108 protein-coding genes, 1 tRNA gene and 1 pseudogene (2 of these 110 running past the window's edge) are annotated in these 115,343 nt (G+C 47.9%); 47 read left to right on the plus strand and 63 right to left on the minus strand.

Annotation, left to right across the window (positions count from 1 at the left end):
* The 3 genes in view from DQW12_RS00785 to bioD are tightly spaced (at most 12 nt apart) and all read left to right on the plus strand, a layout consistent with a single transcriptional unit that may run on beyond the window.
* Window positions 1–229, plus strand: partial view of an aminotransferase class I/II-fold pyridoxal phosphate-dependent enzyme gene (locus DQW12_RS00785; protein WP_113905814.1) — the end only. Its footprint begins 929 nt before the window's first position; only the last 229 of its 1,158 coding nucleotides appear in the window; its start codon lies off the left edge, out of view; its stop codon occupies window positions 227–229.
* Window positions 219–1,031 (plus strand): methyltransferase domain-containing protein, encoded by an 813-nt coding sequence (locus DQW12_RS00790; RefSeq protein ID WP_157957805.1) that lies wholly within the window; start codon window positions 219–221, stop codon window positions 1,029–1,031. Before DQW12_RS00785 ends, DQW12_RS00790 begins: the two co-directional genes overlap by 11 nt.
* Window positions 1,032–1,043: 12 nt before the next feature.
* Window positions 1,044–1,766, plus strand: a complete 723-nt coding sequence (gene bioD, locus DQW12_RS00795; protein WP_113905816.1) for a dethiobiotin synthase — start codon at window positions 1,044–1,046, stop codon at window positions 1,764–1,766.
* A 32-nt stretch (window positions 1,767–1,798) separates the two neighbouring features.
* Here the strand turns inward: bioD and pepE are convergent, their stop codons facing one another.
* Complete coding sequence (gene pepE, locus DQW12_RS00800; RefSeq protein ID WP_113905817.1) at window positions 1,799–2,497, minus strand: dipeptidase PepE; 699 nt, start codon at window positions 2,495–2,497, stop codon at window positions 1,799–1,801.
* Between the two features lie 168 nt (window positions 2,498–2,665).
* Between pepE and htpX the strand changes: the two genes are divergently transcribed.
* From htpX to DQW12_RS00820, 4 genes are all read left to right on the plus strand, one after another.
* Window positions 2,666–3,547: a protease HtpX gene (gene htpX / locus DQW12_RS00805; RefSeq protein ID WP_113905818.1), complete on the plus strand. Its 882-nt coding sequence runs from the start codon at window positions 2,666–2,668 to the stop codon at window positions 3,545–3,547.
* A complete protein-coding gene (locus DQW12_RS00810) occupies window positions 3,547–4,185 on the plus strand; it encodes a flavin reductase family protein (RefSeq protein ID WP_113905819.1) in 639 nt (212 codons plus the stop codon). The genes htpX and DQW12_RS00810 overlap by 1 nt, the downstream gene beginning before the upstream one ends.
* Window positions 4,186–4,261: 76 nt before the next feature.
* Window positions 4,262–5,614, plus strand: coding sequence for a class II 3-deoxy-7-phosphoheptulonate synthase (locus DQW12_RS00815; RefSeq protein ID WP_113905820.1), 1,353 nt, complete (start codon window positions 4,262–4,264; stop codon window positions 5,612–5,614).
* 27 nt (window positions 5,615–5,641) lie between these two features.
* Entirely contained in the window at window positions 5,642–6,442 is an 801-nt protein-coding gene (locus DQW12_RS00820) for a DUF1338 domain-containing protein (RefSeq protein WP_113905821.1), read from the plus strand.
* A 52-nt stretch (window positions 6,443–6,494) separates the two neighbouring features.
* On the opposite strand, the gene ppsR is transcribed toward DQW12_RS00820, so the two are convergent.
* The gene (gene ppsR / locus DQW12_RS00825) at window positions 6,495–7,301 is read right to left on the minus strand and encodes a posphoenolpyruvate synthetase regulatory kinase/phosphorylase PpsR (protein WP_113905822.1); all 807 of its coding nucleotides are present in this window, start codon (window positions 7,299–7,301) and stop codon (window positions 6,495–6,497) included.
* A 149-nt stretch (window positions 7,302–7,450) separates the two neighbouring features.
* Here ppsR and ppsA point away from each other — a divergent pair, with 149 nt between their 5' ends.
* The 4 genes from ppsA (at window position 7,451) to DQW12_RS00845 (ending at window position 13,864) form a co-directional block, all read left to right on the plus strand.
* Window positions 7,451–9,826, plus strand: coding sequence for a phosphoenolpyruvate synthase (gene ppsA / locus DQW12_RS00830; RefSeq protein WP_113905823.1), 2,376 nt, complete (start codon window positions 7,451–7,453; stop codon window positions 9,824–9,826).
* Between the two features lie 8 nt (window positions 9,827–9,834).
* Entirely contained in the window at window positions 9,835–12,924 is a 3,090-nt protein-coding gene (gene ydiJ, locus DQW12_RS00835; RefSeq protein WP_113905824.1) for a D-2-hydroxyglutarate dehydrogenase YdiJ, read from the plus strand.
* A gap of 62 nt (window positions 12,925–12,986) precedes the next feature.
* Window positions 12,987–13,340, plus strand: coding sequence for a VOC family protein (locus DQW12_RS00840; protein WP_113905825.1), 354 nt, complete (start codon window positions 12,987–12,989; stop codon window positions 13,338–13,340).
* Between the two features lie 23 nt (window positions 13,341–13,363).
* The gene (locus DQW12_RS00845) at window positions 13,364–13,864 is read left to right on the plus strand and encodes a GNAT family N-acetyltransferase (protein ID WP_113906579.1); all 501 of its coding nucleotides are present in this window, start codon (window positions 13,364–13,366) and stop codon (window positions 13,862–13,864) included.
* 86 nt (window positions 13,865–13,950) lie between these two features.
* Here the strand turns inward: DQW12_RS00845 and DQW12_RS00850 are convergent, their stop codons facing one another.
* The 10 genes from DQW12_RS00850 to DQW12_RS13745 form a co-directional block, all read right to left on the minus strand.
* On the minus strand, window positions 13,951–14,352 hold the full coding sequence (locus DQW12_RS00850; RefSeq protein ID WP_113905826.1) for a GFA family protein: 402 nt from the start codon (window positions 14,350–14,352) through the stop codon (window positions 13,951–13,953).
* 63 nt (window positions 14,353–14,415) lie between these two features.
* Window positions 14,416–14,862 (minus strand): hypothetical protein, encoded by a 447-nt coding sequence (locus DQW12_RS00855; RefSeq protein WP_113905827.1) that lies wholly within the window; start codon window positions 14,860–14,862, stop codon window positions 14,416–14,418.
* A 95-nt stretch (window positions 14,863–14,957) separates the two neighbouring features.
* Window positions 14,958–15,239, minus strand: coding sequence for a type II toxin-antitoxin system RelE/ParE family toxin (locus DQW12_RS00860; RefSeq protein ID WP_113905828.1), 282 nt, complete (start codon window positions 15,237–15,239; stop codon window positions 14,958–14,960).
* The gene (locus tag DQW12_RS00865; protein ID WP_113905829.1) at window positions 15,236–15,508 is read right to left on the minus strand and encodes a CopG family ribbon-helix-helix protein; all 273 of its coding nucleotides are present in this window, start codon (window positions 15,506–15,508) and stop codon (window positions 15,236–15,238) included. Before DQW12_RS00865 ends, DQW12_RS00860 begins: the two co-directional genes overlap by 4 nt.
* Before the next feature lie 79 nt (window positions 15,509–15,587).
* The gene (locus tag DQW12_RS13655; protein WP_269800907.1) at window positions 15,588–15,713 is read right to left on the minus strand and encodes a hypothetical protein; all 126 of its coding nucleotides are present in this window, start codon (window positions 15,711–15,713) and stop codon (window positions 15,588–15,590) included.
* 123 nt (window positions 15,714–15,836) lie between these two features.
* Window positions 15,837–16,424, minus strand: a complete 588-nt coding sequence (locus DQW12_RS13660) for a type ISP restriction/modification enzyme (protein WP_198683870.1) — start codon at window positions 16,422–16,424, stop codon at window positions 15,837–15,839.
* Window positions 16,388–18,988 carry a type ISP restriction/modification enzyme gene (locus DQW12_RS13665; protein WP_198683871.1) on the minus strand — a complete coding sequence of 867 codons (2,601 nt, stop codon included), beginning with the start codon at window positions 18,986–18,988 and terminating at the stop codon, window positions 16,388–16,390. Before DQW12_RS13665 ends, DQW12_RS13660 begins: the two co-directional genes overlap by 37 nt.
* Before the next feature lie 255 nt (window positions 18,989–19,243).
* Window positions 19,244–19,360 carry a hypothetical protein gene (locus DQW12_RS13735; RefSeq protein WP_368732014.1) on the minus strand — a complete coding sequence of 39 codons (117 nt, stop codon included), beginning with the start codon at window positions 19,358–19,360 and terminating at the stop codon, window positions 19,244–19,246.
* 64 nt (window positions 19,361–19,424) lie between these two features.
* Entirely contained in the window at window positions 19,425–19,784 is a 360-nt protein-coding gene (locus tag DQW12_RS13740; protein WP_368732015.1) for a site-specific integrase, read from the minus strand.
* 16 nt (window positions 19,785–19,800) lie between these two features.
* On the minus strand, window positions 19,801–20,037 hold the full coding sequence (locus DQW12_RS13745) for a site-specific integrase (RefSeq protein WP_157957807.1): 237 nt from the start codon (window positions 20,035–20,037) through the stop codon (window positions 19,801–19,803).
* 924 nt (window positions 20,038–20,961) lie between these two features.
* On the opposite strand from DQW12_RS13745, the gene DQW12_RS00895 reads away from it, so the two are divergent.
* The 4 genes from DQW12_RS00895 (at window position 20,962) to DQW12_RS00910 (ending at window position 24,416) form a co-directional block, all read left to right on the plus strand.
* Window positions 20,962–22,650 carry a serine hydrolase domain-containing protein gene (locus DQW12_RS00895; protein ID WP_157957808.1) on the plus strand — a complete coding sequence of 563 codons (1,689 nt, stop codon included), beginning with the start codon at window positions 20,962–20,964 and terminating at the stop codon, window positions 22,648–22,650.
* A gap of 174 nt (window positions 22,651–22,824) precedes the next feature.
* The gene (locus DQW12_RS00900; RefSeq protein ID WP_113905834.1) at window positions 22,825–23,061 is read left to right on the plus strand and encodes a DUF4160 domain-containing protein; all 237 of its coding nucleotides are present in this window, start codon (window positions 22,825–22,827) and stop codon (window positions 23,059–23,061) included.
* Window positions 23,042–23,296 carry a DUF2442 domain-containing protein gene (locus DQW12_RS00905; RefSeq protein WP_113905835.1) on the plus strand — a complete coding sequence of 85 codons (255 nt, stop codon included), beginning with the start codon at window positions 23,042–23,044 and terminating at the stop codon, window positions 23,294–23,296. The genes DQW12_RS00900 and DQW12_RS00905 overlap by 20 nt, the downstream gene beginning before the upstream one ends.
* A gap of 91 nt (window positions 23,297–23,387) precedes the next feature.
* A complete protein-coding gene (locus DQW12_RS00910) occupies window positions 23,388–24,416 on the plus strand; it encodes a DUF2157 domain-containing protein (protein ID WP_113905836.1) in 1,029 nt (342 codons plus the stop codon).
* A 419-nt stretch (window positions 24,417–24,835) separates the two neighbouring features.
* Here DQW12_RS00910 and DQW12_RS00915 read toward each other — a convergent pair.
* The 3 genes and pseudogenes from DQW12_RS00915 to DQW12_RS00925 form a co-directional block, all read right to left on the minus strand.
* Window positions 24,836–24,967 (minus strand): annotated as a pseudogene (locus tag DQW12_RS00915) (IS110 family transposase); the annotation flags it as partial.
* Window positions 24,943–25,260: a type II toxin-antitoxin system RelE/ParE family toxin gene (locus DQW12_RS00920; RefSeq protein ID WP_113905837.1), complete on the minus strand. Its 318-nt coding sequence runs from the start codon at window positions 25,258–25,260 to the stop codon at window positions 24,943–24,945. The gene DQW12_RS00920 and the pseudogene DQW12_RS00915, both read right to left, overlap by 25 nt.
* On the minus strand, window positions 25,257–25,538 hold the full coding sequence (locus tag DQW12_RS00925; protein ID WP_113905838.1) for a type II toxin-antitoxin system Phd/YefM family antitoxin: 282 nt from the start codon (window positions 25,536–25,538) through the stop codon (window positions 25,257–25,259). The genes DQW12_RS00920 and DQW12_RS00925 overlap by 4 nt, the downstream gene beginning before the upstream one ends.
* A 718-nt stretch (window positions 25,539–26,256) precedes the next feature.
* Between DQW12_RS00925 and DQW12_RS00930 the strand changes: the two genes are divergently transcribed.
* From DQW12_RS00930 to DQW12_RS00940, 3 genes are all read left to right on the plus strand, one after another.
* Window positions 26,257–26,697, plus strand: coding sequence for a YqaA family protein (locus DQW12_RS00930; RefSeq protein WP_113905839.1), 441 nt, complete (start codon window positions 26,257–26,259; stop codon window positions 26,695–26,697).
* A 75-nt stretch (window positions 26,698–26,772) separates the two neighbouring features.
* On the plus strand, window positions 26,773–27,444 hold the full coding sequence (locus DQW12_RS00935; protein ID WP_113905840.1) for a type 1 glutamine amidotransferase domain-containing protein: 672 nt from the start codon (window positions 26,773–26,775) through the stop codon (window positions 27,442–27,444).
* A gap of 81 nt (window positions 27,445–27,525) precedes the next feature.
* The gene (locus tag DQW12_RS00940; RefSeq protein ID WP_232819853.1) at window positions 27,526–28,179 is read left to right on the plus strand and encodes a GNAT family N-acetyltransferase; all 654 of its coding nucleotides are present in this window, start codon (window positions 27,526–27,528) and stop codon (window positions 28,177–28,179) included.
* A gap of 140 nt (window positions 28,180–28,319) precedes the next feature.
* On the opposite strand, the gene DQW12_RS00945 is transcribed toward DQW12_RS00940, so the two are convergent.
* Window positions 28,320–29,369 (minus strand): Leu/Phe/Val dehydrogenase, encoded by a 1,050-nt coding sequence (locus DQW12_RS00945; RefSeq protein ID WP_113905842.1) that lies wholly within the window; start codon window positions 29,367–29,369, stop codon window positions 28,320–28,322.
* Between the two features lie 223 nt (window positions 29,370–29,592).
* Here DQW12_RS00945 and DQW12_RS00950 point away from each other — a divergent pair, with 223 nt between their 5' ends.
* Complete coding sequence (locus DQW12_RS00950) at window positions 29,593–30,018, plus strand: DUF4826 family protein (protein WP_157957809.1); 426 nt, start codon at window positions 29,593–29,595, stop codon at window positions 30,016–30,018.
* Here DQW12_RS00950 and DQW12_RS00955 read toward each other — a convergent pair.
* From DQW12_RS00955 to DQW12_RS00975, 5 genes are read right to left on the minus strand one after another with little or no spacing between them, the layout of a single operon-like run.
* Window positions 30,015–31,193 carry a cupin domain-containing protein gene (locus DQW12_RS00955; protein WP_113905844.1) on the minus strand — a complete coding sequence of 393 codons (1,179 nt, stop codon included), beginning with the start codon at window positions 31,191–31,193 and terminating at the stop codon, window positions 30,015–30,017. The two genes, DQW12_RS00950 and DQW12_RS00955, sit on opposite strands and share 4 nt — an antisense overlap.
* Window positions 31,193–32,581: an adenylosuccinate lyase gene (gene purB / locus DQW12_RS00960; RefSeq protein WP_113905845.1), complete on the minus strand. Its 1,389-nt coding sequence runs from the start codon at window positions 32,579–32,581 to the stop codon at window positions 31,193–31,195. The genes DQW12_RS00955 and purB overlap by 1 nt, the downstream gene beginning before the upstream one ends.
* A gap of 36 nt (window positions 32,582–32,617) precedes the next feature.
* Complete coding sequence (gene hflD, locus DQW12_RS00965; protein ID WP_113905846.1) at window positions 32,618–33,244, minus strand: high frequency lysogenization protein HflD; 627 nt, start codon at window positions 33,242–33,244, stop codon at window positions 32,618–32,620.
* Entirely contained in the window at window positions 33,241–34,359 is a 1,119-nt protein-coding gene (gene mnmA, locus DQW12_RS00970; protein WP_113905847.1) for a tRNA 2-thiouridine(34) synthase MnmA, read from the minus strand. Before mnmA ends, hflD begins: the two co-directional genes overlap by 4 nt.
* Window positions 34,360–34,405: 46 nt before the next feature.
* Window positions 34,406–35,080 carry a pseudouridine synthase gene (locus DQW12_RS00975; RefSeq protein WP_113905848.1) on the minus strand — a complete coding sequence of 225 codons (675 nt, stop codon included), beginning with the start codon at window positions 35,078–35,080 and terminating at the stop codon, window positions 34,406–34,408.
* 91 nt (window positions 35,081–35,171) lie between these two features.
* Here DQW12_RS00975 and DQW12_RS00980 point away from each other — a divergent pair, with 91 nt between their 5' ends.
* Both DQW12_RS00980 and DQW12_RS00985 read left to right on the plus strand, forming a co-directional pair.
* On the plus strand, window positions 35,172–35,975 hold the full coding sequence (locus tag DQW12_RS00980; RefSeq protein WP_113905849.1) for a hypothetical protein: 804 nt from the start codon (window positions 35,172–35,174) through the stop codon (window positions 35,973–35,975).
* 21 nt (window positions 35,976–35,996) lie between these two features.
* Entirely contained in the window at window positions 35,997–36,890 is an 894-nt protein-coding gene (locus DQW12_RS00985) for a glucosaminidase domain-containing protein (protein ID WP_232819854.1), read from the plus strand.
* On the opposite strand, the gene ttcA is transcribed toward DQW12_RS00985, so the two are convergent.
* The 11 genes from ttcA to ccoN form a co-directional block, all read right to left on the minus strand.
* Window positions 36,887–37,816, minus strand: a complete 930-nt coding sequence (ttcA, locus tag DQW12_RS00990; RefSeq protein ID WP_113906580.1) for a tRNA 2-thiocytidine(32) synthetase TtcA — start codon at window positions 37,814–37,816, stop codon at window positions 36,887–36,889. The two genes, DQW12_RS00985 and ttcA, sit on opposite strands and share 4 nt — an antisense overlap.
* An 87-nt stretch (window positions 37,817–37,903) precedes the next feature.
* Window positions 37,904–38,827: a universal stress protein UspE gene (gene uspE / locus DQW12_RS00995; protein WP_113905851.1), complete on the minus strand. Its 924-nt coding sequence runs from the start codon at window positions 38,825–38,827 to the stop codon at window positions 37,904–37,906.
* 65 nt (window positions 38,828–38,892) lie between these two features.
* A complete protein-coding gene (gene fnr, locus DQW12_RS01000) occupies window positions 38,893–39,636 on the minus strand; it encodes a fumarate/nitrate reduction transcriptional regulator Fnr (protein ID WP_113905852.1) in 744 nt (247 codons plus the stop codon).
* Window positions 39,637–39,650: 14 nt separating this feature from the next.
* On the minus strand, window positions 39,651–40,301 hold the full coding sequence (locus tag DQW12_RS01005; protein WP_113905853.1) for a sulfite exporter TauE/SafE family protein: 651 nt from the start codon (window positions 40,299–40,301) through the stop codon (window positions 39,651–39,653).
* A 2-nt stretch (window positions 40,302–40,303) separates the two neighbouring features.
* Window positions 40,304–40,498, minus strand: a complete 195-nt coding sequence (gene ccoS / locus DQW12_RS01010; RefSeq protein WP_113905854.1) for a cbb3-type cytochrome oxidase assembly protein CcoS — start codon at window positions 40,496–40,498, stop codon at window positions 40,304–40,306.
* A gap of 2 nt (window positions 40,499–40,500) precedes the next feature.
* On the minus strand, window positions 40,501–42,930 hold the full coding sequence (locus DQW12_RS01015) for a heavy metal translocating P-type ATPase (protein WP_232819855.1): 2,430 nt from the start codon (window positions 42,928–42,930) through the stop codon (window positions 40,501–40,503).
* A gap of 2 nt (window positions 42,931–42,932) precedes the next feature.
* Window positions 42,933–43,454, minus strand: coding sequence for a FixH family protein (locus DQW12_RS01020; protein WP_113905855.1), 522 nt, complete (start codon window positions 43,452–43,454; stop codon window positions 42,933–42,935).
* An 80-nt stretch (window positions 43,455–43,534) separates the two neighbouring features.
* Window positions 43,535–44,488 (minus strand): cytochrome-c oxidase, cbb3-type subunit III, encoded by a 954-nt coding sequence (ccoP, locus tag DQW12_RS01025; RefSeq protein WP_113905856.1) that lies wholly within the window; start codon window positions 44,486–44,488, stop codon window positions 43,535–43,537.
* Complete coding sequence (locus DQW12_RS13750; RefSeq protein ID WP_113905857.1) at window positions 44,481–44,678, minus strand: cbb3-type cytochrome oxidase subunit 3; 198 nt, start codon at window positions 44,676–44,678, stop codon at window positions 44,481–44,483. Before DQW12_RS13750 ends, ccoP begins: the two co-directional genes overlap by 8 nt.
* 9 nt (window positions 44,679–44,687) lie before the next feature.
* Window positions 44,688–45,296, minus strand: a complete 609-nt coding sequence (ccoO, locus tag DQW12_RS01035; protein ID WP_113905858.1) for a cytochrome-c oxidase, cbb3-type subunit II — start codon at window positions 45,294–45,296, stop codon at window positions 44,688–44,690.
* Between the two features lie 14 nt (window positions 45,297–45,310).
* Window positions 45,311–46,747: a cytochrome-c oxidase, cbb3-type subunit I gene (gene ccoN / locus DQW12_RS01040; protein WP_113905859.1), complete on the minus strand. Its 1,437-nt coding sequence runs from the start codon at window positions 46,745–46,747 to the stop codon at window positions 45,311–45,313.
* A gap of 193 nt (window positions 46,748–46,940) precedes the next feature.
* Here ccoN and DQW12_RS01045 point away from each other — a divergent pair, with 193 nt between their 5' ends.
* The 13 genes from DQW12_RS01045 to DQW12_RS01105 all read left to right on the plus strand — a co-directional run bounded on the left by DQW12_RS01045 (window position 46,941) and on the right by DQW12_RS01105 (window position 64,270).
* Window positions 46,941–47,456 (plus strand): hypothetical protein, encoded by a 516-nt coding sequence (locus tag DQW12_RS01045; protein WP_157957810.1) that lies wholly within the window; start codon window positions 46,941–46,943, stop codon window positions 47,454–47,456.
* Window positions 47,457–47,650: 194 nt separating this feature from the next.
* Window positions 47,651–48,562: a MaoC/PaaZ C-terminal domain-containing protein gene (locus DQW12_RS01050; protein WP_113905861.1), complete on the plus strand. Its 912-nt coding sequence runs from the start codon at window positions 47,651–47,653 to the stop codon at window positions 48,560–48,562.
* A gap of 45 nt (window positions 48,563–48,607) precedes the next feature.
* Window positions 48,608–49,066: an NfeD family protein gene (locus tag DQW12_RS01055; protein WP_113905862.1), complete on the plus strand. Its 459-nt coding sequence runs from the start codon at window positions 48,608–48,610 to the stop codon at window positions 49,064–49,066.
* A gap of 40 nt (window positions 49,067–49,106) precedes the next feature.
* Window positions 49,107–50,048, plus strand: coding sequence for an SPFH domain-containing protein (locus DQW12_RS01060; protein WP_113905863.1), 942 nt, complete (start codon window positions 49,107–49,109; stop codon window positions 50,046–50,048).
* Window positions 50,049–50,147: 99 nt separating this feature from the next.
* Entirely contained in the window at window positions 50,148–53,558 is a 3,411-nt protein-coding gene (locus DQW12_RS13430) for a right-handed parallel beta-helix repeat-containing protein (RefSeq protein ID WP_157957811.1), read from the plus strand.
* A 20-nt stretch (window positions 53,559–53,578) separates the two neighbouring features.
* A complete protein-coding gene (locus DQW12_RS01070) occupies window positions 53,579–54,538 on the plus strand; it encodes a PP2C family protein-serine/threonine phosphatase (RefSeq protein WP_113905864.1) in 960 nt (319 codons plus the stop codon).
* On the plus strand, window positions 54,535–55,404 hold the full coding sequence (locus DQW12_RS01075) for a PP2C family protein-serine/threonine phosphatase (RefSeq protein WP_113905865.1): 870 nt from the start codon (window positions 54,535–54,537) through the stop codon (window positions 55,402–55,404). The genes DQW12_RS01070 and DQW12_RS01075 overlap by 4 nt, the downstream gene beginning before the upstream one ends.
* 39 nt (window positions 55,405–55,443) lie before the next feature.
* Window positions 55,444–56,175 carry an FHA domain-containing protein gene (locus DQW12_RS01080; protein ID WP_113905866.1) on the plus strand — a complete coding sequence of 244 codons (732 nt, stop codon included), beginning with the start codon at window positions 55,444–55,446 and terminating at the stop codon, window positions 56,173–56,175.
* A 35-nt stretch (window positions 56,176–56,210) separates the two neighbouring features.
* A complete protein-coding gene (locus DQW12_RS01085) occupies window positions 56,211–59,414 on the plus strand; it encodes a right-handed parallel beta-helix repeat-containing protein (protein WP_113905867.1) in 3,204 nt (1,067 codons plus the stop codon).
* A gap of 65 nt (window positions 59,415–59,479) precedes the next feature.
* On the plus strand, window positions 59,480–62,260 hold the full coding sequence (locus DQW12_RS01090) for an FHA domain-containing protein (RefSeq protein ID WP_113905868.1): 2,781 nt from the start codon (window positions 59,480–59,482) through the stop codon (window positions 62,258–62,260).
* An 83-nt stretch (window positions 62,261–62,343) separates the two neighbouring features.
* Entirely contained in the window at window positions 62,344–62,841 is a 498-nt protein-coding gene (locus DQW12_RS01095; protein WP_157957812.1) for an LEA/WHy family protein, read from the plus strand.
* A gap of 176 nt (window positions 62,842–63,017) precedes the next feature.
* Window positions 63,018–63,695 carry a CatA-like O-acetyltransferase gene (locus tag DQW12_RS01100; protein ID WP_157957813.1) on the plus strand — a complete coding sequence of 226 codons (678 nt, stop codon included), beginning with the start codon at window positions 63,018–63,020 and terminating at the stop codon, window positions 63,693–63,695.
* A gap of 74 nt (window positions 63,696–63,769) precedes the next feature.
* Window positions 63,770–64,270: a hypothetical protein gene (locus DQW12_RS01105; protein ID WP_113905871.1), complete on the plus strand. Its 501-nt coding sequence runs from the start codon at window positions 63,770–63,772 to the stop codon at window positions 64,268–64,270.
* A gap of 74 nt (window positions 64,271–64,344) precedes the next feature.
* Here DQW12_RS01105 and DQW12_RS01110 read toward each other — a convergent pair whose 3' ends face one another.
* Window positions 64,345–65,163, minus strand: a complete 819-nt coding sequence (locus DQW12_RS01110) for a MipA/OmpV family protein (RefSeq protein WP_157957814.1) — start codon at window positions 65,161–65,163, stop codon at window positions 64,345–64,347.
* A gap of 229 nt (window positions 65,164–65,392) precedes the next feature.
* Here DQW12_RS01110 and DQW12_RS01115 point away from each other — a divergent pair, with 229 nt between their 5' ends.
* Entirely contained in the window at window positions 65,393–67,390 is a 1,998-nt protein-coding gene (locus DQW12_RS01115) for a Lon protease family protein (protein ID WP_113905873.1), read from the plus strand.
* A gap of 120 nt (window positions 67,391–67,510) precedes the next feature.
* Here the strand turns inward: DQW12_RS01115 and DQW12_RS01120 are convergent, their stop codons facing one another.
* Genes DQW12_RS01120 through cadR form a run of 3 tightly spaced genes read right to left on the minus strand, consistent with a single transcriptional unit; the run spans window position 67,511 to window position 69,189 of the window.
* Window positions 67,511–67,864, minus strand: coding sequence for a YnfA family protein (locus DQW12_RS01120; RefSeq protein ID WP_440582353.1), 354 nt, complete (start codon window positions 67,862–67,864; stop codon window positions 67,511–67,513).
* Window positions 67,839–68,747, minus strand: a complete 909-nt coding sequence (locus DQW12_RS01125) for a cation diffusion facilitator family transporter (protein WP_113905875.1) — start codon at window positions 68,745–68,747, stop codon at window positions 67,839–67,841. Before DQW12_RS01125 ends, DQW12_RS01120 begins: the two co-directional genes overlap by 26 nt.
* Window positions 68,748–68,778: 31 nt before the next feature.
* Window positions 68,779–69,189: a Cd(II)/Pb(II)-responsive transcriptional regulator gene (cadR, locus tag DQW12_RS01130; RefSeq protein WP_440582354.1), complete on the minus strand. Its 411-nt coding sequence runs from the start codon at window positions 69,187–69,189 to the stop codon at window positions 68,779–68,781.
* A 76-nt stretch (window positions 69,190–69,265) separates the two neighbouring features.
* On the opposite strand from cadR, the gene DQW12_RS01135 reads away from it, so the two are divergent.
* The 5 genes from DQW12_RS01135 (at window position 69,266) to DQW12_RS01155 (ending at window position 76,118) form a co-directional block, all read left to right on the plus strand.
* Window positions 69,266–70,171, plus strand: coding sequence for a cation efflux transmembrane domain-containing protein (locus tag DQW12_RS01135; protein ID WP_113905876.1), 906 nt, complete (start codon window positions 69,266–69,268; stop codon window positions 70,169–70,171).
* A 55-nt stretch (window positions 70,172–70,226) separates the two neighbouring features.
* Window positions 70,227–70,592, plus strand: coding sequence for a cobalt transporter (locus tag DQW12_RS01140; RefSeq protein WP_113905877.1), 366 nt, complete (start codon window positions 70,227–70,229; stop codon window positions 70,590–70,592).
* Window positions 70,593–70,643: 51 nt separating this feature from the next.
* Window positions 70,644–71,888: a TolC family protein gene (locus DQW12_RS01145; protein WP_113905878.1), complete on the plus strand. Its 1,245-nt coding sequence runs from the start codon at window positions 70,644–70,646 to the stop codon at window positions 71,886–71,888.
* Between the two features lie 78 nt (window positions 71,889–71,966).
* Window positions 71,967–72,986 (plus strand): efflux RND transporter periplasmic adaptor subunit, encoded by a 1,020-nt coding sequence (locus tag DQW12_RS01150; protein WP_113905879.1) that lies wholly within the window; start codon window positions 71,967–71,969, stop codon window positions 72,984–72,986.
* Between the two features lie 9 nt (window positions 72,987–72,995).
* Complete coding sequence (locus tag DQW12_RS01155) at window positions 72,996–76,118, plus strand: efflux RND transporter permease subunit (protein ID WP_113905880.1); 3,123 nt, start codon at window positions 72,996–72,998, stop codon at window positions 76,116–76,118.
* Window positions 76,119–76,183: 65 nt separating this feature from the next.
* On the opposite strand, the gene DQW12_RS01160 is transcribed toward DQW12_RS01155, so the two are convergent.
* Window positions 76,184–76,594, minus strand: coding sequence for a DUF3703 domain-containing protein (locus tag DQW12_RS01160; protein ID WP_008985542.1), 411 nt, complete (start codon window positions 76,592–76,594; stop codon window positions 76,184–76,186).
* A gap of 299 nt (window positions 76,595–76,893) precedes the next feature.
* Between DQW12_RS01160 and fabA the strand changes: the two genes are divergently transcribed.
* Window positions 76,894–77,403: a 3-hydroxyacyl-[acyl-carrier-protein] dehydratase FabA gene (gene fabA / locus DQW12_RS01165; RefSeq protein ID WP_113905881.1), complete on the plus strand. Its 510-nt coding sequence runs from the start codon at window positions 76,894–76,896 to the stop codon at window positions 77,401–77,403.
* A gap of 99 nt (window positions 77,404–77,502) precedes the next feature.
* On the opposite strand, the gene rmf is transcribed toward fabA, so the two are convergent.
* The 5 genes from rmf to rlmKL all read right to left on the minus strand — a co-directional run bounded on the left by rmf (window position 77,503) and on the right by rlmKL (window position 83,876).
* Window positions 77,503–77,682: a ribosome modulation factor gene (rmf, locus tag DQW12_RS01170; protein WP_113905882.1), complete on the minus strand. Its 180-nt coding sequence runs from the start codon at window positions 77,680–77,682 to the stop codon at window positions 77,503–77,505.
* A gap of 162 nt (window positions 77,683–77,844) precedes the next feature.
* Window positions 77,845–79,575 (minus strand): DUF3466 family protein, encoded by a 1,731-nt coding sequence (locus DQW12_RS01175; protein WP_113905883.1) that lies wholly within the window; start codon window positions 79,573–79,575, stop codon window positions 77,845–77,847.
* Window positions 79,575–81,494 carry an ATP-binding cassette ATPase Uup gene (gene uup / locus DQW12_RS01180; protein ID WP_113905884.1) on the minus strand — a complete coding sequence of 640 codons (1,920 nt, stop codon included), beginning with the start codon at window positions 81,492–81,494 and terminating at the stop codon, window positions 79,575–79,577. Before uup ends, DQW12_RS01175 begins: the two co-directional genes overlap by 1 nt.
* On the minus strand, window positions 81,491–81,730 hold the full coding sequence (locus DQW12_RS01185) for a glutaredoxin family protein (protein ID WP_113905885.1): 240 nt from the start codon (window positions 81,728–81,730) through the stop codon (window positions 81,491–81,493). The genes uup and DQW12_RS01185 overlap by 4 nt, the downstream gene beginning before the upstream one ends.
* Window positions 81,723–83,876: a bifunctional 23S rRNA (guanine(2069)-N(7))-methyltransferase RlmK/23S rRNA (guanine(2445)-N(2))-methyltransferase RlmL gene (gene rlmKL, locus DQW12_RS01190; RefSeq protein WP_113905886.1), complete on the minus strand. Its 2,154-nt coding sequence runs from the start codon at window positions 83,874–83,876 to the stop codon at window positions 81,723–81,725. Before rlmKL ends, DQW12_RS01185 begins: the two co-directional genes overlap by 8 nt.
* Window positions 83,877–84,028: 152 nt before the next feature.
* On the opposite strand from rlmKL, the gene DQW12_RS01195 reads away from it, so the two are divergent.
* A tRNA-Met gene (locus DQW12_RS01195) sits at window positions 84,029–84,105 on the plus strand.
* 64 nt (window positions 84,106–84,169) lie between these two features.
* On the plus strand, window positions 84,170–85,600 hold the full coding sequence (gene cls / locus DQW12_RS01200) for a cardiolipin synthase (RefSeq protein ID WP_157957815.1): 1,431 nt from the start codon (window positions 84,170–84,172) through the stop codon (window positions 85,598–85,600).
* Window positions 85,601–85,637: 37 nt separating this feature from the next.
* Here cls and DQW12_RS01205 read toward each other — a convergent pair whose 3' ends face one another.
* The 12 genes from DQW12_RS01205 to DQW12_RS01260 all read right to left on the minus strand — a co-directional run bounded on the left by DQW12_RS01205 (window position 85,638) and on the right by DQW12_RS01260 (window position 100,874).
* Window positions 85,638–86,192, minus strand: coding sequence for a cell division protein ZapC domain-containing protein (locus tag DQW12_RS01205; protein WP_113905888.1), 555 nt, complete (start codon window positions 86,190–86,192; stop codon window positions 85,638–85,640).
* 86 nt (window positions 86,193–86,278) lie between these two features.
* Window positions 86,279–87,295, minus strand: coding sequence for a quinone-dependent dihydroorotate dehydrogenase (locus DQW12_RS01210; RefSeq protein ID WP_113905889.1), 1,017 nt, complete (start codon window positions 87,293–87,295; stop codon window positions 86,279–86,281).
* Entirely contained in the window at window positions 87,295–92,139 is a 4,845-nt protein-coding gene (locus DQW12_RS01215) for an NAD-glutamate dehydrogenase (RefSeq protein WP_113905890.1), read from the minus strand. The genes DQW12_RS01210 and DQW12_RS01215 overlap by 1 nt, the downstream gene beginning before the upstream one ends.
* Before the next feature lie 117 nt (window positions 92,140–92,256).
* Entirely contained in the window at window positions 92,257–92,481 is a 225-nt protein-coding gene (locus DQW12_RS01220; protein WP_113905891.1) for a DUF2835 family protein, read from the minus strand.
* Window positions 92,482–92,512: 31 nt separating this feature from the next.
* Window positions 92,513–95,167 (minus strand): aminopeptidase N, encoded by a 2,655-nt coding sequence (gene pepN / locus DQW12_RS01225; RefSeq protein ID WP_113906581.1) that lies wholly within the window; start codon window positions 95,165–95,167, stop codon window positions 92,513–92,515.
* A 4-nt stretch (window positions 95,168–95,171) separates the two neighbouring features.
* On the minus strand, window positions 95,172–96,626 hold the full coding sequence (gene nhaC, locus DQW12_RS01230) for a Na+/H+ antiporter NhaC (protein WP_113905892.1): 1,455 nt from the start codon (window positions 96,624–96,626) through the stop codon (window positions 95,172–95,174).
* 111 nt (window positions 96,627–96,737) lie between these two features.
* On the minus strand, window positions 96,738–98,762 hold the full coding sequence (prc, locus tag DQW12_RS01235) for a carboxy terminal-processing peptidase (RefSeq protein WP_113905893.1): 2,025 nt from the start codon (window positions 98,760–98,762) through the stop codon (window positions 96,738–96,740).
* An 11-nt stretch (window positions 98,763–98,773) separates the two neighbouring features.
* A complete protein-coding gene (gene proQ / locus DQW12_RS01240; RefSeq protein WP_113905894.1) occupies window positions 98,774–99,436 on the minus strand; it encodes an RNA chaperone ProQ in 663 nt (220 codons plus the stop codon).
* Window positions 99,426–99,716 carry a hypothetical protein gene (locus tag DQW12_RS01245; protein WP_157957816.1) on the minus strand — a complete coding sequence of 97 codons (291 nt, stop codon included), beginning with the start codon at window positions 99,714–99,716 and terminating at the stop codon, window positions 99,426–99,428. The genes proQ and DQW12_RS01245 overlap by 11 nt, the downstream gene beginning before the upstream one ends.
* Window positions 99,709–100,209: a free L-methionine (R)-S-oxide reductase MsrC gene (gene msrC / locus DQW12_RS01250; RefSeq protein WP_113905896.1), complete on the minus strand. Its 501-nt coding sequence runs from the start codon at window positions 100,207–100,209 to the stop codon at window positions 99,709–99,711. Before msrC ends, DQW12_RS01245 begins: the two co-directional genes overlap by 8 nt.
* A 5-nt stretch (window positions 100,210–100,214) precedes the next feature.
* Window positions 100,215–100,508, minus strand: coding sequence for a YeaC family protein (locus tag DQW12_RS01255; protein WP_232819856.1), 294 nt, complete (start codon window positions 100,506–100,508; stop codon window positions 100,215–100,217).
* A gap of 30 nt (window positions 100,509–100,538) precedes the next feature.
* Window positions 100,539–100,874 carry a zinc-ribbon domain-containing protein gene (locus tag DQW12_RS01260; protein ID WP_157957817.1) on the minus strand — a complete coding sequence of 112 codons (336 nt, stop codon included), beginning with the start codon at window positions 100,872–100,874 and terminating at the stop codon, window positions 100,539–100,541.
* 301 nt (window positions 100,875–101,175) lie between these two features.
* Here DQW12_RS01260 and DQW12_RS01265 point away from each other — a divergent pair, with 301 nt between their 5' ends.
* Window positions 101,176–102,696 carry an alanine/glycine:cation symporter family protein gene (locus tag DQW12_RS01265; RefSeq protein WP_113905899.1) on the plus strand — a complete coding sequence of 507 codons (1,521 nt, stop codon included), beginning with the start codon at window positions 101,176–101,178 and terminating at the stop codon, window positions 102,694–102,696.
* 87 nt (window positions 102,697–102,783) lie between these two features.
* Here the strand turns inward: DQW12_RS01265 and DQW12_RS01270 are convergent, their stop codons facing one another.
* From DQW12_RS01270 to msrB, 3 genes are all read right to left on the minus strand, one after another.
* Complete coding sequence (locus DQW12_RS01270; protein ID WP_113905900.1) at window positions 102,784–103,911, minus strand: M14 family metallopeptidase; 1,128 nt, start codon at window positions 103,909–103,911, stop codon at window positions 102,784–102,786.
* 50 nt (window positions 103,912–103,961) lie between these two features.
* Entirely contained in the window at window positions 103,962–105,407 is a 1,446-nt protein-coding gene (locus DQW12_RS01275; RefSeq protein WP_113905901.1) for a glyceraldehyde-3-phosphate dehydrogenase, read from the minus strand.
* A 169-nt stretch (window positions 105,408–105,576) separates the two neighbouring features.
* Window positions 105,577–105,963, minus strand: a complete 387-nt coding sequence (gene msrB / locus DQW12_RS01280) for a peptide-methionine (R)-S-oxide reductase MsrB (RefSeq protein WP_113905902.1) — start codon at window positions 105,961–105,963, stop codon at window positions 105,577–105,579.
* A gap of 106 nt (window positions 105,964–106,069) precedes the next feature.
* Between msrB and pyk the strand changes: the two genes are divergently transcribed.
* Window positions 106,070–107,506, plus strand: a complete 1,437-nt coding sequence (gene pyk / locus DQW12_RS01285) for a pyruvate kinase (protein ID WP_113905903.1) — start codon at window positions 106,070–106,072, stop codon at window positions 107,504–107,506.
* Here the strand turns inward: pyk and DQW12_RS01290 are convergent.
* The 3 genes from DQW12_RS01290 to DQW12_RS01300 form a co-directional block, all read right to left on the minus strand.
* Window positions 107,493–108,374: a DUF6279 family lipoprotein gene (locus DQW12_RS01290; RefSeq protein ID WP_113905904.1), complete on the minus strand. Its 882-nt coding sequence runs from the start codon at window positions 108,372–108,374 to the stop codon at window positions 107,493–107,495. The two genes, pyk and DQW12_RS01290, sit on opposite strands and share 14 nt — an antisense overlap.
* Before the next feature lie 66 nt (window positions 108,375–108,440).
* A complete protein-coding gene (locus tag DQW12_RS01295; RefSeq protein ID WP_113905905.1) occupies window positions 108,441–109,280 on the minus strand; it encodes a LytR/AlgR family response regulator transcription factor in 840 nt (279 codons plus the stop codon).
* The gene (locus DQW12_RS01300; RefSeq protein ID WP_113905906.1) at window positions 109,277–110,347 is read right to left on the minus strand and encodes a sensor histidine kinase; all 1,071 of its coding nucleotides are present in this window, start codon (window positions 110,345–110,347) and stop codon (window positions 109,277–109,279) included. The genes DQW12_RS01295 and DQW12_RS01300 overlap by 4 nt, the downstream gene beginning before the upstream one ends.
* 141 nt (window positions 110,348–110,488) lie before the next feature.
* Between DQW12_RS01300 and DQW12_RS01305 the strand changes: the two genes are divergently transcribed.
* Window positions 110,489–112,261, plus strand: a complete 1,773-nt coding sequence (locus DQW12_RS01305) for a M61 family metallopeptidase (RefSeq protein WP_113905907.1) — start codon at window positions 110,489–110,491, stop codon at window positions 112,259–112,261.
* Here DQW12_RS01305 and DQW12_RS01310 read toward each other — a convergent pair.
* From DQW12_RS01310 to DQW12_RS01320, 3 genes are all read right to left on the minus strand, one after another.
* Window positions 112,258–113,127, minus strand: a complete 870-nt coding sequence (locus DQW12_RS01310) for a M23 family metallopeptidase (protein ID WP_113905908.1) — start codon at window positions 113,125–113,127, stop codon at window positions 112,258–112,260. The genes DQW12_RS01305 and DQW12_RS01310 overlap by 4 nt on opposite strands.
* The gene (locus DQW12_RS01315; protein WP_113905909.1) at window positions 113,120–113,998 is read right to left on the minus strand and encodes a 6-carboxytetrahydropterin synthase; all 879 of its coding nucleotides are present in this window, start codon (window positions 113,996–113,998) and stop codon (window positions 113,120–113,122) included. The genes DQW12_RS01310 and DQW12_RS01315 overlap by 8 nt, the downstream gene beginning before the upstream one ends.
* A 79-nt stretch (window positions 113,999–114,077) precedes the next feature.
* Complete coding sequence (locus DQW12_RS01320) at window positions 114,078–114,776, minus strand: LysE family translocator (protein WP_113905910.1); 699 nt, start codon at window positions 114,774–114,776, stop codon at window positions 114,078–114,080.
* Between the two features lie 89 nt (window positions 114,777–114,865).
* On the opposite strand from DQW12_RS01320, the gene DQW12_RS01325 reads away from it, so the two are divergent.
* On the plus strand, window positions 114,866–115,343 hold the 5' portion of the coding sequence (locus tag DQW12_RS01325; protein ID WP_113905911.1) for a LysR family transcriptional regulator. 446 nt of this gene lie beyond the right edge of the window; the window shows 478 of its 924 coding nt (coding positions 1–478); the start codon lies at window positions 114,866–114,868; the stop codon falls past the right edge of the window.

Below are 115,343 nucleotides of genomic sequence, written 5' to 3' on the forward strand. Positions count from 1 at the left end.
GCTGTGGGTGGGCAGTAACGCCCATGCCATAACGTTAAGCCAATTATTGCAAGCCCAGGGGATATTCTGTACCGCCATTCGGCCACCTACAGTACCGCCGAATGAAGCGCGATTACGTTTTACCCTCACAAATCATCAGCGTGACGAGAGTTATCAACGGCTCTTTTCGAGCCTCAAGAACATTTTTGATCGTTATCCTGAATTACAGGAGGCGTGTTGTGGAGTTTAAACAGGCGGTTTCCTGCGCCTTTGGTCGCCAAGCGGTGAATTACACCAATTATTGCTACCGCGAGCTTGGCAGTAGTAGTTTGCAGGCGCAAGCCGCTGCTCTAATTCAACCTTTTCTACGGCCCTGTAACGTATTACTCGATCTTGGTTGTGGCCCTGCGGTGCATACAACCATGTTGCGCCACTACTGCGACGTTTATTGGGGGGTAGATATTTCCGCCGAAATGTTGAAGATAGCCAAGCAAACGACCACTGACGGTGCTGTGTATTGGCTTCAAGGCGACGCCGAAGCGCTGTGCTTTGCCGACCATACGGTGGATTTCATTTACTCTAATATGGCGGTGCAGTGGTGTGAGTCGCCGAAGCAGGTTTTGACAGAAGCAATGCGGGTTTTGCAACCAGGTGGCCGTTTGCTCTTTACAACCCTCGTCAAAGGCAGCACTGGCTTATTAACGGCGTTGCATCAACAGGGGTTACTCAATCATAGCAATCAATACCCGGAACTCTCGGTGTGGTCGCATCATGCAGCAGCCCTCGGATTTTCTGTTGTGAACGCGGAAATCCATTCGCTGGTTACTGAGCATGAGAGCCCGAGAGCGTTATTGGAAAGCCTTAAACAGATTGGTGCCAATGCGCGTATGCAAGAAAGTAATGCGGAACAAAGCAGTTCTCGTAGCGGCCATGGTTTGAAAACGAAAAACTGGCTTTTTCAGCTTTATCGCGAAATTGAAAAATACCGAGAACATGGTGCAATCCCTCTGAATTATGAGGTTGCGCGCTTGGTTTTTGAGAAAAGGTGTTGATAAAAAGTAATCATGAAATTCGCATTTGTAACAGGTACAGACACCGAGATAGGGAAAACAAAAGCCCTTACACTGATGTTAAAAGACTTTTCAACGCGGCAAAAAACTGCGGCTTGGAAACCTATCGCCGCTGGTTGTGAACGCGTTTCGGATGAGCTGGCGAATACGCGCCCGACCTTAAAGAATGAAGACGCCTTAGCGTTGCAAGCGGCGATGTCGATTGATTTACCCTACGAGCAGGTAAATCCCTTTGCGTTAGAAGCCGCCATTGCACCTCATATCGCTGCTGCTTATGAGAATTGTGTATTGAATAGTGGCGCTTTAAACAGGGCGTTTGCGACATGGCAGAGTGCATGTAAACAGGCCGGCGCTGCGATGGGTTTAATAGAAGGCGCGGGTGGCTGGCTATTACCTCTCAATGCACAGGAAACCATGGCAGACTGGGTAGAAGCTCAGCAGTTCCCTGTGATCCTAGTTGTGGGCATGCGGTTAGGCTGTTTAAACCACGCTATGTTGAGCTACCACAACATTAGAGAGCGTGGATTAACTTGTGTCGGTTGGATTGCCAACCAATGTCAGTCCACACCGATGGCGGAAGCAGAGGCCAATGTTCAGTACTTGCAACAAGCCATCAATGCACCATGTGTGGCACAGATTCCTTACTTTTTATCAAACGAAGCAGAGCAGGCTTGGCTGGCAGCGAATCTCGGCTTTACTGAACGCTTAGGCTGGTAGGCGCGCGGCTGTGCCGCACGCACGTTGAGCGCTCAGAGCCACTGAGAACAAGATTCGCCGGCCTTGAGTGTTTGGCGCTGATGGTTAGAAAATACCACACCGTCGCAATCGCCAAGTAGGCTCATGTGCTTGCCCGTTATTTTTAACGCTGTGCCTTCGGCAATGCCAATTACGGGCGTATGGTTGTCTACGTGCATAAATTCGGCAATACGCTCACTCCGGGTTTCACCGTGGTGACCTGCTGGCATTGCGTCGGTAAAGTGAGGGTTTAGCTGAAAAGGTACAAAGCCTAGGGCAGTGAAGGAACGCGGTTGAATAATTGGCATGTCGTTAGTTGTGCGAATACTGGGGCCGGCGATATTTGAACCTGCACTCCAGCCAGCATAGGGCATACCGCCTTGTACACGCCGCTTCAGCGCGTCGAAACAGCCTGTTTCATAGAGTTTGTGCAGCAACATAAAGGTATTTCCGCCACCCACAGCAACAGCGTCTGCATTTTCAATTGCCTTTACGGGGTTACGAAAAGCTTCAATGCCTTGTACCGAAATTCCTGCACTAGCCAACGCATTGGCTACTTTCTGGCTATAGTCATGGGCTTGAATGGAAACGCCAGCGTACGGAATGAAAAGCACGTTACACCCAGAAAAGTGTTGCTTTAACCAATGCTGGCCATGCGCGAGGTAGTTGGGGTTTGCGGCTTTCGAACTGCTCATTAATAAAAGGTTTAGCATGGGAATCCTTGTTGTTTTTCGGGGTCTATGCCATTGAGGTGGCGCTTAGCTTAATGGTTGATGTGCGGAAGATCAAAAATCTTCGCTTTTACGTTTAATCAGTTGAAAGGCTGCATGTTCGGTCCCATATAGGGCTTAGTTTAAGTCATGGTTTGAGAAGAGGTTTCCATGAAGCGTATTGCATTGTTTTTAGGTACGAACCTTGCCATTTTGGTGGTGTTCAGTGTTGTTATTAATATAGTCATGGCCGCGTTTGGCGTGGAGTACGGCAGTATTCAGGGCTTATTAATCTTTGCGGCTCTGTTTGGTTTTGGTGGCGCGTTTGTCTCTTTGGCTATTTCAAAGTGGATGGCAAAGCGCTCTACCGGAGCACAAGTGATAACGCAACCGCGCAACGATACCGAACGTTGGTTGATGAATACCGTGGCTCGCCAAGCGCAGCAAGCGGGTATTAAAATGCCGGAAGTTGCTATTTACAACTCGCCCGAACCCAATGCATTTGCAACCGGGCCAAGTCGAAACAACTCCTTAGTGGCCGTGTCGTCTGGGCTGTTGCAGTCGATGACAAAAGACGAAGTAGAAGCTGTGCTCGCCCATGAAGTAAGCCATGTGGCGAATGGTGACATGGTAACGCTCACCCTTATTCAGGGCGTGGTAAATACCTTTGTAATTTTCCTTGCGCGCCTATTAGCGGGTGTGGTGAACAATGCCTTGCGGGGCAACCAGCAAGGGGGAAGCGGCCGCCAAGGCTTTGCGTATTTTGGTTTAGTGATTGTATTTGAGATTTTGTTTGGTTTCCTTGCCAGTATTATTGTGATGTATTTTTCGCGCCAAAGGGAATACCGAGCAGATGCTGGCGCGGCCAAGCTTGTGGGCCCGCAAAAAATGATTGCAGCGTTGAATCGGTTACGCTCTGGGCGCGAATCACAGCTTGACGGTACCCTTGCTGCTTTTGGTATTAAAGGGGGTAAAAAGCCGGCAAGTGAACTGTTGTTGAGTCACCCACCGCTTGAGAAACGTATTCAAGCCCTACAACAAGGTCGGTTTTGATGATTATCGATTTTAGCCAGTTGTCGGCAAACGAGCGTTACCACACGGTAACCCAAACCTTAGTACCCAGGCCAATAGCGTGGGTACTCAGCCAGCATGAAAACGGACATTACAATGTTGCGCCATTTTCCTACTTTACAGCGATATCGAGCGATCCTGCCTTGCTCATGTTTTCTGTGGGCGACAAAGACAACGGCGTGGGGAAAGACACCAAGGTAAACATTGCTGAACATCCCTATTTTGTGGTGCATATTGCCTCCTCTAAGCATGCCGAAGCGGTGACGGCTAGCGCAAAAACTTTACCCGCGGAAGCCTCGGAATTGGAGTTGTTTGCCCATGAACTGGAGGAATTTGAAGGCTTTTCTCTACCCAAGTTAAAAGGCGTTGCGGTGGCCTACGGCTGCAAACTTCATAGTTTGCAGCAGGTAGAAGGTGCTCCACAAACCTTAGTATTTGGAGAAATTGAGCGCGTGTATATTAGCGACCACTGCGCAGTACGAACGCCAGTAGAAGGTGCAAATGGTGAGCAAAAGCAGCGTTTAAATGTTGATTCGAAACAGTTGGATCCGCTCGCTCGGCTTGGTGGTGCAAATTATGCCACTTTAGGGTCGGTAATTAACGTGAAACGCCCAAAATAAGCGGTATTGCGTTGCTTTTTTAACCACGAGTCCTTAGAATTAACCGTTCAAAAAAATAGTAGTAGAAAGGTGTTAAATGACAGCGTGGAGCCCAACCAGTTGGCGTGATTTTCCCGTTCAGCAGCAACCGCAGTATCCAAATTCTGAAAGCCTGAAAACTGTAGAAGCACAACTGAAAACCTACCCACCTTTGGTATTTGCCGAAGAAATTCGTCGGCTCGAAAAACACCTTGGCGACGTTTGTTTAGGTAAAGGGTTTTTACTACAAGGCGGCGACTGCGCTGAGTCGTTCCAAGACTTTAACGCACCCAAAATTCGCGACACCTTTAAAGTAATACTGCAAATGGCGATTGTGTTGACCTTTGCAGGTTCAGTGCCAGTAACCAAAGTTGCGCGTATGGCTGGGCAATTCGCTAAACCGCGGTCAGCCGATCTTGAAACAATAGATGGTGTGAGCTTACCGAGTTACCGGGGCGACATTATTAACGGGGCAGGGTTTGAGGCATCACAGCGCGAGCCAGATCCACAGCGCATGATCAACGCCTATCACCATTCGGCTTCTACTTTGAACTTGCTGCGTGCTTTTGCGCGTGGTGGATACGCCGACTTACACAAAGTGCATAAGTGGAACATGAGTTTTGTGCAGGCCAATCCGTTAAAGAACAAGTACCAACAACTGGCGGAAAAAATTGAGGAAGCACTGCACTTTATGGAAGTGTTGGGTATTACCGCCGACACCCACCCAACCATTCACGAAACCGAGCTGTTCACCTCGCATGAAGCATTGTTGTTGCCTTACGAAGAGGCACTTACACGTACAGATAGCCTGACCGGCTTGCCGTACAACTGCTCTGCGCACATGGTGTGGATGGGTGAGCGCACGCGTCAGCTTGACCACGCTCACGTTGAATTTTTCCGCGGCATTCACAACCCCATTGGTGTAAAGCTAGGGCCAAGTACCAAGCCAGACGACGTTATTCAATTACTCGACAAGCTTAACCCAACCAATAAGGCAGGGCGCATTACCTTTATTACCCGGATGGGAGCCGACCATTTAGCGGAGCGTATGCCGGCCTTAATTCGCCGTGTGCAAGCCGAAGGGCGGCATGTAGTGTGGTCGAGTGACCCCATGCATGGCAACACAGTTAAAACAGACAACGGCTTTAAGACCCGTAACTTCGCCGCCATTGTGCGTGAATTAGAACAGTTCTTTGCGGTACATCAAGCCGAAGGCTCGCATGCGGGCGGTATTCACCTCGAAATGACAGGTGAAGACGTGACAGAATGCACCGGTGGCGCTTACCAAATTTCAGAGAACGATTTGGCCCAACGGTACAAAACCCAATGCGATCCACGTTTAAACGCGGATCAAGTTCTCGAACTGGCCTTTTTAGTGTCAGAGTCGCTAGCAAAAGCACGTAACAGTTAATTTTATGGAGTGTAGAGGAGTCGCCCCATGTCGATGACAGCAGAACAGTTTTTTGAAGCCTTATGGCAGGATTATATTTCGCGGACCCCATCGGCGGCGAAAGTACACCAAGTGTTAGGGAAGGGCGCGGCAATTATTAACGACCACGTTGCGTTCCGTACCTTTAACTTAGCCCCCGTGCAGCTCGAAACGCTGGCGAAGCATTTTGAAGCCATGGGTTATTTTGCCAACGGCGATTACCACTTTGAGCAGAAGAAACTGCGTGCCAAACATTTCGAACACAGCAATCCAGAACTGCCGAAAATTTTTATCAGTGAGCTGTTAGTAGAAGAGTTTTCGCCCGAGTTGCAAAGCTTTGTGAAAAATATTGTGGCGCAGATTCCTGTTGATGCGGTGAATAGCCCTGAGTTTCTATTTTCTGGAACTCACTGGAATTTAGACTACAGCCGCTACGAGCAATTGCTAAGTGAAAGTGAATATGCCGCGTGGTTAAGTGCTTTCGGTTTCTGTGCAAACCATTTCACCGTGAGCGTGAATCAGCTGCACGACTTCGACACACTTGAGCATGTAAATGAGCAATTGAAAGACGCCGGCTTTACCTTAAACACCTCGGGCGGTGAAATTAAAGGTTCGCCAGACGTATTTTTGGAGCAAAGCTCAACCATGGCCGATGAAATTGAAGTGCGCTTCAGTGATCGTGTGGAGAAAATTCCGAGCTGTTTTTACGAATTTGCCCGCCGTTATGAATTACCCAATGGCGGCATGTACACCGGCTTTGTGGCTGCGTCTGCCGACAAAATATTTGAAAGCACCAATAAACAAAAATAAAAAAGGGGCCTTGTGCCCCTTTTTTGTTGCTCGGTGTTTAATTTACGGCTCGTTAATAGCGGTGGCGTTTAAGTTTGGCAATGGTCATAATTTTTGCCGCTATTTCTTCCACCGACGCATGGGTTGAATTTAAGTACGGAATGGCTTCGCGCCGGTATAAGCTCTCAATATGTTCGATTTCGAGTACACACTGTTCCATAGACGCGTAACGACTGTTGGCACGGCGATTATCGCGAATTTGCTGTAAGCGTTCTGGATCTATGGTTAAACCAAAGAGCTTGTGGCGGTGCATTTTCAGGTCGTAAGGCAGCTGCAAATCGGCCATATCTTCTTCGGTGAGCGGATAGTTAGCGGCTTTAATACCATATTGCAAAGCAAGATATAAACAGGTTGGGGTTTTCCCCGTGCGAGAGGCGCCAATTAGGATAATATCGGCCTCGTGGTAGTTACGCGTGGTTACACCGTCGTCGTTTGCTAGCGTGTAATTTACGGCGTCGATGCGGAAAATATAGTCTTGGTGAATACCATGAGTGCGGTTTGTTCTTGGTTGCGGCGAAAGCCCTAATTCTTGTTGCACAGGCTCAACATAGTGGTCGAGAAAGTCGTAAGACACGCCGTCGCTTGCCACAATAATTTGTTTTATTTTAGTGTCGATGAAAGTATGAAAAATGAGCGGTTTTTCACCCGTGTCGGCAAACGCCGTATTAATTTCCTCAACGGCTTGCTGTGCCTTTGCTTCGTCGTCTATGAAGGGCAAAGTAACATGGCGAACGGTTACGGGAAATAACGAGAGAATAGCGTGTCCAAAGGTTTCAGAGGTTAATGCAGTTCCGTCTGAAATGTAAAATGCTGTTCGCATAGGGGCGCCTTTTGTTTCATGCGGGTGGTTAACCAAGTGAGCGAAAGAAGATATTAACCTTTATGGCTTGAATGTGTAAAATGCTGAGCACCATTTAGGTTTTCATTCATTTATGATGTGAACTACACAACAAAACAAGGAAAACTAACGTGCAAGAGTTTGTTCTTTGGTATAGAGATTTAGGAATGGGCGACGTAAACCGCGTAGGCGGAAAAAATGCGTCACTCGGAGAAATGATCAGTAATCTCGCCGGCGCTGGCGTTACTGTTCCAAACGGATTTGCCACCACTGCCGAAGCGTTCAACAGCTTTCTCGAGCAAAGCGGTGTAAACGACAAAATTTATGCACTACTCGACAAGCTCGACGTAGACGACGTAAAAGCTCTTGCCGTTGCCGGCCAACAAATCCGCCAATGGGTAATTGAAACGCCGTTTCAACCCGAATTAGAACACGCTATTCGCGAAGCGTATGACACGCTGAGTGAAGGCCGCGACGACGCCAGTTTTGCCGTGCGTAGTTCAGCAACTGCTGAAGATATGCCTGATGCGTCGTTTGCGGGCCAACAAGAAACTTTTCTGAATGTAAAAGGCATCGACAACGTGATGGAAGCGATTAAGCACGTATTCGCTTCGTTGTTTAATGATCGCGCTATTTCCTATCGTGTGCATCAAGGTTACGACCACCGTGGTGTCGCATTAAGTGCTGGTGTTCAACGCATGGTGCGCAGTGACAAGGCAGCATCGGGTGTAATGTTCTCCATCGACACTGAATCAGGCTTCGACCAAGTGGTGTTTATTACCTCGTCTTGGGGCCTCGGAGAAATGGTTGTACAAGGCGCCGTGAACCCAGACGAATTTTTCGTTCACAAACCTACGCTTGCCGCTAACCGTCCCGCTATTATTCGCCGCAATATGGGCAGTAAGAAAATTGAAATGGTGTATTCCGGTAGCACCGAGCATGGGAAACAAGTGCAAGTGCAAGACGTTGACCTTGGCCGCCAAAAGCGCTTCTCCCTTACCGACGACGAACTCCATGAGTTAGCTCGCCAAGCGGTAACCATTGAACAACATTATGGCCGCCCAATGGACATTGAGTGGGCCAAAGACGGTAACGACGGTAAACTTTATATTGTTCAGGCGCGCCCTGAAACCGTGCGCTCCAACGAAACCGGGCAAAGCATTGAGCGCTTTGCACTGAAAGAAAAGTCTGATGTGTTGGCGACCGGTCGCGCGATCGGGCAGAAAATTGGACGTGGTGTTGCACGCGTGCTTGACTCCATTGAAGACATGGATCAAGTACAACCAGGCGATGTGCTGGTAACCGACATGACCGATCCAGACTGGGAGCCTATTATGAAGCGGGCCTCAGCAATTGTAACCAACCGAGGTGGGCGTACTTGCCATGCTGCGATTATTGCCCGTGAACTGGGCATTCCTGCTGTGGTTGGCTGCGGCGACGCCACCGATTTCATTGCCGACGGTCAGCATGTTACGGTTTCATGTGCTGAAGGCGACACAGGCTCAATCTATCGCGGTTTGCTCGACTTCGACGTAAGCCAAAGCGAAGTGGGCAATTTACCCGCATTACCGTTAAAAATAATGATGAACGTAGGTAATCCTGATCGTGCATTCGACTTCGCCACTTTACCGCATGAAGGCGTGGGCTTAGCGCGGTTAGAATTTATTATTAACCGCATGATCGGCATTCACCCGAAAGCACTTTTAGATTTCGACGCCCAAACCGACGAAATGCAGGCTGCTATTCGTGAGCAAATCATCGGCTACCCGGATCCTGTCGAGTTTTATATTCGTCGCTTAGTAGAAGGTATTTCCACTATTGCCGCTTCTTTCGCGCCAGAACGGGTTATTGTGCGCATGTCGGATTTTAAATCGAACGAATATGCGAACCTGCTTGGCGGCCGTCAATACGAGCCAGAAGAAGAAAACCCAATGCTTGGTTTCCGTGGTGCCTCGCGTTATTTGTCGGAAGATTTCGAGCCTTGTTTTGCGCTTGAGTGCGAAGCCATTAAACGGGTTCGCAACGACATGGGGTTAACCAACGTTGAGATCATGATTCCATTTGTACGCACATTAGAAGAAGGGCGCGGTGTTATTGAGGTGCTCGGCAAACATGGTTTGCGCCAAGGCGAGAATGGTCTGCGGGTAATTATGATGTGTGAATTACCGTCAAATGCGTTACTTGCCGATCAGTTCCTCGATATTTTCGACGGATTCTCCATTGGCTCGAACGACCTGACTCAGCTTACGCTTGGTTTGGATCGCGACTCAGGCCTGATTGCACACTTGTTTGACGAGCGTGACGAAGCGGTGAAAGCTTTGTTGTCTATGGCGATTCAAACTGCCAAGAAACGCGGTAAATACGTGGGTATTTGTGGCCAAGGGCCGTCGGATCACCCAGACTTTGCCCAATGGTTAGTTGAGCAAGGCATTGATTCAGTGTCGCTGAACCCCGACACCGTTGTTGACACGTGGCTGTTTATTCACAATCAATTACAAGGTAAGTAAAAGGCATTATGACGCACAATCCTGCTGTACGCGTACCCGTCGCGAAGGAGCTCCCGAAGGTAGCACAACACACTCAGGCGTTTCTCGACGACTTAAGTGCAGCAGGATACATTGGCGACATTGACGTAAGTTATGGTGGTCGGCTGGTAGCGGCCACCGATAACAGTATTTACCAGCAACTTCCCCAAGCTGTGCTTTACCCGAAGAGCCAGAACGACTTGGCGTGTTTGCTCCGTGTTGCCAGTCAACCCAGCCACCAACAGGTTCGGTTTTCGCCTCGCGGCGGCGGTACCGGAACCAATGGCCAGTCGCTCACACCCGGTGTAGTCATCGATTTAAGCCGTTACCTTACGCGTATTCTTGAACTCAATCTTAAAGAAGGTTGGGTGCGGGTTGAAGCAGGCGTAGTGAAAGACGCGCTGAACGAGTATCTTGCACCGCACGGCTTTTTCTTTGCACCCGATACGTCGACAAGCAATCGCGCTACTATTGGCGGCATGATCGGTACAGACGCTTCCGGACAAGGCTCTTTAGTGTATGGGAAAACCAGCAACCATGTGGTGTCGTTGCGTAGTTATTTGGTTACTGGTGAGTTGTTAGAAAGCCAGCCGATTCCCCGCCAACAAGCCGAAAGCAAAGCCAAGCAGCAGTCCACAGAAGGGCGCTTGTACCAACAAGTATTGGCCAGTTGTGTTGAAAAACGCGCTGAGATTGAAGCCAAGTTCCCACCGTTGAATCGTTTTTTAACCGGCTATGACCTGCAGCATTGTTGGAACGCAGAAGCAGACACCATAGATTTGTCGCGTTTGCTAACCGGCGCCGAAGGAACGCTGGCTGTTGTTGCCGAAGCCAAGCTGAGAATTACACCGATCCCACGCAAAAAAGTGCTGGTGAACGTAAAGTATCAAGACTTTCAAGCCGCGCTGCGCCACGCTCCCGCGTTGGTGAAGGCACGCGCCACCTCTGTGGAAACCGTCGACTCCAATGTGTTAAACCTAGCGCGCAAAGACATTGTGTGGAACCAAGTGAGCGACTTACTTACCGACGTAGACGGCTACACCATGAATGGCATAAATATGGTGGAATTTACAGCGCTCGACAGCACCGAGATTTTAACCAAGCTCAAAGACCTTACCGATACATTAGACGCTTGTGATCCCGCTGAAACCGGCGTGATCGGTTATCAAGTTTGTAACGACGCAGCCAGTATTCAGAAGATCTACGGCATGCGCAAAAAGGCTGTAGGCTTACTTGCCGCAACGCCCGGTAAACGCAAGCCTATCGCTTTTGCAGAAGACACCGCAGTTCCCCCCGAAAAGCTTGCCGACTTTATTATGGAGTTTCGGGCGTTACTCGACGCCGAGAACCTTCATTACGGCATGTTCGGCCACGTAGACGCTGGCGTGCTGCATGTTCGGCCTGCGTTAAATATGCAAGATGAAGCCGACGAAGCCCTCGTGCGTAAACTGAGTGATCAAGTAATGGCACTGACCGCCAAGTATGGCGGATTAATGTGGGGTGAGCATGGCAAAGGCTATCGCTCGGAATACGGCCCTGAGTTTTTTGGCGAGGAACTGTTTGCGGAACTGCGCAAGTTAAAATCAGCTTTTGATCCCGAAAACCGCTTAAATCCCGGCAAAATTTGCACGCCATGGGAGTCGCGCGATGCATTAGTGTCGGTAGATGCCCGTAAACGGGGCTGGTACGACAAACAAATACCGCTCGCGGTGCAAGAACAATGGCAAGGGCCGATGGACTGCAACGGTAATGGCTTGTGCTTTAACTATGATGCCACCACACCCATGTGCCCGAGCTATCGAGGTACGAAAGATCGCCGTTATTCACCCAAAGGCCGAGCAACGCTATTGCGCGAATGGTTGCGCCAAGTGAATAGTTCTACCAACCAAGAAAGCGATACCAAGCCTTTTTCTTGGCTGCGCCGGCAGTTTAATAGCCTAGGCAGAAGCCAAGATTTTGCCCACGAAGTGCGCGACAGCATGGACAGCTGCTTAAGTTGTAAAGCCTGTGCTAACCAATGCCCCGTGAGTGTCGACATTCCAACCTACAAGTCACGCTTTTATGCCCATTATTTCAGCCGTTATGCACGCCCATTGAAAGACTATTTAGTACGCGATGCCGAGCGCGTGTTACCGCGTTTGGCCCGTCGGCCTCGCCTAGCAAATACTCTTATGCGGAATGCATTGGCGAAATGGCTACAAGCCAGGTGGGTGGGCTATGTGGACACCCCCGAATTTGCCGTGCCGAGCACTGAATCGCGCTTAAGCGCACGCCGTAACAGCAGTGAAAAGCTATTGTATTGGCATGAAGCCAAACCCAATGCGCGCGATCTCGACATGTTTGATCCATCACCATTTGTAGCGCTAGTGCCCGATGTTTTCACCTGGTGTTATGAGCCACAATTGGTTGAAGCTTTCTGTGACGTTGCCGAGCGATTGGGCAAAACCGTGGTGGTGCTGCCGTTTTTCCATAAACAGGCAGGTAAGAAAACCTTTGTGAATGGTAAAGGCATGCACGTAAAAGGTTTCCTGCCTGAGTTTAAGCAAGAAGCCGAGCAGAGCGCCGCCTTATTAAACGAAGTGCACGATCTTGGCATTCCGTTAGTGGGCCTAGACGCCGCAACAACGCTTTGCTTTAAAGACGAATACGGCGATATGCTCGGCGAAGCGAGGGGCCGTTTTCATGTACAGCTGGTACAAGACTGGTTGGCACAAGTATTACCCGCACAACAGTCAGCCAGCCGTAACAGAGAAGTGGAAAGCTTACGCTTACTCGTGCATTGCACCGAACAAACGCAAGCGCCTGGCAGTAAGAACACATGGAAAACGCTGTTTGAGCAGATTGGCGTTTCGGTACTCACGCCCAACACCGGTTGCTGCGGCATGGCCGGTAGCTACGGCCACGAAGCCAGCCAAAAGGCCACCAGCCAGCGTATTTTTGAGCTCAACTGGCAAAATGAACTGCGCCATACGGACGCTACACCGGTCGCCACCGGCTTTTCCTGCCGCTGCCAAAGTGAACGTTTCGGCGACAAACAGGTGGAACATCCATTACTCGCCTTTGCTCGGCGTTTGTCTTAATTTGTAAAAAGTTAACGTGCAAAAGTAGAGTGTAAAACATACATCGTAGCCGAGAGCTAACCATGCAAAACGAAAAAATAAACTACATTGAAATGCCTGCCAGCGATTTGGAAGGCACCAAAGCCTTCTTTCCTGCCGCCTTTGGTTGGGGATTTGAAGACTTCGGCCCTGACTATTCAGCTATACTTAATGCGGGTATCGACGGTGGCTTTTTTCGTTCTTCGGTAATCATGCGCCCTCAGCAAGGTAGCGCCCTCGTGGTGTTGCGAAGTGAAAGCTTGGAAGCAAGCTACCAGCGTGTGGTAGAGGCGGGCGGTAAAATTGAGCAAGAAACTTATAGTTTCCCCGGCGGTCGTCGTTTTCACTTTACCGACCCTAGTGGCAATGAATATGCCATATGGGGAGATGAGCTTTGACCGAGGCTTCAAAAATGGAGCCAATGAAGCTGATTTTGCCGAATGAAAGCTTTGCCGAAAGCTACCACCAATACATTGCAGAGTTAGGCAAAGAAGAGCGCTACCCATTCCCACTCGACTTCGACGCCAGTGACTTTGCCGCGTTGCTTGAGCGCATTGAAAACTTTCGCCAAGGCATCAACCTACCGGAAGGCTATGTTCCGTCCACCACCTATTGGTTGGTTAGTGGCGACAAGCTTGTCGGCGTGTCTAATCTTCGCCACCATTTGAATGAACGTATTGCACATGCAGGTGGCCACATCGGCTTAGGTATACGCCCAAGCGAGCGGGGTAAAGGGTTCGGCAATTTACTGATGAAACTCACTATTGAACAAGCCAAGGCACGTGGTATTCAGCCCGTGCATATTCACTGTTATGCCGACAACCAAGCCTCCGCCAAAACCATACGCGCCAACGGTGGTGAGCTGCATTCGGAAATTACTGATGGCGGGCATACCGTGCAGCGGTATATTTATACTTTTTGAAACTATGCATGTGAGTGTGAGCCAGAAGGGCGGTCATGAATCAAAATTTGAGGAGCAAATCTAACAGTGATAGCGAGACGTGATGCTTACTCTGGTAGCCCCTCGAACTCTGGCGTATCACCTAAATCATTTTCCCAATTAGCTTTGCTCGATGTAAAAATGTGAGCTGTTGGTGACATAGATACCTTCGTATCCAAACAGCCAGCGGGAATGGCGAGCAGACCTACCTCATGAATACTGGGTAATGCGGAACCGCAGAACTTACAAAAACTTCTTTTGTGGCGAGTGCCTGGAAGTATGAAGGTAGTCACAGAATCGGAGCCCGCCAACCAAGTCAGCTTGGCTGACTGCGAGAATAGATTAGCCGCATAAGCAGACCCGGTATCCTTTTGGCAATGCTGGCAGTGACAAAGGTAAAAGCTTTCTAACTTTCCTCGCACTTCAAATTTTGCATTGCCACACAGGCATGAGCCAACGTAATTAGTCATCAAATTTCCTTCTCTTGTGGTTTCAAACAGCCAGCGACTAAGGGGAGCCAGTGGTGCGTATTGTTAGGTATTTTTGCCACTTAAAACTGACCACTGCTGCCAAGAACCTACAGCAAACAGGCCACCAATAAACAAACAGATACCAGAACTAACTAACCAAAACGTCAGGCTGTTTTCTGGGAACATTGGCATTAACCCGACGAAGGAAACGCCACGAATTAAAAATATACTGGCAATGAGGATTAGCGCCAATTTTGTCAGAGGTAAACGTTTAATTGCGCCCGCGCCCGACAAGCCATAAAGCGCCCAAACCAAAAGCACCATGACAATGACAGAGGTTACAATTGTCGGATACCAAAGCCCTTGCTCTGCCATCAGGGCCATCTGTTCGCCTGCACCAAAGAAGCGATACCAATCGCCTCCGAAAACAATACAGCCAAGATGAGCAAGTGCTGCGGCAAAACAACATATTGCCGCAGCCAAAAGATACTTATTATTTGAAGTGTGCATCTTTCCTCTCTGAATGCCTAACGCAGAGCGCATCGGCGACCTTGACGCAGCGAAGCGGAGACAAGGGCATCCGAGAGCCGCTTTTGGTTAAATTGCTATCGTTCGCCCTCAAGGCCATGCCACACACGGAGAATAATGATGGCACTGGCATGAACTGAATATCGAACAACGTATTTTCCGAAAACTATATCTCGAACAGAGTCAGGCACCGGTGCCATTTCAACTGGTGTGCCCATTCTAGGGAAGTCTGGAAGTAATTCGATTTTGCCAACCAGTTCGGTGGCAATCTTGGCTGCCGCCGACGGGTTGTGCACCGCAACGAACTCCCTGAGGCGTTTCAAATCATCAATGGCTTCATCCGTGTAAACCAGTTTCACTTACCTGACCTCGGCGCATCCTGCTCGTTTTCGGTTCCCCAGCTATTAAGCCAACTGTGAACCTCGCTGGCATCAACAACCTTGCCTTGGGCAGCAGACTCCATTGCCTCTAACGTTTGTTTCCAACGCTCTTGCTCAAGCTGCTGCTTTTCTATGTATTCCGACAATGCCTGGTTGATCACCCAGCCTTTGCTACGGTGCAGCCTGCTGGCGATAGCTTCCAAACGTTGTTCAACTTGTGCTTGAAGGCGAACCGTGGTGACGCCCATGACTATACCCCTCATAGTTAGTGACTACAACGTATTACAGCATAGTCTGCGAGGGTAGGCAAAAATTTAACGCCTTTTGTTATACGTCGTGGTGATCATCCTGCAAGTACTCAAAGCCTTCAATATTCAAAAACTGCTTTACTCCCTCTCCTATAAAGGTCTGGCGGTGTTCAAGGGCGATTTTCCCAGTTCCCTCACTTTTCATAATTCCTCCTTCCTTGGTTCATCGTTGCGATACTTTGCCCCACGCAGCTACATAGACGTATAACGCCAAGCTAACCGGCGGGCTTTAGCCCGTCCGGTTGAGCGCCTTGTTATGTGCTTTTTATTAGAACTCAATTGCGTCAATCTCTTTCATCAATCTATCTGTTTCTGAAAGGGCGACAATAATTTTTTGATAATGCAAAATATCGTCAAACTCTAAAGTTCTTCCTCGACGGTCTTTGAGCCACTTTTGAGCAGGTTGATAACCACCAATGTAAAACTCCCAAGCTACTTGCGGAACATTGTCAAAATATTGCGTGTCGTTGATGTAAACCTTACCGTCTTTATACTTAGGTTTGTCAACTATATTATCTCCGTCCATTGGGTATTGAGTAATGTATTGCTCAACGGTTGAACTTTCCAATAAATGAATTTGGCGTATTTCACCGCCTAGTTTTACCAATCGCCAAAAAGTGTCGTGGTCTTTTGGGTATGGCACTCTCGGGAAATCAATTTTTAAAAATTCTTTGTATTTCTCTCGGTAAGTAGGCGAATGCAAAACCGCATAGATGTAATCTAAAATATCAATTGGTGCAAAGGTGTTTTCGGTGGCTTCTTTCTCGTTGGTGAAAGTTAAACCTAATTGCTCAGCAATTTGATTTACAATCTCAGCGTTTAGATTTGGGGTTCTTTCTTGCCCATCAGCAGACAAATCTTTGTTTTTTTATCTGGGTAGATATATAATGGAAAAGAAATATTATTTGCAAATGCACTTTCAAAAGTGCAAGATTCACAAGGCTTATCAACTAAAAAAATATATGAAAATGTTTGCTTGCACTGTCTTTTAAATAATAATGCGATATTCTCTTTAAGCAGTAATGAATTTACTTTAGTTCCAGGCGTTCCTATAAAACCTTTTGAAGTACCTGTGAAATAGGTATGTCTTACATCAAAAGGTCTATATACCACTTTTTTATATAAATTCGAATCATTATTGTTAATTAAGTCGTTTTTTGCTCTTAATACGCCCCAATCGCGAGCATCTTTTTTTAGGTTATACTTTCTTCTTATTTCGTCTTCTGTTAAAGACTTAAAATCATTAATAACTTTTTCTATGTCATTTTTTGTGAAATGAATGGTAACAGAATCTCTTTCAGTTTTAAATCCAGAACCATATACTTGAAATAGGTCAGTAACTTTAAAACTGTCGTAATATTTCTTTTCAAGTTCAAAATCTTTTGGAACAAAAAAGAAATAGTAGTCATCCAAAGGCAGGTTCTTCCATTTCACATTGTCAAAATCAAATTCAGAAAGAGATTTATACTTTAAATCCCGTTTACCGTAAAGTTCTGAGTGAAAAACCTTACCAAGAGTATTTTTGCTTTTATTGCCATTCTTTACAAATATGTTTATTGAAACACCTTGCATAATATCAAACACATTTTGGTCTACACTACCGTCTGGCGAAGTTTCCTTTATCCTAGAATTACCGTGTAAATCCAAGATGTAAATCTTATCAAAGCTCTCTAACAAATGTTTTCGCATTTGCCTGTGAGTAATACCATCTAAGAAGCTATTGTTGGAAATGTAAGCCAAAACGCCACTTCCGTTTTTGTCGATATAATGTTGTCCGTAGCGAATGAATTTGATGTAATCATCATCCAAGTTGATTTTACGTTCATTGAGATTTTTCTTGTAGTCAGAAATTAAATCTTGAATCCAATCATTTTTATTCGTACTACTTACAGCATAAGGCGGATTTCCAATCACGCACATTACTGGCGTGTCTCTTTTGATGTGGTTGGCTTCATTGGCTTCTGTACTCAACCAATTGGCAAACAATGTTCCTGTGTCTTGGTGGTGTTCTTCTAAACTGTTGGTTAGATAAACTCTAAATCGTTGATTGGTGGTTGGCTTGTAACCTGTTTCGGTTAAAAGTAAATCCAATTTCAAGTGTGCCATTGCATAACTCGCCATTAGCAACTCAAAACCGTTTAAACGAGGCACTAAATGCGTTTCAACGTAGTTACTCCATATACCTTGCTGTCCTTCAAATTTTTTATGAACGTGTTTTACAACTTCCGCCAAGAAAGTTCCTGTTCCTGTGGCCGGGTCAAGAATCTGTACTTTGTGTACTTCTTTCTCCATTTGTTTGTAGCCTGTTGCCGAACGCTTGTCGGGTGTTTGGCTATCAACTTTCACAGTCGTTTTACTGGTGTCGGCTAGACCTTGTGGCAAATCAAATTCCGTTTTTAGAATGTCGTCAACTGCTCGAACAATAAAATTAACTACGGGTTGCGGTGTGTACCAAACGCCACGAGATTTACGCAATTTTGGGTCGTATTCGCTTAGAAATGTTTCGTAGAAATGGATGATTGGGTCTTCCATTTTGGTGGATTTCCCATAGTTCTTCAAAATTTCTTCTACGTTACACGCCAAGAAGATTTCCGAAAGGTTTTCTACTACCCATTTAATTCGGTCGTCAATGTCAGGCCCAGCAATGTAACCAAAAAGTTTTCGTAAAAATGGATTTGATTTTGGAATCAGTTCAGCCGCTTCCTGTCTGCTGAAAGTTTCCAAAGTAGAGTCGTGCAAACGAGCTGCAAACATTCCGTAAGCAATGGTTTGAGCGTAAACATCTGCAAAACCTTGTGGTGTGATGTCATGTATTAAAATTTCCTTAAAAGCCAGCATTTGATCTTTTAGCGTACTGTCCTCTTGATTGGCTTCATCACTTGTCAAAGACTTTTCAATAATATCAGACAGCAAGCGGGCTTTGCCCGCCATCATTTCGGCTAATTTCTTTGGGCTTTTTATTGTTTGTCCAGTGTGAACGCAAAAGTCTTTGATTAGATTTTCAAATTTGCCAAAGTTGTTAGGCAACGGGACGATTGTTCCATTTTTTATTTCAGCAATTGCAATTTTTGTAATAAAAATCCCGTCAATGTATAAGTGGAAGTCTAAATAGTCGGTAAAAATTAAATTGTTTAATGAAGCCTTATAACGGTCGAACTGTTCTTTGTTTCCCGTTTTCTTTGCTCCTTCAAGGTCTTTGTCACCAATGTCCTTAGCTTCAATAAAACCTACTGGGATTTCTTTTTTAGTCAGAATGTAGTCGGGTGCTCCGCAAGATTGTCTTTTGGCTTCGTTAGTCGCTCTTATTTCTGGCACCAAACTTTCTAATAGTTGTTGCAAATCACCCCGATAAGTATGCTCGGTGGCATTACCAAGTTTGTATCGTTTATTTATGTTGTCTAGGTAATTAGTAATGTTCATTGGTTTCCTTACTTAGGTTCGACAGTAGACGCACATAACATTTGAATACTAAGCATGCGCGGTGTATTGAAGACGAGGAGCAGCGAATACTGAGGATTTCATGAACGGCTCCCTGTGTTCTTGTTATAAGAAGTGTGCATGCTCGTTTGCGTTCGCATCCGTGCCTATTATTTATCAGATGGAGTCAACAATAAACGGCCTGCAGCCATTAGGCAAGTTGATAATGTGCCATCGGTGGTGCACATATGCGGCAGGTTACAGTGCTCCTTTTATTCTGTCCAATGGGCTCATAGTACCGGCATAGTGTTGTCCAAGCACGTGGGTGTATATTTGAGTGGTTTTGACATCATTATGCCCGAGTAGCTCTTGCACAGTTCGGATATCGCAGCCATTTTATAGCAAATGCGTTGCGAATGAATGTCGAAATGTATGGCAGTTAACTTTTTTTATGAACACCTGCCGCCGTTACAGCTGGTTTCAATGCCTTTCGGATAACACTGTCGTGCAAGTGGTGGCGACAAACCTCTCCCGTCACTGGATGAGCACATAGTCCTGAGGAAGGGAAAATGAACATCCATCCTGGGCTTTTATATGCACTTGGATACTTGCGAGCTAAAGCCAATGGCATAGAGGGGCCAATGCCGCGTTCATTGTCCTTTCGCTGAACATCTAACGCAGAAGTTATTAGTTCAGTTAATGGTGCAATAAGGTGTTGGCTGAGAATACTCTGCCTGCATTTATTTCCTTTACCACCACGAATGGTAACGGCAAAGGTTTTTAAACAGATATCCTGCACACGCAAGGCGAGACATTCATTTACCCTCAGGCCGCTGCGCGACCTTTTGCGTATTCACGGCAACATAGCGTTCACATGCCAGCCATGATAAAAACGACTTAACATGTTCAGCGCCCATCTCGCTAGGGTGCGTCAAATTATGAAAACGAATGTATTGGCGAATCCAGTAAAGATAAGATTTCTCAGTACGCAGTGAATTACCGCGCAAGCGCATTTCTGAACGCAGCATTTCCATGAATGGGCTTGGGGGCATAAGTTAACATCCGTTGTTTTTCATCCATTGTATTGAATTAAACTAGCTTGTTTTGCCAACACCTGCATGCACACTTTACTAGACAATGGCGCATATTATCCGCTTGCTGATCGACTTGAAGCAGGCTAAAGTCAACAGGTTAAATAAAACGAAGCGACGTATCTGTCGCCATAACAACAATAAATAGGCATGCACGGTTTGTGCTTAGCGAACGCAGGGAAAGCATGATGAAATACGCCGTATCTACAAGCTCTCCCTCCGATTTGCTCTCCTCAATACACCGCGCATGCTTAGTATTCAAATGTTATGTGCTAAAGAGAATTCTTAGATGGATCTATTTTTTGCAAATCTGGTAACAATTGTATTCTTCGTTACAGGGTACAAGCTCATCGAAAAAGCAATTTTTCCAATGCCCTCCACTCTGCTGAAAATTGCACTCTATTCCCTTTTGATCTTCTGCTGTTTAGGCTTTACTTCGATTCTTTTTGCAATTGCTATCGGACTCTGGTTACCAGATACATACCCAGTCACTTTTTCATACAAAGCGCTGTTTATTTGTCCTATTATTACCATCTACTTTTTATTTAAAATGATGCAAAACAAAAGGCTTGTTTCTGCACGCACATAACAAGCGCATTAACACTCGCTGCGCTCGCCAGGGACAAAAAAACGTAGGCTCCCTGCGCTTCGCTTGGTATTGTAGCCTACGTATTTTTGCCCGTTATGCGGGTGTTAGGAAGCCATATGAAGTCCAGAGTCATGATGTGTATCCGATATCGCATTCCCGCAGGAACACCGCGTGAAAGGACGAGGATCGACATTTCCCAGATTTGTCTGATCGCAATAGCCTTAGTCTCCATCCTCCTCGGATGCAATAGCGCTGATCTCCGGTCTGGAGAGGATACATCGGATTCGGACACTGGAGTGGTGGACCATCAGTCCTCAATCGGTCTGAATATAGATCGCTACCTCTCGGCTTTGGAGGCGCTTGGTTTTTCCGGGGCGATCATCGTCGACCACGGGGGCGAAGTGGTGTTGCGCAAGGGGTATGGCTTGGCGGATCGCGAGTCGCGCCGCCCGTACACGCCTACGACCGTCCAGTCCCACGGCTCGATCACCAAGCAGATGACGGGTGCGGCAATCCTGCTGCTCGAGAGTCGGGGCAAGCTGTCCGTCGACGATTCCCTTGACCTGTATTTCGACGATCTTCCGGAGGGCTGGGAAGCCATCAGCCTCCACCAGCTCCTGACACATTCCTCTGGCCTGTCCGAGGGTGTTGGACCGGATGAAGAATCGATCGCAGCCCAAGCCTATCTCGACCGCTTGATGGCGGAACCGCTTCAATTCGCTCCTGGTTCGGGTTACGCGTATTCCAACGCCGGTTACTCGCTCCTGGGTATGATTGTGGAACGGGTCTCGGGGCAGAGTTATGAGGCATTTCTGCGCAACGAACTATTGTTGCCCGCCGGTATGAGCGAGACCGGCTATCTGCTCCCTGCTTGGGATCGGGACCGGCTGGCCGCTGGTTACCGGAACGGCGAGCGGTGGGGCCTCGTGCAAGGACGCGGTTGGCTCGACGACGGGCCGAACTGGAATCTGCGGGCCAACGGCGGCCTGCACACCACTGTCGACGACATGCACCGGTGGCTGAACACCGTCCGGGGCCGGGGCGTGCTGGACGTCGAGGCCGCACTGCGCTGGACCACGGGCTACATCGACGAGTGGAGCGATAATTCCAAGTACGCCTACGGCTGGGTAGTGAGCGATACCAAATGGGGCAGGATGATCAGTCACCAGGGCAGCAACGGCATATTCTCCGCCGAGTTCGTATGGCTGCCGGAAAAAGAGCTGTTCTTCTATATCCAGGGCAACTCGTTAATGGTCTCCGCGTCGGTGATATCTGCACTGGAGCAACGCGAACGTCTTCTGGCTGCCGCGTTCGACGCGGAATTCCCCCTGCCGCCTCTCGTCGAGGCCGCCTCTGCCGCCAGCCCGGAGGAGGCCGGGCAACGGGAAGGGATCTATCATCTGGAGGGGGGAACGTTGGAGCTGACAGCCGATGACACTCGGTTGTTTGCCAAGCTTTCCGGCCAGTCAGTGCTGAACTCGATGTTGAATCCCACCGAGGCGCAGCGAACGCAATTCGCCGAGCTCAATCAGCGTACCAAGGACGCGATGGACCGGTTGGAAGTGGGCCAGAAAGACGCAATCGCGGGCATGCTGGCCGAGGGTGAAGATCCCGTAGAGCGCACCCGCCCCCTCCTGAACCGAATCTCTCAAATCAGTAGCCAGAACGGCGGCGAGCTGCGATCCCTGCACGTGATCGGTTCTTTTAAGAATGCCCCCGGCTCGCGCTTCGCGGACCTCGGACCGTGGACCACTTTCGTGTACGCGGAATTCGAGCATTGGAATCAGTACTGGAATCTGGTTTGGAACAGCGATGGCACCTATCGTGGCAACTGGAGTGGTCCGTGGCCGTCGTTTATCCTCGTACCGACGGCGAAGGCCGAGTACAGAGGTGTCCGGCAGGGCCCCGCGTGGGAGACCGTTGGCCTCCACTTCGATGATGATTGCCTGGTGGTCGGCGGGTTGCGCGCCTGCCGGGTGGAATAGAGTGCTACGTTCGTAGAATGAATCATACTTTCACGGGCGCAGGAATCGCGATTCAAGGCGGAGTATTGCTTCCTAACAAAGCGATACACCGGACGGTCGCCTTCGGCGCCCGCAGGTGATCGCGAGAGTTAATTTCAATTTGGCGTCGTGCTCTTTCTAGGATAATCTTTAAGCATGCCAACAGTATTAAGAATAGGGCCTTATCGCTTCTTTTTTTACAGTAATGAGAACGCTGAGCCCGCTCATATACATATTCAACGTGAGAAGATGCTTGCCAAATTCTGGTTAAAACCAGTAGCCCTAGCAAGCTCTACAAGGTTTGCGCCGAAAGAGTTGAGAAAACTCGAGCAACTCGTTGTCGAAAATAAAGATACGTTTTTGGAGGCTTGGAATGGCTACTTTAGCAGTTGAACATCACCCCCTTGCACAGTCAGTCAGCTTTGACATGGATTCACTGATTGTAGAGCTCGTAGACGGGCGTACCATTTCAGTTCCACTGGCTTGGTTTCCTTCATTGTCCCAAGCAAACGAATCTCAGTTAAAAGATTGGGAGATACTCGGTGACGGGGAGGGAATTCATTGGCCCCAGTTGGATGAAGATCTGAGTGTGAACGGTATTCTGCTCGGCAACCACGGAAGAAGATAACAAGTCAATAAACTACGCGCCTGCGGCGCCGGAGCGCTATCGCACGCCGGTTATTTCGGGCGTTAGATGCCCTTAGCCTGAGAGGCCAATCATGGATGTAACAAAGAAAAAATTAGAAGATGCCGCTGCGAAAAATATAATTTCACTGCAGCAAGCAGATGCTCTCTACGAGTTTTTGGCTGCTCAATATCAAGATGTTCCAAGATTTACTTTTACTCACGTTCTCTATTATCTTGGTGGGCTTATCGCTATAGGGGCCATGACTCTCTTCATGAATCTTGGTTGGGAATCCTTTGGTGGCGCAGGCATATTTTTTATCTCTCTTCTTTATGCTGGTGTAGGTTTTAGATTTTCTAGCTCGTTTGCAGCAAAGAGCATGGCTATTCCAGCCGGCATTTGCGCAACATTTGTCGTTTGTTTAACGCCATTAGCAATCTATGGCCTGCAGCAATGGTTAGGGGTCTGGCCTGACGAAAGTGTATATAGAGATTACCACAGATATATAAAGTGGCATTGGCTATATATGGAGTTGGGTACGCTAGCCGTGGGAGCCGTTTTTGCCTGGAAGTACAAGTATCCTTTTTTGATCATGCCAATTGCCGTAACTTTTTGGTACATGACAATGGACATAACAGCGATGATTTCTGGTGGGGATATTACATGGGAATTAAGGAAGTTGGTTTCCCTGTATTCGGGGGTACTAATGATAAGCCTAGCGTTTTGGATTGATGTTCGCTCACATAAAAAAGCCGACTACGCTTTCTGGGTTTATATTTTCGGTGTGATTGCCTTCTGGGGCGGCTTATCCTCTCAACACTCAGATAGCGAACTGTCAAAATTCATATATTTCTGTATTAATCTATTAATGATAGGTATAGGCGTGTTGTTGATTCGTAGGGTGTTCGTTATTTTTGGTGCCCTCGGAAGTTGTGGTTATCTGGGGTATCTGGCGTCTGACGTTTTTAAAGATAGCTGGTTGTTTCCTTTCGCTTTAACGGCTATTGGGCTCGGCATTATCTATCTTGGAGTACTTTGGCAAAAGCATGAAAAATCTATCACTGAAAAGTCGCGGTTAATACTTCCAAATCCGTTAAGAGAGCTGCTGGAGGCAAAGTTGTGAGACCGCATCGAACACCTATGAGTCTTCGTCCTGTCAAATAGGCACTAGTTTTTTTATTGGCCGCCGTGTGAGCGGCCAATACCAAATTTCTGAGCCAGTGAGCCTGCTTCGTGTGTCATCGTTGGCTGTTGGTGGCTTACAGCAAACACCTATTGAGGCTCTCTTAGTGTGGTGGTTATCCACTGCCAAACTGAGTTGCTCCTTGCAGATTAGTTTGGGGCACTAGACATTCATCGGTTAACCGGTATCTGTCCTAGTCAAAAAGCGGGTTACGATTTCGCCATGGATAATCAAAGCGACGGGCTTCGTAGTGGGTGTAGAAATTCGGTTCGAGGGTTGCGTACCCAGTCAGCAGACACCGGTTTTCAGCACACTCCGTCATGATCCAGTTAGACGTTGATCATCATCCTGCTACGTGACTAACTCTTTAAGAATCGTTTTTCATCGAATATGTTCTCGTTCTTTAACATGAAATAGACGGCACTGCCTAGCTTGTGAGCTAAGGCCGATAAGGCTTTAGCCTTGCTCATGCGCTTTTGAAAACGCTGTAGTAGACGCTGAGCTCAGAGGGTTTCAATATCTGACTGCTTCGGCGCACCGTTAGAATATCCACCTGATTTGTTACGCTATAGATGACTCGGTAAGAGCCAAACACCACTTCTCGAATACGCTGTAAGCGCACCTCAGGGACGACTCGCCCACTGTCCGGAAATTCAGCTAAGCGATCAACGCAAGAAAATAAATCATCAACCCCGTGTAACGCCGCACTCGGCTTATCTTCGGCAATGTATTGAGCGATACTTTCTACGCGTTCTAGCGCAAGTGGAGACCAAACTACCTTCATTGAGCTAGCTTACTCAAAATGCGTGATTTCGCATCTTCATTAGAAATTCCGGCACCATTAGCGATTTGCTCTTCAGCGCGGTAAACTTCTTCGAGCACTTCTAAGCGCTCTTGCATCTTTTCGTACTCTTGAACATCAACCAGAACTGCAACCCCGCGACCGCGCTGCGTTAGTACCATCGGGCGCCGCGTCTCATGGATTTGCTTCACAAACTTTGCAACTCCGGCTCGAAACTCAGATAGAGGTCGAATATCCTCGTCAACACGTACTCTTGTCATTAGTATCACCTACGTACAACTTGATGTACTTATAAACGTACGTTACAACTTAGGGATTCGCAAGGTAGGAATTCATGAAACATAACATTTGAATACTAAGCATGCGGGGTGTATTGAGGAGAGTAAATCGGAGAGAGAGCTCATAGATACGGGATATTTCACCGTGCGTTCCCCTGCGTTCACCGCACACAAACAGTGCATGCTCATTTATCTTTATTACTGCGACACTAACGTCCCGCAGTTTTAAATTAATCTGACGACTTTAGCCTGCTTAAAGCCGATCAGCAAGTGTATAGTATGCGCTATTGCCCAGCATTGAAATGCTTTATGGCAGCGGTTTGCGGGTAGAGAATGCCAGCACTGCGTGTGCAAGATATTTGTTTGAATAGGTTTGCCGTTACTATCCGAGGCGGTAAAGGGAAAAACCTGCGGGCAAATTATCTGCTAAAACAAATCCAATAAAAATCGATGTAGCACACATCGAGTACCGAACAAGGCCAGTATAGGGGCCGGCTCCAAGGTGCCGTTCTCGCTGTAACGGCATCGTTTCGGCTGTAACGTCCAAGCCTTGTTCAATTAATAATTCCAAAACATTGCCAATCGATCTATCCTATATATCGCAGGTCATTGTGGTTCCTCTTTCACTTTACTTTGGTCGGTAAATCAAAAGGATAAACTTTGACCTGCATCTTTTTTCTTGCTCAGGCGAAATTACAGAGTGCAGGAATACTTTGCAGAATTTGGGTACGCTGGGCTTTTTGTAGCTGCATTTTTGGCTGCAACTATTCTTCCGCTTAGCTCCGAAATTGTTTTAACAGGGTTACTGTTGGCGGAGTTGTCTCCATACTCGCTCGTGGCCGTTGCAACGGTTGGTAACGTGCTCGGTTCGCTAACTAATTATGCTTTCGGTTTTTGGGCGGGTAGGGGAGGCGCAAAACGTTGGCTTGGAGTGTCGGAACATGACTTATTAAAAGCAGAACAGCGCTTTGGTAAGTACGGCATGCTCTCCCTCTGTTTTGCGTGGGTACCTATTATTGGCGATCCACTTACAGTTTTGGCAGGTGTGCTTCGGGTTCCGCTCAAATGGTTCGTTATCTTGGTTACTGCAGGAAAGTTTTTGCGTTATGCGCTGATTACCTCAACCGTGCTGCACTTATGATCCTTTCCCCCTTGAATTCTCTACTAAATAGCCTCAGGTCTGTTTATAGGCACGCATATTTGTAGTGGAGGACTCATGAAAAAAGTACTTATTTTTGTAACCAATCACGCCACACTCGGCAGTACGAACGAAGCCAATGGCACATATTCACCAGAACTTACCCATGCATTAGACGTATTTCAGGCCGCGGGCCTCGATTATGATTTGGTGTCGATTAAGGGCGGTGAGGCACCCGTTTACGGCAAAGACATTGAAGGCGACGCGGTGAACGCAAAAATACTCGCCGACGAAACCTTCCAGAGCCGTATTCAAAATACGCTAAAAGCAAGCGATATTAATGTAAACGACTATGCGGCGATTTTTTATCCCGGTGGTTTTGGCTTGCTATCTGACTTGGCGACCGATGAAACTGTAGCAAAACTGAGCGCCACTCATTATGAGCAGGGTGGTTTGTTGGGGGCTGTGTGTCACGGGCCGGCGGGTTTGTTGCCTATCACGTTGAGTAATGGCGAAAAGCTACTGGCAAACAAGACAGTAACCGGCTTTACCCGTGAGGAAGAAGTGGACTACGGTACGATCGATAATATTCCCTTCTTACTGGAAGAATCGCTAGCGCGAGCCGCCAAGCAATATCGGAAAGGTCAGCCTTGGAGCGAATTGGTAGTTGAAGACAATCGCGTCATCACGGGGCAAAACCCCGCCAGCGCCCATGCCGTTGCAGTGGCGATGGTAAAACATATAAGTTAGGCCATTGCGTGTTGGGGCTTCATTTGCAAGATCGCTCGTTTCGGTTCATTCTTATTGGAAACGAGAGAGCGGGAGTTGCTGATGAAGCCGTCATACACCATTCGACCCATGCGAGCCCATGAACTCACATTGGCGATTGAGTGGGCAGCTGGCGAAGGTTGGAACCCGGGTCTCCACGACGCGGCTTGTTTTTATGCTGCAGACCCAACAGGTTTTTTTGTAGGTGAACTTAACGGTGAAGCTATTTCCGGTATATCCGCAGTGAAATACGGTACACACTTTGGCTTTGTAGGTTTGTATATTGTAAAGCCAGGCTTTAGAGGGCAAGGCTACGGTTTACAGTTGTGGGATTACGCTTTGGCAACCTTAGCAGGGCGCAATATTGCCTTAGACGGCGAAGTGGCGTTTGCGGAGCTGTTAGCCTACGACGCTAATCTGTTTCCCGCATCTCGAGACACGTTCCTAAAAGCCTGGATCGACCCGTTAATTCATACAGGGTTCGGCGTGAAAGTGGCAGATAAATTGGTCGGTTTCGCTGTATTAAGAGAATGTTTGCAGGGCTATAAAATAGGCCCTATGTATGCCGACATACCGGAAGCTAACCCACTGGCGTTGGCTTTGGTACAGAACTACAACATGCAGCCTATATTCGAAACCGCACGTATGTACACCGGACCCTTTCCGGCTGTTGATATCGATAAATTGTTTGGCGTGACCAGCTTAGAACTCGGTTAATTTTTGGTGTGGCATTTGGTGTGGCTTTTCGTATAGAACAGGCAGGTCGTATAGGGAACAGGCAGGTGCAATTGCGTGGTATAAAAAAAGCGACCTTCAATTGGCAAGGTCGCTTTTTAGTCGCCTATTTTGCGGTGCGCTTACAGGCTACGCTCTGCTGCTTTGGCCGCTAGAATTTCACGCGCCATTTCGTCGGCAATTTCACCGGTAGGGCGGTTTTCTTCTGTTGCCCGGGTGAATATTTTGTCCAGTGTGTTGTAGATGTTGCGAACACGTGCTGCGGTTTCTTCCATGCTGAAGCTTGCGGCTTCTGAACATACGTGAATAACACCACCGGCATTAATAACGTAGTCTGGCGCATACAAAATACCCATGTCTTTCACAATTTTGTCGTGCGCTGGCGTTGCAAGCTGGTTATTTGCGCTTCCGGCAATTATTTTTGCTTTAATGCGCTTTAAGGTGTCGTCGTTCACCGTTGCACCGAGTGCGCAGGGGGCGTATACGTCACACTCAACGTCGTAAATGTCTTCAATACTTACGGCTGTGGCACCCAATTTTGTTACGGCACGGTCGACACTTTCTTGGTTTACGTCGCAAACAAAAAGCTCTGCACCGTCTTTTGCACAATACTCGGCAAAGTCGTAACCTACAGCGCCAAGGCCCTGAACAGCAATACGAATACCTTTCAGGTCTTCACTACCGAGCGCATGCTTAGCCGCTGCTTTTAAGCCTAAATAGGTGCCTAAGGCAGTGTGTGGTGATGGGTCACCGGCTTTACCTTCTGTACCTGCAACATAGCGCGTTTGAGTCGCTACAATTTCTATGTCGGAGGTACGAATATTTACGTCTTCAGCGGTAATATAAGTACCGCCAAGCGAGTCGACAAATCGACCATAGGCTTTAAAAAGCGCTTCGCTTTTGTCTTTTTTGGCGTCGCCGATAATCACAGCTTTACCGCCACCCAAAGGCAAACCAGCGAGAGCGCTTTTGTAAGTCATTCCACGTGAAAGCCGCAGTACGTCCGTCAGTGCGTCTTCAGAAGATGCATAATTCCACATACGTGTGCCGCCTAACGAGGGGCCCATTGTTGTGTCATGCACCGCAATGATCGCTTTTAATCCGGTCGCTTTGTCGTGACAAAAAACGACTTCTTCGTGATTATCAAACTCTTTGTGTTCAAACAGGGACATGAAATTAACCCTTATCTAGTTGTCGTAAAAACGCTGCGTAAACTACCACTTTGTCGACTCAGTTGCTAGCAACAGCACACGAAATTTAACATCTTTTTTGCATCAAAATGTAAGCCTTGTTTACACTTACAGGTCGGTCCAGATAAGGGATTGAGAAAGTTTGACATTTCCCGCAATGCGGAAAAATGTTAGTCTTGGGTTTTTAAACTTTGTAGAAATTATTATGACCGAACAATACCAAGCAATGACCGAAGAACAGCATAACGAGTGGGTACGTGAAAAGTTTCAAGCTGCGAATGCCTTTTTGGCACAACATGGCGTGCTGACTGAACGCGTGCTTACCAAAGACAGTCGTTACATGGCGCCATTGGTAGCCATTTGGAAGTTTTCGATTCAAGGCGTAACCGACAAAGTATGGGCTGTGTCGGGCGAAGTACCAACCGATTACATGGACGCTTCGGCGGCCGCTACACCGCGCGACGCATTGCGCTATTTTTGCTACCGCTGGCAGCAAAAAGCCGACATGATTTTAAATGGTGACACACCGCCTGATGCGCAACAAAAAGCTATTGCCGAAGAATTTATTAAAAATGCTGAGCGTCTTTATCCACTTACGGAAAACAACGCGATGTGGGAAGAAGAGGTTTAATCCTCTTCTTCTTCGTCTACCTCTTCGCTGTCTACCAGCAAACCTTCATTGCTAGCCCAAACCACAAGTGCAGTTGTAGCCGTGCATTGCTCACAGAAAAACTGAAGTTCTTCTGCGCTAACCCATTCCTGTTCGCGCAGTAGGGTTAACAATTCTTCTAGCTTTGCACTGTAAGCGAAGCGTTCTCCCTGTAAATACAGCCAATGCTTATGCTCTTCTTCGATTGTTAACCAGCGCACACCGGGTACAAAACCAAGGGTGTCGCAGGTGGCTAGCCATGCGAAGAGATTTTCTTCAGATATTTCATGCTCTGGCCACAAAGGTAGCGGCGGCCGTGGGTTGGTTGACAGAAAACTGGCGAGAAAAGCTTGCATGTCGTTACAGTTCGCCAACGCTTGTTGCATTAAGTGTTGAAACTCGGTTACTGCGGCGGCCGGTAAGTGCCAAGATACGTGCTCAGGGCTTGCCGCTAAACTGGCTTGTGTGTCGCGAAACCGTTGCTCAAACTTATTTTGGTCAATAGCGTGGTCGGCCCACGCTGATATAAGCTCTGCTTGGCTCGGTGCACGAAAGCCAACGGAGTAGTTCAACGAGGGCTCTAAACTTATACCTTCGTGCGGGTGATTGGCGGGAATGTATATCATATCTCCCGGCTCAAGCACTTCGTCGATAATAGCGTCGAAAGCTGGAATTTGCTTTAACTCTGGGTGTGGGGTGAGGGTTTTAAAGTCACCGGGTAAACCAATGCGCCAGCGCCGCTTTCCTTCGCCTTGAATAATAAACACGTCGTATTGGTCAAGGTGAGGGCCAACACCGCCTTTTGGCGTGGCAAAGCTCACCATAAGGTCGTCTATACGCCAGTCGGGTAAAAACCGAAAGGCGTTCAAGAGCGCACGGGCAGGGGGAAAGTGCTCGTTCACCGCTTGGACCAATAAAGTCCAATGGCTATCGCCGAGTTCTTCGTATGCCTCGAAAGGCCCATGATTAAGCTTCCACTTGCCGCGATCATTCTGAATAATACGCGAGTCTACGCCGGGCTCGAGCGCTAAGCCAGCAAGCTCGTCGGCACTGAGCGGGTCCGTAAAACCAGGCAAAACCTGGCGAAAGATCCCTGGCTTTCGTTGCCAATACTCTGCTTTAAATTGTTCAGCGTTAAAGTGCTCGAGCGCAAGCATTAGAGATTTTCCAAATACTGATGAACGGTTTTTGCCAACTGTACAGCGTCGCCAATGTAATTGGCCGGCGTAAGCGCTTTAAGTTCTACTTTTGCGTGCTCAGGAAGTTCTAAGTTGTCGATAAAATGCGCCATGTCGGTTGCAGAAAGGCGTTTGCCGCGCGTTAATTCTTTTAACTTCTCGTACGGTTTTTCAATACCATAACGACGCATTACCGTTTGCACAGGCTCTGCCAAAAGTTCCCAATTTTCATTGAGCTCTTTGGCGAGATTTTCTGGATTAATCTCTAACTTATTGAGCCCTTTTAGGGTCGCTTGCCAGCCAATTAGGCTGTAGCCAAGGCCAACACCGAGATTACGCAGCACCGTGGAGTCGGTCAGGTCGCGCTGCCAACGCGACACCGGCAACTTGGCCGAAAGGTGATTCAAGACAGCATTCGCAAGGCCTAAATTACCCTCAGAGTTTTCAAAGTCGATAGGGTTAACTTTGTGCGGCATGGTTGACGAGCCAACTTCGCCGGCTATGGTTTTTTGCTTGAAGTGATTAAGCGCAATATAGCCCCAAACGTCACGATCAAGATCAATTAAAATAGTATTCAAGCGGGCGACAGCGTCGAACCATTCGGCAATGTAGTCGTGCGGCTCTATTTGCGTGGTGTACGGGTTCCACTGAATGCCAAGACTGGTTACAAAGCGTTCTGATTCTTGGTGCCAGTTCACATTTGGGTAAGCGGCGAGGTGGGCATTATAGTTGCCTACGGCACCATTAATTTTACCGAGAAACTCAATGTCTTTAATTTGCGATAGTTGACGATCGAGACGCATTGCAACATTGGCGAATTCTTTGCCGAAGGTTGACGGTGTAGCGGGCTGACCATGAGTGCGTGACATCATTGGAATTTCAGCGAATTCAGCTGCAAAACCAGCCAATTTTTGCAAAATAGCGGTAACAGCGGGAACTACAACTTGGTCTCGGGCGCTTTGTAACATGAGCGCGTGCGACAAGTTGTTAATGTCTTCTGAAGTACAAGCAAAATGAATAAACTCACTTAGTGCAGCAAGTTCAGAGTGGTTTTCTATTTTTTCTTTCAGGAAGTATTCCACCGCTTTTACGTCATGGTTGGTGGTTGCTTCAATCGCTTTTACGCGCGCGGCATCGGCTTCAGAAAAATCGGCAATAATGCTGTTAAGAAAAACGTGCGCTTCTTGCGACAGGGCAGGAACTTCTTCAATAGCGTCGATTTGTGCTAAATGTTGTAACCAACGCACTTCCACAGTTACGCGCTGAAATATGAGCCCGAACTCACTAACCAGCGGGCGTAATGCTGAAGTTTTGTCGCCGTAGCGGCCGTCAACTGGGCTTATTGCGCTGAGTGAAGAAAGTTCCATGGTGAGCTCCGTTATTAAAAGGTTTTGAAAGAATAATTAGGCAACAGTGTCGGCAAGCAACATTTGTGTGGCCTGCAGTATTTTACTGCGATTAAAAATAATCTGTCGCCGCTTACCGCCGCGTTGGCGCCAAAGCACGGCACTGCGCACACCGGCAAGCAGTAGGGCGCGTATTTGATGCTGAATATGAGGCTGTTTTAATAAATTTGGGTTGCCGTGTACTTGTATACGAGGCCCCAAAGGACTAATTACGTCGCTATAGAGTCCGGCAAGGTTTTCGACAATACGGTAATGTTCAAAGTTGAACTCATTTTTTTGCCGTACAATTTGATCAACTCCAGAGCCGAGCTTTTTCAACGCCTCGGTATTTTTCATCAGTAACCGCTCAAGCTGGAGCATCCGAACCACGTATTGTGTTTGCTCGACATCTTTCGCGTCGTTGCCGTTCAGTTGGCCTTGTAAAACTTTAAGCCCAGGGGTAAGTGCACTGCGGCTACCATAGACCGACTCCGTATTGTCTGCATTGACCATTAACAAACTTTTGTAGAGCGGCTCGGCAAGGGTTTCTGGCGACATTTCGCCTTTGCGCGCGAGTTGTTGAACGGCCAAAGCGGCCTGGCAGATACCCGCAAAGGCGAGAGCACGATCTGACCACACACTCACAGGGCAACCTCAAAGTCGGTAATACGAGACTCTATTATGGCGCCGCCTAAACATACCTCGCCTTGGTAGAACACTGCCGACTGGCCAGGGGTAACCGCAGCTACAGGTTCAGTAAAAATCACTTCTAAATCGCCATTGTCTAACGGCGTAACTTGGCAAGGAATATCGGCTTGGCGGTAACGGGTTTTGACCACGCACGACAATGGCTCGGCTAAGGTTTCGCGGTTCACCCAATGCACTTGGCCGGCAATTAAGCCTCTTGAAAACAAGCGCGGGTGCTGACTCCCTTGTGCCACAATAAGGTGATTCTTCTCGAGATCTTTATCTACAACATACCATGGCTCGCTCCCTGCTTCGGCCATACCACCAATGTGTAGGCCTTTACGCTGACCAATAGTGTGATACATCAAGCCTTGGTGTTCGCCAATCGTTTCGCCGTTTACAGTGACAATAGAGCCCGGTTGCGCAGGCAAGTATTGCTGCAAAAAGTCGGTGAACTTGCGCTCGCCGATAAAGCAAATGCCTGTGGAGTCTTTTTTATTGGCGGTAACCAGCCCTTGCTCTTCAGCGATTCTACGAACCTCTGGTTTTTCTAAACCACCAACCGGAAACAATGTCCGTGCTACATGCTCATGGCTGAGTGTATATAAAAAGTAGCTTTGGTCTTTGTTGGTGTCGAGCCCGCGTAACAGTTCAAACTTGCCGTTCACTTCACGCCTTTGGCAGTAGTGACCGGTGGCAATGTAATCCGCGTCGAGTACTTCTGCGGCAAAGTCGAGAAAGGCTTTAAACTTAATTTCTTTGTTGCACATAATGTCTGGGTTTGGCGTTCGACCTGCTTTGTATTCGGTAAGGAAATGTTCGAACACATGGTCCCAGTACTCAGCCGCAAAATTCACAGTGTGGAGTTGAATTCCGAGTTTGTCACACACCATCTGTGCGTCACGCAGGTCATCTGCCGCCGCGCAATATTCTTCGGTGTCGTCTTCTTCCCAGTTCTTCATGAACAGGCCTTCAACCTGATACCCTTGTTGAAGTAACAACCACGCCGAAACTGACGAGTCGACACCGCCCGACATGCCCACAATAACGCGCTTACTAGCTGTTTCAGTCATATTCAGAGATTGAGTTCCGCTCATTGCAAAATTGGCGCGAATTCTATCATTTTTTAGCAGGCGGGAGAAGTGACTTTGGTAGGCTGTCGATCGGCACTTTTCGCCATTCGCCAGGTTGTAAGCCGGCTAAAGCAATACCCGAGTGACGCACCCGAACTAAGCGTAAAGTAGGGTGACCAACAGCCGCGGTCATGCGCCGAACTTGACGGTTTTTCCCTTCAAATAGGGTTATTTCCAACCAACTATCGGTAATGCTTTGGCGGACCCGCACCGGCGGATTTCGCGGCCACAGTTGGGGTGGCTCGGCTAGCCGCCTTACCTTCGCAGGCTGGGTTTTCCCGTCGTTTAGTTCGACACCGGCTTCAAGTTGTTGCAAAACAAGTTCACTCGGCTCGCCTTCAACCAATACCCAGTATACTTTTCCCTCTCGCGTTTGTGCGTTGTTGATGCCTTTGGGCTCCGTGAGCCGCGCTTGCAGAATACCGTCGTTGGTAAGCAATAACAGCCCTTCGCTGTCTTTGTCGAGCCGACCCGCAGGGTACATGTTCTGAATTGGAAACCAATTTGCGAGGGTAGTATCGCCAGCCTCGCCGGTAAACTGACAAAGCGTATTGAAGGGCTTATTCAGTGCGTAAAGCTCGATTGTTTTGGGGCGTGGCCGCTTATTCTGAGTGGAGCGTTTGGGTTTGCGCTTTGGTTTAGGCGCATGTTGAAGCTTCATTACTCACCAAATTCTCTATTTTGAATGACATTTACGATACACTAACCATCATCTATTGGCATTTTCAATTTCAACTAACCTAGGATTTAGCATGAGTTCGAGTCACTCTGAAATTAAGCGTTTAGGCGGCAGCCCATCAGTGGCGTTAAGCAATAACTTTAAAATAGACACGAATGCGATGCTGGAAGAAGCATGGCGCCTCACCAAAACCACAAAGGCACCGATAGTGACCGGTGCGTTAATAATGTTCGTTATTGCCCTGGTTTGTTCGCAGTTAATCGCAGGTTTATTCCCGCCAACAGAGTTGCCGGACGGAAGCATTGCCCCCACGCCCATGTATTTGTTTCTTTTTATGGTTTTACAAATAGGCATTATGCCCATTTTTATGGCGGGGCTGTTTATGATGGGGTTAAAAAACTCCGTTGCACTCAGTGACGCGTTTGCGCGTTACAAACCCATTGTTCCGGCAAATACACCCTCGATGGTGTTTGCCTTGTTTCGCCAGCCATGGCCTGTTATTGCAACAGAAGCCATTCGCCAAGCCATTCTTACGGCCAGTTTAGCCATTGCCTTCGCGGGGTTTGGGTTAATTGGTTTCGCCATGTGGATTTTCTTCGCGGTAACCCTCAACCTTGCCATTCCATTGGTTATTAAAGACAACTTGTCACCGTTTAAGGCCATAAAAGTGTCGGTTCAGGTGTCTGCGCGTAAGTTCTTTCAGTTCTTTATTTTGTATTTTGTTATGTTGGTACTATTTTTCTTAGGGCTGCTTACTTTAGGCATAGGGCTGATTTGGGTGGTTCCCATGTACTTTAATTTAATCGGGATTGTATACCGTGACGTATTTGGTATTGAAACCCCAGTCGAGAACGATCTCGACACCGTAGAGCTTTAAAACGAGGAGCGTGTTATGCACATGTTAGGGAAACTTCTGAGTGTTTTAATTGTACTGGCTGCTATGGCTGTACCCTTTGTAATTTCAATTAATGCAGATCGGTCCGACCCGTTATCTACAAATACGGACACACAGCGCATGTCGATGCGGTTGCCCCCGGTTACGCCTCCACACCCGCAAAAAACACGGCAGGTTCCCGACTTTTCCAACATTGCCGAAGTACGCGAGCGTAAAGAAGCATTTTTTAGTTACTTGTTACCGGCTATTCAGTTTGAAAACAGTCAAATTTTGCGCAAAAGAACAGAGTTGCTTCGGCTTGCCAATAAGTTAGAAGCGGGCGAACAACTCAATACACGCGAACAGCGTTGGCTTACCGAAATGGTGAACTACTATCGGGTGAACGAAAATACGGAACAGAGTATGGAAATAACGGACCAAGTTGCTTTGCTGCTGCGCCGTGTAGATATAATTCCGGAAACTCTTGTGCTTATTCAAGCTGCAAATGAAAGCGGCTGGGGAACGTCACGGTTTGCTCAAGACGCACGTAACTTTTTTGGGCAATGGTGTTGGACGGCGGGCTGTGGCATTGTGCCGAACGCGCGGCCGGAAGGGCAGGTTTATGAAGTACGTTTATTCGACAGTATGGAAAGCTCGGTACGCAGTTACATGCGCAACCTAAACACTCACTTTGCCTACCAAGACCTGCGCACCATTCGTCAGGAACTTCGTAAGCGCAATGCCACTATTACGGCAACCGAACTTAGTGCTGGCCTTATGCGTTATTCAGAGCGCGGCGAAGAATACATTGAAGAGTTAAATCAAATGATTCGCGTGAATCGCCCCATTATTCAGGGCATTCTCGGTGCTGAGCGTGCAGCGGAAGCCGCACGCACAACCGAGCTCACTGCTAATTAATGACTCACTTGAACAATTATAGGGGCGCCTTGGCGCTCCTTTTTTTGTTCCTGCGGCGCGTCAACATCCACAAGAAAGCGCTCTGCCTGCCCAACGGGAGGTACGTCGAAGGCGGTATCACCCTGTTCTGAGGGCACTCCGTTTGCCTCAATTTCTTTAAAGTTAAATAGTTGAGGGTCCACTAAGTGTGAGGGCACAACCTGTGTCATCGCTTTAAACATACTTTCAATGCGCCCAGGGTACTGAAGGTCCCAGCTGCGCAGCATTTCCTTTATGGCCTTGCGTTGTAAATTTTCCTGCGAGCCGCACAAATTGCAGGGAATAATGGGGTACTGCTTCGCACGCGCATAGCGCTCTATGTCTTTTTCCTTCACATAGGCCAGTGGTCGAATAACTACATGTTCACCGTTGTCGCTTACCAATTTAGGCGGCATTGACTTGAGCGTGCCGCCGTAAAACATGTTTAACATAAGTGTTTCCACCATGTCGTCGCGGTGATGCCCTAAGGCTATTTTGGTACAGCCAAGTTCTTTTGCCGTGCGATACAGAATGCCGCGGCGTAACCGTGAGCAAAGCGAGCAGGTTGTTTTTCCTTCTGGTATTTTGTCTTTTACAATACTGTAAGTGTCTTCTTCCACAATGCGGTAATCCACCCCTTGTTGCTGCAAATAGTTGGGCAATACGTGTTCGGGGAACCCAGGCTGTTTCTGATCAAGGTTCACCGCAATGATTTCAAACCGTATAGGGGCAACATGCTGAAAATACCGCAGGGTTTCGAGTAGGGTATAACTGTCTTTACCGCCCGACAAACACACCATAATACGATCGTTATCTTCGATCATATTGAAGTCGCTGATCGCTTGGCCCGTTGCTCGGCGAATTCGTTTTTCCAGCTTGTTTACATTGCCGCTTTGGCGCGCGCGCACAGGAGAATTATCAGACACAAACTACACCTCTCGTGAAAAAGGCGGCTAGTATACTGCCGCCTATTCAATGGCGCAAATGTGTTCGGGTTAGGCTTGAATTGGGCTTTTAAAACCAGCGGGTTTTAAGGCCAGCAAGTCGCAGTTGAGGCGCTCAATAACATGTTCGGCGGTATTGCCGAGAAAAGCGGCTGAAAGCCCTGTTCTGCCAATGGTGCCCAGCACTACAAGCTCAGCGTCGAGTTCTTTTGCGAGTGTGGGAATTTCGTCTTCGGGCATGCCTTCGCGTAAATGCAGCTCAGCATGAATATGGCCATTGGTGTTCATTAAACTATCGAGAGCCTGTTCATGAAACTCACGCACGCTTGCTTGGTAATTCTGGGTATCGAATTCGGGAATTTCCATCGCTATGGTAGCCGGCGCGCCGGGGTAACAATTCACCACATGCAAGTTAGCGGAAAGTTTATTGGCCATGTAATCGGCGCTTGTTAACAGCTCCTTGTTTAAACTTTGGTGAACGTTCGACTCCGAAGCCGCATGTACCGCGCATAATACCTGGCCTTGGGGTGGCCAGTCGTGGTCTTTCACCAATAATACTGGGGTGGGTGCTTTACGCAATAAGCTCCAATCGGTGGGGGTGAAAATAACCGAGGGCAGGGTGTCGTGTTTGCGGGTTCCTTTTACGATTAAATCGGCTTTACATGCCAATGCCGACCGAATAATGGCTTCGTAAGGGCGGTGATGCCATACAATGTCGAACTCTATGCTAAGCCCATGGGTATCGAAGTCTTCTAGAATATCGGCAATCCATTCTTTGCGATCTTCAATCAGCGAATAGCGCATTTGCTCGCGCTCCTCACTCGACAACATGGTTGTCATTTCATAGGCAAAGTCATAAATACTGATAAATAAGGTCAGTTTGGCTTGTTCTAAACGCGCAATGTGAAGCGCCCGTGAGAGCGCTTTTTGCTCAGTGGTGTCTGCTTCTAGCACAGTGAGAATATGACGATACATAACCCCAATCCTCCTGATTAAACGTAATCATTAACCTATGTTTTACTATAGCTGACGGCGACGGGTTATGCCTGTTGCTGACAAGGAATAGGCAAAATTCCAGCGATTGAACTAATAGCGTCAACGTTGAGCAAGGAAACAAAGCGACCGTCGACTTTAATCAGGCTTTCTTTTTGGAATTTGCCCAGTAAGCGGCTTACGGTTTCCACCGTTAACCCTAAGTAATTGCCAATTTCGGCACGGGTCATACTTAAACGAAACTCGCGCGACGACAAGCCACGCTTGCGAAAGCGAGCGGAGAGCTCAATTAGGAAGGTAGCGAGCCGTTCTTCTGCACTGCGCGAAGTTACCAGACTTAACATACGCTTGTCGGTGTTAATCTCGTCGCTCATTAGCCGTAAAATTTGGCGCCGTAAGGTAGGTAGCTGACCACTCAAAGATTCGAGATTGTCGTAAGGGATTTCACATACCATGCTGGTTTCTAAAGCTTCGGTATATCCTTGGTAGCTGTTTTCTGCAATGGACGAAAAGCCAATGAGGTCGCCGGGTAAATGAAAAGCGGTAATTTGCATTTCACCCGAGTCGTTCAGCATGTAGCTTTTTAAACAGCCAGAGCGCACTGCGTACAGAGAGATAAGTGGGTCGCCTGCACGAAACAACACGTCGCCACGTTGATAAGGGCGTTTACGCTCAATAATAGAGTCGAGCTTCGTGAGTGAACTGTCGTCGAGCGTGTAGGGCAGGCACAATTGGTTAATGCCGCAATTCTGACAATGAATGTGGTTCGACACCGACTTGTCGTTGGCCATGCTTCCCTCGATCTCTAGCGTAATTGCATTACCCCAATGGCAATGGTTGCTACCCCGTATCCTGCCAGAATTAAGGCAGAAATCCAACGGAAACCGCGGGATTTTAAAATACCTTGTAGCCGTTGGCTAGCAACGCCGACCGTGAGCATGCTTGGTAGTGTTCCTGCTCCAAAGGCCAACATAAAAACACCGCCGTGCAACGGCGCGGCCGAAAGTGCCGCCCACGAAAGCGCGCTGTACACTAAACCACAAGGCAGCCAGCCCCATAACATGCCTGCCAAGAGTGCATGGTGAAGCCCCGTTTTGCCGCGTAAACGCAGTCCAAGAGGTTGAATTCGTTTCCAAAGCTTTGCACCGACGCGCTCTAGCCAAAGTAGCGCGAGGCGTTTTTCGAGCAAATACAAAGCCAGTAAAATCATCATTAAGCCGGCGAGCAAACGAAAATAAACCAGTGTGTTGGGCTGCAGTGTGTGCACCGCAAAAAGCGCCGAGGCGACTACAGAGCCGGCAATAGCGTAGGAAAATATGCGACCAAAGTTGTAGAAAAATAAGGCGCTAAAACGTTTTTGCAAGCCCATAGCACCGGCGAGGCCACCACACATGGCAAGGCAATGGCCGCTGCCGGCCAACCCCATTAAAAACGCGGCGCCAAAATCGACCGTCATACTCACTGCTTAGAGCCCTCGGTATTCTTATTCTGCGCTTTCGACTTTGCCTTCTTTTGTTCTTCATCCATTAAAATATTGAATCCTTGCCGTTCTAAGTCGTCAAATTGACCTGTACGCACAGCCCAAAACAAAATGATAACCAATGCAATAACAATAATAACGGCAACCGGAACCATAATGTGCAGAAATTCCATTGCTACTCCTGATCAAACGATCGACTGTCAATAGTGCGCATAAGCCGTAACGAATTGGTCATTACAATCACTGAACTCATTGACATACCTAACATCGCCCAAAGCGGTCCAATAAAACCGAATACCGCTAGTGGCAGAATTACGCCATTGTAACCTAATGCCCAAGTGAAGTTTTGCCGAATAATGGCCCGTGCTTTATGTGCGGTAGTAAAGAGGTATTGCAGGCCTTTCAGTTGCCCACTCAAAATCACCGCGTCTGAGCCTGCTTGGGCTAAATCAGAACCAGAGGCAAAGGTTACCGACGCATTTGCTTGCGCCAGAACTGGGGCGTCATTAATGCCGTCGCCCACCATCAGTACCTGATTCTTGTCTTGTAATGATTTGAGAATATTCAGTTTGTCGGCGGGAGACAATTGCGCGTGTACCTGCTGAATACCAAGTTTGGTTGCAACGTGCTGCGCTCGTACATTACTGTCGCCACTGAGCATGAGCGTGCGAATTCCACGTTTGTGCAGCCAATCGATAACCTGTTTTGCGTCGCTGCGGATAGCGTCGTCAACGCGCCAAGCCGCCACAATCTCGTGTTCGTCGGCGAGTACTACATTCGCTTCGGCGAGCGGTACAGAGCGGTGAGGGTGCCACTGCTGAATGAAAGCGAGGCTGCCTAGCCGCCATGTTTTGCCGTTTATTTCGCCTTCTAAACCCGCGCCTGCAGTATTGCTTAGGTTGGTAATAGCAGTAGTGGCAGCAAGCTCACGAAATGGCTTAGCAATTGGGTGTTCAGAACGCTGTTCAAAGGAAGCCGCAATAACTTCATTCGCAGCTTGTTGTTTGGGGTCGTGGTGCCAATGCTCAAGAATACTAAAATGACCTTGCGTAAGCGTACCGGTTTTGTCGAAACACACAGTGTCAATTGTGGGCATGGCTTCCAGCACATTGGCTTGCTTGAGCAGTATGCCTGCGCGATTGAGCCTGCTCACTGCGCCACTCATTGCGGTGGGTGCCGCTAACGAGAGCGCACAAGGGCAGGTTGCCACTAGAACAGCTAATACAATCCAAAAGGCGCGATCAGGATCAACAAAATACCAGCCGATATAAGTAGCAGAAGCAATTAAAAGAGTGCCAAGTACAAAATACTTACTAACCGAGTCGGCAAACTGAACAATACGCGGCTTTTGGCCAAGCGCATGATCTTGCAAGTGAATAATACCGGCAAGCAGCGTATTTTGTTGTGTATGCGTTACGTCGATTACGATCGGGTGTTCTTGATTAATGCTGCCGGCATACACGTCTTGTTGCTTGGCTTTCACCACAGGACGACTTTCGCCGGTAAGTTGTGCTTCATTCAGCCAAGCGCGCTCCGAGTCGAGCACACCGTCGACAGGAACCACCTCTCCCGGCCGCACATGAATGCGATCGCCCGGCTGTAGGTTTTTCACCATTACTTTTTCAAAGCCTTGCTCAGTTTCTCGTTCTGCAATGGCAGGGATCAGCTTCATTAAATTGGCGGCGTTTGTCATGGCTTTTTGCCGAGCGAGTAGCTCTAAATAGCGCCCAGACAAGAGAAAGAAGGCAAACATGGTGACACATTCATAATACACTTCACCGGTGTCGTAAATGGTGGCATAGAGGCTAGCGAAAAACGCAAATATAATGGCTAGGCTCACCGGCACGTCCATATTCAGCGTTCTGGCTTTTAAAGCTCTTAGCGCATTGCGGAAAAAGGGCTCGCAACTGTATACAAATACCGGCGCACTAAAAAGCAAACTCACCCACCAAAAGTAGAGCCGATGCGCTTCGTCAATGTCTTCGTAATAAAGCCCAAAAGCCACCATCATGGTTTGCATAGAGGCAATGCCTGCAACACCAAGCCGGCGAATATAGCTTTTGCGTTGCTTTTCGTAACGCTCTTCTAAGTCGGCGTGCTGAAAGGGAAGCGCTTTGTAGCCCACTTTGTGAATAGCCCGAATAACGGAACTTAACGAGAGGGTATCGGCTTGCCATTGTACGTTTACACGTTCATTTGCAGCATTCACTACAACTTTTTCTAGCCCCTTTAATTGCAAGAGTTGCCGTTCAATTAGCCAAGCGCAGGCAGCACAGGTCATGCCTTCAATGGCTAAAGTCGCCTCGTTATGGCCATTGTTAGCACGCACAAATTCTTGCTGAATTTGCGGGTCGTCGTAGTCTTGCCACTGTTGGTCAAGGGCCGAGAGCTCCTCGGGTAAAAGCGGAAGTTCGGCGTTCGCGTCGAGGGTGCGGAATTTATAAAAATGAGTGAGCCCTTGGTCGACAATCGTTTGCGCTACCGCTTGGCAACCGTAACAGCACATGGGCTGCGCTTCATCGTTTATTTCAACACTCAGCTCCACTCCGCGGGGAATGGGTTGGTGACAGTGAAAGCAAGCGCTTTGCGCTGCTGTGTTGCTCACAATTAAATTCCGTAGTCTTCAGGCTCAATAATAATCTGAGTACGTGCAGGTAAACGCACAGTGTCGCTAACGCGCCATTCGCGGTGAAATGGCTCAACGTCAATACGCCAATTGCCGGTTATTGCTTCAGGTAGTGTGGCACGGTACAGGCCGTCGTTTACATGCGGTACCATGAGCTCAAAGTCGCGATGGTCGAGCGTAGGGTGGTAGAAATGCAAGCGAAGCGCGCTACGGTCAGTCAAATCGCCACTGGCAAAACGAATATCGACACGGTCACCATTGAAGGTTACAGCAACAGTGATGCCCAGCTCTAACGCTCGTGCTTCCCGGTTGAGTTCGAGGTTAATGGCGCGACCTTCGTTATAGTAGTCGTCGACCACCATAGGGGCCGGGTTACGGATAATGAGTATAACGGTAACAATACAAGCAATAATAACGGCACTGAGCATAAACACAATATACCAAGGCCAGAAGTGCTTGTACCAAGGGCCGGTATTTATGTTCGATTGATTGACTGCTGTCATCGCTTACCTCATTGAAAATCTTTAAAAGAAAGCCCCTGTAAAAGGGGCTTCCATGTACCTTTCGAACAACGTTTAGGGCGTTACGATTCTGGGCTTAAGCTTAAAACGTAACCCGACAAAATTTTCACTTTGTCTTCGCCTAGAATTTCGTCCCATTTTGGCATTACACCGTTACGGCCGTAACGAAGCGTTTCGGCAATAGCGTTACGCGAGCCGCCGTAAAGCCAAGCTGAGTCTGTCAAATTAGGTGCGCCAAGGGCGATATTACCTTTACCGTCTTGACCGTGGCAGGCGGCACAAACAGCGAACTTCTGTTCACCAGCGCGAGCTAAGTCGCGATCAACGGCACGGCCACTCAGGCTTAACACATATTCAGTCACTTCTTCGATACCTTGTTCACCAAGGGCGTCGAGTTGTGCAGGCATTTGTGCGTTGCGGCCAGTCATTAACGTTGCATAGATGTGTTCTGGTTCACCACCCCAACTAAAAATACCGTCGGTGAGGTTAGGGAAGCCACGTGAGCCTCGTGCGTCGGAGCCATGACACTGCGCACAGTTCTGCAAAAACAAGCGCTGACCAATTTGCAATGCTTCCGGCGTTTGCGAAATTTCGGTAATGCTCATTTGCGCATACTGTTGGAAGATTGGCCCGTATACTTCTTCTGCACGGCGGCGCTCGCGGTCGTAGCGCACATTTAAACCTTGTTCGCGTGCTTGCTCAACCGCTAAGCGCGATTCTTCGAGCGAGCGTACGTCTTGGTTAGAACTCTGCCAACCAATCAAGCCTTTGAAGTTTCCTAAACCTGGGTAAAGTGCCAAGTAAAAGAAGCCCCAAATGAAGCACAACCAAAACAAAATAGTCCACCATTTCGGTAGGGGATTATTGAGTTCTTCAATGCCATCAAAACTATGGCCCATCGACTCGCCTTCTTCTACGTCGGTGAAATTTTTCATATTCCAACGTAGCAAGATCATCAGCGCAATTAAGGTGCCGAGGGTTAAAACAATAATCCAAGCACTCCAGAAGCTACTCATTGTTTTTTGACTCCTGTTTTTGACCGTGCTCCTTGGTTGAGCGCGAGTCCGATTTATCATCTTCAACGACAGACTTAGCAATGCTGTCGAACCGATCTTTATTTTTTGGCCGGTAAGCCCAAAGAATTACTAAAATTATAATTCCGAAAACGACTACCGTGTACCAAGCATGGAATCCGGGACCACCCATAATCCACTCCTACCGTAAATGGGTGCCAAGTGACTGCAAGTATGCAATCAAGGCTTCCATTTCCGTTTTACCAATCACTTCTTGCGCCGCACCTTCAATGTCTTCATCTGAGTAAGGTACGCCCAAGGTTTGGAACGCTCTCATTTTGCGCTCGGTTAAGCGGCCATCGAGGGTACGCTCTGCTAACCAAGGGAAACCCGGCATATTCGACTCAGGAACAACAGCGCGAGGGTCCATTAGGTGTACATAGTGCCACTCGTCCGAATAACGACCACCCACACGAGCTAAGTCTGGGCCGGTACGCTTAGAGCCCCACAGGAATGGGAATTCCCAAACCGACTCACCGGCAACCGAGTAATGACCATAACGCTCTGTTTCATGACGGAAAGGACGAATCATTTGGCTATGACAACCTACACAACCTTCGCGAATATAAATGTCGCGGCCTTCAAGTTCTAAGGCAGTGTATGGGCGCAAGTGTTTAACGGGCTCATTCACTTGTTTTTGGAAAAGTAGGGGGGTGATCTCTACGAGACCACCGATTGAGATTGCGATGAGCGCAAGCACCGCAAACCAACCCACGTGCTTTTCTACTAATTCATGTTTATTTTTACTCATGATTCAGTGACTCCTTAGGCAGTTTGTGGCGCGAACTTACCTTCGTTTTCACGAAGTTTTTCGCTGCGAATTGTTTTGTAAACGTTGTAAGCCATCAGCAACATACCGGCAACGATAAAGAGACCGCCAACGAAGCGCACAAAGTAGAACGGATAAGACGCTTGAATACTTTCAATAAAGCTGTACGTAAGCGTTCCGTCTTGGTTCACCGCACGCCACATCAGACCTTGAGTAACACCAGAAATCCACATCGCTACGATATAAAGCACTACGCCAATGGTATGTAACCAGAAATGGGTGTTGATTAACTTAATGCTATACATACGCTCACGTTCGAAAAGTACAGGAACTAAGTGATACATCGCACCGATACTAATCATCGCAACCCAACCGAGTGCACCTGAATGCACGTGGCCAATGGTCCAGTCGGTGTAGTGCGATAACGCGTTCACCGATTTAATTGCCATCATTGGGCCTTCGAAAGTTGACATGCCGTAGAACGACAGAGAAACGATGAGGAAGCGCAATATCGGGTCGGTACGGAGTTTATGCCACGCACCCGACAGGGTCATAATACCGTTGATCATGCCGCCCCAAGACGGTACGAACAAGATCACCGACATGACCATACCTACGTTTTGCGCCCAGTCTGGCAACGCGGTGTAGTGAAGGTGGTGCGGGCCTGCCCAAATATAAATAGAGATAAGTGCCCAGAAGTGCACGATGGACAAACGATAAGAATACACTGGGCGCTCAGCTTGCTTCGGTACGAAGTAGTACATCATACCGAGGAAACCTGCGGTAAGAAGGAAACCTACAGCGTTATGCCCATACCACCACTGCATCATGGCGTCGATCGCACCCGGATAAATAGAGTACGACTTCATAAAGGAAACCGGTAAAGCAAGGTTGTTACCAATATGGAGCATTGCAACAGCGATAATGAACCCGCCGTAGAACCAGTTCGCTACATAAATGTGTGAGGTCCGGCGAATTGCTAAGGTACCGAAGAACACAATAACAAACGCTATCCACACCACAGCGATAAGAATAGAAATGGGCCATTCAAGCTCAGCATATTCCTTGGTGGTGGTGAAACCCATCGGGAGTGTGATTACCGCAGAAACAATTACGGCTTGCCAACCCCAGAAGGTAAAGGCAGCGAGCTTATCTGAGAATAATCGCGTTTGACAGGTACGTTGTACGATGTAGTACGCCGTTGCGAACAATGCACTGGTACCAAACGCGAAAATAACCGCGTTGGTGTGCAATGGGCGTAACCGTGAATAGGTGAGCCACGGCGTGTCGAAGTTAAGGGCTGGCCATACGAGCTGGGCGGCGATTAATACGCCGACGGACATGCCGATAATCCCCCAGATAATGGTCATGATAGTAAATTGCTTTACTACCTTCATGTTGTAATCGATAGGTTGAGAACTGGTTTGACTCATCACATATCATCCGCTTGAGGTTGCAGAACAAAATAAATAACCACCCGAACCTTGGGTGATCTTATGTTTGGGTTGATTGTACGTAATTTGCGTTAAGATTGCAGCCACTGCCGACAATTTTTATGACGCGGATCAATCCTTTGACTATTATGTTAAGAAATATGAACAAAATCGCTCCGAAGTTGGTTGTTTCATGAACAATGTTGTACGAATTTTAATCGGAATGGCGGTAATGATTGGATTGCTCGCTTGTTCACCCAGTGAAAGGTCTGTTTCTAATCACCCAGTGGATAGCCCTTTTTGCCCACTCGACATGCCATTTTCCGAAGCGGTTACCCAAGATTGTGCAGTTTCACTCTTTGACAGTAGCTTTACATTGCATGCTTCGCAACCTCGAATGCCAGAAGAAGTGATGTTAACGCTTGGACTTCAGTTGCCCTCGCAATGGCAGGTAGTGAGTGCTGAGTTGAGTGGCGAGAGTATGTATATGGGGCGTATACCTTTGCGTTTTATGCGTCAAGAGAGCAAATCTAGGCAGGTGGTGGAAAGCGAACGAGTATTTTGGTTGTCACCACTACGACTTGGCGCATGTGTAACCGAACCTATGATTTGGCGTTTAACCTTAACGCTTGCGGAATCTGCGCAAGAGGGCGCTGCTCAGCAAACTCTGTCGGTTTCTTTTGCCGCGTTGCCTATGCGCAAACAGTAGCGATTGACAGCGAACGGGCGGAGCACATCTGAGCAGATAAAAAGCACTACGCGCAGGCACTGATTTTTGTTAAGCTTCGTTATTAGACTGTTAAATTTAAGCGGTCCTGTTTTGGTCAGCTGAGTTTGAACACTTAGGCTGTAAAAATCAGTTGTAAAAAGCAGCTGCAAGAGAAGTAAATGGAGTGAGTTGTAATGTCTGAACAGGCGCAGGTGAAGCCGAACTCGCAAAAAGGGAATTCGTTTAAGGCAGGGGCTACCCCATTGCCGCAATTACCCTTAATGCTATTAAAAGCAGTTCCTACAATGGTTCGTCGCGGAAAAGTTGCCGAAGAACTCAATGCGTTAACCGCACAATATAGCTGTTCGGCTATTTCGAAAAGCCATCTCGACGCCTATCACAGACAGTTTCCGGGCATGCAAAGCAAGGTTCCATTAACCTATTTCTACCTGTTAGCACAGCGAGCCCATTTAGCGCTTATGCTTGATGACCGCTTTCCTTGGCCCTTATTGGGCATGGTTCATGTTGCGAATCGTATGGAGTGTTTCGCTGAACCCGATTTAACACAGCCCTTTATACTCGATGTGCAAATAGAATTCCCTCCGCGCGCGGCAACACGAAAAAGGGTGCGGCCAATGTACTGGGTTAACTTTTATCAAGGCGACACTCGTGTTGTTCAATGCAGTAGCGCTTACCAAGTTGGCGGGGGGAAAAAGTCTCCATCACGAAAATCATCGCGTAGCACGGATTTGTCTACCGATGGCTACGAACGGGTGAGCGATTGGTTATTGGAAAGTGATTTAGGGCGACACTATGCAAAGCTTTCTGGCGACTATAACCCGATTCATTTGCACCCTTGGCTGTCGCGTTGGTTTGGTTTTAATCGGCCAATTATTCATGGCATGTACTCGGTTGCGCGGGCGCAGGCAAGTATCGAAGAAAACTATGGGAAGCCGGTAAAAATGCTCGACATTGGGTTTCGTAAGCCCGTGGTTTTGCCTACCTCGGTATTGTGTTTAGTGAATGCCGCAGAAAGCACGCTTATGGTGACCGACATGAAACGGAGCCGAAGTTATCTAGACGGCAGTTTCTCGTTATTTTCTTAAACTGACTGGTAATAAAAACAGCGTAGAACATTAGGGGAAGTCTTTATGAGCACTGCACTAATTTGGATTGTGGTTGGGATTTTACTTATTCTTTCCGAACTTTTAGCGACGAGTATTGTGGCCGTTTTTATTGGTGTTGGCGCGCTGGTGACGGGGATTTTGCTACAGTTCAATGTGATTGAGTCGGTAACGGCGCAGTATTTAGTATTTGGTGTAGTGAGCTTGGCGAGCCTCGTATTAGCCCGGCGCAGAATGAAAAATTGGTTCGTCGGTTACACCAACGACGAAAACAATCAGCAGCTGCGCTTCCAACAAGATTTAGGTGAGCGAGTTACGGTAAGTTCTGACTTTAAAAATGGTGCGGGCCGCGTTGTATTAAATGGCGTGCAATGGGACGCCGAGTCGAACGCAGAGTTACAGAAGGGTGACGTAGCCTGGGTAACCAAAAACGATGGAATTAAGCTCAGCGTTAGCCCAACGAAAAAAGAGTTCGCAGAAAAGTGATTTTGTATTACTTTAAAAGTACAAATAAAAGGAAAATGTTATGAATGAAGTAGGTATGGGCGGCATTCTGTCGATTGGTTTTGCTATTGCCGTAATTATTGTAATTTTTAAAACGGCTCGAATTGTGCCGCAACGAAGCAACTACGTTATTGAACGACTAGGCAAGTATTCGCGCACACTTGACTCGGGTTTTCATATACTCATTCCATTTATTGATAAAGTTGCCTACATTCATACCCTTAAAGAAGAAGTAATTGACGTTGAGCGGCAAGCTTGCGTAACCAAAGACAACATTCAAGTGGGTATCAACGGCGTACTTTACATTCAAGTGATCGACGCTCATCGTGCCAGCTATGGTATTAACGACTATCGCTATGCAGCCTCGCAATTAGCGCAAACCACAATGCGTTCAGTTATTGGCCAAACCGATCTCGACAAAACCTTTGAAGAGCGGGCGATGATCAACGAAGCAGTTGTTATGGCGCTCGATGAAGCTGCTGCGCCATGGGGCATTAAGGTGTTGCGCTACGAAATTTCTGATATTGAGTTACCCGCCAGCATTAAAGATGCGCTCGAGCAACAAATGAGAGCAGAACGTGAGCGGCGCGCAGCGATCGCTAAATCAGAAGGTGAACGCCAAGCCATGATCAACGTTTCTGAAGGGCAAAAACAAGAAGTGATCAATTTGTCGGAAGCAGAAAAGCAGAAGCAAATTAATGAAGCGGAAGGGCGCGCACGTGAAATTGAATTGATTGCAGAGGCGACCGCGGAGGGTCTTCGTAAAATCGCCATTGCTATTAATGAGCCAGGCGGCAGAGACGCAGTTAACTTACGCGTAGCGGAACAATATGTGAAAGAGTTCGGTAACTTAGCCAAGCAAAATAACACCATGATTATACCTGCTGAGCTAGCAAATATTGGCGGTGCGGTTGCTGGTATTACCGATATTTTAAAAACAGTGAACAATGCGCCGAAATCGTAATGTTTGTTAGCCCTCTGCGGTAACAACCGTAGGGGGCGCATGTTCACGACCAACTCGTTCACAACCTACTAAAAATAGAATAAAGGTTTAGGGCATTTTATGACAGCACCACAACGCAAAGACGCACTTCAAGCCGGTGTGACTCTGCATTCGTATCGTATTATTGAGGTTCTTGGGGCCGGCGCTTTCGGTATTACCTACCTTGCTGAACATAATCTGTTAAACACCCGCCACGTTATTAAAGAATACCTACCAGACACGGCACTTCGCACCCAAACCGGCAACACCGTAAGCCCAAAAAGCACCGCTGACCAAGAGCTTTTTAGCTGGGGTTTGGACAACTTTTTCCAAGAAGCGCGTTTTGTTCACGAGTTAAACCACCCCAATGTTGTTAAAGTCAGCGACCTTTTTGAGGCCAATGGTACCGCATACTTTGTTATGCCATTTTTGGACGGTGTTACGCTGTATCAGTGGTTGAAAACCCATCCGCAACCGAGCCAAACGGAACTTGTCGACATTTTTGTGCCGCTGCTCGAAGGCTTAAAATACATTCACCAACGTAATTTGCTGCACCGCGACATTAAGCCTGAAAATATTTACATTACCGAAAATAGCAACCCTGTATTGATTGATTTCGGTGCCGCACGGCTGGCTATTGGTGAAAAAAGCAAGGCGCTCACGCAGGTGCTTACACCTCATTTCGCGCCATGGGAACAGTATCGTTCGAAAGGTGATTTCGGGCCTGCGCTAGATTTCTACAGCTTAGCGGCCTGCATGTTTCAAGCCATTACCGGTGAAATGCCAGAAGAGGCGCCAAACCGGTTAGAGAATGATCCCGTGCAGCCTTTAGTTGAACGTAGCGACCTTCAACTAACGTACAGCCATGCATTTTTAGCCGCGGTTGATAAAGCACTCTCGGTTTATGCCAAAGACCGCTTTCAAACTGCTTTTGATTTTCAACTGGCGCTAATGGCAGAGCCCACTCCGGCTGCACAACCGGCAGCAGGGCAGCACAACACGAGTGAAGCAAACGAGTCTACTTTAGCCGCACCTTTGTCTGCGCGTCGCACGGAAGCGGTTCCCGAAACGCCGAATGGAATTGTACCCGATGCGCCACTCACGATTCGCCCCGACATTGGTAAACAACGTGCTCACCCTGTTGATCGTACCGAACCGCGCCCTGGAAGTCGTAAAGCTATTGTTGTGGTCGTACTCGTGTTAGTGCTGAGTTCGGTTAGCGCTGCGAGTTACTTTTTTTTCCCACAATGGTGGGGCGGTTCCGGGCAAGACAATGGAAGCTCTGACACTGCGGAAATTGAAGGTGTTGAGCCCGAGTCTGCTGAAAACCAAGAAGTCGGGGGTGAAAAAGGTAATTCACGGGAACACTCGTTAAGAAATGCTGAGCCGGTCGAAGACATTGATGTTTTACCTGTTCAAGACATGGCAGAGCTTACTGTGGGAACTGCTGAGGCGACAGAAGATGCGGAAAATGAAAATACACGCGTCGACACTCAAACAAGCACAGATAACAATAGTGATGCTGAAGCGAATGCAGCTGCTGCAGCAGAGCGCGAAGATGAAGCCTTATGGCAAGACGTTGTAACTGATAATACCTTAGCCGCTGTTGCTCAATATCTAGAAGAATGCCAAGTTTGTGCGCGAAAAGACCAGGCGGAACAATTACAAAGCGAGCTTAACGAAACTCAGCAACAACGGGCGGAGGATCAGCAGCGTTGGGATAAAGCGCTCAGTGCGAATAGTGAGCAGGAATACCAAGCCTATTTAGAAAATTGTTCGCTCTGTGAACAGCGCAATAGCGCGCGGGAACGTTTACGCGCTCTCGTTGCTCAACGCGAAGCTAGAGAACAAGACGATAGCGCTTGGGCAACGGCTGTACGCGCAAATTCGGAATCCAGTTATAGCCGGTATTTGCAGCAATGCGAACTTTGCGCGCAGAAGTCTGTTGCTGAAGAGCGCTATGCTACGCTTCGCGACGCTCGTATTGCAGAGGAAACAGCTCTGGCGCAAGAGCAACGCGAGGAAGCCGCTTGGCTCAGGGCTCAAGAAGAAGACTCAGCGCAAGCGTACGACAGCTATTTAACGTCCTGCCTAACCTGTACACATCAAGCGGCAGCACTCGCAGCTCTCGATTTACTCGGACGGTTAAACGATACAGTTACTGTAGGTATAGAAGGAGCGGATTTTAGCTCGATTAGAGCGGCGATTGATCGAGTGGAACACGGAGCCACGGTGGAAGTGTTACCGGGTATCTACAATGAGTCGGTGGTAATTAACAAAAACATTCAACTCGTGGGTAAAGGGGAGCGTGAGCAAATTGTTATCCGTGGCTCGGCTCGATATGCACTGCATGTTCAGGCAGACCAAGCGCAAGTGCGAAATGTTACCGTGCGGCAGTCGGCTGGCATCGGTTCAATTTTTGCGATTTATATAAACCAAGGTAGCGCGCTGCTTGAAAACCTTGACGCAAGCTCCGAGTCTGGAGCCGTTATAGCCGTAAGTGACGGTGCGACACCACTGATTCGTAATAGCGACATTCATAGTGGCGCCGAAGCCGGATTGTTTATTTTTTCTGGTGGCGCGGCGCGGATCGAAAATAACCGTATTTACGGCAATGGTTTGGCAAATATCGAAATACGCGACCAAGGTTCAACACCTACTATTAGTGACAATCAAATTTTTAACGCCAACCAAAGTGGTCTCTTTATTCATAGCCAAGCAGAGCCCATAGTGTCGAATAACACAATTTATAGCAACACGCTCGCTGGTATTTCAGTGCGCGATAATGCCAACCCACAGGTACGCGGCAACGAAATACGAGACGGCAAAGAAGAGGGGATTGTTGTTTATCAGGCTGGGCAAGGTCGCTTTGAGGAGAATAAAATTTGGGGTAACGAACGCGCCGGCGTTGCGGTTTATGAGCAAGGTAACCCAAGTTTCTCCAACAACTCTATTTTCCAAGGTTACGCCAGCGGCGTGTTTGTTTACGACGGCGGATTAGGAAACTTTAATGGCAATCAAATTTTCCAACAGCGACTGTCGAACATTGTAGTTACCGATCAAGGCAACCCTCGTTTTAGCAATAATGAAATTTATGAAAGTGAGCAAGTGGGTATTTTCATTTATTCCAATGGCATGGGAACGTTTGAGAATAATCGCATTTATGGCAATACCATTGCCGGTGCTGAAGTGCGCACCGAGAGCGAACCCAGCTTTAGTGGCAACCATATCTATAAAAACGACGTGGGTATTTACGTTCATGAACGCGGCGCGGGTGACTACAACGCAAACCAGATCGAGAATAACACTACGGTCGGTTTTGCTGTGGCCTCGGAAGGAAACCCAAGGGTTACGAATAATAGCATTGAGAACAATGGCGACGGAATTTCAGCCTTTCCAAGAGCCCGAGGCACTTTCCGCGGCAATTCGGTGCGCCAGAATACTGGGCGCGATTGGGCGGTCGCACAAACTGCCAATATTAGCCGGCGCTAGGTATGCAGGGGAACCGTTAAATGCAAGCAAACTTTTATGACGGCGCCATTATTGGCGACCGAGAAGAGCAGCAAGACGACCGCACCAACGTTGTGCTCGGCAATGGTTACATTTTATATGTGGTTGCCGACGGAATGGGTGGGCATCGCGCGGGGCAACTGGCCAGTAAAACCGTATGTGCGGCTTTTCGCGATTATTTCCGCAGCCATCCCGAAATTGAAGAGCCGCAGCGTTCTTTGCGCAGCGCCCTGCAGCATGCAAATCAAGCCATAGCAGACGTACTCACGCAGCAGCCAGAACTGAAAGGAATGGGCACCACTGTGGTTGCCGTTCTTTTGCATACACCTTCAAACTCGTTCAGTTTTATTAGTGTTGGCGACAGCCCGCTCTATCAGTTTCACAATGGCAAACTGAAGCGAATTAACGCCAACCATGCCTACTATGAGCAGCTTAAAGAGGCCGTTCAGCGTGGCGAAATGAGCGCAGAAGAAGCCAAGGTTCACCCTGAACGTCATGCCATTACAAGCGCCGTGATGGGCGACGTTATTCACAAGTTTGATCTGCAAAACGGAACGTTGTTACCTAACATGTTGTTGCTTATTGCCAGCGATGGTTTGCAAACATTAAATGACGATAGCGACGGTGAAATTAGCGCTATTTTAGGTGACCATTTCGGCAATATAGAGGCGCAGGTCAGCACACTTTTGCAGGCGGTCGTCGCAAAAGCGAAAGCGCATCAAGACAATACAACGGTAGTTTTAATTGAAGCAGTAGAAGGTTCTCAGGACGTGTTAGATACGCTGCAACGGCCGACCACCGAAGTTGAGTTAAACAAAACACGAACAAAAAGCTCCGGTAAAAAACGTTGGAAGTGGCTGCTGTTGATAGTGATTGCGTTAATGCTCTTATTTTGGGCTGTGAATCCTGCGGCAGGCTTTGCACCGCAGATTTGGCAAGAGTTAAAAGGCATGCTGTCATGAGTTCAAAAAACATATGTTATGAGTCAAAGCATTATGAAAACGTACAGCAACGTGCTTTTTTACAGACTCAGATATCAAACCTTGGCCGTGTGTTAGCACTTTCAGACCCGGGCGGACGAGAAGAAAACCAAGACGCTTGGGGACTCTTCGAAACCACAGACGGAGGTTACGCGCTTGCTGTGGCAGACGGTTTAGGTGGCCATGAAGGAGGCCGGCAGGCCTCACAGGCTGCCATTCAAGGCGTTCGAGAAGCCTGTTGCAGCAACGGCTTTTCATGTTTAGCGCCAGCAAGTTTGGATCTGATCTTTACCACTGCACAGCGCTCTATTCGCCAAAAGCAGCAGCAAAACCCAGCGCTAGAGGCCATGCGATCCACATTGGTTGTTGCTTTATTCCATAAGAACCAAGCGGTCTGGGGCCATGTAGGTGACGTGCGTTGTTACGGTATTCGAAAAGGCCAAGTGTGGCTGCAAACGAAAGACCATAGTGTACCGCAAATGATGGTGGACACCGGTGAGATCAGCGCTGATCAAGTTCGTGGCCATGCTGATCGCTCACGCCTGCTGCAAGCATTAGGAAAGCCGGATGATCATTTTCGTGTGACACAAAGTAAGCCCACGAAGCTTCACAATAACGATATTTTTTTACTCTGTACCGACGGCTTTTGGGAATGGATTACCGAAAAAGAATTAGAGAAAACGCTCCATGAGCAGTCTTTTGACAATGCACTTTCATATTTTGAACAGCAACTGTCGCAGCGTGCGCAAGCGAGTGATGATTACGATAACTACTCGGCTGTGTTGCTACAAGTTGAACAAAAAGGGTTCTTAGCACGTTTTTTTACTAGAGACGCAAACCATGAATAGTGATGTAATGAATGCAATGCGTTTAAGGAGTTCCTAACCATGCCTATGATGATGTGTAGCGCCGGCAAACACTTTTATAACCCCGATTTGTATGATGCTTGCCCCTCTTGTGAAGAAGATGGAGTAGTGCAAGATGCGCCTACTTCTGAGTCGCCAACATCGGCGACGCCCACTCATGTTCTGCAGTCGGGTGGTCAAGGCGCTCAAACGCTAGCAGAATCGTTACCTAAGACGACCGCTACCGGAGCCGTGAGCACACCCAAAACTGCGGTGCCGAGAGAAAGTATTAAGCCTCAAGATCAGGCTTCAGATGAGTTAAAGGCACCGATAGCGCCTATACCTCCAGCGCCTGCAAGCGCCACCGATAACGGGTTAAAAACACGGGTGGTTTTCGGTACTGAAAACGCAACATCGTCGAGCGAAAGCCTGCCAGTGGTCGGCTGGCTGGTTGTGGTGGAAGGTCCTGGCTGTGGCGCAGACTTTCGTTTAATTCAAGGCGAAAACAAAATAGGGCGCGGCGACGACATGGAGGTGTGCCTTAACTTTGCCGAGCATAGCGACGATACCGTAAGCCGAGAAGCGCATGCTGTGGTGGTGTACGACAATTATGCCAATGAGTTTTTTATTGAGCGCGGCAACAGCCGTAATTTACCACAATTGAACGGCGTTACGATTCGCCGTGACCAAACACTAAAAGCAAATGATATTATTCAGCTTGGTGCGACCAAACTGCGTTTCGTGCCTTTTTGTGGTGACCAATTTACTTGGTAATTAAGCACACGAACCTTTAACAAAGAGTATTGAGTATGACCCAGCAAGCACATCACCGGATCGATGCACTCGCAAAAGGAACCTTATTGCACGCCTACCGAATTAAAGAGGAACTCGGTTCGGGCGCTTTTGGTATTACCTATCTAGCAGAACACGGCTTGCTCAATACCCTGCATGTTATAAAAGAGTATTTGCCTGAAAGTGCATTGCGTGATCACGCGACCAGTACGGTTGCGCCGAAGAGCCATCAAGAAGAAGATTTGTTCAACTGGGGCATGACCAGCTTTTTTAACGAAGCACGAATGCTTAATCAGCTAAGCCATCCGAATATTGTAAAAGTGAGCGACTTATTTGAAGCGAACGGCACCGCTTACTTTGTAATGCCTTATTTAAAGGGTATTACCTTGCACCAATGGATTAAGGCTCACCCAAAGCCAAGTCAGCAACAGCTTGATGAAGTGTTTATCCCTATTCTTGAAGGGCTAAAATACATTCACGAACGCAACTTATTGCACCGCGATATTAAGCCGGAAAATATTTATATTACCGACAATGGTAATCCGGTATTGATTGATTTTGGCGCAGCTCGATTAGCGATCGGCAATAAAAGCAAAGCCTTAACTCAAGTGCTAACCCCTCACTTTGCACCTTGGGAACAATATCGCTCAAAAGGTGACTTTACCCCAGCGCTTGACCTGTACAGCCTAGCGGGCTGTTTGTATCAAGCCATTACACAAAAACTCCCGGAAGAAGCCCCGAACCGACTGGAAGACGACCCGCAACCGAAGCTCGCAGGCTCAGCACACGAAGCGCTTTATGCGCCTCATTTTTTGCAGGCAATAGACACTGCATTAAATGTTTGGGCGAAAGACCGTTACCAGAACGCATTTGAGTTTCAGCGCGCGCTGCTTGGGCAAAGTCAGTCTGCGGCTGTCGCTTCAGGCTCAGCTACTCACAAGGCTTCAGTAGAAGCTCATGGTGGTTCAACAGCTTCCGAACCGTCGCCAGTGAGCCCGGATCCATCAAGTTCTGTTGCGAAAACCAGTAGCAAAAAAGGTCTCGTTATTTTAGCTAGCCTTGTTGCAATTACAGCCGTGGCTGCGGGCGGGTATTTTTTAAGCCAGTCTCCTGATAGCCCGGGGCCTGACCTTGAAATCACTCAAGAGCGAACAGAACCACAGCAAAGCGAACAAGAGGTAGAGCTGCAAGCTCAAGAAGCAGCTGAGGCTGAACGAATAGAGGCTGAACGGCTTGCTGCAGAGCAAGCGGAAGCAGAGCGTCTCGCTGCAGAACAGGCTGAGGCCGAGAAGCTTGAAGCAGAAAGGCTTGAAGCTGAGCGGATCGCAAAACAGCAAAGAGAAGCCGAAGAGGCCGCTCGTTTGGCTCGCCAACAACGCGCTGCGGAACAGGCGGACAATGCACAATGGCAAGCAGCACGCGAGTCTAATACCCTTGCTGCGTATCAGGCTTACCTCGCCGATTGTTCGTTGTGTGCCGAGCGCACTGAAGCACAAATGCGCATACAAGATCTTCGAATTGCTCAAGAAGCGGAGCAATCACGCATGGCAGCAGAACAAGCCGCGCGTGAGGAAGAAACCCGCCAAGCGGAATTAGCCGCCGACAATGCGCTTTGGCAAACAGTGCAGGCGAGCCAAACGATCGCTGCGTTTCAGGGCTACTTGAACGGTTGTTTGCGTTGCGAAAATAAATCCGATGCGGAAAATGCGATAGCGGAACTGCAAACGGCTCAGCGCGAAGCCGATGCTCAGCTCTACAGTGAGGCATTGGCCGAAAATTCATTAACCGGTTGGCAAGGTTATTTGGCGGACTGTCGCCAATGCGAGGCTGAATCTGAAGTACGCCAACGCATACTCGATATTGAAACCGCATTAGCAGCACAATCGCCTGATGACCGCCTATGGGAACAAGCACAAACAAGCGATACATCCATAAGCTATGCCGCTTACCTTGAAAACTGCGACACCTGCGGCTATCAGCAACAAGCAGAACAGCTCTACGCACAAACCCAAGGTTTGGAACAGGGCTTACGGGTGAGCCTTAACGCTGAGAATGGTGAATTTAGTAGTATTCAAGCAGCTATAGAGTTTGCGCGTGAAGGCACTACGATAGAGATTGAAGCGGGTGAGTATGAGGAGGCGATTCAACTTTCTAAAGCGGTAGTTCTGCGAGCTGCGGCTAACGCTGAGGTTATTATAAGCGCAAGTGATCGTTCAGCACTGCAAGTGAGCGGAGGCGGCGAGGTTCGCAACTTAACCTTGCGTAATACAGCGATGCTTGGTACGCCGCCAGCGGTGCTTATTGAAGGAAGTAGTTCCGTACTGCTCCAGAACTTGGTTATTGAGTCAGGGGCGGGGGCAGCCGTACGGGTACAAAATACAGCATCACCGCGCATTAGCGACTCGCAGTTGCGTTCGCAAATCAGTAGTGCGCTCATCGTAACCCAACAGGCGGCAGGCGCATATAACAACAACCGCTTCTATCAAAGTGGCGAATATGGCATTCGTATAGACTCCCGCGGGGAGCCAGAATTTAGTAATAATCGCGTGGAGCTCAATGAGCGCGGTGGTATTGCTCTAGCGAATAATACCCGAGGCATATTTACCGGCAACTACATTGCCGAGAACTTAAGTACTGGGGTATTAGTGAGTTACTCGGCCAACCCTCAATTTGTAAACAATACTATTGAAAACAATGAACAATACGGTTTACAAATTTTTGAACAGGGGCGGGGCACCTTTGAAGCCAACACCATCACTGGTCATTCGTTAGTGGGTGTTCTGGTGCGCAACGGGGGTGCTCCAATTTTTAGTCAAAACCAAATTCTAGCCAACCAAGACGGCGTGCAATTTGTAAGTGGAGCAGGTGGCACCTTTACCGACAATCAAGTGCGCGAAAACACCCAGGTCGCTATAACCATTCGCGGTAACTCAAATCCGGAGTTCAATACCAATGTGATTGACTCGAATCGGTCAGGCATTTACATACTCGACAGTGGCAAAGGACGTTTTCGCGACAATCAAATTACCAACCATAGTGGTTTTGGCATTTCTGTAGCCAGTGGTGGCGAGCCAGAGTTTCGTAATAATCAAATAAATGGCAACACCGTAGGCGTTCAGGTTGTTGACGGTGGGGCCGGTCGCTTTGTAGAAAACGATGTAAACAAAAATACCGAAAACAACTGGCAAGTGGACGAAAGCTCGAGCCCAGTTATTGATTAATTGATAAAGCGCAGTACGCCCGTACGTCGTTTACGTACATAAAAAATAACAAGAAGGAAGTAATTGTGCTTTTACTTAACGATGCTTCAGGCCAAACACAATACGAAATAGCAATCGGCACAACCTCTGTAGGCCGCGGAAACAACAACGATATTGTTATTGCCGACAATCATGTTTCAGGTACACATGCTCAATTTGTGGTCACTGCTGATCAAGCTACAGTAGAAGACTTGGGTTCAACCAACGGTACCTTTTTAAACGGTCAGCGTATTCCAGAACGAACACCCATTCTTTTAGCAGACGGAATGCAACTTGCTTTTGGCGAAAGCACCGTTGTTTTTCATCTTCGTTTAAGTTTTGTTTCGCCTAATTCCGAAACTACAGCCGCCACACGCGTGGTGCGATCTGACAAATCGACGCCAAGCAACGGAGGAATTGAACAGACTCAGGTCACAAAAGCGAAGAACAAATTTACGATTGGTAGAAGCCTAACCAACGACATTGTTCTTAACTCACCGGTGGTTTCCTCTGTTCACCTCGTTATAGAACGCAACAACGAAGGACTTTGGGTTGCGCGCGACAACAATAGTACGAATGGCAGCTATTTAAATTCGCCAAACAATAGAATGGAGAGCTTTAAGCTTGAGGCGGGCCAAACTATTTTCCTTGGAAGCTATAAGTTACTGGCTGATCAGGTTCTAACATTATTAAAAACCGAAGCGTTGGAGCAAATAGGGCGTATACGGGTAGCGCATGACACTATGGTTATTGGCCGCGACCCTGCAGCCGGTGTTTCAGTTTCGCATCCGAGTGTTTCATGGCGCCACGCCAAACTGACCAAAAAAGGAAGCCATTACCTTATTGAAGATTTGGGCTCCACAAATGGTACCTACGTAAATGGTGTACAAATTAAAAAGCCGGTACCTTTGTCGAAAGACGATGAAATTATGCTCGGGGTTTATGCTTTTAGTTTAGAGTTCGACGAGCAACAAGTTACCTCGTTAGTTAAGAAAGCAACCTTTGACGGGCTCACACTTGAAGCGAAAGGCATAACCAAGCTAGTGGGAAAGGACGTTGCTCTGTTAGACGACATTAGCTTAACGGTGAACCCAGGTGAATTTGTCGGCTTAATGGGATTGTCTGGAGCTGGGAAAACCACTTTCTTAAAAGCCCTCAATGGCTACGACAAGCCAACTCGCGGTTCCAGTTACATTAATGGCATGGACGTTTATAAGAATTACAATTTGTTTAAAGCCATGATTGGTTATGTGCCTCAAGATGATATTGTGCATCCTGAACTAACGGTATATCAAGCCCTTGAGTACTACGCCAAACTTAGACTGCCTTCCGACATGAAAAAGGCGGAAGTGAAAAGACTTATTTCGGATACGCTGGCAAAACTAGGCTTAGCCGGTGTTGAACATACATTAATTGGTTCACCGGAAACCGAAAAAGGCATAAGCGGCGGGCAACGTAAGCGGGTTAATTTAGCCATGGAATTGCTCGCCGACCCAAGCATTATATTCCTCGACGAACCTACTTCTGGCTTATCGGCAGTAGACACCAAGATGGTTATGGAGCTACTGCGTAAACTCGCCGATGAAGGCAAAACCATTATTATGACCATTCATCAGCCGAGTTTCGACAACTACCGGATTATGGACAGCCAGATTATTCTGAGTTATGGCAAATTGGCCTATTACGGACCCACTTATCCAAATTCTATCGAGTTTTTTAACCCAGACAGCCAAGATCCAACCTTGCTCAATACACCAGACAACGCGCTTATAGGGTTGAATAACGGTGAAATTTCAGCAGGGGAAACCCAACTCGATCCGCGCAAAGATCGCAACAAAAAGGGACTTTATTGGAAGCAACGCTACTTAGCCAGCGCAGAGTATCAAGACTACGTAGAGAAGCGAAGAGGGCAGGCTAAGCCTTTAGAGAAGGGCAAACAAAAAACCGCCTCGTCGTTGCACCAGCTGTTTATATTGGCAGGGCGCTTTATTAAGGTAAAACTGAAAGATCGGGTAAATACGACCATTCTGCTCGCACAAGCCCCGTTAATTGCGCTGATGGTGAGCTTGTTGTTCTCTGAAGAAGCGTATATGGGCACCGCAACGCGACCCGGAATGGCCTTTACCCTCATGTTTGTTTTGGCAATTGCTGCCGTGTGGTTTGGCAACACCAATGCAGTACGGGAAATTGTCGCTGAAAAGGCTATCTTTGAGCGCGAACGCATGGTCGGAATTAAAATTCTGCCTTATGTATTTTCAAAGTTTGTCGTTCTTGCGCCACTTTGTGCATTCCAAACCTTACTGCTGGTGGGCATTACCTATGCACTTATTCCCTTTGAACTCGGCTTCGAAAGTGACATTTTATGGATAGGGGGGATTATATTCCTAACGTCTTTGGCCGGTTTAAGCATTGGTTTATTGGTGTCGGCGTTTTCAAAGTCGCAGTCTCAGGCACTGGCGTTAATTCCTATTGTGCTGTTACCCATGATTATTTTCGGTGGCGGTATGATGACCCTGAAACAAATGCACGAGAGCGAGGGTAAAGTGGCTTATTATATAGCGCAAGCCATTCCAACCCGCTGGGCGCTTGAAGAAATGACATCAATTTACGATGCAAATACTGATCATGAAGCGTTTTGCCAAGAGCAACTCGACGCCTCGTTACATGAAACTGAAGCCATGACCAACTGTTTAGCGCTGCGTAATTTAACCGAACGCAATTACGGAGACGCAGCCACCAATAGAAATACCGTTTTGAGCGTGTTAGCGGGGTTCATTATTATTCCGTTGCTATTGGTGATTATGCTACTGCGACGGCGCGGACGTTAATGGCAGTTAAAACCTGTGGTTCTGAATACACTATTTAAATAAACCGCATAGCTCGAGCGACTATGCATACGGAGAAAAAACACATGAAAGCCTTGAAAACATTCATTGCATTAGTCGCTTTAAGCACTGTGTTAGCCGGCTGTTCAGCGATAACCGAAGACATTAAAAACAACGTAAGTTACCAGATAGAATCGGTGGATGTGGAAATTGGCATGCGCGACACCGGTGGTATTCTACCAACCATAGCAGCCGACATTGCCATAAACGTACGAATGCTGAATGAAAGTCGTATCGACTTAACCTTAACCACCATCGACTATCAAGTTTTTGCCGGTAACACGCAAATAGCAGACGGCACTATGGGGTCACCGGTAACCATTAAAGCGCGAGGTGGCGAAGAGCGTGTGCAGCTATTTGCCCAAGTGAGTGGCCGCGCTTTGCTCAATGAAGGCATTAACTTAACGCGAAATCGTTCGTTACCGCCGATTCGAATTGTTGGCAAAGGGCATGTAACCACCGCATTCGGCAAACACGAAATTCCTTTCACATTGCATTACAACGAAAACGAATCCGAAATTTAAGAGGGGCGCTTTGGGCGAGGCGCGTTCTACAGGAGGCTATCTGACATCAATACTTAATTTAACATAATATATATTATGCGAAGTTATCCATCAGTATGGCACTCAACAGGGTTCGGGCTCACTTGCGTTTTTTCACCATTCGAATAACCTAGGTTTTTCTTTTAATGAGGTTTTTTATGTCGCATCTGCATTCGCCCTTTGAAACGATTGAGCTGAGCCAATGGCCACGTCGGCAACACTTTGAATTCTTCTCTCAGTTTGAGGAACCTTATTTTGGAATCACCAGCCAGGTGGAATGCACTCCGCTGTGGAGCTTCTGTAAACGTGATAAAAATACGTCGTTCTATTTACGCTACCTGCATGCGGTGATGTGCGCCGTAAATACTACGCAAGCAACTCGGCTTCGCATTCGCAACCAACAGCCCGTTCTTTTTAAAACTATTCATGTGTCGGCAACAATTATGCGTGCGAACGGCACCTTTGGTTTTGGGTTCTTTCCGTTTTCCCAGGATTACAGCCAATTCGAAGCCGCAGCCGTGCACGAAACGCAGTTGGTTCAACAAGAAACAACCTTATTTTCTCCTCGTTTGGGGCCTGAGCCGCGCTTAGACGTGGTCCATTTTTCTGCCGTACCTTGGGTAAATTTTTCTTCGATAAGCCACGCACGCGCGTTTTCCCGTCACGATAGCGTACCGAAAATATCCGTGGGTAAAGTCACTACTGTTGATGTTGCTGAATCCAGCTCTGCATCCTTTCCGGTTGCAGTTCATCTGCACCATGCTTTAGCCGACGGTCGCGACGTTAGCGACCTGTTAGAGCGCATTAAAAACGAACTTGCTCGCGGTCTTTGCTAAAGTTTAACGTGGCTGAGGTCGCTATATTCGGAGAGCTTCTTTACACTTGAAGTGAGTTTACAAAAGGAGTTTTTATGCGTTTAACAAATAAAGTATCGATTGCGGCGTTGCTAGCGATGGCTTCTACCAGCATTGCAACACAGGCCAATGAAGTGAGCTTAAGTTATTACGACTTCCGTGGCACGGGCGTGCTATTTAACGGTAAGCTTTATTTTAATGAACGACTTTCCGGTACACTCGACATCGGTGAAACTGACTTTTCGACAGTTCGCGCTGGGGTTAGTTATCAAACGGATTTAGCACTCGGCAGTGCACCTGTTCATCTGGTCGGTGGTTACAGCAATTACGACTCTACAAGTGGCGCATGGTTTGGTGCGGGTGTGCGCCACGGCCTCACACCTGAGCTTAACTCCAAAGCAGAATTGATTCATGACACCGCAGGTAACGGCTTTATGCGGCTCAATTTTGGCTTAGATTACGCCCTTTCCGGCCAGTTCTTAGTGACCGGTGGTTACAGCGTTAACACCGATCAGGTGAGCAACGAATTCCGCATTGGTATGAGCTACCGTTTTTAAGGGCATTGCTAACGGTTTTAAAAAAGGCGCGGCTGTAGCTGCGCCTTTTTCATTCTGTTTCATCAATTTCAGTATTAAAATCGGTAGCTCACAAAAATAAAGGTGGTGTAAAGGTCTCTATTCGCACTCATTGGGCTGTCGGTAATATTTTCATCTACAAAAGTACGGTTCCATTGCCCACCTAAGGTCCAGCGTTCACTAAAGCGAAAATAACCGCCAACGCCCGCCGCTAAATTAAAGCTATCGGTTCCTGAGTAGGCTGCTAAACCAGAGCGCTGCGCTTCTGTTGCGCTGATTCCGTAGAAGTAATTCACATAGTCTTCACTAAAGTACTCCACCCCGAGGCGTGGCCCAAACTGCCAAATAAGGGGCTGTTTACTGAGTCCATATTCATAGCGTACAGCGCCTCTGTACCCCGTGTCTAAACCGCGCGCATTGAGTGTCACTTCCGCATTAATGTCACCCCAAGGCTGGCGATAACGATAATTAAGCCCTGTTTCAATGCGAATATCCCGCTTGTCGAGTTGTTGAAGCTCCGCAATGCGATTTTCTTTAGGGTCAAAACTTGAAGGAACGACGCGGGCAATAGCCGTAAAGCTATGGGCAGCCCGTGGGCTGAGGTTAGCGCCAAGTCGATAACCAAGCTCTATACCACGGAAGTAAAAACGTTCACTCTCAAAGTTAATAACCGGTACAGCCAGTGCACTGGAGTTGTCGCCGCGGTAACTAGGCTGTGCATTGATGACCGCAAAGCCAACACTCCAGCTTGGGGATGGCATGCTAGGTGTAGTGGACTCACCATCTTCGCCTGCTAACGCAGTATTCTGAATAAATAAAAGGCCACTTAGCACAACACATTGTTTTAAAAGCAAACGAGATTTACAAAAAGTCATTATACAATTCCTTTTTTTTATTCTTTTGAGCCTTGAAAGCGGCCCGTACATGATTTTCTCGTTCCTATTTTAAGAACAAAAAGAACGAAAGTACCAACCAATCTAGGTAAAGATACGCAGCGTAGAAGCAAAGCGATTCATTGCTCCAATGCTCAACTATTTCCGAGCTATGGAAAGCACCTCAATTCGGCTATCATAGCGTGTATAACTGATTACTTTTTTGGAATTTATGGCGGATCTATTCTCACACGCTTCAAGCTGCTCGTTAACACCCGAACTTTTATCGTCGCAGCCCGAGCGCTGGTTGGCGCAAAAAGAAGAAAACTCAAGCACTCCTCTGTATGCAAGTGCACTGATTGGCCAAGAGCGCGCCCTACTCGCTTTATCACAGTCTATGCGTTCACGATCTTCTTATGGTCATGCCTATTTGGCGTTGCCGGCAGGTATTGTAGTAAGCGATGTATTGCAAGAAACCGCACAATTACAGCAATGGCCAGTACGAAATCAATGTGACTGGGTATATTTGGCTAATCCCGACGACCCACATGCCCCACTTTGTATTTCTCTACCTTTAGGCAGTGCTGAGCCTGCCATTACCGGCTTATGGGAGCTTTTAAATCAACCTATTGGTAACCGTAAAGGTATCGCTGATGAGCTGCGTAAGCTATACCCGTCTACTCCTTTTAGTCATTACCTCGAACTTATCGAAAACAAAGCCTTTGAAGATCTTCCAGGCAATGAGTTAGCCAATATCATTGTCACTCATAAACAGGAAGCCCCTGGCTATGTATTTTGTGACCGTGTAACTGCCGATCGCTTATTTGGTGATATCCGCTTACAAAGTGTTGAAGGAACGGTAAGTGCCGAACTTCACCTCATTCGCCCGGGCGCTATTCTTAAGGCAAACGGCGGAACCTTGGTCATCGACGCTGCAGAGTTACTGCAGGATCCTAAATTATGGCGTCAATTAAAACATGCCTTACGGCAAAAACGTTTTGAATGGCCTCAGCCAGGTGAAGGGCAAACGGCAGTATTCTATGAACCCGAGCCGGTTCCGCTGGATTTAAAAGTTATTCTTACAGGGCCAAGTTATCTCTTTAATCAGCTCGACGAACTTGATCCGGATTTTAGTAATTTTTTCCCTTACATTGCTGATTTCACAGCGTCGGTTAATATTGAAAAAATAACACCTAGCGCTTATTTAAGTTACCTTTCATACGTTCAAAACAAAACCGGACACCGTGATCTGGAGCAAAGTGGTTTACACGCCCTCCTACGGTATGCATCGAGTTTGTGCGAACACCAATATGAGCTTTGCCTCGACACCGTGCGCCTCATGCAATTGCTTGAAGAAGCCGACGCTGTCGCAAATGACGAACATAGCTCCATGATCACCGCCCAGCACATTCATGAAGTGGAGAAGCGGCAACGTTTTCGCGGCTCTCGCATTGCTGAAATGAGTTGGCAAAATATTCTCGAACAGCAAATTCAAATTGACACATCGGGCACAACCATAGGCCAAATCAATGGTTTAACCGTTGTTACTATGGCGGGGGCCGAATTTGGCGAACCCTCGCGAATTACCGCCACCGTGCATTACGGTGACGGCGATATTATCGACATCGAGCGAAAATCGGAGCTAAGTGGAAGTATTCATACCAAAGGCGTGATGATCTTGACCGCTTATCTTGCCAATTTATTTGCTCAACGAGACCCGATGCCGCTTTCGGCAACCCTTGTTTTTGAACAAAGCTACCACGAAGTGGACGGCGACAGCGCTTCGCTCGCCGAGCTCTGTTGCTTGCTTTCTGCGCTGGGTGAACAACCTATTCGTCAGAGCATAGCGGTGACCGGCGCAATCGATCAATTTGGTAATGTGCAAGCGGTTGGCGGTATCAACGAGAAAATTTCCGGCTATTTTAAAATTTGTGAGCGGCGCGGTTTAGACGGCAGCCATGGCGTAATCGTACCACTGTCGAATCGCCTCAATTTACATTTGCCACAGAATATTATTAAAGCGGTCGAAAATGGCTTATTTAACGTTTACGCAGTGAAACATGTGACCGAAGCTGTTGAATTGCTGATGGGCGTGGAATGTGGTGACCCTGGCTCAATTACCGAACAAACTCTATTTGGCCGCATTCGGCAGCGCTTAAAAGACTTTCATGACGACGAGCGGCCGCGCCATCGTTCGTTATTTTCGCGCTGGTTTGGCACGAGCGATTAAGAGGGTTAGCCGGGATTCGGGAAATTTCTCATATAATGATGACTAAGAATATGTTTTTTATGAAATTCATTATTTCGCCATTTACTCACTTTCAAACCGATGCTCCGAGTACAGTCTGCTTCATCTGGGAGCAAACATGATCACTGCCATGCCTGCGAGCATTAGCCCCACGCCAGCCAGATCCCTGCGGTGTGGTTGAATGCCATCTACTCCCCACAACCAGACTATTGCTATTGTTACGTATACTCCGCCATAAGCCGCATAAACACGTCCAGCAGCCGTTGGGTGAAGCGTTAACAACCAGGCAAATAATGCCAGACTGATTGCAGCAGGCAGCAGCACCCAGGCTGAAGCTCCTTTTTTCAGCCACAGGTAAGGCAAATAGCAGCCGACAATTTCTGCTATTGCAGTAATGATAAATAAACCTAACGTTGTAATGATGGTCACTTCACTGCACCTTATCCGGGACTTCATCCCGACATTGTTCTTGTGTTAACTCCAGTTCTATCGTGGTATGTGATAAATCAAACTGCTCCAATGCGTTAGCAATACGCAGCTTAATATCGGCATAATGGTTTGCAGTAAATGCCTTGCTGGCGTGGGTTACCACATGTGCTGTAAGTACATGATGTTCACCATCAAGCGACCAGAGATGCAGGTGATGAATGCTGTCTAACTCATCAATTTTCAGCAAAGTATCTTGGATTTCATTTTGCAATTTGCTATCTGGCGCGGCTTGCAGAAATAAACGCGCAGTTGTGCTGAGGTTTCGTAAAACATTAACCAAAATAAATAAGGTGAAACCAATAGAAAGCAAAGGGTCAAGGATAGGCCAATCCACAAATTGCAACACAATAGCCACAACCAAAACTGCAACCCACCCAAGAACGTCTTCAAGCAAATGCCAATTCAGCACTTTTTCATTCAGTGTATTTCCTTTACTCAAGCGGTAAGCGGCAAAGCCATTGACTGCAACACCCAGCACAGCTAAAGTCAGCATTCCCTCTGTCACTGGCATTACCGGGTTAGCCAGCCGCGGTATTGCCTCAGTCAGTACCCAAACCGATCCGGCAATCAATACCAAGCCGTTAATTAAGGCGCCAAACAATGACAATCTGCGGTAGCCGTAAGTAAATTGTCGGTTTGCAGACTTTCGGCCAAGCCGGTTCAACAGCCATGCACTGCCAATAGATAAGCTATCACCCAGGTCATGCACTGCATCTGCCATAATTGCTGTGCTGTTGGTTAACCAACCGCCGATAAACTCAATTATGGTGAAACCCACATTCAGAAAAAAAGCCATAGCGATCCGGTTGTCGCTGTCGTCTTTGATATGTGAATGGTTGTGCTGGTGCATTAAGACTCACCTATTTATTGCTGATAACAACTTAGTTGGTTTGACTAACGGCTTCATTCAGTTGTTTTAAAATACCACAGTGCTCTACCGTGCGCTTCGAGTTGCAGCTAAGACGTAAAGCCTTTAGTTGTTTATTAAGCTGCGTTAAATCCGCTATGCGACGTTCTACCTGCTCGATATGCTGTTCAATCATCTGATTGACATCATCACACTGCGACATAGGCGAGTGATGCAGTGTCAGTAACTGACGAATTTCTGCCAAACTCAGATCTAAACTCCGGCAGTGTTTAATGAATAACAACCGCTCGATATCAGCGTGATCGTAGAGGCGGAAATTACCATCGCTACGTAATTTCGCAGCAAGAAGCTGTTCCTTTTCATAGTGACGGATGGTTTGCACAGAACAGCCAGAGATTTTTGCCAGCTCTCCAATCTTGATCATCTCGATACTGCCTATTGACTCTATAGTAACTACAGAGTTTAAACTAGGTTTCATATCAACCCAAGGTTTATCGGTTATGAATGCAAAATGCTGTTCCAATGATAAATGTAGCGAAACGGGCAACAGTGAAAATAGCGCCGTTGATGCACCTGATAAGCATGCAAAATATGCCTACCTTAGTGAATTCAGGGTGCCTAAAATGGACTGCCCTGCCGAAGAGCGTTTGATCCGTATGGCGCTGGAAACAGTTGAGCCTGGTGTTCTGTTACAGTTTGATATCCCACAAAGGCAGGTTCGCGTTTTTCACACGGTAAATGCCAATGAAATTGCAACAAAAATGCACAGCTTAGGGCTGGGCGCATCGCTGACAAAGACCGGACCGGTGAAACGCGAAGAGGTAACGCAGGCCAGACAATCCACAGCATCAGGTTCGCAGCGTGAGAGGTTAATTTTAAAGTGGTTGCTGGGCATTAACGCGGTGATGTTTGCAGTAGAGTTTGTGACCGGTTGGCTGGCTCAATCAACCGGGTTAATAGCCGACTCTCTGGATATGTTTGCCGATGCAGCGGTATACGGGGTTGCGCTATACGCAGTCGGGCGTAGTAGCAAGGTTCAATTAAACGCCGCACAGCTTGCCGGCTGGCTGCAATTAATTTTAGCTTTTGGGGTTATCAGTGAGGTTATACGGCGCTACCTGTTTGGTAGCGAGCCTGTGTCGACGTTGATGTTAATTATGGGCGCTATTGCTTTGGTTGCTAATGTGATCTGTCTTTCGTTAATTCATCAACAAAAAGAAAGCGGCGCGCATATGAAAGCCAGTTGGATATTTTCTGCAAATGACGTTATCGCAAATGCTGGGGTGATTTTGGCCGGATTATTAGTCACCTGGACCGGGTCACGCTATCCGGATTTGGTGATAGGGTTCATCATTGGATTAGTTGTACTTAATGGCGCACGCAGGATCTTACAGCTAAAAGCGTAGCTTGTTGTTAAGTCGCAATAGCGCTACCATGTGGCGCTAACTTACTGAGGGATTTATGTTAGGTCGTACATCAGGCTTATTATTACTGTTGCTGATTATGCTGAATCATGCCGTGATGGCCTGTGATGCGTTAGTTATGCATTTGCCCGATCATGCCCATGCCTACACGGATCTTCAACATGAACACTGCCACTCAGATAGCCTTTTCGACGTAAGCAATGAGCAAGTCACTGCACATAACGTTGAACATAACTCTGAGCATGATACCGACGAACACAGTAATCATGCTCATGTCACCTGCTATATCGCTTTTTTTCAGGGCATGGAACTGCTTAACTTCCGTGACAGTGTTATAGCCGCTACCCAACCAGGGTTAAACCTCATTAGCTATCGCCCACCGGTGCCGCCGCCAAATATCTGAACCTGCTTGTTTATCTTTTTTTATTAACGATTAACTTTCAGGAGCATACCCATGCGTATGACACTAATGCTGCCAGCAATACTGGCGGCGGTATTTTGCGCGCTTCCGCTACGTGCCGAGCCGCAAGCACTGACATTACAACAGGCAATAGATAAAACGCTGCAACACAACCCGCAGCTGCATCAGTTTAAATTTACGCAACAGCGTCTGTTTGCAGAGCGTGATTTGCAAAGCCTTAAACCCGGTTATCAACTCGGTGTAGAGCTTGAGAATGTTGCGGGCACCGGAGAGGCCAGAGGGCTGGCCGGTGCTGAGCTGACAATCGCCTTATCTTCCGTGATAGAGCTGGATAATAAAGCCCAATGGCGCGCCGCGGTAGTAGACGCCAGGCTCAATACTCTTGAATGGCAGCAACAGGCGCAAACCCTGGATGTGCTGGCAGAGCTTACCCGCAATTATATTAATCTATTGGCCAGCCAGCAGGAATTGACACTGACAGAAGAGGCCGTAGCGCTCTCAGAAGCCCTGCTGCAAAACGCTGAAAAACGTGCCGCCAGCGGTGCCTTGTCAGATGCTGAAATCATGCGGGCAAAGGCGCAACTGGCGCAGGTTCAGATCGGGCGGGACGCCCTGTTGCAGCGCATTGAGCGGCAAAAAATAGCCATAGCACGTTTTTGGGGTGATACCAGCGCCAACTTTAACGTTGTGGCAGGTAACTTGTTTGCTTTTGGCCAAAGCCGCCCTTTTGCTGAGCTGTATCAGCGGCTGCAACAATCGCCGGCGTTAACCATTTTTGCCTCTGAACGTCGGTTAAAAGACGCTGAAGTGCGACTGGCACAAAGCCAGAATCGCGCCGATCTGAGTTGGCAGGTAGGGGTAAGACGCTATCAGGCCAGTGATGATACAGGCCTTACCTTTGGTATCTCAGTGCCGTTATTTGCTGAACGTCGCAATAGTGCAGCCATCGAAGCTGCGCTGGCAGAGCGAAACAATGTCGAGTATCGACAGCAGGATAGCTTACTGATCCTGCATGAACGCTTGTTTGATGCGTACTCGCAACGACAGCAATTTATTACCAGTCACCAACAGTTGGCGCAGTACGTGATCCCCAACCTGGAACAAGCGCTGGATCTTACGCGTGATGCATACCAGCGCGGGCGCTCAAATTATCAGGATTGGCTTAATGCCCAGCAAGAATTGTTGCAGGCAAAAAGACACTTACTGGAAACCGCCACTGCGGTGCTATTGAGCCAGGCGACGATTGAACAGCTTACCGCCGAGCCGGTAACGCAGTAACTGACAAGATTATTGCCCCGCTGCCGCACTTCATTAACTGTGCGACGTGGCAAACAGAACATACAGGAAGATAGCATTATGAAACCACATGTAACACTGGCAATGTTTATTGCAGCCTGGCTGATGCCGATGCATGTAATGGCCGCCAATGAGCAAGAACAAGCTCACGTCCATGCCAAAGAACAAGCGGTAAAGCCGCAATCTGACACTAAGAAAAATGAAGAGCACGAAGAACATGAAGAACACAATGAGCATGAAGGGCACGACGAAAACGACGAGCATGAACACAACGAAACCCTAAGCAGCCGCATTAGTGATGATATGGCTACGGCGGTTAATATTGTCACAGACCGTGCTGACAGCCAGCGATTACGCCAACATCAGGTTGTTTATGGCAAGCTTAGCGCTGATCCAAACCGCATCAGCCATGTTAATGCCCGTTTTCCCGGTATTCTTACCTCGGTGAGGTTCTCCCTGGGTGACAGCGTAAAAGCAGGCGATGTACTGGCCGTTGTCGAGTCAAATGAGAGCTTAAATACCTATACCATTAAAGCGCCAATTGACGGCGTTATTATTCAGCGCAGCGCCAATGTTGGTGAAATCGCACAGCAGCAGACGCTGTTCAGCATTGCTGATTTTGGCAGCCTGTGGGCCGATTTTCGCCTGTACCCATCACAACAAGTTGCTGTCGCGACAGGACAAACAGTGGTCATTATGGCCGCTGACACTGAGATTAACGGCGTAATTGCGCATATCATTCCGTCATTAACCCAGCCCTATCAACTGGCCAGAGTTAAGCTGGATAACCGTGACGGTAAACTGTCGTCCGGGCAATTAATCGAGGGTGCTGTAATAAGCGGTGAATTCAACGTTGAGCTTGCCGTTAAAAAGTCGGCCATTCAAATACTGGACAATAAAAGCGGAGTCTTCGTAAAAAACAATAGCGAATATGTCTTTACCCCATTACAGCTTGGCCGTAGCGACATGGATTATGTCGAAGTGATTGCCGGTTTACAGCCCGGCCAGTGGTATGTCACGACAAATAGCTATCTGTTAAAAGCGGATATTGAGAAATCTGAAGCCGAGCACGCGCATTAAGGGGGCACTATGATTGAATCCATATTGCGCCTGGCTATTGCGAGGCGGTATCTATTTTTAACGCTGACACTGTTGATTATTGCCATTGGTAGCTGGAGCTACCAACAGTTACCGATTGATGCAGTGCCGGATATTACTAACGTTCAGGTGCAAATAAACACGGCGGCGCCAGGTTATTCGCCACTTGAAGCAGAGCAGCGTATTACCTATCCGGTAGAAACTGCCCTGTATGGCTTACCCAATTTAAGTTATACCCGCTCATTGTCACGCTATGGCTTGTCACAGGTAACGGTGGTGTTTGAAGAAGGCACGGACATCTACTTTGCCCGCAATTTAATCAACACCCGGTTGGGCGCTATCAAGGATATGTTACCTGAGGGCATAGAGCCTGAAATGGGCCCTATTTCAACCGGGCTTGGTGAAATCTTTATGTATACCGTGCAGGCCAAACCGGGTGCACTGCAACAAAATGGTTCACCTTACGATGCCATGGCACTGCGGGAAATCCAGGACTGGATAATAAAACCTCAGCTGGCACAAGTTAAAGGTGTGGTGGAAGTAAACAGTATTGGCGGCTATAACAAGCAATACCATGTGTTACCCGACCCACTGAAACTGCTTAATTATGGCCTGAGTATTAAGGATATTGAGCTGGCCCTGCAAGCCAACAATGACAACAGAGGCGCCGGTTATATTGAACGTGAAGGCATGCAACTGCTGGTACGCTCGCCCGGTCAGTTAACCTCACTGGATGACATTGCCAATGTCATTATTACGCAATACGACGCTATACCGGTAAAGCTGAGTGACGTTGCCGACGTTGCCATTGGCAAAGAGCTGCGAACCGGTGCGGCAACTCAGGATGGCAAAGAAGCGGTGCTGGGTACAGCCATGATGTTAATTGGTGAAAACTCACGCACAGTGGCACGGGATGTGGCGCAAAAGCTGGAGCAGATCAAAAGCTCTCTGCCAGAGGGTATTATTGCTGAAGCCGTATATGATCGCACCACCTTAGTGGATAAAGCCATTGCAACCGTCAGTAAAAACCTGCTGGAAGGCGCATTACTGGTGATCGTAGTGTTGTTTATCCTGCTGGGCAACCTGCGGGCGGCGTTAATCACTGCGGCGGTGATCCCGCTATCAATGCTGATGACCATTACCGGCATGGTACAAGCCGGCGTTTCTGCCAACCTGATGAGCCTGGGTGCGCTGGATTTTGGCTTAATTGTTGATGGTACGGTGATTATTGTCGAGAATGCGGTTCGCCGCCTGGCGCAGGCACAGCACAACGGCCGTATCCAACCGCTAAAAGAGCGCTTAAATACGGTGTATCTGGCAACTGCAGAGGTTATCCGGCCCAGTTTGTTCGGTGTGGCCATTATTACTATCGTGTATATTCCTATTTTTTCGCTGACCGGTGTCGAAGGTAAAATGTTTCATCCTATGGCAGCGACTGTGGTGATGGCCCTGTTATCCGCTATGGTGTTGTCGCTGACCATTGTGCCTGCCGCTGTGGCGGTGTTCTTAAATGGTAAAATCAGTGAAAAAGAAAGTGCGGTCATAAGAGGCGCTAAAACCCTGTACGCACCGCTATTAGCGCTGGCACTCAAATTTCGCTGGCTGGTGATTGGTTTGGCCAGTGCTCTGGTTGGTGTGTGTCTGTGGTTGGCGACCACGTTGGGGGCAGAGTTTGTGCCTCAGCTTGATGAGGGCGATATCGCTTTACATGCCATGCGTATTCCGGGCACCGGCTTAGAACAAGCCGTTGCAATGCAGGAAATTCTGGAGCAGAAGATCAAAACCTTTGCTGAGGTTGATAAAGTGTTTGCCAGAATTGGTACGGCAGAAGTGGCGACCGATCCGATGCCACCCAATGTGGCTGACAACTTTGTGATATTAAAACCGCGCAGTGAATGGCCCAATCCGGATAAAACCAAAGCCCAATTGGTCACTGAAATGGAAGCTGCTTTGGCGACATTGCCTGGCAATAACTATGAATTTACCCAACCTATTCAGATGCGTTTTAATGAACTGATTTCCGGTGTACGGGCAGATCTGGGTATTAAGGTATTTGGTGATGATTTAGATCAGCTGGTTACAAGCGCTAATCAAATTCTGCAAGCGGTCAACAAGGTGCAAGGTGCTGCGGATACTAAAGTCGAACAAGTCACTGGTTTGCCAACCTTGTCGGTGATCCCCAACCGAACTGCGCTTGCCCGTTACGGCTTAAATGTGGTTGAACTACAGGACTGGGTATCAGCGGCAATTGGAGGTACGTCGGCCGGTATTCTGTATGAAGGTGACAGACGCTTTGAGCTGATTGTGCGCTTGCCGGAAACCCTGCGTCGCGATCTGGACAAACTGGCGGTGTTGCCGGTGCCATTACCAAATGGGGACTTTGTACCGTTACAAGAAGTGGCTACCTTAGATGTGTCGCCTGCGCCGGCGCAAATTAGTCGTGAAAATGGCAAACGCCGGGTAGTGGTAACCGCGAATGTGCGCGGGCGAGACCTTGGTAGTTTTGTAGAAGAGGTAAAGGCCCAAATCAACCGTGACGTTACATTACCAGCCGGTTACTGGCTGGACTATGGTGGTACTTTTGAGCAGCTGGAGTCCGCCAGTCAGCGCCTTAGCATTGTGGTGCCTGTTACGTTGCTGCTGATTTTAGGTATTCTGGTGATGGCTTTTGCGTCATTTAAAGATGCGTTGATTATCTTCAGCGGTGTGCCGTTGGCGCTCACCGGTGGTGTGTTGGCCTTGTATTTGAGGGGTATGCCTTTATCAATCTCTGCTGGCATTGGCTTTATCGCCTTATCAGGCGTAGCGGTGTTGAACGGTCTGGTGATGCTGAGCTTTATTCGCGATCTCTGGCGTGAGAAAGGTGACTTGCTGTTAGCGATAACGGAAGGCGCGCTTACCCGGTTGCGCCCTGTGCTAATGACCGCTTTGGTCGCGAGCCTCGGTTTTGTGCCGATGGCGATTAATATTGGCACCGGTGCTGAAGTGCAGCGCCCGCTGGCGACAGTGGTGATTGGCGGTATTATTTCGTCAACCTTGCTGACATTGTTGGTATTGCCCGTGTTATATCATTGGGTGCACAAAAACGATAACCGCAAACAGCAAACGGAATAATCATTAACCTGCTTCGCTGCAGCATTGGGCTGCAGCGAAGAACGTTTTGGCAATAGTATGGGTGTTTATGCTAATACGATTAAAACGATAACCGCGTAAATAGTCAGGCGTATTAAGACGTCCCGCCAAATGGGGCTGTCAGCTAGCAAGGGTTGCAAGTCAGCTGGCAAGGGCACTGGCTTTAAAGCAGAGATATTCGCGCCTCCAGGATTTCCCCTTGGAACCCAACCAAATATAAAACCCGGAACCGTTGCTATCAAACGGACGATCTGACCAATAACCTCGCGATTATCATTGCGTTTAAGCCCAATTCGTAACATCTGCCAGTGCGTCGCTATGTGCGGTATAAAATATCTCTGCCCTAAAATATGCGCTCTTTCAAGAGACTTAAACGCATTGTCTAAATCATTGACTTGTTCAGCCTCCATGGCTGAGCGCATACTGATTTGGTACTCATGTTTAATTTTTTTATTCATTTACTTTTATGGACCGTACGTTGTAATTGATGTGAACAGTTTTTAGTGTTTTGATGCATTGATGGATAACTACTGATTGTGCTGCATTATATGCCACTGGCCATTGTCGGCCAGTAACAATGATAATGTCAGGTTATGCCAGTCTCAGGAGCCTTTCTGGTAAGGTATAGGAGGGTTTGCCGGGATTCTGGAAATTTCTCATGAAAAGTATATTATCTAACTGATTCACTGCTCAGAGTTGTTCAGCGTACAACTGTTCGCTAAGCTAGGCGCGATTATTTAACGAATAGGATAAACGTATGCAGTCTTCTTATAGCCGTGATGAGCTTTTAGCTTGTAGCCGCGGTGAACTTTTTGGTCCCGGCAATAGCCAACTTCCTGCGCCCAATATGCTCATGATGGATCGCGTTACGCGTATGGAAGCCGAAGGTGGTGAGCATGGGCTGGGTTACGTCGAAGCAGAACTCGACATTCATCCCGACCTTTGGTTCTTCGCGTGTCACTTTCCCGGCGACCCGGTAATGCCGGGTTGTCTAGGGCTCGACGCATTATGGCAATTGGTTGGCTTTTTTCTTGCCTGCTCAGGAGGCCCCGGTCGTGGTCGTGCTTTAGGCGTGGGTGAAGTTAAGTTCACCGGCCAAATTCTGCCAACAGCTAAAAAAGTGGTTTATCGGGCGCATTTTAAACGCCTGATAAAGCGCAAACTCTATATGGGTATTGCCGACGGTGAAGTGGAAGTCGACGGTCGTGTTATCTACACGGCGAAAGATTTAAAAGTAGGCTTGTTCACCGACACGTCAAACTTTTAATCGCGTTTAGCGCTCTACTCGAGCTACTCATGAAAAAGCCCGAGCATTTGCTCGGGCTCTCCTTTTCAAAATTCTGAATAATAAAATCGCATACCAAGTTTACGACCGTTGGTATAGACCGTCATTGCGTGCTTCCATGGCATCTCGCCACCCTCCAAGCCACTCTGAGCGGATGTCACTATTTTGATAGGGACAGAGTTCTTTGGAACGACCAGAAACGCCTGCTTTAAAACCTTGCGCGTGTGCACGTTCTAAACGATCTCGCTTTTGTCTTTTCATTCTACTTTCCTCTTGTCGTCAAACTGTCGTGTGCTTTTTCATAAGGCACACTTATGTGATAGTGACAAAACGATGAAAGTTCAATGAAAAAAACCGTTAATTCGCGCCACTTTTGTTAAGCAACTGAACTAACGGTTCTTTTTAGTTAGAACGTTTTTTAATTTATTTCTTGTTAATCTTTCGTCTTGTTATAAAGGCCACAAAAGCCATTAAGCCAAGTGCAATGCTTTGTATTGGTGTTACGAAAGCACCTGAACGTTCCTGCACTTCACTCTCTTCGCCACAGCCTTCTACCGCTTCTGACGGACGCAGAATAACCGGGTAGGTTGCCGGGCTTTCAAACAAGAGGCCGTTCACTTCTTCGCTGCGGTCACCAATAACCAACGCCAAAATTTCGCCATGCTCGTTAATGTCCATTGCATCTACTACATAGTATTCAGAATTACATTCTAGTAGCGTATTTAGGTCAGTAAGCTCTTGTGTATCAATGTTATACATAAAGCCTGTGGTTCTGCGTGAAAGTCCTTGGGTGCGATCCCGCTCTGCATTTCCCACCACAATATTTGAGTTGTTAATCGCGGTTGGCCGCCAGCTTGAGTCGTTAAAGAATCCTGCTGGGAAGGTCGCGGCTTCGTCGCTATTTACGTTTTTAAAGAACATGCGGTCGCGAGGTGTTTGCAATGGGAAACGGCGCGCATGCCCTACCATGTAGCCATTGTCGTTAATAGCTATGGCATAGCTTTGTGTAAAGCCGGCTGTTGAGGTGTCGAGCGCGTACGTCGCTTCACCGTCTTTAAAAACTGTGGCATAGGTTTGCGAGCTGGTCGAAACTACATAGTTTGTTACGCCAACCGCAATACCATCGTTGTTAATATCGTTCGCCGCACTGCGAATATAACCGGTTTCTGGTAATTCTTCGTCTTCAGGTAACGAAAACGCTACCCCCAGCGCGCGCTGATTAATAACATTACCGCTTCCGTCGAGTTCCCATAAATAGGCTTGCTCTTCGTAAAAAGGCTGGCGAGGTGTTGACAGATATTCCCCTGAAGCCCAAAAGCGATACATACAAGCGTTCAATGGTGCTACATTTGGAATTTGCTCGCCTTCGTCGTTTTCAATAAACTCCGCACTACAGCGCTCAAAGGCTTCGGTAAGGCGCTCGCGCTCACCAACAGACGCAACACCAACCACCTGATTCACGTCGTTAATAGCTTGCGCACGCGCCATTCCACCGTAAACTAAACCTGCTTCACCATTTAAAAAACTAAAGCTGGTTCCATTGTGAACAGCGGCCAAGGGTAGATGATCACGTTGAAAGAAGCGTAACATTTCACCTTCTGGATCTTCAGGATCTTCTACATTTACCTGAAGAAACGGTGGGCGATATTCGCCAACAAAAAAACCTTGGTTGTTCAGTCCATACAGCAATAAGTCATTGCTTCGCGTAAGTTCGCCTGTTTCTGGCTCGATAATGTCGAGCTGTTCATTAAAAACTTCGAACTCTCCGTTGAACAAAAAGCCCTTAAAGCGCGAAAGTTTTTGTTCGCGTGGTTGGTTGAGTGCGCCACCACGCTGGTTCAGCCAATTGCGAACCCCCAACCATTCTTGTGGATTCAAGTCGCTTAAATCTTCAATTTCGGGAAATACTTCCGGGTCCAACAAATCCGTACGAAGTTGATTGTCGAGCAGGTTTGTACCCGTCCCCACAAACTGTCCAGCGTCGTTAATTGCGAAACCGGTAATTGAAAAAGAGTAAGGTATCGAACCTACATCAACAACTTCATAGCCGCTTGCCTGCGCGCTACTCACCACCCCAAGAGAAAGAGCGCTACCGAGCGTACCGGCAACGACTGTAGCGCATAAGCTTTTATTAAATGTTTTTGGAAAATGCATTAGTTATCCTGAAAATTTTCTAAGTAGTCCCAACGTTCAAGCAAGCTATTGATCGTCTCTTCAATTTGCTGAACTCGCTCTAAGATAGGTTGCGTTACATTGTTATCGCGACGAAAAAAGTCTGGCGCATTCACCTCGCTTTGTAGCGAAGCTAATTCTTGTTCTAATTGTTCAATGCGTGCCGGAATTTCTTCGAGCTCTCGTTTAAGCTTGTATGATAACTTGTTCGCGCCCTTCGCTAAAGGGCGTGCTTGCTGTGAGTCGCTTTTAGTTGTCGAAGTTCCCTGTGAATTTTCAATCTTTACGTTTTTCGCCGCTTTATTGGTTTTATAAAGCTCAACTTCTTTAAAGCCACCGATAATTTCGGTCACCTGCCCTTGCCCTTCAAACAAGAACACGCTGCTGGCGGTATTTTCGATAAATTCACGATCGTGGCTCACCAACAAAACGGTGCCCGCAAATTCGGTAACAATACTTTCCAGCAGCTCAAGTGTTTCCACGTCGAGATCATTGGTAGGTTCGTCAAGCACCAACAAGTTACAGTCTTGTAAAAGAATTTTAGCCAATAGCACGCGGTTACGTTCCCCACCCGACAACGCCTTTAACGGCGTTCGCGCTTGGTGTGGCGTAAATAAAAAGTCTTGTAAATAAGAATAGATGTGGCGTGTACGACCGCCATGGGTTACATCTTGTTTCCCTTCGCCCACGTTGTCAGCTACCGTTTTTTCAGGATCAAGAATGGCGCGGTGCTGGTCGTAGTAAGCCACATTCAACTTCGTACCTTGCTTGCTTTTCCCTTCAGTCGCTTCAAGTTGACCTAAAATAAGTTTCAGTAACGTACTTTTACCACAACCGTTAGGTCCCACAAATGCGATTTTGTCGCCCCGTTGAATGGTGGTGGTAAAATTCTTGATCAGTGTTTTATCCGCAATTCGATAGGTTAAGTTCTCGGCTTCCCATACAATTTTTCCAGATCGCTCCGCGGTCACTACGCTAAAGTCAGCAACCGACTGCTGCTCGCGGCGGGCTTTTCGTTCTTCACGTAATGCTTCAAGCGCCCTCACCCGCCCTTCGTTGCGCGTGCGCCGTGCTTTAATACCCTGGCGAATCCACACTTCTTCTTCCGCTAGCTTTTTGTCAAACTCGGCATTCTGTGCTTGCTCAACTTCTAAGAGCCGCTGCTTTTCAACCAAGTAATGCGCATAATCGCCCGGAAAAGAAGTTAGTTGGCCACGGTCTAGATCCAGAATTCGAGTAGCGAGTGAACGAATAAATGCGCGATCATGGCTAATAAAAACAATCGCACCATTAAACTCTTTTAAGGTTTGTTCTAACCATTGCACGGTTTCAACGTCGAGGTGGTTGGTGGGTTCGTCGAGTAACAAGAGGTCTGGCGAAATCACCCAAGCTCTTGCTAATGCCACGCGGCGCAGCCAGCCTCCAGAAAGCGAGTTCAACTGCACACTCGGCTCTAAACCGAGGCGGGTTAAGGTCGTTTCAATTCGCTGCTGAACTTCCCAACCGCCTTGCGTATCCAGTACATCTTGCACCCTCGCTAAACGATTCAAAACAGACTCCGACGCGTCATGTTCTAATGCCGCACTGAGCTTCATGTATTCAGAAAGCGTGGCACTAAGTTGTTCAAAGGCGCCGGCCACATAATCGTAAATAGTTGCTTCAAGTTTGCGAGGTGGATCTTGCGGGAGCATAGCCACCCGAATACTGGGGTCAATTTGGCGGCTGCCATCGTCGAGATGCAAATCACCCTTTAAAACTTTTAATAAGCTCGACTTGCCTGTGCCATTGCGGCCAACAATACATAACCGTTCTTCTTTGTCGATTATCAAGTTAGCCTGCGCGAGAACGGGCGCGGTACCAAAGGCTAAACTCGCGTTATTTAACCGAATAACTACACTCATGCGGTAAGAAAATCCTTTAATTTTTCAGCCTCAAATGGCCATTTAAGTTCGGCATCATCGTGGGCGCGAACGAGCACTGGCACAATGGCCCCATATTCTAAAAGCAATGCGGGGTCTTGCGTAATATCAACCATGTGCAGTGAAATAGGCTCGTCGAGTTGGGTCTGGTAAAGTTGCGTTATCGCCACTTTACATAAGCCACAGTCGTCTTTAGTGAGTAAGTAGAACTCATTCATGGCCAATAAACCAACAGTAATGAATGGCACGCTGGCGTTTAAAATCTTCCGGAATTGTGGCCTTTGTTTTGTCGGTTATGGTGAAACCGAGCGCGCTAAGCTCATTAACCGACAACTTAAAGCGACGTTTATTGGTTGAAAAAATAAGCAGCCCGCCGGGCGCTAATAACGTTGCTGCTTTGCGAATAAGCTCCACATGATCACGTTCAATATCAAACACACTTTCCATGCGTTTGGAGTTAGAAAACGTTGGCGGGTCGAGAAAAATAAGGTCCCAACGTTCCGTTTGTGTAAGTGCTTCGTCGAGCCATTGTAAGCAGTCTGCTTGAATGAACGCATGTTTATCGAGGGTAAGATGATTCAAACGAAAGTTATCTTTGGCCCAATTTAAATAAGTGCGCGACATATCTACTGTGGTGATGTGTTTAGCACCTCCCAGCCCAGCATGAACCGAAGCTGCCCCCGTGTATGCAAACAAATTGAGCACCCGTTTGTCTCGCGCTAAATTCTGAATTGTTTTTCGGGCAATACGATGGTCGAGAAATAAACCGGTGTCGAGGTATTCCGTTAAGTTAACCCAAAACCGAGCGTTGTATTCTTGTACTTCAAAACGAACCGGCTCTTCGTTTGTTTCCTGCTTGGTATACTGCGCGTCGCCCTGTTGGCGGCGACGCTGCTTAGTGTGAATATGCTCTGCAGTAAAAGGTAAGGTAGCCAAAATAGCGTCAACCAAATCCCACCAACGGTTTTCTGCAACATGATCTGGAATATCTTTCGGCGCTGCATATTCCTGCACTACTAAGTGTTCGCCATAACAATCTATTGCAGCGTTATATTCCGGCATATCCGCGTCGTAAATTCGAAACGCCTCAACGCCTTCTCTACGCGCCCATTTTTGCCGTTGTTGCCAATTCTTTTTCAGTCGGTTGGCAATGTCGGTGTTGTCTTTGGCGTAAAACTCACCTTGATTCGCCAGCGAAAACACACCGAGTTTCACGTTAAGTGCGCCGTTAAAAAAGTTGTACTTTTTAAATGAGCGCAGGCGCACTGCTTTCATCATGGCGTCGCTGGGTGCCAGCAATGCGGTAAACCATTGCTGAGGCAATTGGCGTAAGTTGTCACCGAATTTACGATAAAATATTCGCGCTGCAAGCGGTGTTTCTAACCGTTCGCCGTAAGGCGGATTACTGATCACCAAGCCCGTTGAGGATGAATCGGGCTCACTCGGACGCGCAACGAAAGACCGCCACGCAGGTTCAGTGGCGTTCACACACTCGAACTCGAATAGTTGCGCAAGGTTCGCAGCATGTGCGTTTTGGTTGGCTTGAGCCAGTACTTTTGTGTCTATATCGCTCGCATAGAACTTGCTTTTGCAATTCGCTTTACCCGTTGCAAAGCGCTGTTCGGCGGCGTCTTTTAACTCCCGCCAGCGCTCTGCATTGTGTTCATTCCAAGCGAAGAATCCCCAGTGTGCCCGTAACAAGCCGGGCGCACAGTCGGTTAACTGCATGGCCGCTTCAATAAGTAAGGTTCCTGAGCCACAGCAAGGATCGCTTACTACCGATAATGCACTTTTCGCTTCTACTGCAGCAAGGGCGCGCATAGCGATGGCGGCAGCAAGGGTTTCACGAATAGGAGCCGCTCCTTTGCCGAGCCGGTAGCCGCGCTCGTGTAATCCAAATCCGCTTAAATCGAGAAAGAAGCGCGCTACATCGCGGTGTAAATAAACAAAAACGTTTACCCCAGGTTGGTCTTTGTCTACTGATGGGCGTTGATTGTGCGCACGCCAATAATCAAGGTAACCATCTTTTACAACTTGCGCTGAAAAACCCGAGTGGCGCAAGTGATCGTTGGTGCCGCTAAAACGAATGGCGAAACTCTCGTTGGCGTCGACAAAGGCGGCCCAGTCTACACTTGTTGTTGCCTGCAAGAGTTCATCACGATTTCTTACGTCTGCAGTATGCAACAAGAGCAATACGCGGCTAGCCGTTCTTAAATGCAAACACATGAGGTAGGCAGCGTCGCGATCGCCTTCACAAAATACCCCACCTTGAGTGAGCTTAATTGACTGAACAGGAAGTTGTTCGAGCTCTTGTGCTACAAGTTCTTCCAAACCTTTCGCACAAGAAATATAAAATTGGTGCATAGCAAATTCCAAAACGCAAAGAGGCGCACAGTATACCCTGAAGCAAGCACGCTGTCTGTGCTCTAATCGTGTGCTTTTTAAGCACTTAGCGCATTATTATCGAATAGTGCTTGCGTTCGTAATGCCGCTTCACTATAGTGCACATCCTCAGACGCGGGGTGGAGCAGTCTGGTAGCTCGTCGGGCTCATAACCCGAAGGTCGTAGGTTCAAATCCTGCCCCCGCAACCATTTCTTTGCGTATCTTCTTGCTTATCGTTATAGTCAGTCAAATGCTTTAAAGGGTTTGATTCACTTGCAAATTACCGACTTTTGGCTCGTTTTCTACTGGTTTCTACTCGCTACCGTATTTTTACGCGTGCTTTTTAAACGCCGCACGGTCGGTGCTTCCCTCGCGTGGATTTTAATCATCGCTTTTCTGCCCTTAATTGGCCTTGTTCTCTATTTTTCCTTTGGTGAAATTCAGCTTGGTGGAAAACGCGCAGAGCGCGCGCAAGCCATGCGCGACCCTTTTATTCAGAACCTCTCAAATCAGCTTTCAGGGCACAGTCCATCGCCTCCCAAATCGTCCGCTGCAAAAGCAGTTTACGCCCTAATGGAGCGTTATTTAGGTACCGGCGCATTGGGATACCATGCGCTCGATGTATTCAGTGAGCCCAACGATATTTTTGACCAGTGGTTAGCAGACATCAAAAGTGCGAAACACAGTATTCGTGCAACCTTTTACATTTGGCATCCGCAAGGTCGCGTGCTCGAGATCATCGACGCTTTGATCGCAGCCCAGCAGCGCGGTGTAAAAGTTGAAATTTTAGTGGATAACGTGGGGAGTTGGCGCTTTTTCCTCTTCAAAAGCCACTTAAATCGCATGCGCGAAGCGGGTATTCAGGTAGAAGCGGCGCTTCCTGTGTTTCTCGGGCGAAGTATTTTTCGTCGCGCCGATCTACGTATGCACAGAAAGCTGTTCATTATCGACCATAAAATTGCCTATAGCGGCTCTATGAACATGGCAGATCCGCGTTTTTTCAATGTCGGACGAAATGTCGGTCCCTGGATCGACATGGTCATTCGTTTTGAAGGAGCCGCGGCGTTTGGTGTATCTAAAATTTTCTCCTGGGACTGGGAAGTTGAAACAGGCGAACGCCGGTTCCCAAAATTAAAAGAGCCCATAGCGCAAAGTGAACAATGGTTAACCATGATCCCTTCGGGGCCTGATCTGGGCAGTGACGTGATTAGCCAAGTCATGCTTGCCAGTATTTACCGCGCAGAACGCACTATTATGGTGTCAAGCCCCTACTTTGTTCCTTCAGAGTCATTGTGTGACGCCTTGTGTCACGCTGCTCAGCGCGGCGTTGAAGTTACCCTGTTGCTGCCTGAAAAATGCGATTCAATACTCGCAGGTTGGGCCAGCCGTTCTTTTTATTCTGTATTGTTAGAAGCTGGGGTGAATATCCGCTTGTTTCAAAAAGGCTTACTACACACCAAAGCCTTGGTTATCGACGAGCAAATTGCCATTGTAGGAAGCGTGAATTTAGATATGCGCAGTTTACAGTTGAATTTTGAATTGTCGTTTGCGCTTTATAACGAAACGAGCTGTAAAAAGGTGTCGGCGTTATTACATCACTACAAAAACGACAGCGTTGCTGTCGATGCAGGAAAGTGGCGAAATCGTGGTCGTTTAAGCCGATTAGCGGAGCGCGTTACGTACTTTGTAAGTCCGTTACTGTAACCTGTATTTTCACGCAAAAGTATCTACCTAATCCGTATTAGGCGAATTGTTGCCAATGGTCGTGAGTGGCCGCTACGGCGTGAAAATCAGAACTCAACAGTCGGTCTTTCAATACGCGAATGACATCGTAGCGGCGCATAACTTTAGTCGTAGAAACCTCAAAGCCTGGGTCCACCAACATACACAATGCCGTACGGTCGTCCGTCTCAATAATGAGGAAGTTGCCTTTTGCAAAACCAGAATTCAGCGCACAGAACCGGTGTTCGTTAGGCCAAGGGTCCACCAGACCCGTTTGAAAATGCCAGCTTTGTGGCATAAGCGGCTTACCAAACCGAGCAATTGCCGCGGCATGAAGTGCAATTAATAATTGCTCTGTTGGTGAAAAAGGGCTGTATTGCTCTTGGTAGTCAATCACAGTGTTAAAAAACTCGGCGTCGTCGACTGAGAACGCACATTCGCCGGGCATATCTTGGCGCAAGTGACGAACCTGATACTCCAGCACCTGAACTAGGCCACTGTCCATCAGTATTTCGAGTTGCTTTCCATCAGCGCAATCGTTCTGTTGCTGATATCGCCAATACCAATCATGCATGTGCGCGCTTAATCCTTATTCCGTGCGAGACTGACTGAATTGTAATCAAATAAAAACGCTGTAACTTTAACCGCAACAGCCGCAGCTTACAAGCCCTTAACAACTTCTTTTATTAACCGCGGGCCTTGGTAAATAAATCCAGTATACACCTGAACCAAATTTGCTCCGGCAGCTATTTTATCGGCAGCGCTAGCGTGATCTTCAATGCCACCCACACCGATAATCGGAAAGTCGGGCCCAGTAGCCTCGCGAAGCCAACGAATAACGTTGCAGCTTTGGGCTTGCAATGGGCGACCACTTAACCCCCCTGCTTCCTCGGCATACTCAGCGCCTTTTACTGACCCACGCGCTAATGTAGTATTGGTGGCAATCACCCCATCGATCTTGTGCTCAAGCAATATGCTTGCCAACGAAAATATCGCGTCTTTGTCGAGATCTGGTGCAATTTTTACCACTAAAGGCACATAGCGCTTGGTCTTTTCATATTGGGTATGCTGCTCTTTTTTTAATGTCGTCAGTAGCGTGGCAAGTTGCTGACCATGTTGCATGTCGCGTAGCCCCGGCGTATTTGGCGAAGACACATTTACCGTTACGTAACTGGCATAAGGGTAAACCCGAGCTAAACATTGACGAAAATCTTCAGGCCCGTCGGCTTCGGAAGTGTCTTTGTTTTTGCCAATATTAATCCCCAAAATACCTTTGTAGTGGGTACGTTCTAGATTATGAATCAATAAATCCAGACCACCATTATTAAACCCCATGCGGTTAATGAGGGCATGATGTTCGGGTAGCCTGAACATTCTGGGTTTTGGATTACCGAGCTGAGGACGTGGCGTGACCGTGCCAACTTCAATGAATCCAAAGCCCATTTGTGCAAATGCGTCGATACAGTTCGCGTTCTTGTCTAGCCCTGCCGCTAAACCGACGGGGTTAGGAAAAGTGAGCCCGAGTATAGACACGGGCTTCTCTGCTACACGTTGCTTTAACAAAACCTTAAGCGGCGAGCGACCAAGCTTTGCTAGCAGCGCAAGGGTTTTATCATGTGACCATTCAGCGTCGCGGGAAAATAACCAGCGACGCGCGAGTGGATACAAGCCCAGCATTACTTTTGCGTACCACAATTATGGCTAAGTAGCATCAGCTCGCGTAATGCCACCGAGAACTTCGCAAACTCATGACTTTTCGTGGTTTTGAAGTCAGCCAGCATTTGTGTCCAGCGCTTCATGTGCTGTTCGTTTTCTTGCTTCCAAGCTTTCAGCATTTCCTCTGGCTCTGCACAATCCGTCGCATGCGCGAGTACGGTGCTGGTAAGCGCCCGTTGCTGCCAATCGAGCTCTTCACGGAAGGCTGCCCGCGCAAGCGCTTGCCAATGGTTTGCCACAGGCTGACTGTTCACCTGTTGTAAGAACCAATGCAACTGAATGTCGGCACCTAACCGGAAGTATATTTGCGAAACGCACGGAATTCCTTGTTCTGTGGTTGCTGAAATTTCCGCAATGTCCATGGCCGAGAACACAGTACTCAAAATTGCCACTTGAGTTGCAAGCTCGGTAGGAACGCCGTGCTCTTCAAAACGCTTAATGTCGGCTTTGATTTCATTCGCTTCTTTTTCATTCAAATAGCTCAGCACATTCTCGCGTAAATCGTTGAATGCCCCACTATAGAAGTCAATGTTCTCTTGAATGGTCGTAAAGCTCGGGTTTTTGTGGCGCAAGAACCAACGCGTTGCACGGCGCACCATACGGCGCACTTGGAACAAAATACGGTTCTGTACGTCGGCTGGAATTTGATTATTCAAGCGTTCTACGTCATTACGAATTTTATGCGCGGCAAATACTTCGCGGGCAATAATATACGCCGCAGCCACTTCCGCAACAGTCGCGCCGGTTGCCTCTTGCTTACGCTGAATAAAGTTAGGCCCCATATCGTTAACAATATTATTCGCCAACTTCGTCGCAATAATTTGCGTCCGCAGTGGGTGGTCTTCCATTTCTGCAGCAAACTTTTCCCGTAAAGCAGGCGGGAAAGCAGCCACTAGTTCTTTCGAATGGAATGGGTCTTGTGCAATTTCGTCAATGGCAAGTTCGTCTTTCAGAACCATTTTTCCGTAGGCAGAAATAACCGCAAGCTCAGGCCGTGTTAGGCCTTTACCCGAAGCAACACGCTCCGCTAACTCGTCGTCATCGGGCAGGAATTCGATCACTCGGTCGAGTTGGCCTTCACGCTCTAAATGGTGAATAAAGCGCTGCATTTCCTTCACTTGATCGGCACCACGTAAAAGCGTTACCGACAATGCTTGCGTTTGGCGCGCGCAGTCGTGTAGCACAATGTTGGCCACATCATCGGTCATGGCATACAGCATTTCGTCGCGTTGTTTGCGTGTTAATTTGCCTTGGTTCATCAGGCCATTAAGTAAAATCTTAATGTTCACTTCGTTGTCGGAGCAGTCCACGCCACCCACGTTGTCAATAAAGTCGGTATTCACTCGACCACCGCGGCTTGCGTATTCAATACGACCAAGTTGGGTCATACCAAGGTTACCGCCCTCGCCTATGATTTTCGCACGTACGTCGCGACCATTGATGCGTAATGGATCATTCGCGCGATCACCTACTTCTGCGTCGGTTTCTTTCGACGATTTAATGTACGTTCCAATGCCTCCGTTCCAAATTAAATCGATTTCAGCACTGAGTAACGCTTTAATCAATTCATTGGGCGTCATACTGCGTTTTTGCGTGCCGACGAGACGCTTCATTTGCGTACTCAGCTCAATGGACTTGGCACTACGCTTAAATATGCCGCCGCCTTCGCTAATAAGTTCTACGTTGTAGTCTTCCCAGCTCGAACGCGGTAACTTAAATAAACGCTCGCGCTCTTCGTAGGACTTTGCAGGATCCGGATCGGGATCAATAAAAATATGCATGTGGTTAAAGGCACCCACTAACTTGGTGTGCTTCGACAACAACATACCATTACCAAATACATCGCCGGCCATGTCGCCAATGGCCACACAGGTAAAGTCGGTGGTTTGGCAGTCTACGCCCATTTCGCGGAAATGACGTTTTACCGACTCCCACGCACCGCGCGCAGTAATTCCCATTTTCTTGTGGTCGTAACCCACAGAACCACCAGAGGCGAACGCGTCGGCTAACCAGAAGTTATATTCCGCAGAAATTGCGTTTGCTATATCCGAGAACGTGGCCGTTCCCTTGTCTGCTGCAACCACTAAATAGGCGTCGTCTTCGTCGTGACGAACAACATCACGCGCGGGCACAATTTCACCTTCAATAATATTGTCGGTAATGTCGAGTAATGCGCGAATGAAGGTACGGTAACAGTTCTTCCCTTCTTCAAACATAGCGTCGCGTTCTTCAGGCAGTTGCTTACAAACAAAACCACCTTTGGCGCCAACGGGCACAATAACCGTATTCTTTACTTGCTGTGCTTTTACCAAGCCCAACACTTCGGTTCTGAAGTCTTCACGGCGGTCAGACCAACGCAAACCACCACGCGCCACTTTACCGCCGCGTAAATGCACGCCTTCTACTTTTGGCGAGTACACAAAAATCTCGTATTTTGGCAACGGCAGCGGCATTTCAGGAATTTCTTCAGGTAAGAACTTCACCGACACGTAGCTTTTTTCTTCACCCTGTTCGGTTTTTTGGAAGAAGTTTGTTCGCAGTGCTGCTTTTATTAAATCGATATAACGCGTAATAATCCGATCGTCGTCAAGGCTAGAAACTGCATCGAGTTCAACCGCTAGTTTTTGCAGAATCGCGTCTACCTTTTTCTCGACGCCTTTCACACCCGGCTCAAATTTGGTGTAGAACAATTTCACCAATAACTTGGCAATTTTAGGGTAACGCGTAAAGGTACTTTCAATATAGCTTTGGCTAAAGGTAACGCCGATCTGCCGCATGTATTTCGCAAACATGCGCAAAATAATAATATGGCGGCCGGTCATACCCGCACTTAATACAAGCTTGTTGAAGCCGTCGTCTTCATAGTGCCCACTCCAAACACGAGCAAAGGCGTCTTGGAAGTTGTCGCGGGTTTTTTCTAAGTCCAACGCGCCGGCCGTATTCAACATGAAAAAGTCGAGTACCCAAAAAACATGATCGTCGTTGGTTTTTATTTGGTACGGGCTTTCATTGATAATACGCAAGCCAAAGTTTTCTAACATCGGTAAAACGTCAGACAAATGAATTGGCTCGTCTTTATGGAATAGCTTGAGTTTTACCCGGTTCGAGTCGTCTTGCACTTCTTGCGCGCGATAAAACAACATGCCCAATTTATGATCGTCGTCTAGTGCTTCAAGCTGGGCAATGTCCGCTAACGCAATCGACGGCAATACGTCTTCTTTGTAGGCACGGGGGAAACCGTTTGAATAAGTACGCATTAAACTGCGCGCCTTCGATTCGCCATGCGCGCTAATGAGTAGGCTCTCGAGGTTGTCTTCCCACGAACGAGAGGCTTCCGTTAAATTCTGTTCTAGCTCTTTCACATTAATGTCCTGTCCACTGTCAGCAACGCGAATAGTGTATTGCGTACGCGCAAGTGCTGATTCAGAGAAAAATGTTGTAAAGTCCACGTCGCCAATGGCGCCAAGAGTTTTCGCCAGTATGCTTTGCGTGCGTTGGCGTAGCGCAGTGTTATAGCGCTCTTTTGGCACGTAGACCATGGCAGTAATAAAGCGGCCAAAAATGTCGCGGCGTAAAAATACGCGCGTAACATCACGCTCTTGAATTTGGAAAATGCCTAACGCTGCCTGCAAAAGCTCCGCATTGTCACTTTGTACAATTTCATCTCGCGGGTAGGTTTGCAAAATATTCAACAAGGCTTTAGTGGCATGCGAACCCGGTGCGTATTTGCTTTCCTGAATTACGTATTCGAGTTTTTCCCGCACCAGTGGAATATCCATCGCGCTATCGTTGTAGAAGCTCGCGGAGTAGAGACCAATAAAACGGTCTTCACCAACAACATTGCCGTCTTTATCAAAACGTTTAATACCTATGTAGTCGTTATACGCTGGGCGATGTACCCGCGACTTCGCATTGGTTTTCGTCAGTAACACAATGTCGTTGGTACTCAGTGCGGCCTGCCGTGCTGCTTTTTGCATAGACGACAACGGACGCGGCTTGTCTGACTCGGTGTTACGCATTAACCCAAGGCTTGTGCCCATGTCTTGCCGAATCTCATAATCGCCCTCGATACCAACAACCGAGTAGCTTCGATAGCCCATCAATGTAAAATTATCGTCGGCAAGCCAAGAGAGAAATCGTTTGGCAACCGCTAAGGTTTCTTTAGCGCCTGGGAAGTTTCGTTTTTCTAAGGTGTCGGCAATTTCTTTTAATTTTGAACGCATAGGTTGCCAGTCTTGCACGGCAAGCGTTACCTCAGACATGACCGAAGAGAGCTCTTGCTTCAGCGCTTTAATGGCAGAGGCTTCAGTTTGGCGGTCGATTTCGATCAGGAAAACCGTGTCGGTACGGGCATTCTTGTCGACTTTGCCGGCTTCAAAGATTTCAGTAACTGCACCTTTGTTGTCACGACAGTGCACTAGCGGTGCATGCATAAATAAATGCGCGTGAATACCAAATCGAGCCAGCGCCATACGAATGGAGTCCACCATGAACGGCATGTCGGTTTGAATTATTTCTACAATAGTGTGAGGTGACTCCCACCCATGTTTACTCACTTCAGGGTTGTAAACCTTGATCGCAGCTGCTGCGTTTGCTTTATATTCATTAAAGCTATGCCACAGCGCAACCACACCACCGTACACATTACTATGATCGCGGCCAATAATTTGGTCCCGCGATACATTTCGGTAGAGCCTTTTGGTGAACTCCTCTACCAATGGAGCGGTGTGTTCAGGAAGCTTTTGATGTACAACTTCAAAAACTTTTTCGAGAAGGACTGGAAGCTGACCATGTGCCGAAGTCATTAGAAGTAATCCCTATCTGCGGAAGATTTACAAAGTGCTTATATTCTCGGACTTTATTCAAAGAAAAGCAATCATACTCCGGCTGGTGCGAGGAGTTAATTGTATAAGGCTTGCGGGTTAACTAAGCTTTTCCAACGATACAAATTTATGCTCGGCTGTGGTTCGAAGGCGAAACCAGCCCTTTATGCCGTCGCGGGTGATAAAGGGTACAAGATTACGCATTGCAATTTGTACCCGAACCCCTTGGTTTGTGGTGACCACCACGTTAGAACCGCCCTGTGCATAGTAATAATGTTCAACATCATACGCCGACATTTGCATGGAAAAGATATACTCGTTCATACCTGTTTCTCGCACAAAATCTGTTGTTCACTTAATCGTTTAGGCTTTGCTCTATTTTTTCAAATAGATCAGGCGCTAAATTTGGTAAGTTGCGTAGTTTTTCCAACTGTGCCTTTAACAAAGGCTGTCGTGAAGAGTCGAGTCGTTTCCAATTTAACAGTGACGATAGCAAACGAGAAGCGACCTGTGGGTTCAAAGTATTCAGTCTCTCGATGGCGGCAGCCATAAGCAGATAACCCGCGCCATCTTTGCGGTGCAACTGGGAGGGATTGTGGCTAAAACTGGCCAACAACGCATAAACTCGATTAGGGTTACCCCATTCGAAAGCCTTGTGCTGTTGCAATGCCTGTACCCTTTCCACAGCATTTGCTAATGGAGCGCTGCCCTGCACCGCTAACCATTTATCCATCACTAACGCGTTCCCCGCCCATTTTTCAGCAAACGCGTGCAACATTTCAGCGGCACTTGCATGCTCCTGGTGCACCGCTGCTTGGAGCGCTCCAAATACTAAGGTCATGCTGTTGGTTGCATTAAACTGTTGCCAAAGCGCCGTGTTAATCTGCTCGCTTAGCGCGTGGTCGGTTAAACGCGCCAAAAACGGCAGTACTGTGTTGCAAAGCATACGGCTCGATATAGCCTCAGCGGTAAATACAAATTTGCTACTAAAGTGCACTTGCCAGCATTGCCAAAACGGTTCTGCTAAGTGTTCAGCCAAAGCCTGCTGAAGTTCGTTAACGGCACGATGAATGTCGTCAAATGGAACCGTGGTGAACTCACTCGCTAACGCCTCTTCGGTTGGTACTTGGAACAAGAGTGCGGTGAGCGCCGCTGATTGTTGAGACTTTGCAAGTGCTTGTTCCAAAGTTTCAATGAATAACTCTGGGAGCGCCACCGGTTGCTGTTCTGAAATTGCACGCGTGATCAACTCAATATAAATGTCTTGTACGGCGTTCCAGCGCAAAAATGGGTCAACGGCATAACCGGTAAGCAAAATGCGCTCGGCGAGTGTTTGCGCAACCTTTACCTTCACTGGCGCAGAAAAATCGGCAAAAAAACCAATTACGGGTTTAGCGGGCAAGCCATTAAAAGAAAACGACTGCTCAGCTTCAGTAAGCTCAATGACACCAGATGCAGGTAATTCCGCAGGAGTAAACAACCGCGCACTGCCATTTTCGTCGGGAAGCAACATTTCTATTCGAATAGGAATATGAAACGGCAGCTTAGTGCTTTGACCCGGTGTTGCAGGTGTTGATTGCTTACACATTAACCGGAGTGTTTGCGTTTGCTCACAATACGTGTGCTCAATTTCAACGGTTGGCGTACCCGCCTGCGAGTACCAACGTCGGAATTGAGTGAAATCAGCGTCATTTGCTGCCTCCATGGCCACAACAAAGTCTTCGCAGGTGACCGCTTGGCCGTCATGGCGCTTTACATATTCGCGCATACCCGCCTGGAAGCCTTCTTCGCCCAGTAAAGTGTGCAGCATACGAATAACTTCCGCGCCCTTGTTGTATACCGTAACAGTGTAGAAATTATTCATTTCCACTACTTTGTCGGGGCGAATAGGATGCGCCATAGGGCCGGCGTCTTCTTCAAATTGGTGCGTACGCATAATACGCACATCTTGAATACGATTGACCGCGCGCATACCGCGGTCAGCACTAAATTCTTGATCGCGAAAAACGGTTAAGCCTTCCTTTAGACTCAATTGGAACCAGTCTCTACAGGTTATGCGATTACCCGTCCAATTATGGAAGTATTCGTGGCCAATGACCGACTCCACATTCAAAAAGTCTTGGTCTGTCGCTGTTTCTGGGTTCGCCAGCACATATTTGGCATTAAATACGTTTAACCCTTTATTCTCCATAGCTCCCATATTGAAAAAGTCGACCGCTACGATCATGTAAATATCGAGGTCGTACACCAAACCAAACCGTTCTTCGTCCCAACGCATGGCGTTTTTTAAGCTTTCCATTGCAAACTGAGCACGGTCGAGGTTGCCTTTGTCGACAAACAGCTCGAGCAACACACGCCGTTGATCACGGGTTACAAACGCGTCTTGCAAGCGATCAAAGTCGCCGGCTACCAAGGCAAATAAATAGCAAGGTTTTGGGTGTGGATCATGCCAAGTTACCCAATGTTTCGCAGAATCTGAGTTGCAAATGCCCTCTGCTACTTTATTTCCATTCGAGAGTAAATAAGGAAAAGCTGCTTGGTTGGCTTCTATCGTAGTTGTAAACACCGCCAATACATCGGGCCGATCGAGATAGTAGGTGATCCGCCGAAAGCCTTCCGCTTCACATTGCGTGCAGTAGGCCCCACCTGATAAATAAAGCCCTTCGAGCGCCGAGTTTTTACTCGGATTTACTTCCGTAACAATTTTAACTTCGGCATGGTCGTTTCCATCGTCGCTGCAAAGATTCCGCAAAATAAGTTTGCCCTCTGCCCGCTCATAATCAGCGCCTTCCAATTGCAGTTGGCCGTTAACCTCCAGTGACACCAGCTTTAACTGCTCGCCATCAAGTTCTAGGTTTGTATTGGCAGCAAGGCGTTTTACCCGCATAACATTGGTTACTATGGTGTGCGTTGGGTCAAGCGCAACGTGCAAATCTACGGTCTCAATCTGAAAAGCAGGCGCGTTGTAATCTTTGCGAAAACGCGCCAACGGGCTGGCTTCTTTACTCATCATATTATGCGGTCTTTTGGTCGCTCAAACGGAGAATTTTAAAATTGGTGTAGCCATATATGATGGCTAAGGTGGGCACCAACAATAAGAAGAATGCAAAGGGTGCATATGCTAATGGGTACACGCCTAACACCGAGAACATGTACGCACCGCACGTATTCCAAGGAATGAGCGCAGAAGTTACTGTGCCGCTCGACTCCAGTGAGCGCGACAACACGCGCGGGTCTAAATCGTATTCCTGATAGGCTTTGCGGAACATACGGCCGGGCAACACAATAGCCATATACTGGTCAGCCGTGAGCACATTGGTACCGAAACCGGTGCAAATAGTGCTGAAAATCAAAGAACCGGTGCTTTTCACCATTTTCAAAATGCCTTGAATTAGCTTTTGTAATAAGCCCGTGGTTTCCATCACAGCACCAAAGGTCATAGCAGAAATAATGAGCCATACAGTGTTGGTCATGCCCGCCATGCCGCCCCCACTTACCAAGCTAGTGAGGTCGTCACTCGACGCTTCCACGCTAATACCTTCTGCAAGCGCTATCCACACCACTTCAAGTTGAGCCAAAATACCTGCGCTGCGCTCTGGCGTCATAATCGAAGCTATTATGTCTTGCTGAAAAATAAGCGCCCAAACACCACCTAAAATGGCCCCAATAAAAATGGTAGGGAGTGCAGGCTTTTTCATAACTGCGAGCACAAACAGAGCAACTAGCGGTAATAGCACCAATGGCGTGATATTAAAGAGCGCCTGCAGTTCAAACTGCATTTGCTCTAAACTTTGCAAATTCGCTGACGAGCCTGCACTAAGACCAAGCAAGGTAAACAATAATAATGATATGAGGAAAGCCGGAATAGCCGTCCATGTCATGTAACGAATGTGCGAGAACAAGTCGGTTCCGCTTACGGCTGGCGCTAGGTTAGTGGTGTCGGACAAGGGTGACATTTTGTCGCCAAAATAGGCACCAGACACAACTGCACCGGCGGTAATTTCAACACTTAGCTCCATGCCTGTAGCGACACCAATAAGCGCAACACCAATGGTTGCCGCAGTGGTCCACGAACTTCCAATTGAAATAGCAACAATGGCACAAATAAGACAACTTGCGGCGTAGAACCAACTTGGGCTTAAGAGCTCTAGTCCGTAATAAATCATGGTGGGTACAATACCGGCGAGTAGCCATGTACCAATAAGGGAACCCACCATAAGAATAATAAGAATGGCACCGAGGGCGACTGAAATTCCGTTTGTAATTCCCTCTTCAATGGTTTTCCAACTGTAGCCATTCTGAAAACCCACTGCCGTTGCTATTGCCGCAGCAATTAACAGCGCAATTTGATTTGGCCCATACGAGGAGTCTTCACCAAATAAATAAACAGAACTCGCTAGCATAATCACGAGCAAAGTGAGTGGCAATAAAGCTTGAAGATAGGAGGGTTGTTTCGTTTGTTCAGTCATAGTATTCCGCTCTATTCGGTTACAGCGTTGTTATTAATATAAATGGGGCTATTGGAAACTGAATTTAGCACAGAATAAAACAGGTAGCTCTCGCTACCTGTTTTCTGTTGCTTAGCTCGCTTGTTTCAGCAGTTCTATGTAGTCGAGCGTAATATAAAGTGTTTCCGTTAGATAAGGGTCTGCTTCTTGATAAGCCTCGGGTACGTCGTCCCAAGACTCAACGGGTTCTAAACCTTCGCGCTGCAATCGCTCATTGGCGCGGCGTAACCGACGCACTTTATTTTCGTTACTTTCAGCTTCTCGTTCGTCACGAACCAAACTTACATAGTCACGCGCCTCAAGCTCTTTATAGCGCTCAATGTCTTCGAACACATAGGCAAACTCAGGATCAGTCGAAATACGCGCTTGGTGTTTGGCAGCTAAGTTTTCCAACCACTGATTCGAAATCGTTCCTAATGCCTTGTAGCTGACAGGATTAATTTGATCCCAAGGTAACGCGTTTTCAGCCTTACTCTCACCAAAATCGTTCGGGTCGATTGGCGTTGGGTAACTTAAATCTGGAACTACACCTTTATGCTGGGTACTGCCGCCATTAATGCGATAAAACTTTGCAATGGTGTATTGAATACTGCCCATAGGTGACGAATAAAAGTCGAAACGCCGTTGCAAACCACGATGCTGTTGCACTGTGCCTTTACCAAAAGTTTGCTCACCTACAATCAGGGCACGACCATAATCTTGCATTGCTGCAGCAAATATTTCCGACGCAGAGGCACTAAAACGATCTACCATCACTACCAATGGCCCGCTGTACACGGTATTCGGATCTGGATCTTCACTTACATCTACCCGACCGCTACTGTCACGAACCTGAACTACAGGGCCGCCTGGAATGAAAAGGCCGCTTAAATAAATGGCTTCATTTAACGCACCACCGCCATTTCCCCGTAGGTCGATAATCAAGCCGTCGAGGTTTTGGCTTTTCACTTCATCAAGTAATTTTCGTACGTCGCCCGAAAGGTTGTTGTAAAAGCCCGGAATTTCGATTACGCCTACGGTTTGCTCCGACTCCATGGTTTTAACTTCAAGTTTGGCTTCGCGGTCTTCTAAACGAATTTGTTCACGAACCAACTCGATAACTTTCGGGCTGCCGCCGCTGCCTTGGCTCTCAGGTAGAACCTGTAAGCGAACAACACTGCCTTTTGGCCCAGTGATGAGATCAACCACATCGTCGAGCCGCCAGCCGATTACATCCACAAAGTCTTGGTCGCCTTGTGCCACTGCAATAATGCGATCGTTCGGTGTGAGGTTGCCCGACTTATCCGCCGGCCCGCCTGGAACCAAACTGCGAATCACGGTGTAATCGTATTCTGCTTGCAGCACCGCACCAATGCCTTCGAGCGAAAGATTCATGTTTTGCTGAAAACGCTCGGCGTTACGTGGTGATAAATAGCTCGTATGCGCGTCTACACTGCGACCAAACGCCGACATGACTGTTTGAAACACATCTTCATTATTGGTTTGGGTTAAACGCTGCAAAGCCGTTTGATAACGACGCTCTAAGTTTTCTTTTATTTCGTCGTTACTACGCCCAGCCAATGCTAAATTCAACGCATCGTTGCGAACGCGTTGCTCCCAAATGGCATTGAGCTCAGCTGTGTCTTTTGCCCACGGTTGCTCAGAACGGTCGTAGTAAAAACGTTCACCCTCGTTATCGAAGGCAAATTCGCTGTCGAGCAATTGCAAGGCATGTTGGTAACGTTGAAAACGACGTTCTAAATGCAATTCATAAATGTCGTAGGCAACGTCAAGTTTGCCTTCGCTAATGGCTAAGTGAAAGGTATCACGATGCTGGTTAAAGGCATCGATGTCTTGCTGCAACATAAACATACGATTGTAGTCAAGTTGCTCGAAATAGCGGTCAAAAATTTGCTGACCCATTGCAGTATTGAGCTCGGCTCGCCCGTAGTGATAACGCGAAAAGTACGCTGCTATACGCTTGCTTGCCGTAACCTGTTGAGGCTCCGCACTGAGTTCCGGTAATTCATTGATAGCGTGTAAAGGCTCTACCGCATAGCTGGTAGACACCGCAAAAAACGCTGCAACAATTCCTACTTTTAACCGCTGTTTAAACATTCAAACTCCAATCACACTGCATGAAGCTCAGAAATAGCAACTTTCAGCGTCATACCACTGTCGAGTTGCACTTGAGCCTCTGTTTTATCGATTGTCGCAACCGTTGCGAGCACTGGGTTCTTACCCAATTTTACTGCAACTTTTTGGCCGACACGCAACGCTGCGGGTTCAATCGCCTCTTTCATTGTGACCACAGCTTCTTCCTTAGGTTTCACCGCTGGCTTTGCTTTTGGTTTTGCTCGTGCAGCTACCTTTGCGCTCGCTCGCGGTGGACCCTTTTTCTGTGGTGCTTTAGCCTTGGCGGCTTCCGCCCGTGCTTGCTTTACTTTCGCTTGCGAGGCCTGCAAGGTTTCCTGCGCATGGCTCGCATGCTCTTCCTCTACGATACCCGCCTCGGCGCCATCTAGATCAACACGCACCGCGCCTACCGTTACTACACGTAGGTAACGCCATGAATTCGTGTATTGACGCAACGCTGTCCGTAACTTGGTTTTACTCACCTGTTCGTCGTTCTCTAACCGCTTCGCTAGGTCATCGAAAATTCCAATCTTCAGTGGCTTTACGTCACCTTTCACACTAAAACATGCTGGAAAGGTTTCGGCTAAATATTCAATCACAGCTTTACTGTTACTGAACGACTTGGGTACATTTTCTTCGGTTGTGTTATTCGTCACCGTCTTGCTCCTGCTCTATGCGACGTATGAGTTGGCGAACGTAATCGTCCAATTCTTCGGGTTCTGCTTCAATAAGCGCGGGTTCACGTAACCATGCACTCGACAATTCTTCAATAAAGGCCTCTGCATTGGCAAAGGTCCAGTATTCATTTTCTTGAAATGCTTCCGCCGCCGCATACAACATACTATTGAATTGATCAGCCGCGTATTCTGCTTCATCTTCAAAAGTGTCCATGTCGGCGACAACCACTAAGTGGGGCCGCACATCAAACTCATTCACTCACATCACCCCACTGCAGGCTTTCCAGCATGGGCAACAAGGCTTCAATGCCTTTTTGGTCTTCTGCGCTAAATCGGTTGGTTTGCGGACTGTCAATGTCGAGTACAGCTACCACTTTACCTTGATACTGAATCGGCACTACCAATTCCGAAGCACTTGCGGCGTCACAAGCAATATGACCCGGAAATGCATGTACGTCGGCGATACGTTGCGTTTCACCCGTTGCTACAGCAGTACCACAAACGCCTTTCCCAACCGCAATGCGAACGCAAGCGACTTTGCCCTGAAACGGCCCAAGTACAAGCTCGCCTTGTTTCATTATATAAAAGCCTAACCAGTTTAGGTCTGGCAATTGGTCGTAGAGAACCGCGCTAAAGTTCGCTAGATTCGCAATTAAGTCGGGCTCGTCACCTACAAGTGCAGAAAGCTGCGACGCTAAAGATTGATAAAACGCTGGGGTTCCTGCGCTGTCAGATTGAGTAACTGCAAACACGTTAATTATTTATCCTGTTCTGGGGTCTTGGTATCGTTGTTAAGGTTAAAACGCGCAATGGATTCACCACGTTGTTGTGCCTTCAGTTTTAGTTCTTCGCGCATATCGCGCTTACTCTTCAGCACCAGCTCCCCAAGCTTATTAATGGAAAAATGCTCGTTTTGGTCTAAGTACTTCGCTTGATAAACCATCACCAATTCCATGGCATTTTCACGTTGGCCCTCAGTAAGCTTTTGCCCATCGGGCCAGCGCCCGGTTTCCACTGCAGTCAGCATACGTTCGTAAATTTCCGGCGTCATAGCCCTTAAAGCGTCGTTATAATGCATTGTTTATTTACGGCCCTGTTTGAGTAAGTACATACGGCCACGGGTAATCACATAGGTCATAAAGCCAACTCCGGTTACCATTAATGCGGCAATGGGCATGTAACCTTGCCAGCCTTCTTCAGGCCAATCATAAAAGCTTGCAGCAATACCCGCAATGAACAGCAAAATGGCAAGCATTTGTTGGCCAACTAGCGCATTGAGTTTTTCGCTCTTTTTCATTTGCATTTTTCGTTGCAAACTTTCAGCGTCATGTGCGCCCAACATAAACCCACAATGCTGGCAACTGGCTGCTTTATCCGACACTTTTTTACCACAGTCTGGGCAACTAATAATCGCCATAGATGAACCTTTACTTAAAACCTTTTTTTGAAACACTATCCGCAGGACACTTTTCTTAAAACACTTTCCTTAAAACATTAGCACGGCTTGATTAAGCGTCTAGGCTGAATCATATCAGTCTGAGCGCCCGCGATCGACTGTAAGCCACCTGAAAAGCCGCAAATATGCGATCAATTTCTTTTCTTACCTACAGAATGTCAGAATCGTGGCGGTTTTTGCCAACTTGTGGCACAGTTATTGGGTTTAAAGAAATGGTAAACATGGTTAAAAACAACAACACAAAACAACCTAGGGGAAGATCATGGAAGCTTTGGTTAATACGATAAACGGTATTATCTGGAGCCCAGCATTAATATTTTTATGCTTGGCTGCAGGGCTGTTTTATTCGATTCTTACGCGCTTCGCACAGGTGCGGCATTTTCGTGAAATGCTGCGCTTATTATTTAGCCCGAACGACTCCGCAAGCGGAATTTCGTCGTTTCAGGCACTTGCTGTCACGCTTTCAGGCCGTGTCGGCGTTGGTAATATTGCAGGTGTAGCCGCCGCCATCGGTTTCGGTGGTCCAGGCGCTGTATTCTGGATGTGGATTGTTGCTTTTCTCGGCGCAAGCACCGCCTACGCAGAATCCACCTTAGGGCAAATTTATAAAGTTGAAGAGAACGGCCAGTATCGCGGTGGACCCGCTTATTATTTTGAAAAAGCACTCGGCCAAAAATGGCTCGCCATTGTTTTCGCTATTTCCGCCATTATTGCCTGCGGTATTTTCTTACCCGGCATTCAAGCCAACGCGGTCGGCAATGCGGTTACACATGTATTTGGTGACGGCAATATCGTGGCCACCGATTATGGCGACGTCGGCACCCATAAACTGATCGCCCTCGCGATTATTTTAATTGTGCTTGGCTTTATCATTTTTGGCGGTATTAAACGCATTGCCAACTTTACCCAAATAGTTGTGCCCTTCATGGCCCTCGCCTATATCATCATGGCGCTCATTATTGTGTTCTTGAACCTCGACAAAGTGCCGGGCATTTTAGGCATGATCGTAAGCGACGCATTCACCGCCCAAGCAGGCTTTGGTGCTGCAATTGGTTGGGGGGTGAAGCGCGGCATTTATTCCAACGAAGCAGGCCAAGGTACAGGGCCTCATGCGTCATCAGCAGCAGAAGTCGATCACCCCGCACAACAAGGGTTGGTACAGGCCTTCTCGGTTTATATCGACACCCTTTTCGTGTGTACGGCCACCGCATTGATGATTCTCATTACCCAGCAATATAACGTGGTAAATGAAGTCACTGGCGCCTTGATTGTGCAAAACGTAGACATAGCAACTGAGGTGGCTTCGCCAGCATTTACGCAACTCGCCCTGTCGAGCGTATTCGGTAACTTTGGTCAAGGGTTCGTGGGTATGGCAATTTTCTTCTTCGCTTTCACCACTATTTTGGCCTACTACTACATTGCCGAAACCAACGTTGCTTATCTCAACCGTTACTTCAAAGGAACCATTTCGCTAAATCTGGTTAAGTTCGTAATCATGTTTATGGTGAGCTACGGCACGGTGAATAGTTCCGGCTACATTTGGAACCTCGGCGACATTGGGGTGGGATTAATGGCTTGGATTAACATTCTCGGTATTCTTGCTATTTTCTTCGTCGCTAAACCGGCCATGATGTGTTTACGTGACTATGAAGAACAGAAAAAGGCCGGTGGCCCCATTACGTTCGACCCAAGGAAGCTGGGCATTACCAAAGCCGACTTTTGGGAGAAGCGCCTCGCAGAACAGCAGGCGCAACAGGCGAAAGAAACGCCGCCAAAAGATTAAACTGCAGTGATTAAAAAAAGGCACTTTAAAAGTGCCTTTTTTGTTGCTTAAATTTCAGCGAAATCGCTAAACCACAAAACCAATCGCTTAACGAAGTTGCTCGAGCACTTCGTATACGGCCTTGAGCGTGTCACGACCGAACTGTCTTGAACGCACGTCGTTCCATCCCGCATAAGGGTCTGGAATGTTGTCGTTGTCTTTAAATGGCATTTCAATGGTGTACGACAAACACTTAAAGCGCTCGCCTACCGCAGCACAAGCAACGGTCATATTGGCTTGGCCAGGCGCGTCTTTGTCGTAACCGAATTCGTCTTGGAACTCTGGCGTTGCTCGTGCATAAGCTGCTTTGAATGCCTCCTCAAGCGCCTTGTGGCGTTCGTTATAAGACGGAATGCCTTCACAGCCCGCAACAAAATTGTACGGAATAGCTTCGTCGCCGTGCACGTCGAGGAAGCAATCTACGCCCACTTCGTCCATTTTCTTTAACACATGAAATACTTCCGGGCTTCGCTCTAAAGAAGGGGTAGCCCATTCACGGTTTAAGTTCACACCCGCTGCGTTGGTACGTAAATGCCCGCGCACGCTGCCGTCTGGGTTCATATTCGGCACCACGTAGAAAACCGCCTGTTCCAGCAACTCTCGGCTTACCGGCTCGTCATCGTTCAGCAGGTGTTCAAGTAGCCCTTCAATAAACCATTCCGCCATAGACTCGCCTGGGTGTTGGCGCCCTATTACCCAAATATTACGTTTTTCCGGGCTCGGCTCGCCGATAACCAGTAACGACATTTCACGACCGTCGAGAGTTTCACCTAAATGCTCTTGCTGTACCCAAGCCGACTGCTGGGCCCACTGCAGTAAGTCGAGGTGACGCTCCCATGAATACGGCACAAAATAGGCAAAATAAACAGTTTCCTGTTCTGGAGTAAAACGCAGAACTAAATCTTTGCCATTGAACTCTGTGGGTACCCGAAACCACTCCTCGCGGTCATAACTCGCCATAGCATGGTAATGCTCCCACCCTTTCGGATAAGCCGCTTGGTCAACGTCTTTCAGCGTAATAATGTGGCGTTCGGCACCTGCAGTTACCAACTTAAAATGGAACCATTGGAAAAAGTCAGAATTATGATCACGCCGAATTTTTAACTCAATGGCTTCAGGATGTTCGCATTTTAATACTTCAATATTACCGCTGTCGAAAGCGCTCGAAATATACATAGTTTCTCCTCTTGAGAAAGAAGCGCCGAAAGGCGCTTCTTTTGTTGTTCTTAAGGTAGGCTCGGAACGTTCAGGCCTGCCATGTCTTGTACGCAGCGTAATACTTGGCAACTGTAGCCAAATTCGTTGTCGTACCAAACGTAAACTACTGCACGATCACCGTCCACAATGGTTGCTTGTGAGTCAACAATACCGGCATAGCGGCTGCCCACTAAGTCTGAGCTGACAATTTCCGTAGACGCGGTATAGTCGATTTGATCTTGCAAGTCGGAAAAAAGCGCCGCTTCGCGTAAGTAGTCGTTTAGCGCCGACTTATCCGTTTCTTCATTCAAATTCAGGTTCATAATCGCCATTGACACATTTGGCGTGGGTACACGAATAGCGTTGCCGGTAAGCTTGCCTGCTAACTCAGGCAATGCCTTTGCTACCGCTTTTGCGGCACCGGTTTCAGTCAATACCATGTTCAACGGTGCTGAACGACCGCGACGGTCCGCTTTGTGATAGTTGTCGATTAAATTCTGGTCGTTGGTGTATGCATGAACAGTTTCGACGTGGCCATTACGAATGCCGTAACGGTCGTTTAAGGCTTTGAGAACCGGTGTAATTGCGTTAGTGGTGCAGCTCGCTGCAGAAACAATAAGGTCTTCTGCAGTAATATCGCCATGGTTTACCCCATGTACAATATTCTTAATCGCACCTTTTGCTGGAGCGGTCAGTAACACCTTCTTCGCGCCTTTCGACTTTAAATGCAAGCCAAGGCCGTCTTCATCTTTCCAAATACCCGTGTTGTCGACAATAATGGCGTTATCAATACCATATTTGGTGTAGTCCACTTCATCTGGGCTATTTGCGTAGATTACCTGAATGAGGGTACCGTTCGCTTTCAATGCGTTATTTTCGTGGTCAACGGTAATCGAGCCGTTAAACGGACCATGCACCGAGTCGCGACGCAACAAGCTCGCGCGTTTTTCAAGATCACCTTCACGGCCACCGCGAACCACAATAGCGCGCAAACGCAGTTTATTATTACGTCCGTTACGCTCGATCATGAGGCGTGCTAATAAGCGGCCAATGCGGCCAAAACCGTAGAGCACCACGTCTTGCGGCTCTTGTTCATGTGCATTGCCAATGGCTGCGCCGAGCTTACGCATGAGGTATTGCTCAATACTCTCATCGCCTTGCTTTTCGTTTTTGTAAAGGTAGCCATAGGCCAATTTACCAAGGTCAACTCGCGCGCTGCTAATGTTCATGTTGGCCATTGCTTCTAAGAACGGGAAGCTCTCACGCAAGCGAAGTTTTGAATCTTCGTGCTGACGCACTAACCGATGCGCTTTGATAATATCGATTGTTGAACCAGCCACTAAACTGCGACCGTAAACAATAGTTTCAACACCCTTGGTGCGATACAACTTACCAATCAAAGGTTGCATTAATTCTGCAAACTCTTGGCGCTCTTCCCAGCTTTGCAATGTACGATCGTTTTGAACGTCAGACATGGTTATTAACCCTTTTAAACTCGCGTTTTATACAAAAACGTTGAACAAAATCCGTATGAAACCAGCTATTCCCTATGCACGCTCAAGGTGCCTACTGAAATAGCTGCGTGGTAAAAACGGAGCGTATTGTACTGAAATTAACCGCGCTGCTCCACTGCTGCGCGAAAATTCATTCCTGCGCTTTGAACACAAGTGCAACGGAATTTAAACAATAGCGCTGCCCGGTCGGCTCTGGACCGTCTGGAAACACATGCCCCAAATGCCCTTCGCAGTGCGCGCAGTAAATTTCAGTGCGGCGCATGCCGTGCGAAATATCTTCCCGATAAGCCACATTATTGCCAGCTGCTTGAGCATAAAAACTTGGCCAACCACAGCCCGCGTCGAATTTTGTTTCACTGTCGAACAAATGCGCATTACATCCGGCACAGTAATAAGCTCCGGGTCGCCATTCGTTATTGTACTCGCCAGTAAACGGTCGTTCGGTGCCGTGCTCACGCAATACTCGAAACTGTTCAGGGCTGAGTTGTTCGCGCCACTGCGTATTCGATTTCTTCATGGCAATACCTCCGTATCGCTGTTGCCGTTGGTATGAATCGTAGGTGAATATGCTATTATACACGCCTACTGTCCAGCCCCCTTCTATTCGTTTTGGAGTGTTATTCATGTCTTTGCGTCGAACCAAAATTGTCACTACATTAGGCCCTGCAACCGACAAGCCCGGCGTGCTCAAAAAACTTATTCAAGCTGGCGCAAACGTGGTGCGGTTAAATTTCTCTCATGGTGAAGCCGCAGACCACGAACGCAGAGCTCATGAAGTAAGAGCCATCGCCAAAGAGCTTGGTGTTTTTGTAGGCATTTTGGGGGACTTACAAGGGCCTAAAATCCGAATTGCACGCTTTGTAGAGGGCAAAGTTGAACTCACAGACGGCCAAACCTTCATTCTCGACTCCGCCCATCCGGCTCAAGAAGGCAACAGCGACATTGTTGGGCTCGACTATAAAACGCTACCGAGCGACGTTGATGTCGGCGATATTCTTTTGCTCGACGACGGGCGCTTGCGCTTAGAAGTGACTCAAGTAAACGACACGCAAGTCACCACCAAAGTTTTGATCGGTGGTGTACTTTCCAATAATAAAGGCATTAACCGACTCGGCGGCGGCTTGAGTGCAGCTGCGTTAACCGAAAAGGATCTAAAAGACATTCGTACCGCTGCTGCTATTCAAGTGGACTACTTAGCGGTATCTTTCCCGCGTACCAGTGCAGACTTGAACCAAGCGCGTGAACTGCTGCGCGGTGCCGGTTGCGACGGTGCAATCTGTGCAAAAATTGAACGGGCAGAAACCGTTGCCACCGACGAAGCGCTCGACGACATTATTATGGCGTCCGACGCGGTTATGGTTGCACGTGGCGATTTAGGTGTCGAAATTGGCGACGCCCAATTGGTGGGTAAACAAAAGCGCATTATTGAGCGCGCACGCCAACTGCAACGCGTTGTTATTACCGCCACGCAAATGATGGAGTCGATGATCGACAACTCGATGCCCACCCGCGCCGAAGTTATGGACGTTGCCAACGCCGTACTCGACGGTACCGATGCGGTGATGTTGTCGGCAGAAACTGCGGCAGGTAAATTCCCAGTCGAAACCGTAAAAGCAATGAGTGAGATTTGTATCGGAGCGGAAGAATATCCTGCGCAGCGTATTGTCCGTAGCCGTGCAGAAGACGCGATTACCTCGGTGTCGGAAGCCAACGCTTTGGCCGCTATGTACACTGCGAACCACTTAGGCGGCGTTACCGCTATTATTGCCCTTACCGAGTCTGGCCAAACTGCACGGCTCATGTCGCGTATTAACACCACCTTGCCCGTGTTTGCTATGTCGCGCCATCCACGCACCTTAGCGAAAGCAGCGCTCTACCGAGGTGTGTATCCAATTCAATTTGACTCGACCCAAGAAGAAACTCAAGTAGTGTTGCGTAAAGCAATTAGCATGATCCAAGAGCAAGGCTACATTCAAGCGGGTGACTACGTCATAATGACCCATGGCGATATTATGGAAACCGTGGGGGCAAGCAACACCAGTAAAATCATGGTGGTGTAAGTTCCACGCCACGCTGGCGCATCATGGCCCGTAGGTCGCCTTGTAAGCTTTCCAAGCGCCGCACGCTGCGGCGTTTTTGTTGCTCGGTTAAACTTGTTGCCAAAATAGGAAGCACCTCTAAGGTGCGGGTTTGGTTTAATTCGGCCTGCGCTTGCAAAGTTTCGCTGCGATAAATGTCAGGCGTGAGTATTAACGGCACCAGCAACGCTGAAAACTCTTCTTCCGACAGCGCAGGCGCTTGCTCGAGCGCCGCGCTAAATTCGAGATTCCAACGTGTACGGTAGGCCAACCACTGCTCACTCATGTCGGGTGTGCTTTGCGCGAGCCTTTCAATCCACGTACGTTGTAGCGGCGACGCTCTGCCGACAAAGCGAAGAACAACATCTTCAAACCGTTCTATGCGCTCTGCTAGACGTTCCTCGCTCGAGCGCTCAGCCAGTACACGCTTTCGCTCAGCTACATTTTCTGCAAGCGCAGCAATGAGCTCATTGCGCTGGGCGGTACTCATGGCAGCCAATTCCGCGACTAAAATAGGAAAAACTTGCTTTCGAAGGTTCAGCCAAAATGTCTCAACTTGCAATGCGATTTGCTGCAACTCTTGCTGCGTAAGTTGGTCGTTTTCAACCAGAGTTTGAAGCTCTACGAGCAGATGATGGTACTTAGGTAATTCTGACTCCGCATGCCATTGCAGTAAGTCTTCAATTTCGGTTTTCACCCGTTCTCGTTGTTCGCCTTCAAGCGTTACGTAGTTGTCGAGTTGCCACAAAATAAAAGTATCGGCAAAGCGATAGCCAATACTACGAGAGCAGCTGCTGAGGCTTAAAATAATAGCGAGAAAAGCAACAACGTACAGCAAGCGCACATTCATGCTGCCAAAACTCCGTGTTCACTGCGGTTAATAGTTATACGAAACTGGGCGGCATTTAGATGCGCGTTAACCTTGCAGCACCAGCTGCTTTATACGGTCTTTGTATGAGCGACTTACTTTTAACTCTTTGCCGTTGGCTAACACAATGTGATATTCGCCATTTTGTCGGCTACAGAGCTTTTCAACTTGTTTTACGTTCACAATGGCCGAGCGATGAATGCGTTGAAATAATTTAGGGTTAAGCTCTTGCTCGAGCTCTTTCATGGTGCGCCGTAGAATATGCGTTTCATTACCTGCATGAATACACATATAGTCGCCAGCAGCATCGATCCACTCAATTGCGTTCACTGCAACCCGAGTAATTTCCCCGCTGTCTTTAATGGCAATGTGTTCCGGGTAGGTGTCTTGCGAAATAATACGCTTTCCTTCTGCCAGCCGAATTAAAATTTCTTCGCAGTCTTCACCGGTCATTTCCGCTACGAGTTCTAATAGCCGTTGTTGGTGCTCGGGCTTACCAACACTGTTTTGCTCAGTATGACGCTCTTCTACACGTTTAATAGCTGCGGCCAAACGCTCTTCATCAACCGGTTTTAGTAAGTAGTCAAGCGCCCTTACTTCAAATGCACGAATTGCGTATTGATCATAAGCGGTCACAAAAATGATCGCAGGCATGGGTTTATCTTGCTCTTTGAGGGCCTTAAGCACATCAAAGCCACTCCAACCCGGCATTTGTATGTCGAGAAACACAAGATCAGGCTCGTGTTCGTGAATAAGTGTAACAGCTTCGCGGCCGCTATTCGCCTCACCCACTATATCGATATGAGGAAACGCAGCAAGCCTCACCATAAGGCCTTTGCGTGCTAAAGGCTCGTCGTCTACAACAAGTGCTTTGATCTTAGTATTCATGAATTCTCAACAGGCTGCCATGGAAGTTTAAGTTCAACCACACACCCAGTCGGTGTGTTTGCAGACAGAGTAAATGAGTAATGCTTTCCATACAAGGCACGTAAGCGTTCTTCTGTATTTTTTAGCCCTACGCCGCGCTCAGACTTTTGCGCAGGGGCGGCATAAGGTTTTGGCCCGTTATCACTCACCTTAATGGTAAGCATGTTGTCGATTACGCTAGCGTGAATGGTGATAACCCCTTGGCTTTCAAGTTTTGCGACCGCGTATTTAATTGCGTTTTCAATAATGGGCTGCAAAATCATGCTCGGAACCAAGGCCTCCCGTGCTTCTTTCGAGACATCTGTTTGCACATGAAGGCGCTCAGCAAAGCGCACTTTCTCAATGTCGAGATAAAGCATTAGTGCGTCGATTTCACGTGCCAAGGTAATACGCTTAATCGGTTCATTGTCGAGCGAAAAGCGCAAAAACTCACTCAATTTGCTCACCATTTGGTTCGCCGTTTTATTTTCATTAATGAGAATTAACGTGGAAATCGCGTTAAGCGTGTTGAACAGAAAGTGTGGGTTCAACTGATAACGTAGCATTTTTAGCTGTGACTGATGAGCCATGGAAACCGCTGTAAGCGCTTTTTGTTTTTCGTCTTGCAGCAGTTGATAATACTTAATGACAAAGTACAAACCACTCCAACTCAGCATAATGTAAAACTTGGCAACACTGTGCTGGAGGTAAAATACCCAGTTGTGAGGGCGAAAACCAAACTTATAAATTTCCCAATGGGTAGCGTTATCGATAACCGCCCATAACACGGCTGCAGTATAAGAAGACCCCAGCACCGCTAACAATAATAACAGTGGGTGCAGGTTCCAAATCGTACGGTAGAAGTAGCGCATGGGTACTGTTAAGAGAAAGCCCGCGTACGCACCGAGCAGAATAATAAGCACAAAAATACTGCGCATTTCTTGCATGAGCGAGCCAATGTACTGAATTAGCGCATAGCCCAGCCACCCTGCTATTTGCAGAGCCCAGAACATTTTATTTCGATCTTCTAAAAGTACTCGCCAATTCAAAGTTTAATTACCCATACATTTTTTTAACAAGCTTACGTGAAAGCTAACGTTTTACCGATACCGTTTGTCGAGCCGAATTCCCTTTTGGTCGCACTTTGCTTATTATCATTTCACTTCTGTTTGTCGTTTTGGACCCCAAAGATGTCGACCATTCGCTATGAAATTTGTGCAACTAACCCCGACAGCCACTACTTTGACGTTAAACTTGAGTTCAGCCTAGACTCGAAGCAAAACGTTGAACTGACGCTGCCTAGCTGGATACCGGGCAGCTATATGATACGAGACTTTGCCAAACATATCGTCGGCTTTGAGGCGTACGGTGAATCAGGTGCGCTTACTTACCTTCGGCCCAATAAATCCACTTGGATTGTAAAGAATGCGCAAGGGCAGGTTCGCATTCACTACCGTGTGTACGCCTTTGACAGCTCTATCCGTGCGGCTTATTTAGACCGAACCTATGGCTTTTTCAACGGCACCAGTTTGTGTTTAGCGGTAGCCGGAATGCAAGAGAGCAGACACGAAGTACAGGTGTTGCCGTCTCCTCACCCTGCAATTGCTGATTTCGAGGTTGCAACCGGGTTGGCGCCTTTTACTTGTACAAAAAACAACAACGATCCAAAAAAGAACAGCAATCTTTGCTATTACGCTGACAATTACGACGCATTGATTGATCACCCATTTTTACTCGGCAAATTCACACGTATTCAGTTTACCGCTTCGGGGATTCCGCACGCGTTGGTGTTAGTCGGCCAGCATTTTGCGTCTGAACATGAACTTGCACGCGACCTCAAACAAATTTGTGAAGCCCAACACAACCTTTGGGGTGAAGTGCCCGACTTTGAGCAGTATTTGTTCTTAACCATTGTCACCGCGAACGGGTTTGGCGGGTTAGAGCACAGAAACAGTACTGCACTCATGTGCTCTCGCGCTGCATTAGAGTTCGGCGGTGGCGATCAGGCAAGCGATGCCTACCTGGAATTCTTGAGTTTATGTAGTCACGAATACTTTCACAATTGGAATGTAAAAAGGCTAAAACCAAAGGCATTCCTTCCCTACGCACTGCACACTGAAACTTACACCGAACAGCTTTGGTTTTACGAGGGTGTCACGTCGTTTTACGACGACTTAATGGTGTACCGTGCAGGCTGTATGAGCCAAGCTGCATTTTTAAAGCGGCTTAGCACCACCATAAGTCGTGGTTTGCGTGGTCAAGGGCCGCTCCGACAAACACTCACAGAATCAAGCCAACTGGCGTGGACAACCTTTTATCAGCAAGATGAAAACGCAGTAAATGCTATAGCCAGTTACTATGCCAAAGGCGCTGTAGTCGCACTGTGCCTAGACCTTTTGCTGCGCAAGCTGTCTAATCACAGCGTTAATTTAGACCATGTATTAAAACAGCTTTACCAAACTTATGGGCCGAGCCAAGGAAAAACGCCTGTCGGTACCGAACAAGCCGATTTACTCAGCTCCTGTAACCCCATCGAGCACCCCGCCGTTGATGAGTTCTTGCATCAAGCGTTGTACACCACGAAACCGTTACCGTGGCGCGAGCTGCTTGAGCAGGTGGGTGTTTCAGTGCAAGAAAGTGCATTCGAAGACGCGTTAACACTTGGCGCAAGCCTAAAAGAACTGCCGCTTGGTATGCAGGTACAGCGGGTTCTCGAAAAGAGTATGGCTGCCAGCGCGGGGCTGGCCGCACGCGACATTCTGATTGCTATGGACGGTTTGCAAGCAACAGCGGGAACGCTCAAAGCAGCGTTGCATCGTTACCACGAGGGAGATGAAATTACATTGGTGTACTTGCGTGACGAGCGTTTACTTAGCGGCCAGTGCATTTGGCAGCATCCGGCCACTGAAAAAGTAGAACTTACATTAGCAAGTAACGCCGTGGTGAGCTTTCCGTTTTCTTAACGCTCAGGCACAAGGTATTGCGGATCAAGGCGCACATTGCCCCAATTGATCCGCCAGTCTAAATGCGGACCGGTGGCGCGGCCTGTTGCACCAATTTCTCCAACGAGATCACCCTGCTCCACCGTTTGCCCCACTTCCACATGAATAGCGTGAAGGTGCAAGAACGTTGAGAAAAAACCATGGCCGTGATCCAGTATTAAGGTTCCACCGGAAAGCACCATTGCAGGATTCGCCATAGTAACCACCCCACTGGCGGGCGCAATTACAGGTGTGCCCGTAGGCGCCGCTACGTCGAGCCCATAATGCGGGGCACGTGGATTACCGTTTAAAATACGCTGGCTCCCATAAACACCACTTACTCGCCCTTCTGCCGGCCAAATAAACGACTCGGTAAAATGGGTGTACTCCGACCTAACCTGCCGCGCAAGCCAAACCTCTTCGTTATTTTTACGAATTTCTGCCAACACGTCTGGGTCTGGTGTTACGGTTTGCTGTGGTAATCCGTCGATGCGCTGAATATTGAATTCGCGCGGTTCAATATCAAAACTCTGTTGCCAAGTGTCGCCATTGGGGTACTTCACCAGCAACTGAGCTTGGCCTTCTTCGTCGCGACCAAAACCAAATACAAATTCACCATTGCGGCTCAGCTGAACGGGCTCTCCATTCAACAGCACTTCAGCTTGGCGTACGGTTTTACCAAAAACAATTCCACCTTGGGTGAAGTGCCCGCGTAACGCAGGTTCAGGAACGTTCGCCGCGTTTTTGGCATGCACATTCAGAGAAGCGAAAGCAGCACAAGCCACCACACTTATGAGCGCGGCACGAACAAGGGTTTTAGTTGAAAAGATACGTTGTAGGTTAGGCATAGCCAATGGCTCCTTTACCAACACCCTCAAACGCAATAACTTTCACCGCGGCATCGGGCTCTTGTTGTTTAATTGTTTGCGCAATGTAGTCAGCAATACATTCCACCGTAGAGTCGGTTGGAATAACCTCATTATGATGCTCCGGCATAGCAAGTTCAAATAGCCCTTGTTCTGCCACATAGCTGTAGGCAACATGATGATTACCAATAGCTTTCTCGCCAACAGCGCTCTTAGTTAAAGCACTATGCGCCACCACGTCTTCGGCACTACCAATATAAATATCTTCCCAACGCTTCGACCACTGTTGCTCAAGCCGCGGCGTGCGCATACCGTTTACAAATATTTGAATCGCCGAGCGGTGCCCGTGCGCAATACGTTGGCAATTGCCGTCGTGCTTTTTCAAACCATGGGTGTAATGGTAGTAAAAACTGGGAATAGCTTCGTCGCGTAAGGTAAGTGAAATTGCCTTCACGTTGGTGGGTAACTCGCGTTTTATCACGGCTCGCAGATAATCCATAACCGAGTCTTTGGTAATAGTATCCGCGTCGATAAATGCAAACGCGTCACTCGGGCAATATAAATGAATGGAGCCTGCGGGTGCTTCAAAGTCAACCCAGTAATTTTGGTTGTCTTCGTTTGCCTGTACCGTTGTAATTGAGTTTTCTATCGGGACCAAAAGTTTGTGATCAACCGACTCGTCAATAATGCGTTTGAGCTGCTTTTTCACTCGGCCAAAGTCGAGCACCATAGACTGATCATTCAAACTGCCGTCGAGTTCAATGTCTACGATCCAACTTTCACCTACCATCCCCCGTTCAGGGCAAAGGTAAGAAAAATCCATTACAGTGAGATCATTCACGAACAGCAGCATAAAACCTTTCCAATAAGAAATTTAAAAAACGGCCGAGAGTATACCAACATTGGCTAGGCAACAGTAGCCTAAGCTCGCGTTAACCCTTGATAAGTTGCCAAACCATATTTAAGGCAAGTAGCCCTAACATAAGCCCCATGAGTCGATCGAACCAATAGCCATGTACTAACAACCAACCTCTTAACCTTGTTTTGCCAAGCAGCAGCGATAGCGCAGCAAACCAAACAAAGGTAGCCACTGCGAGATAAAGCCCATATCCGGATTTTATCAACACCGGCGTTTGCGGTGAAATAATTGAGGTAAATAGAGCAAGAAAAAACAGCGTTGCTTTGACATTTAAACCGTTGGTTAAAAAGCCCAGTCCAATAGCCTTTTTTATACTCATTTGCTGAAAGCTCTGGGGCTCTGGGCTGTGCTGGGTTGCCGCTGAAGTTTGTAACGGTTCGGAAACGGTAGTGTTCGCTAAGGGTGGCTTGGCACGCAGCAACTGCGCCGCCAACCAAGCAAAATACAGCGCCGCAACCAACAGTAACACCGAGTAAAGCCACGGCGTTTGATTAATGATAATTGCTAAGCCCAACACCGAATAAGTTACATGCACCAGTATTCCTAACCCAATACCAAGGCTAACCCAAACTCCAATACGAGCGCCAAAACGCACGCTGTATCGGCTTACCACCGCAAAGTCAGGCCCTGGGCTTGCTACCGCCAACAAATGCGCAAAAGCCATGGTTAAAAACTCAAATAAATAGGGGGAGTTTATTAGCTTTGTAAACATGAAGCCCTCTAAAATTAACGCTTGCCAAGCAGTGCCCGCGCTCGATATAGTTTCGTTATTGTTAGCTTAAATTGAGAAAAAATCACACCATGAAAAAGGCCGAATTTCCGTCTCTGAATGCACTTCGCGTGTTCGACACCGTGGTTCGCATGGGCAGTTTTAAACGTGCAGCAGCAGAACTCGGAGTTACCCAGTCTGCCATTAGCCGGCAATTGGCAACACTTGAACAACAGCTGGGGATTAAACTGATTCAACGCGATAATCGCATGCACGACCTCACCCCCGCGGGGCAAGCACTAGCGCCCGAATTACATCGTGTTTTCCGGCAATTAGAACGAATTGTCACACAGACCCGCAAAGAAGGCGAGCATGCAAGGCGGGTAATTACCATTGGCATTAGTCATTGCTTATTTCAGTATTGGCTGCTGCCCATGCTTGAAAGTTTTCGTCAGCTCTATCCGCACCTAGAGCTGCGTATTAAAGACGTGCCCGAGTACCTCGACAGTGCAAATGAAGACGCCGTTATTAGTTTGCTTGAACGCAACGACATAGACGTGGTTCTCTGTT

The sequence above is a fragment of the Aliidiomarina celeris genome, from assembly GCF_003316875.1.
In the GTDB taxonomy this organism is placed as follows: Bacteria; Pseudomonadota; Gammaproteobacteria; order Enterobacterales; family Alteromonadaceae; genus Aliidiomarina; species Aliidiomarina celeris.

What these genes read in the sequence shown, in the direction of transcription:
- bioD (WP_113905816.1), top strand. Translation starts at nt 1,044, where the DNA reads ATGAAATTCGCATTTGTAACAGGTACAGACACCGAGATAGGGAAAACA.
- pepE (WP_113905817.1), bottom strand. Translation starts at nt 2,497, where the DNA reads ATGCTAAACCTTTTATTAATGAGCAGTTCGAAAGCCGCAAACCCCAAC.
- htpX (WP_113905818.1), top strand. Translation starts at nt 2,666, where the DNA reads ATGAAGCGTATTGCATTGTTTTTAGGTACGAACCTTGCCATTTTGGTG.
- DQW12_RS00810 (WP_113905819.1), top strand. Translation starts at nt 3,547, where the DNA reads ATGATTATCGATTTTAGCCAGTTGTCGGCAAACGAGCGTTACCACACG.
- DQW12_RS00815 (WP_113905820.1), top strand. Translation starts at nt 4,262, where the DNA reads ATGACAGCGTGGAGCCCAACCAGTTGGCGTGATTTTCCCGTTCAGCAG.
- DQW12_RS00820 (WP_113905821.1), top strand. Translation starts at nt 5,642, where the DNA reads ATGTCGATGACAGCAGAACAGTTTTTTGAAGCCTTATGGCAGGATTAT.
- ppsR (WP_113905822.1), bottom strand. Translation starts at nt 7,301, where the DNA reads ATGCGAACAGCATTTTACATTTCAGACGGAACTGCATTAACCTCTGAA.
- ydiJ (WP_113905824.1), top strand. Translation starts at nt 9,835, where the DNA reads ATGACGCACAATCCTGCTGTACGCGTACCCGTCGCGAAGGAGCTCCCG.
- DQW12_RS00840 (WP_113905825.1), top strand. Translation starts at nt 12,987, where the DNA reads ATGCAAAACGAAAAAATAAACTACATTGAAATGCCTGCCAGCGATTTG.
- DQW12_RS00845 (WP_113906579.1), top strand. Translation starts at nt 13,364, where the DNA reads ATGAAGCTGATTTTGCCGAATGAAAGCTTTGCCGAAAGCTACCACCAA.
- DQW12_RS00850 (WP_113905826.1), bottom strand. Translation starts at nt 14,352, where the DNA reads ATGACTAATTACGTTGGCTCATGCCTGTGTGGCAATGCAAAATTTGAA.
- DQW12_RS00855 (WP_113905827.1), bottom strand. Translation starts at nt 14,862, where the DNA reads ATGCACACTTCAAATAATAAGTATCTTTTGGCTGCGGCAATATGTTGT.
- DQW12_RS00865 (WP_113905829.1), bottom strand. Translation starts at nt 15,508, where the DNA reads ATGGGCGTCACCACGGTTCGCCTTCAAGCACAAGTTGAACAACGTTTG.
- DQW12_RS13655 (WP_269800907.1), bottom strand. Translation starts at nt 15,713, where the DNA reads ATGAAAAGTGAGGGAACTGGGAAAATCGCCCTTGAACACCGCCAGACC.
- DQW12_RS13665 (WP_198683871.1), bottom strand. Translation starts at nt 18,988, where the DNA reads ATGAACATTACTAATTACCTAGACAACATAAATAAACGATACAAACTT.
- DQW12_RS13745 (WP_157957807.1), bottom strand. Translation starts at nt 20,037, where the DNA reads ATGCCCCCAAGCCCATTCATGGAAATGCTGCGTTCAGAAATGCGCTTG.
- DQW12_RS00900 (WP_113905834.1), top strand. Translation starts at nt 22,825, where the DNA reads ATGCCAACAGTATTAAGAATAGGGCCTTATCGCTTCTTTTTTTACAGT.
- DQW12_RS00905 (WP_113905835.1), top strand. Translation starts at nt 23,042, where the DNA reads ATGGCTACTTTAGCAGTTGAACATCACCCCCTTGCACAGTCAGTCAGC.
- DQW12_RS00910 (WP_113905836.1), top strand. Translation starts at nt 23,388, where the DNA reads ATGGATGTAACAAAGAAAAAATTAGAAGATGCCGCTGCGAAAAATATA.
- DQW12_RS00920 (WP_113905837.1), bottom strand. Translation starts at nt 25,260, where the DNA reads ATGAAGGTAGTTTGGTCTCCACTTGCGCTAGAACGCGTAGAAAGTATC.
- DQW12_RS00925 (WP_113905838.1), bottom strand. Translation starts at nt 25,538, where the DNA reads ATGACAAGAGTACGTGTTGACGAGGATATTCGACCTCTATCTGAGTTT.
- DQW12_RS00935 (WP_113905840.1), top strand. Translation starts at nt 26,773, where the DNA reads ATGAAAAAAGTACTTATTTTTGTAACCAATCACGCCACACTCGGCAGT.
- DQW12_RS00940 (WP_232819853.1), top strand. Translation starts at nt 27,526, where the DNA reads ATGAAGCCGTCATACACCATTCGACCCATGCGAGCCCATGAACTCACA.
- DQW12_RS00945 (WP_113905842.1), bottom strand. Translation starts at nt 29,369, where the DNA reads ATGTCCCTGTTTGAACACAAAGAGTTTGATAATCACGAAGAAGTCGTT.
- DQW12_RS00950 (WP_157957809.1), top strand. Translation starts at nt 29,593, where the DNA reads ATGACCGAACAATACCAAGCAATGACCGAAGAACAGCATAACGAGTGG.
- DQW12_RS00955 (WP_113905844.1), bottom strand. Translation starts at nt 31,193, where the DNA reads ATGCTTGCGCTCGAGCACTTTAACGCTGAACAATTTAAAGCAGAGTAT.
- purB (WP_113905845.1), bottom strand. Translation starts at nt 32,581, where the DNA reads ATGGAACTTTCTTCACTCAGCGCAATAAGCCCAGTTGACGGCCGCTAC.
- mnmA (WP_113905847.1), bottom strand. Translation starts at nt 34,359, where the DNA reads ATGACTGAAACAGCTAGTAAGCGCGTTATTGTGGGCATGTCGGGCGGT.
- DQW12_RS00975 (WP_113905848.1), bottom strand. Translation starts at nt 35,080, where the DNA reads ATGAAGCTTCAACATGCGCCTAAACCAAAGCGCAAACCCAAACGCTCC.
- DQW12_RS00980 (WP_113905849.1), top strand. Translation starts at nt 35,172, where the DNA reads ATGAGTTCGAGTCACTCTGAAATTAAGCGTTTAGGCGGCAGCCCATCA.
- DQW12_RS00985 (WP_232819854.1), top strand. Translation starts at nt 35,997, where the DNA reads ATGTTAGGGAAACTTCTGAGTGTTTTAATTGTACTGGCTGCTATGGCT.
- uspE (WP_113905851.1), bottom strand. Translation starts at nt 38,827, where the DNA reads ATGTATCGTCATATTCTCACTGTGCTAGAAGCAGACACCACTGAGCAA.
- fnr (WP_113905852.1), bottom strand. Translation starts at nt 39,636, where the DNA reads ATGGCCAACGACAAGTCGGTGTCGAACCACATTCATTGTCAGAATTGC.
- DQW12_RS01005 (WP_113905853.1), bottom strand. Translation starts at nt 40,301, where the DNA reads ATGACGGTCGATTTTGGCGCCGCGTTTTTAATGGGGTTGGCCGGCAGC.
- ccoS (WP_113905854.1), bottom strand. Translation starts at nt 40,498, where the DNA reads ATGGAATTTCTGCACATTATGGTTCCGGTTGCCGTTATTATTGTTATT.
- DQW12_RS01020 (WP_113905855.1), bottom strand. Translation starts at nt 43,454, where the DNA reads ATGACAGCAGTCAATCAATCGAACATAAATACCGGCCCTTGGTACAAG.
- ccoP (WP_113905856.1), bottom strand. Translation starts at nt 44,488, where the DNA reads ATGAGTAGCTTCTGGAGTGCTTGGATTATTGTTTTAACCCTCGGCACC.
- DQW12_RS13750 (WP_113905857.1), bottom strand. Translation starts at nt 44,678, where the DNA reads ATGGGTGGTCCCGGATTCCATGCTTGGTACACGGTAGTCGTTTTCGGA.
- ccoO (WP_113905858.1), bottom strand. Translation starts at nt 45,296, where the DNA reads ATGAGTAAAAATAAACATGAATTAGTAGAAAAGCACGTGGGTTGGTTT.
- ccoN (WP_113905859.1), bottom strand. Translation starts at nt 46,747, where the DNA reads ATGAGTCAAACCAGTTCTCAACCTATCGATTACAACATGAAGGTAGTA.
- DQW12_RS01045 (WP_157957810.1), top strand. Translation starts at nt 46,941, where the DNA reads ATGAACAATGTTGTACGAATTTTAATCGGAATGGCGGTAATGATTGGA.
- DQW12_RS01050 (WP_113905861.1), top strand. Translation starts at nt 47,651, where the DNA reads ATGTCTGAACAGGCGCAGGTGAAGCCGAACTCGCAAAAAGGGAATTCG.
- DQW12_RS01055 (WP_113905862.1), top strand. Translation starts at nt 48,608, where the DNA reads ATGAGCACTGCACTAATTTGGATTGTGGTTGGGATTTTACTTATTCTT.
- DQW12_RS01060 (WP_113905863.1), top strand. Translation starts at nt 49,107, where the DNA reads ATGAATGAAGTAGGTATGGGCGGCATTCTGTCGATTGGTTTTGCTATT.
- DQW12_RS13430 (WP_157957811.1), top strand. Translation starts at nt 50,148, where the DNA reads ATGACAGCACCACAACGCAAAGACGCACTTCAAGCCGGTGTGACTCTG.
- DQW12_RS01070 (WP_113905864.1), top strand. Translation starts at nt 53,579, where the DNA reads ATGCAAGCAAACTTTTATGACGGCGCCATTATTGGCGACCGAGAAGAG.
- DQW12_RS01075 (WP_113905865.1), top strand. Translation starts at nt 54,535, where the DNA reads ATGAGTTCAAAAAACATATGTTATGAGTCAAAGCATTATGAAAACGTA.
- DQW12_RS01080 (WP_113905866.1), top strand. Translation starts at nt 55,444, where the DNA reads ATGCCTATGATGATGTGTAGCGCCGGCAAACACTTTTATAACCCCGAT.
- DQW12_RS01085 (WP_113905867.1), top strand. Translation starts at nt 56,211, where the DNA reads ATGACCCAGCAAGCACATCACCGGATCGATGCACTCGCAAAAGGAACC.
- DQW12_RS01095 (WP_157957812.1), top strand. Translation starts at nt 62,344, where the DNA reads ATGAAAGCCTTGAAAACATTCATTGCATTAGTCGCTTTAAGCACTGTG.
- DQW12_RS01100 (WP_157957813.1), top strand. Translation starts at nt 63,018, where the DNA reads ATGTCGCATCTGCATTCGCCCTTTGAAACGATTGAGCTGAGCCAATGG.
- DQW12_RS01105 (WP_113905871.1), top strand. Translation starts at nt 63,770, where the DNA reads ATGCGTTTAACAAATAAAGTATCGATTGCGGCGTTGCTAGCGATGGCT.
- DQW12_RS01110 (WP_157957814.1), bottom strand. Translation starts at nt 65,163, where the DNA reads ATGACTTTTTGTAAATCTCGTTTGCTTTTAAAACAATGTGTTGTGCTA.
- DQW12_RS01115 (WP_113905873.1), top strand. Translation starts at nt 65,393, where the DNA reads ATGGCGGATCTATTCTCACACGCTTCAAGCTGCTCGTTAACACCCGAA.
- DQW12_RS01120 (WP_440582353.1), bottom strand. Translation starts at nt 67,864, where the DNA reads ATGAAGTCCCGGATAAGGTGCAGTGAAGTGACCATCATTACAACGTTA.
- DQW12_RS01125 (WP_113905875.1), bottom strand. Translation starts at nt 68,747, where the DNA reads ATGCACCAGCACAACCATTCACATATCAAAGACGACAGCGACAACCGG.
- cadR (WP_440582354.1), bottom strand. Translation starts at nt 69,189, where the DNA reads ATGATCAAGATTGGAGAGCTGGCAAAAATCTCTGGCTGTTCTGTGCAA.
- DQW12_RS01135 (WP_113905876.1), top strand. Translation starts at nt 69,266, where the DNA reads ATGAATGCAAAATGCTGTTCCAATGATAAATGTAGCGAAACGGGCAAC.
- DQW12_RS01140 (WP_113905877.1), top strand. Translation starts at nt 70,227, where the DNA reads ATGTTAGGTCGTACATCAGGCTTATTATTACTGTTGCTGATTATGCTG.
- DQW12_RS01145 (WP_113905878.1), top strand. Translation starts at nt 70,644, where the DNA reads ATGCGTATGACACTAATGCTGCCAGCAATACTGGCGGCGGTATTTTGC.
- DQW12_RS01150 (WP_113905879.1), top strand. Translation starts at nt 71,967, where the DNA reads ATGAAACCACATGTAACACTGGCAATGTTTATTGCAGCCTGGCTGATG.
- DQW12_RS01155 (WP_113905880.1), top strand. Translation starts at nt 72,996, where the DNA reads ATGATTGAATCCATATTGCGCCTGGCTATTGCGAGGCGGTATCTATTT.
- DQW12_RS01160 (WP_008985542.1), bottom strand. Translation starts at nt 76,594, where the DNA reads ATGAATAAAAAAATTAAACATGAGTACCAAATCAGTATGCGCTCAGCC.
- fabA (WP_113905881.1), top strand. Translation starts at nt 76,894, where the DNA reads ATGCAGTCTTCTTATAGCCGTGATGAGCTTTTAGCTTGTAGCCGCGGT.
- rmf (WP_113905882.1), bottom strand. Translation starts at nt 77,682, where the DNA reads ATGAAAAGACAAAAGCGAGATCGTTTAGAACGTGCACACGCGCAAGGT.
- DQW12_RS01175 (WP_113905883.1), bottom strand. Translation starts at nt 79,575, where the DNA reads ATGCATTTTCCAAAAACATTTAATAAAAGCTTATGCGCTACAGTCGTT.
- uup (WP_113905884.1), bottom strand. Translation starts at nt 81,494, where the DNA reads ATGAGTGTAGTTATTCGGTTAAATAACGCGAGTTTAGCCTTTGGTACC.
- DQW12_RS01185 (WP_113905885.1), bottom strand. Translation starts at nt 81,730, where the DNA reads ATGAATGAGTTCTACTTACTCACTAAAGACGACTGTGGCTTATGTAAA.
- rlmKL (WP_113905886.1), bottom strand. Translation starts at nt 83,876, where the DNA reads ATGCACCAATTTTATATTTCTTGTGCGAAAGGTTTGGAAGAACTTGTA.
- DQW12_RS01205 (WP_113905888.1), bottom strand. Translation starts at nt 86,192, where the DNA reads ATGCATGATTGGTATTGGCGATATCAGCAACAGAACGATTGCGCTGAT.
- DQW12_RS01210 (WP_113905889.1), bottom strand. Translation starts at nt 87,295, where the DNA reads ATGCTGGGCTTGTATCCACTCGCGCGTCGCTGGTTATTTTCCCGCGAC.
- DQW12_RS01215 (WP_113905890.1), bottom strand. Translation starts at nt 92,139, where the DNA reads ATGACTTCGGCACATGGTCAGCTTCCAGTCCTTCTCGAAAAAGTTTTT.
- DQW12_RS01220 (WP_113905891.1), bottom strand. Translation starts at nt 92,481, where the DNA reads ATGAACGAGTATATCTTTTCCATGCAAATGTCGGCGTATGATGTTGAA.
- pepN (WP_113906581.1), bottom strand. Translation starts at nt 95,167, where the DNA reads ATGAGTAAAGAAGCCAGCCCGTTGGCGCGTTTTCGCAAAGATTACAAC.
- nhaC (WP_113905892.1), bottom strand. Translation starts at nt 96,626, where the DNA reads ATGACTGAACAAACGAAACAACCCTCCTATCTTCAAGCTTTATTGCCA.
- prc (WP_113905893.1), bottom strand. Translation starts at nt 98,762, where the DNA reads ATGTTTAAACAGCGGTTAAAAGTAGGAATTGTTGCAGCGTTTTTTGCG.
- DQW12_RS01255 (WP_232819856.1), bottom strand. Translation starts at nt 100,508, where the DNA reads ATGACGCCGGAAATTTACGAACGTATGCTGACTGCAGTGGAAACCGGG.
- DQW12_RS01260 (WP_157957817.1), bottom strand. Translation starts at nt 100,874, where the DNA reads ATGGCGATTATTAGTTGCCCAGACTGTGGTAAAAAAGTGTCGGATAAA.
- DQW12_RS01265 (WP_113905899.1), top strand. Translation starts at nt 101,176, where the DNA reads ATGGAAGCTTTGGTTAATACGATAAACGGTATTATCTGGAGCCCAGCA.
- DQW12_RS01270 (WP_113905900.1), bottom strand. Translation starts at nt 103,911, where the DNA reads ATGTATATTTCGAGCGCTTTCGACAGCGGTAATATTGAAGTATTAAAA.
- DQW12_RS01275 (WP_113905901.1), bottom strand. Translation starts at nt 105,407, where the DNA reads ATGTCTGACGTTCAAAACGATCGTACATTGCAAAGCTGGGAAGAGCGC.
- msrB (WP_113905902.1), bottom strand. Translation starts at nt 105,963, where the DNA reads ATGAAGAAATCGAATACGCAGTGGCGCGAACAACTCAGCCCTGAACAG.
- pyk (WP_113905903.1), top strand. Translation starts at nt 106,070, where the DNA reads ATGTCTTTGCGTCGAACCAAAATTGTCACTACATTAGGCCCTGCAACC.
- DQW12_RS01290 (WP_113905904.1), bottom strand. Translation starts at nt 108,374, where the DNA reads ATGAATGTGCGCTTGCTGTACGTTGTTGCTTTTCTCGCTATTATTTTA.
- DQW12_RS01295 (WP_113905905.1), bottom strand. Translation starts at nt 109,280, where the DNA reads ATGAATACTAAGATCAAAGCACTTGTTGTAGACGACGAGCCTTTAGCA.
- DQW12_RS01305 (WP_113905907.1), top strand. Translation starts at nt 110,489, where the DNA reads ATGTCGACCATTCGCTATGAAATTTGTGCAACTAACCCCGACAGCCAC.
- DQW12_RS01310 (WP_113905908.1), bottom strand. Translation starts at nt 113,127, where the DNA reads ATGCCTAACCTACAACGTATCTTTTCAACTAAAACCCTTGTTCGTGCC.
- DQW12_RS01315 (WP_113905909.1), bottom strand. Translation starts at nt 113,998, where the DNA reads ATGCTGCTGTTCGTGAATGATCTCACTGTAATGGATTTTTCTTACCTT.
- DQW12_RS01320 (WP_113905910.1), bottom strand. Translation starts at nt 114,776, where the DNA reads ATGTTTACAAAGCTAATAAACTCCCCCTATTTATTTGAGTTTTTAACC.